At 69.0% G+C, this 110324-nt stretch carries 115 protein-coding genes; 54 read left to right on the top strand and 61 right to left on the bottom strand.

Annotated features, from left to right (window positions below):
* Positions 1 to 126: 126 nt before the first annotated feature.
* Positions 127 to 525 (bottom strand): type IV pilin domain-containing protein, encoded by a 399-nt coding sequence (locus M1L36_RS02015; protein WP_250872044.1) that lies wholly within the window; start codon positions 523 to 525, stop codon positions 127 to 129.
* 545 nt (positions 526 to 1070) lie between these two features.
* On the opposite strand from M1L36_RS02015, the gene M1L36_RS02010 reads away from it, so the two are divergent.
* From M1L36_RS02010 to M1L36_RS01995, 4 genes are all read left to right on the top strand, one after another.
* Complete coding sequence (locus M1L36_RS02010; RefSeq protein ID WP_250872043.1) at positions 1071 to 3284, top strand: type II/IV secretion system ATPase subunit; 2214 nt, start codon at positions 1071 to 1073, stop codon at positions 3282 to 3284.
* Positions 3281 to 5329, top strand: a complete 2049-nt coding sequence (locus M1L36_RS02005) for a type II secretion system F family protein (RefSeq protein ID WP_250872042.1) — start codon at positions 3281 to 3283, stop codon at positions 5327 to 5329. Before M1L36_RS02010 ends, M1L36_RS02005 begins: the two co-directional genes overlap by 4 nt.
* A gap of 20 nt (positions 5330 to 5349) precedes the next feature.
* On the top strand, positions 5350 to 6978 hold the full coding sequence (locus M1L36_RS02000; protein WP_250872041.1) for an Ig-like domain-containing protein: 1629 nt from the start codon (positions 5350 to 5352) through the stop codon (positions 6976 to 6978).
* A gap of 115 nt (positions 6979 to 7093) precedes the next feature.
* Entirely contained in the window at positions 7094 to 8041 is a 948-nt protein-coding gene (locus M1L36_RS01995) for a sugar kinase (protein WP_250872040.1), read from the top strand.
* 16 nt (positions 8042 to 8057) lie between these two features.
* Here M1L36_RS01995 and M1L36_RS01990 read toward each other — a convergent pair whose 3' ends face one another.
* Complete coding sequence (locus tag M1L36_RS01990) at positions 8058 to 8678, bottom strand: DUF7125 family protein (protein ID WP_250872039.1); 621 nt, start codon at positions 8676 to 8678, stop codon at positions 8058 to 8060.
* A gap of 141 nt (positions 8679 to 8819) precedes the next feature.
* Positions 8820 to 10739 carry a beta-CASP ribonuclease aCPSF1 gene (locus M1L36_RS01985; RefSeq protein WP_250872038.1) on the bottom strand — a complete coding sequence of 640 codons (1920 nt, stop codon included), beginning with the start codon at positions 10737 to 10739 and terminating at the stop codon, positions 8820 to 8822.
* 212 nt (positions 10740 to 10951) lie between these two features.
* Here M1L36_RS01985 and M1L36_RS01980 point away from each other — a divergent pair, with 212 nt between their 5' ends.
* From M1L36_RS01980 to M1L36_RS01970, 3 genes are all read left to right on the top strand, one after another.
* A complete protein-coding gene (locus M1L36_RS01980) occupies positions 10952 to 11434 on the top strand; it encodes a DUF7984 family protein (RefSeq protein ID WP_250872037.1) in 483 nt (160 codons plus the stop codon).
* 76 nt (positions 11435 to 11510) lie between these two features.
* Positions 11511 to 12215: an AzlC family ABC transporter permease gene (locus M1L36_RS01975; protein ID WP_250872036.1), complete on the top strand. Its 705-nt coding sequence runs from the start codon at positions 11511 to 11513 to the stop codon at positions 12213 to 12215.
* Positions 12199 to 12546, top strand: a complete 348-nt coding sequence (locus M1L36_RS01970; RefSeq protein ID WP_250872035.1) for an AzlD domain-containing protein — start codon at positions 12199 to 12201, stop codon at positions 12544 to 12546. The genes M1L36_RS01975 and M1L36_RS01970 overlap by 17 nt, the downstream gene beginning before the upstream one ends.
* A gap of 124 nt (positions 12547 to 12670) precedes the next feature.
* Here M1L36_RS01970 and M1L36_RS01965 read toward each other — a convergent pair whose 3' ends face one another.
* Positions 12671 to 13102 carry an ester cyclase gene (locus tag M1L36_RS01965; RefSeq protein WP_250872034.1) on the bottom strand — a complete coding sequence of 144 codons (432 nt, stop codon included), beginning with the start codon at positions 13100 to 13102 and terminating at the stop codon, positions 12671 to 12673.
* A gap of 361 nt (positions 13103 to 13463) precedes the next feature.
* Here M1L36_RS01965 and proS point away from each other — a divergent pair, with 361 nt between their 5' ends.
* From proS to M1L36_RS01950, 3 genes are all read left to right on the top strand, one after another.
* Positions 13464 to 14930: a proline--tRNA ligase gene (gene proS, locus M1L36_RS01960; RefSeq protein ID WP_250872033.1), complete on the top strand. Its 1467-nt coding sequence runs from the start codon at positions 13464 to 13466 to the stop codon at positions 14928 to 14930.
* Positions 14931 to 15056: 126 nt separating this feature from the next.
* Positions 15057 to 19562, top strand: coding sequence for a glutamate synthase large subunit (gltB, locus tag M1L36_RS01955; protein ID WP_250872032.1), 4506 nt, complete (start codon positions 15057 to 15059; stop codon positions 19560 to 19562).
* A gap of 91 nt (positions 19563 to 19653) precedes the next feature.
* Positions 19654 to 20397: an MBL fold metallo-hydrolase gene (locus M1L36_RS01950; RefSeq protein WP_250872031.1), complete on the top strand. Its 744-nt coding sequence runs from the start codon at positions 19654 to 19656 to the stop codon at positions 20395 to 20397.
* A 6-nt stretch (positions 20398 to 20403) separates the two neighbouring features.
* On the opposite strand, the gene M1L36_RS01945 is transcribed toward M1L36_RS01950, so the two are convergent.
* Entirely contained in the window at positions 20404 to 21117 is a 714-nt protein-coding gene (locus M1L36_RS01945; protein WP_250872030.1) for a diphthine--ammonia ligase, read from the bottom strand.
* Positions 21118 to 21299: 182 nt separating this feature from the next.
* On the opposite strand from M1L36_RS01945, the gene M1L36_RS01940 reads away from it, so the two are divergent.
* From M1L36_RS01940 to M1L36_RS01930, 3 genes are read left to right on the top strand one after another with little or no spacing between them, the layout of a single operon-like run.
* Positions 21300 to 21689 carry an ArsR/SmtB family transcription factor gene (locus M1L36_RS01940; protein WP_250872029.1) on the top strand — a complete coding sequence of 130 codons (390 nt, stop codon included), beginning with the start codon at positions 21300 to 21302 and terminating at the stop codon, positions 21687 to 21689.
* The gene (gene arsB, locus M1L36_RS01935) at positions 21686 to 22846 is read left to right on the top strand and encodes an ACR3 family arsenite efflux transporter (protein WP_305794314.1); all 1161 of its coding nucleotides are present in this window, start codon (positions 21686 to 21688) and stop codon (positions 22844 to 22846) included. The genes M1L36_RS01940 and arsB overlap by 4 nt, the downstream gene beginning before the upstream one ends.
* A 46-nt stretch (positions 22847 to 22892) precedes the next feature.
* Positions 22893 to 23321 carry an arsenate-mycothiol transferase ArsC gene (locus tag M1L36_RS01930; protein ID WP_250872028.1) on the top strand — a complete coding sequence of 143 codons (429 nt, stop codon included), beginning with the start codon at positions 22893 to 22895 and terminating at the stop codon, positions 23319 to 23321.
* Positions 23322 to 23339: 18 nt separating this feature from the next.
* On the opposite strand, the gene M1L36_RS01925 is transcribed toward M1L36_RS01930, so the two are convergent.
* The 3 genes from M1L36_RS01925 to M1L36_RS01915 all read right to left on the bottom strand — a co-directional run bounded on the left by M1L36_RS01925 (position 23340) and on the right by M1L36_RS01915 (position 26966).
* Entirely contained in the window at positions 23340 to 24470 is a 1131-nt protein-coding gene (locus tag M1L36_RS01925; RefSeq protein ID WP_250872027.1) for a DUF373 family protein, read from the bottom strand.
* A gap of 81 nt (positions 24471 to 24551) precedes the next feature.
* Positions 24552 to 25550, bottom strand: coding sequence for a signal peptide peptidase SppA (gene sppA / locus M1L36_RS01920; RefSeq protein ID WP_250872026.1), 999 nt, complete (start codon positions 25548 to 25550; stop codon positions 24552 to 24554).
* A gap of 78 nt (positions 25551 to 25628) precedes the next feature.
* Positions 25629 to 26966, bottom strand: a complete 1338-nt coding sequence (locus tag M1L36_RS01915; RefSeq protein ID WP_250872025.1) for an MFS transporter — start codon at positions 26964 to 26966, stop codon at positions 25629 to 25631.
* Positions 26967 to 27049: 83 nt separating this feature from the next.
* On the opposite strand from M1L36_RS01915, the gene M1L36_RS01910 reads away from it, so the two are divergent.
* From M1L36_RS01910 to M1L36_RS01900, 3 genes are all read left to right on the top strand, one after another.
* Complete coding sequence (locus M1L36_RS01910) at positions 27050 to 27307, top strand: DUF5789 family protein (protein ID WP_250872024.1); 258 nt, start codon at positions 27050 to 27052, stop codon at positions 27305 to 27307.
* Positions 27308 to 27390: 83 nt separating this feature from the next.
* Positions 27391 to 27711 carry a transcription factor S gene (locus M1L36_RS01905; protein ID WP_250872023.1) on the top strand — a complete coding sequence of 107 codons (321 nt, stop codon included), beginning with the start codon at positions 27391 to 27393 and terminating at the stop codon, positions 27709 to 27711.
* A 357-nt stretch (positions 27712 to 28068) separates the two neighbouring features.
* Complete coding sequence (locus M1L36_RS01900; protein ID WP_250872022.1) at positions 28069 to 28665, top strand: DUF6517 family protein; 597 nt, start codon at positions 28069 to 28071, stop codon at positions 28663 to 28665.
* Here M1L36_RS01900 and M1L36_RS01895 read toward each other — a convergent pair.
* The 5 genes from M1L36_RS01895 to M1L36_RS01875 all read right to left on the bottom strand — a co-directional run bounded on the left by M1L36_RS01895 (position 28658) and on the right by M1L36_RS01875 (position 31001).
* Complete coding sequence (locus tag M1L36_RS01895; RefSeq protein ID WP_250872021.1) at positions 28658 to 28996, bottom strand: hypothetical protein; 339 nt, start codon at positions 28994 to 28996, stop codon at positions 28658 to 28660. The two genes, M1L36_RS01900 and M1L36_RS01895, sit on opposite strands and share 8 nt — an antisense overlap.
* A complete protein-coding gene (locus M1L36_RS01890) occupies positions 28993 to 29214 on the bottom strand; it encodes a hypothetical protein (protein ID WP_250872020.1) in 222 nt (73 codons plus the stop codon). Before M1L36_RS01890 ends, M1L36_RS01895 begins: the two co-directional genes overlap by 4 nt.
* Before the next feature lie 93 nt (positions 29215 to 29307).
* Entirely contained in the window at positions 29308 to 30033 is a 726-nt protein-coding gene (locus M1L36_RS01885) for a methyltransferase domain-containing protein (RefSeq protein ID WP_250872019.1), read from the bottom strand.
* Positions 30030 to 30458: a nascent polypeptide-associated complex protein gene (locus tag M1L36_RS01880; protein ID WP_250872018.1), complete on the bottom strand. Its 429-nt coding sequence runs from the start codon at positions 30456 to 30458 to the stop codon at positions 30030 to 30032. Before M1L36_RS01880 ends, M1L36_RS01885 begins: the two co-directional genes overlap by 4 nt.
* Before the next feature lie 81 nt (positions 30459 to 30539).
* Positions 30540 to 31001: a PUA domain-containing protein gene (locus M1L36_RS01875; protein ID WP_250872017.1), complete on the bottom strand. Its 462-nt coding sequence runs from the start codon at positions 30999 to 31001 to the stop codon at positions 30540 to 30542.
* Between the two features lie 126 nt (positions 31002 to 31127).
* Here M1L36_RS01875 and M1L36_RS01870 point away from each other — a divergent pair, with 126 nt between their 5' ends.
* Complete coding sequence (locus tag M1L36_RS01870; RefSeq protein ID WP_250872016.1) at positions 31128 to 31322, top strand: hypothetical protein; 195 nt, start codon at positions 31128 to 31130, stop codon at positions 31320 to 31322.
* Between the two features lie 45 nt (positions 31323 to 31367).
* Here M1L36_RS01870 and M1L36_RS01865 read toward each other — a convergent pair whose 3' ends face one another.
* Positions 31368 to 31865 carry a LabA-like NYN domain-containing protein gene (locus M1L36_RS01865; RefSeq protein ID WP_250872015.1) on the bottom strand — a complete coding sequence of 166 codons (498 nt, stop codon included), beginning with the start codon at positions 31863 to 31865 and terminating at the stop codon, positions 31368 to 31370.
* A gap of 348 nt (positions 31866 to 32213) precedes the next feature.
* Here M1L36_RS01865 and dapA point away from each other — a divergent pair, with 348 nt between their 5' ends.
* Genes dapA through M1L36_RS01835 form a run of 6 tightly spaced genes read left to right on the top strand, consistent with a single transcriptional unit; the run spans position 32214 to position 38001 of the window.
* Positions 32214 to 33125: a 4-hydroxy-tetrahydrodipicolinate synthase gene (dapA, locus tag M1L36_RS01860; protein ID WP_250872014.1), complete on the top strand. Its 912-nt coding sequence runs from the start codon at positions 32214 to 32216 to the stop codon at positions 33123 to 33125.
* On the top strand, positions 33122 to 33898 hold the full coding sequence (gene dapB / locus M1L36_RS01855; protein WP_250872013.1) for a 4-hydroxy-tetrahydrodipicolinate reductase: 777 nt from the start codon (positions 33122 to 33124) through the stop codon (positions 33896 to 33898). Before dapA ends, dapB begins: the two co-directional genes overlap by 4 nt.
* On the top strand, positions 33895 to 34740 hold the full coding sequence (locus tag M1L36_RS01850) for a 2,3,4,5-tetrahydropyridine-2,6-dicarboxylate N-succinyltransferase (protein WP_250872012.1): 846 nt from the start codon (positions 33895 to 33897) through the stop codon (positions 34738 to 34740). Before dapB ends, M1L36_RS01850 begins: the two co-directional genes overlap by 4 nt.
* A complete protein-coding gene (gene lysA, locus M1L36_RS01845; protein WP_250872011.1) occupies positions 34737 to 35993 on the top strand; it encodes a diaminopimelate decarboxylase in 1257 nt (418 codons plus the stop codon). The genes M1L36_RS01850 and lysA overlap by 4 nt, the downstream gene beginning before the upstream one ends.
* Positions 35990 to 36871 (top strand): diaminopimelate epimerase, encoded by an 882-nt coding sequence (dapF, locus tag M1L36_RS01840; protein ID WP_250872010.1) that lies wholly within the window; start codon positions 35990 to 35992, stop codon positions 36869 to 36871. The genes lysA and dapF overlap by 4 nt, the downstream gene beginning before the upstream one ends.
* A complete protein-coding gene (locus M1L36_RS01835; RefSeq protein ID WP_250872009.1) occupies positions 36868 to 38001 on the top strand; it encodes a M20/M25/M40 family metallo-hydrolase in 1134 nt (377 codons plus the stop codon). Before dapF ends, M1L36_RS01835 begins: the two co-directional genes overlap by 4 nt.
* Positions 38002 to 38025: 24 nt before the next feature.
* Here the strand turns inward: M1L36_RS01835 and M1L36_RS01830 are convergent, their stop codons facing one another.
* The 4 genes from M1L36_RS01830 to purB are packed head-to-tail and all read right to left on the bottom strand — an operon-like array spanning position 38026 to position 40720.
* The gene (locus M1L36_RS01830; RefSeq protein ID WP_250872008.1) at positions 38026 to 38367 is read right to left on the bottom strand and encodes a hypothetical protein; all 342 of its coding nucleotides are present in this window, start codon (positions 38365 to 38367) and stop codon (positions 38026 to 38028) included.
* Positions 38368 to 38371: 4 nt separating this feature from the next.
* A complete protein-coding gene (locus tag M1L36_RS01825) occupies positions 38372 to 38584 on the bottom strand; it encodes a zinc ribbon domain-containing protein (protein WP_250872007.1) in 213 nt (70 codons plus the stop codon).
* Positions 38585 to 38619: 35 nt separating this feature from the next.
* Positions 38620 to 39312 (bottom strand): phosphoribosyltransferase, encoded by a 693-nt coding sequence (locus tag M1L36_RS01820; RefSeq protein ID WP_250872005.1) that lies wholly within the window; start codon positions 39310 to 39312, stop codon positions 38620 to 38622.
* A 43-nt stretch (positions 39313 to 39355) separates the two neighbouring features.
* Positions 39356 to 40720: an adenylosuccinate lyase gene (gene purB, locus M1L36_RS01815; RefSeq protein WP_250872004.1), complete on the bottom strand. Its 1365-nt coding sequence runs from the start codon at positions 40718 to 40720 to the stop codon at positions 39356 to 39358.
* Positions 40721 to 40927: 207 nt separating this feature from the next.
* Between purB and purH the strand changes: the two genes are divergently transcribed.
* Entirely contained in the window at positions 40928 to 42541 is a 1614-nt protein-coding gene (purH, locus tag M1L36_RS01810) for a bifunctional phosphoribosylaminoimidazolecarboxamide formyltransferase/IMP cyclohydrolase (RefSeq protein ID WP_250872003.1), read from the top strand.
* Positions 42542 to 42646: 105 nt separating this feature from the next.
* On the opposite strand, the gene M1L36_RS01805 is transcribed toward purH, so the two are convergent.
* Positions 42647 to 42991, bottom strand: a complete 345-nt coding sequence (locus tag M1L36_RS01805) for a hypothetical protein (protein WP_250872002.1) — start codon at positions 42989 to 42991, stop codon at positions 42647 to 42649.
* A gap of 138 nt (positions 42992 to 43129) precedes the next feature.
* Between M1L36_RS01805 and M1L36_RS01800 the strand changes: the two genes are divergently transcribed.
* Positions 43130 to 43699: a hypothetical protein gene (locus tag M1L36_RS01800; RefSeq protein ID WP_250872001.1), complete on the top strand. Its 570-nt coding sequence runs from the start codon at positions 43130 to 43132 to the stop codon at positions 43697 to 43699.
* On the opposite strand, the gene M1L36_RS01795 is transcribed toward M1L36_RS01800, so the two are convergent.
* On the bottom strand, positions 43658 to 44449 hold the full coding sequence (locus tag M1L36_RS01795) for a hypothetical protein (protein ID WP_250872000.1): 792 nt from the start codon (positions 44447 to 44449) through the stop codon (positions 43658 to 43660). The genes M1L36_RS01800 and M1L36_RS01795 overlap by 42 nt on opposite strands.
* 103 nt (positions 44450 to 44552) lie before the next feature.
* Here M1L36_RS01795 and folP point away from each other — a divergent pair, with 103 nt between their 5' ends.
* Positions 44553 to 47012, top strand: a complete 2460-nt coding sequence (gene folP, locus M1L36_RS01790) for a dihydropteroate synthase (protein WP_250871999.1) — start codon at positions 44553 to 44555, stop codon at positions 47010 to 47012.
* 7 nt (positions 47013 to 47019) lie between these two features.
* On the opposite strand, the gene M1L36_RS01785 is transcribed toward folP, so the two are convergent.
* Together M1L36_RS01785 and M1L36_RS01780 are read right to left on the bottom strand one after the other, a co-directional pair.
* Complete coding sequence (locus tag M1L36_RS01785) at positions 47020 to 47322, bottom strand: hypothetical protein (RefSeq protein ID WP_250871997.1); 303 nt, start codon at positions 47320 to 47322, stop codon at positions 47020 to 47022.
* Positions 47323 to 47471: 149 nt separating this feature from the next.
* On the bottom strand, positions 47472 to 48278 hold the full coding sequence (locus M1L36_RS01780) for a helix-turn-helix transcriptional regulator (protein ID WP_250871996.1): 807 nt from the start codon (positions 48276 to 48278) through the stop codon (positions 47472 to 47474).
* Positions 48279 to 48422: 144 nt separating this feature from the next.
* Between M1L36_RS01780 and M1L36_RS01775 the strand changes: the two genes are divergently transcribed.
* The 4 genes from M1L36_RS01775 to M1L36_RS01760 all read left to right on the top strand — a co-directional run bounded on the left by M1L36_RS01775 (position 48423) and on the right by M1L36_RS01760 (position 51382).
* Complete coding sequence (locus M1L36_RS01775; RefSeq protein WP_250871995.1) at positions 48423 to 48614, top strand: hypothetical protein; 192 nt, start codon at positions 48423 to 48425, stop codon at positions 48612 to 48614.
* A 39-nt stretch (positions 48615 to 48653) separates the two neighbouring features.
* Positions 48654 to 49364: an ABC transporter ATP-binding protein gene (locus M1L36_RS01770; protein ID WP_250871994.1), complete on the top strand. Its 711-nt coding sequence runs from the start codon at positions 48654 to 48656 to the stop codon at positions 49362 to 49364.
* Positions 49364 to 50605 carry an ABC transporter permease gene (locus M1L36_RS01765; protein ID WP_250871993.1) on the top strand — a complete coding sequence of 414 codons (1242 nt, stop codon included), beginning with the start codon at positions 49364 to 49366 and terminating at the stop codon, positions 50603 to 50605. Before M1L36_RS01770 ends, M1L36_RS01765 begins: the two co-directional genes overlap by 1 nt.
* A gap of 111 nt (positions 50606 to 50716) precedes the next feature.
* Positions 50717 to 51382 (top strand): helix-turn-helix domain-containing protein, encoded by a 666-nt coding sequence (locus M1L36_RS01760; RefSeq protein ID WP_250871992.1) that lies wholly within the window; start codon positions 50717 to 50719, stop codon positions 51380 to 51382.
* Positions 51383 to 51428: 46 nt separating this feature from the next.
* Here the strand turns inward: M1L36_RS01760 and M1L36_RS01755 are convergent, their stop codons facing one another.
* Positions 51429 to 52661 carry a glycosyltransferase gene (locus M1L36_RS01755; protein ID WP_250871991.1) on the bottom strand — a complete coding sequence of 411 codons (1233 nt, stop codon included), beginning with the start codon at positions 52659 to 52661 and terminating at the stop codon, positions 51429 to 51431.
* A 266-nt stretch (positions 52662 to 52927) separates the two neighbouring features.
* Here M1L36_RS01755 and M1L36_RS01750 point away from each other — a divergent pair, with 266 nt between their 5' ends.
* The gene (locus tag M1L36_RS01750) at positions 52928 to 54745 is read left to right on the top strand and encodes a S9 family peptidase (RefSeq protein ID WP_250871990.1); all 1818 of its coding nucleotides are present in this window, start codon (positions 52928 to 52930) and stop codon (positions 54743 to 54745) included.
* A 61-nt stretch (positions 54746 to 54806) separates the two neighbouring features.
* Here the strand turns inward: M1L36_RS01750 and M1L36_RS01745 are convergent, their stop codons facing one another.
* Positions 54807 to 56348 (bottom strand): ArnT family glycosyltransferase, encoded by a 1542-nt coding sequence (locus tag M1L36_RS01745; protein WP_250871989.1) that lies wholly within the window; start codon positions 56346 to 56348, stop codon positions 54807 to 54809.
* Between the two features lie 222 nt (positions 56349 to 56570).
* Here M1L36_RS01745 and M1L36_RS01740 point away from each other — a divergent pair, with 222 nt between their 5' ends.
* Entirely contained in the window at positions 56571 to 57050 is a 480-nt protein-coding gene (locus M1L36_RS01740; RefSeq protein ID WP_250871988.1) for an NUDIX hydrolase, read from the top strand.
* Positions 57051 to 57158: 108 nt separating this feature from the next.
* A complete protein-coding gene (locus M1L36_RS01735) occupies positions 57159 to 57722 on the top strand; it encodes a GNAT family N-acetyltransferase (RefSeq protein ID WP_250871987.1) in 564 nt (187 codons plus the stop codon).
* Positions 57723 to 57878: 156 nt separating this feature from the next.
* Here M1L36_RS01735 and M1L36_RS01730 read toward each other — a convergent pair whose 3' ends face one another.
* From M1L36_RS01730 to M1L36_RS01710, 5 genes are all read right to left on the bottom strand, one after another.
* Entirely contained in the window at positions 57879 to 58925 is a 1047-nt protein-coding gene (locus tag M1L36_RS01730; RefSeq protein WP_250871986.1) for an NAD(P)-dependent glycerol-1-phosphate dehydrogenase, read from the bottom strand.
* Between the two features lie 91 nt (positions 58926 to 59016).
* A complete protein-coding gene (locus tag M1L36_RS01725; protein ID WP_250871985.1) occupies positions 59017 to 59463 on the bottom strand; it encodes a MaoC family dehydratase in 447 nt (148 codons plus the stop codon).
* Positions 59464 to 59505: 42 nt separating this feature from the next.
* Positions 59506 to 60483 carry an NAD-dependent epimerase/dehydratase family protein gene (locus tag M1L36_RS01720; protein WP_250871984.1) on the bottom strand — a complete coding sequence of 326 codons (978 nt, stop codon included), beginning with the start codon at positions 60481 to 60483 and terminating at the stop codon, positions 59506 to 59508.
* Between the two features lie 111 nt (positions 60484 to 60594).
* Entirely contained in the window at positions 60595 to 61587 is a 993-nt protein-coding gene (locus M1L36_RS01715; protein ID WP_250871983.1) for an NAD-dependent epimerase/dehydratase family protein, read from the bottom strand.
* Between the two features lie 88 nt (positions 61588 to 61675).
* Positions 61676 to 62632 carry a nucleotidyltransferase family protein gene (locus M1L36_RS01710; RefSeq protein ID WP_250871982.1) on the bottom strand — a complete coding sequence of 319 codons (957 nt, stop codon included), beginning with the start codon at positions 62630 to 62632 and terminating at the stop codon, positions 61676 to 61678.
* A 120-nt stretch (positions 62633 to 62752) separates the two neighbouring features.
* Between M1L36_RS01710 and M1L36_RS01705 the strand changes: the two genes are divergently transcribed.
* Complete coding sequence (locus M1L36_RS01705) at positions 62753 to 63043, top strand: transcriptional regulator (protein ID WP_250871981.1); 291 nt, start codon at positions 62753 to 62755, stop codon at positions 63041 to 63043.
* A gap of 53 nt (positions 63044 to 63096) precedes the next feature.
* Here the strand turns inward: M1L36_RS01705 and M1L36_RS01700 are convergent, their stop codons facing one another.
* From M1L36_RS01700 to M1L36_RS01690, 3 genes are all read right to left on the bottom strand, one after another.
* On the bottom strand, positions 63097 to 63771 hold the full coding sequence (locus M1L36_RS01700; RefSeq protein ID WP_250871980.1) for an SOUL family heme-binding protein: 675 nt from the start codon (positions 63769 to 63771) through the stop codon (positions 63097 to 63099).
* Between the two features lie 90 nt (positions 63772 to 63861).
* Complete coding sequence (locus tag M1L36_RS01695) at positions 63862 to 64284, bottom strand: Rieske (2Fe-2S) protein (protein ID WP_250871979.1); 423 nt, start codon at positions 64282 to 64284, stop codon at positions 63862 to 63864.
* Between the two features lie 96 nt (positions 64285 to 64380).
* Positions 64381 to 64713 carry a hypothetical protein gene (locus M1L36_RS01690; protein WP_250871978.1) on the bottom strand — a complete coding sequence of 111 codons (333 nt, stop codon included), beginning with the start codon at positions 64711 to 64713 and terminating at the stop codon, positions 64381 to 64383.
* Here M1L36_RS01690 and M1L36_RS01685 point away from each other — a divergent pair.
* On the top strand, positions 64712 to 65791 hold the full coding sequence (locus M1L36_RS01685) for a saccharopine dehydrogenase family protein (RefSeq protein WP_250871977.1): 1080 nt from the start codon (positions 64712 to 64714) through the stop codon (positions 65789 to 65791). The two genes, M1L36_RS01690 and M1L36_RS01685, sit on opposite strands and share 2 nt — an antisense overlap.
* A gap of 25 nt (positions 65792 to 65816) precedes the next feature.
* Here M1L36_RS01685 and M1L36_RS01680 read toward each other — a convergent pair whose 3' ends face one another.
* The 5 genes from M1L36_RS01680 to M1L36_RS01660 form a co-directional block, all read right to left on the bottom strand.
* A complete protein-coding gene (locus M1L36_RS01680; RefSeq protein WP_250871976.1) occupies positions 65817 to 66698 on the bottom strand; it encodes an aminotransferase class IV in 882 nt (293 codons plus the stop codon).
* Between the two features lie 56 nt (positions 66699 to 66754).
* Positions 66755 to 67393 carry an anthranilate synthase component II gene (locus tag M1L36_RS01675; protein WP_250871975.1) on the bottom strand — a complete coding sequence of 213 codons (639 nt, stop codon included), beginning with the start codon at positions 67391 to 67393 and terminating at the stop codon, positions 66755 to 66757.
* Positions 67390 to 68895: an anthranilate synthase component I family protein gene (locus M1L36_RS01670; protein WP_250871974.1), complete on the bottom strand. Its 1506-nt coding sequence runs from the start codon at positions 68893 to 68895 to the stop codon at positions 67390 to 67392. Before M1L36_RS01670 ends, M1L36_RS01675 begins: the two co-directional genes overlap by 4 nt.
* An 87-nt stretch (positions 68896 to 68982) precedes the next feature.
* On the bottom strand, positions 68983 to 69822 hold the full coding sequence (locus M1L36_RS01665) for a helix-hairpin-helix domain-containing protein (RefSeq protein ID WP_250871973.1): 840 nt from the start codon (positions 69820 to 69822) through the stop codon (positions 68983 to 68985).
* A gap of 26 nt (positions 69823 to 69848) precedes the next feature.
* Entirely contained in the window at positions 69849 to 70658 is an 810-nt protein-coding gene (locus tag M1L36_RS01660) for a shikimate dehydrogenase (RefSeq protein WP_250871972.1), read from the bottom strand.
* Positions 70659 to 70751: 93 nt separating this feature from the next.
* Between M1L36_RS01660 and M1L36_RS01655 the strand changes: the two genes are divergently transcribed.
* From M1L36_RS01655 to M1L36_RS01625, 7 genes are all read left to right on the top strand, one after another.
* Complete coding sequence (locus tag M1L36_RS01655; RefSeq protein ID WP_250871971.1) at positions 70752 to 72185, top strand: calcium:cation antiporter family protein; 1434 nt, start codon at positions 70752 to 70754, stop codon at positions 72183 to 72185.
* Positions 72186 to 72263: 78 nt separating this feature from the next.
* Positions 72264 to 73670, top strand: a complete 1407-nt coding sequence (locus M1L36_RS01650; protein WP_250871970.1) for a D-aminoacyl-tRNA deacylase — start codon at positions 72264 to 72266, stop codon at positions 73668 to 73670.
* 27 nt (positions 73671 to 73697) lie between these two features.
* Positions 73698 to 74903 carry a cell division protein FtsZ gene (ftsZ, locus tag M1L36_RS01645; protein ID WP_250871969.1) on the top strand — a complete coding sequence of 402 codons (1206 nt, stop codon included), beginning with the start codon at positions 73698 to 73700 and terminating at the stop codon, positions 74901 to 74903.
* Between the two features lie 48 nt (positions 74904 to 74951).
* Positions 74952 to 75167 carry a hypothetical protein gene (locus M1L36_RS01640; protein ID WP_250871968.1) on the top strand — a complete coding sequence of 72 codons (216 nt, stop codon included), beginning with the start codon at positions 74952 to 74954 and terminating at the stop codon, positions 75165 to 75167.
* 55 nt (positions 75168 to 75222) lie between these two features.
* Positions 75223 to 75396 (top strand): protein translocase SEC61 complex subunit gamma, encoded by a 174-nt coding sequence (locus M1L36_RS01635; protein WP_250871967.1) that lies wholly within the window; start codon positions 75223 to 75225, stop codon positions 75394 to 75396.
* Complete coding sequence (locus M1L36_RS01630; RefSeq protein WP_250871966.1) at positions 75396 to 75833, top strand: transcription elongation factor Spt5; 438 nt, start codon at positions 75396 to 75398, stop codon at positions 75831 to 75833. The genes M1L36_RS01635 and M1L36_RS01630 overlap by 1 nt, the downstream gene beginning before the upstream one ends.
* Positions 75834 to 75953: 120 nt before the next feature.
* Positions 75954 to 76682 carry a PHP-associated domain-containing protein gene (locus tag M1L36_RS01625; protein ID WP_305794328.1) on the top strand — a complete coding sequence of 243 codons (729 nt, stop codon included), beginning with the start codon at positions 75954 to 75956 and terminating at the stop codon, positions 76680 to 76682.
* Between the two features lie 46 nt (positions 76683 to 76728).
* Here the strand turns inward: M1L36_RS01625 and M1L36_RS01620 are convergent, their stop codons facing one another.
* The 5 genes from M1L36_RS01620 to M1L36_RS01600 all read right to left on the bottom strand — a co-directional run bounded on the left by M1L36_RS01620 (position 76729) and on the right by M1L36_RS01600 (position 81027).
* Entirely contained in the window at positions 76729 to 77223 is a 495-nt protein-coding gene (locus M1L36_RS01620) for a metal-dependent hydrolase (protein ID WP_250871963.1), read from the bottom strand.
* A gap of 148 nt (positions 77224 to 77371) precedes the next feature.
* Positions 77372 to 77884 carry a CinA family protein gene (locus M1L36_RS01615; protein WP_250871962.1) on the bottom strand — a complete coding sequence of 171 codons (513 nt, stop codon included), beginning with the start codon at positions 77882 to 77884 and terminating at the stop codon, positions 77372 to 77374.
* 101 nt (positions 77885 to 77985) lie between these two features.
* Positions 77986 to 78261 carry a HalOD1 output domain-containing protein gene (locus tag M1L36_RS01610; RefSeq protein ID WP_250871960.1) on the bottom strand — a complete coding sequence of 92 codons (276 nt, stop codon included), beginning with the start codon at positions 78259 to 78261 and terminating at the stop codon, positions 77986 to 77988.
* 128 nt (positions 78262 to 78389) lie between these two features.
* Positions 78390 to 79025 (bottom strand): helix-turn-helix domain-containing protein, encoded by a 636-nt coding sequence (locus M1L36_RS01605; RefSeq protein ID WP_250871959.1) that lies wholly within the window; start codon positions 79023 to 79025, stop codon positions 78390 to 78392.
* A 100-nt stretch (positions 79026 to 79125) separates the two neighbouring features.
* Positions 79126 to 81027, bottom strand: a complete 1902-nt coding sequence (locus M1L36_RS01600) for an ABC transporter ATP-binding protein (protein ID WP_250871958.1) — start codon at positions 81025 to 81027, stop codon at positions 79126 to 79128.
* 352 nt (positions 81028 to 81379) lie between these two features.
* Here M1L36_RS01600 and M1L36_RS01595 point away from each other — a divergent pair, with 352 nt between their 5' ends.
* A complete protein-coding gene (locus M1L36_RS01595; RefSeq protein ID WP_250871957.1) occupies positions 81380 to 82573 on the top strand; it encodes an ArsA family ATPase in 1194 nt (397 codons plus the stop codon).
* A gap of 9 nt (positions 82574 to 82582) precedes the next feature.
* Here M1L36_RS01595 and M1L36_RS01590 read toward each other — a convergent pair whose 3' ends face one another.
* Positions 82583 to 83893 (bottom strand): glycerate kinase type-2 family protein, encoded by a 1311-nt coding sequence (locus M1L36_RS01590; protein WP_250871956.1) that lies wholly within the window; start codon positions 83891 to 83893, stop codon positions 82583 to 82585.
* Positions 83894 to 83905: 12 nt separating this feature from the next.
* On the bottom strand, positions 83906 to 84727 hold the full coding sequence (locus M1L36_RS01585; RefSeq protein WP_250871955.1) for an SDR family oxidoreductase: 822 nt from the start codon (positions 84725 to 84727) through the stop codon (positions 83906 to 83908).
* Between the two features lie 169 nt (positions 84728 to 84896).
* Between M1L36_RS01585 and M1L36_RS01580 the strand changes: the two genes are divergently transcribed.
* Positions 84897 to 85217, top strand: a complete 321-nt coding sequence (locus M1L36_RS01580; RefSeq protein WP_250871954.1) for a hypothetical protein — start codon at positions 84897 to 84899, stop codon at positions 85215 to 85217.
* A gap of 21 nt (positions 85218 to 85238) precedes the next feature.
* Here the strand turns inward: M1L36_RS01580 and M1L36_RS01575 are convergent, their stop codons facing one another.
* The 4 genes from M1L36_RS01575 to M1L36_RS01560 form a co-directional block, all read right to left on the bottom strand.
* Entirely contained in the window at positions 85239 to 86045 is an 807-nt protein-coding gene (locus M1L36_RS01575) for an endonuclease V (protein WP_250871953.1), read from the bottom strand.
* A 25-nt stretch (positions 86046 to 86070) separates the two neighbouring features.
* Positions 86071 to 86976 carry a rhomboid family intramembrane serine protease gene (locus M1L36_RS01570; RefSeq protein WP_250871952.1) on the bottom strand — a complete coding sequence of 302 codons (906 nt, stop codon included), beginning with the start codon at positions 86974 to 86976 and terminating at the stop codon, positions 86071 to 86073.
* 137 nt (positions 86977 to 87113) lie between these two features.
* The gene (locus tag M1L36_RS01565) at positions 87114 to 87575 is read right to left on the bottom strand and encodes an MGMT family protein (RefSeq protein WP_250871951.1); all 462 of its coding nucleotides are present in this window, start codon (positions 87573 to 87575) and stop codon (positions 87114 to 87116) included.
* Positions 87576 to 87659: 84 nt separating this feature from the next.
* Positions 87660 to 88274: a lipase family alpha/beta hydrolase gene (locus M1L36_RS01560; RefSeq protein ID WP_250871950.1), complete on the bottom strand. Its 615-nt coding sequence runs from the start codon at positions 88272 to 88274 to the stop codon at positions 87660 to 87662.
* A 107-nt stretch (positions 88275 to 88381) separates the two neighbouring features.
* Here M1L36_RS01560 and trpC point away from each other — a divergent pair, with 107 nt between their 5' ends.
* From trpC to M1L36_RS01540, 4 genes are read left to right on the top strand one after another with little or no spacing between them, the layout of a single operon-like run.
* Entirely contained in the window at positions 88382 to 89152 is a 771-nt protein-coding gene (gene trpC / locus M1L36_RS01555; protein WP_305794326.1) for an indole-3-glycerol phosphate synthase, read from the top strand.
* Positions 89149 to 90396, top strand: a complete 1248-nt coding sequence (gene trpB, locus M1L36_RS01550; RefSeq protein WP_250871948.1) for a tryptophan synthase subunit beta — start codon at positions 89149 to 89151, stop codon at positions 90394 to 90396. The genes trpC and trpB overlap by 4 nt, the downstream gene beginning before the upstream one ends.
* A complete protein-coding gene (trpA, locus tag M1L36_RS01545; RefSeq protein WP_250871947.1) occupies positions 90393 to 91319 on the top strand; it encodes a tryptophan synthase subunit alpha in 927 nt (308 codons plus the stop codon). Before trpB ends, trpA begins: the two co-directional genes overlap by 4 nt.
* A gap of 28 nt (positions 91320 to 91347) precedes the next feature.
* Entirely contained in the window at positions 91348 to 92142 is a 795-nt protein-coding gene (locus M1L36_RS01540; RefSeq protein ID WP_250871945.1) for a 2-amino-3,7-dideoxy-D-threo-hept-6-ulosonate synthase, read from the top strand.
* Between the two features lie 52 nt (positions 92143 to 92194).
* Here the strand turns inward: M1L36_RS01540 and M1L36_RS01535 are convergent, their stop codons facing one another.
* From M1L36_RS01535 to M1L36_RS01525, 3 genes are all read right to left on the bottom strand, one after another.
* Positions 92195 to 92854 carry a helix-turn-helix domain-containing protein gene (locus tag M1L36_RS01535; protein WP_250871944.1) on the bottom strand — a complete coding sequence of 220 codons (660 nt, stop codon included), beginning with the start codon at positions 92852 to 92854 and terminating at the stop codon, positions 92195 to 92197.
* Between the two features lie 173 nt (positions 92855 to 93027).
* On the bottom strand, positions 93028 to 93693 hold the full coding sequence (locus M1L36_RS01530) for a helix-turn-helix domain-containing protein (RefSeq protein WP_250871943.1): 666 nt from the start codon (positions 93691 to 93693) through the stop codon (positions 93028 to 93030).
* A gap of 84 nt (positions 93694 to 93777) precedes the next feature.
* On the bottom strand, positions 93778 to 94917 hold the full coding sequence (locus M1L36_RS01525; RefSeq protein WP_250871941.1) for a Vms1/Ankzf1 family peptidyl-tRNA hydrolase: 1140 nt from the start codon (positions 94915 to 94917) through the stop codon (positions 93778 to 93780).
* A gap of 145 nt (positions 94918 to 95062) precedes the next feature.
* On the opposite strand from M1L36_RS01525, the gene M1L36_RS01520 reads away from it, so the two are divergent.
* Positions 95063 to 95848: an SDR family NAD(P)-dependent oxidoreductase gene (locus M1L36_RS01520; RefSeq protein WP_250871940.1), complete on the top strand. Its 786-nt coding sequence runs from the start codon at positions 95063 to 95065 to the stop codon at positions 95846 to 95848.
* A gap of 30 nt (positions 95849 to 95878) precedes the next feature.
* On the opposite strand, the gene M1L36_RS01515 is transcribed toward M1L36_RS01520, so the two are convergent.
* Positions 95879 to 97147: a cation:proton antiporter gene (locus M1L36_RS01515; RefSeq protein ID WP_250871939.1), complete on the bottom strand. Its 1269-nt coding sequence runs from the start codon at positions 97145 to 97147 to the stop codon at positions 95879 to 95881.
* A 337-nt stretch (positions 97148 to 97484) separates the two neighbouring features.
* Between M1L36_RS01515 and M1L36_RS01510 the strand changes: the two genes are divergently transcribed.
* Positions 97485 to 99029 (top strand): FAD-dependent oxidoreductase, encoded by a 1545-nt coding sequence (locus M1L36_RS01510; protein WP_250871938.1) that lies wholly within the window; start codon positions 97485 to 97487, stop codon positions 99027 to 99029.
* 30 nt (positions 99030 to 99059) lie between these two features.
* Here M1L36_RS01510 and M1L36_RS01505 read toward each other — a convergent pair whose 3' ends face one another.
* The 4 genes from M1L36_RS01505 to M1L36_RS01490 all read right to left on the bottom strand — a co-directional run bounded on the left by M1L36_RS01505 (position 99060) and on the right by M1L36_RS01490 (position 102149).
* Positions 99060 to 99605, bottom strand: coding sequence for a hypothetical protein (locus tag M1L36_RS01505; protein ID WP_250871937.1), 546 nt, complete (start codon positions 99603 to 99605; stop codon positions 99060 to 99062).
* 276 nt (positions 99606 to 99881) lie between these two features.
* Complete coding sequence (locus M1L36_RS01500; RefSeq protein WP_250871936.1) at positions 99882 to 100157, bottom strand: hypothetical protein; 276 nt, start codon at positions 100155 to 100157, stop codon at positions 99882 to 99884.
* A gap of 96 nt (positions 100158 to 100253) precedes the next feature.
* Entirely contained in the window at positions 100254 to 101396 is a 1143-nt protein-coding gene (locus tag M1L36_RS01495) for an acyl-CoA dehydrogenase family protein (RefSeq protein ID WP_250871935.1), read from the bottom strand.
* A 66-nt stretch (positions 101397 to 101462) separates the two neighbouring features.
* Entirely contained in the window at positions 101463 to 102149 is a 687-nt protein-coding gene (locus M1L36_RS01490) for an HAD family hydrolase (RefSeq protein WP_250871934.1), read from the bottom strand.
* A gap of 130 nt (positions 102150 to 102279) precedes the next feature.
* Between M1L36_RS01490 and M1L36_RS01485 the strand changes: the two genes are divergently transcribed.
* From M1L36_RS01485 to M1L36_RS01475, 3 genes are all read left to right on the top strand, one after another.
* Complete coding sequence (locus M1L36_RS01485; RefSeq protein ID WP_250871933.1) at positions 102280 to 103461, top strand: 3-dehydroquinate synthase II; 1182 nt, start codon at positions 102280 to 102282, stop codon at positions 103459 to 103461.
* Positions 103462 to 103560: 99 nt separating this feature from the next.
* Positions 103561 to 104247, top strand: coding sequence for a DsbA family protein (locus M1L36_RS01480; protein ID WP_250871932.1), 687 nt, complete (start codon positions 103561 to 103563; stop codon positions 104245 to 104247).
* Positions 104244 to 104708: a disulfide bond formation protein B gene (locus tag M1L36_RS01475; RefSeq protein WP_250871931.1), complete on the top strand. Its 465-nt coding sequence runs from the start codon at positions 104244 to 104246 to the stop codon at positions 104706 to 104708. Before M1L36_RS01480 ends, M1L36_RS01475 begins: the two co-directional genes overlap by 4 nt.
* Before the next feature lie 28 nt (positions 104709 to 104736).
* Here M1L36_RS01475 and M1L36_RS01470 read toward each other — a convergent pair whose 3' ends face one another.
* The 5 genes from M1L36_RS01470 to M1L36_RS01450 form a co-directional block, all read right to left on the bottom strand.
* Positions 104737 to 105105, bottom strand: a complete 369-nt coding sequence (locus M1L36_RS01470; RefSeq protein ID WP_250871930.1) for a VOC family protein — start codon at positions 105103 to 105105, stop codon at positions 104737 to 104739.
* Positions 105106 to 105220: 115 nt separating this feature from the next.
* Positions 105221 to 106051 carry an endonuclease III domain-containing protein gene (locus tag M1L36_RS01465; protein WP_250871929.1) on the bottom strand — a complete coding sequence of 277 codons (831 nt, stop codon included), beginning with the start codon at positions 106049 to 106051 and terminating at the stop codon, positions 105221 to 105223.
* 116 nt (positions 106052 to 106167) lie between these two features.
* Positions 106168 to 106884: a class I SAM-dependent methyltransferase gene (locus tag M1L36_RS01460; RefSeq protein ID WP_250871928.1), complete on the bottom strand. Its 717-nt coding sequence runs from the start codon at positions 106882 to 106884 to the stop codon at positions 106168 to 106170.
* A gap of 84 nt (positions 106885 to 106968) precedes the next feature.
* A complete protein-coding gene (locus tag M1L36_RS01455) occupies positions 106969 to 108342 on the bottom strand; it encodes a hypothetical protein (RefSeq protein WP_250871927.1) in 1374 nt (457 codons plus the stop codon).
* 353 nt (positions 108343 to 108695) lie between these two features.
* Complete coding sequence (locus M1L36_RS01450; RefSeq protein WP_250871926.1) at positions 108696 to 109112, bottom strand: DUF371 domain-containing protein; 417 nt, start codon at positions 109110 to 109112, stop codon at positions 108696 to 108698.
* Between the two features lie 313 nt (positions 109113 to 109425).
* Here M1L36_RS01450 and M1L36_RS01445 point away from each other — a divergent pair, with 313 nt between their 5' ends.
* Positions 109426 to 110316 carry a coiled-coil protein gene (locus tag M1L36_RS01445; protein ID WP_250871925.1) on the top strand — a complete coding sequence of 297 codons (891 nt, stop codon included), beginning with the start codon at positions 109426 to 109428 and terminating at the stop codon, positions 110314 to 110316.
* Positions 110317 to 110324 lie beyond the last annotated feature (8 nt).

Below are 110324 nucleotides of genomic sequence, written 5' to 3'. Positions count from 1 at the left end.
GTAGAGCGACGGCTGCGCCGAACCCGGCACTCGTGTCGGAGGAGGTCGTGGAGTACGTGTCCGCAGAAAATTGGTGTCGCGTGGAACGGTGACGGTCCGCGACCGACCGAAGGTCAGGTGGTCGGTTTACGCGGGCACCGTGTAGGAGCCGAGGATGGCCGTGTCGCCGTTGGGGAACGTGTAGACGACGTTGACCGTCTCACCACCCGTCGCACCGATCGTGCCACTTGCGTCGCCAGCATCAACAGCACCAGTGCCCCACGCCGCCGAGTTTGCGCCGTTGCGGAGTTCGACGTCGGCACCGTTGAACGTGTCCCCGCCCTGGTGGGTCGCGACGACGTTGGTACCGTCGTAGTCGAACGCGATGGACGCCTGAGGCGCTTCTTCCTGGTCACTGCCGAGATCGAGCACGAAGAACCCGATGACGGCGGCGAGAATGACTGCGATGGCGACCATCAAGATGACACCAACGACAGGGCTTACCGCGCGGTCCTCACTGAACAGTTGTTTGAGTTTTTCGAACATTGGTTTGAGTGTTCTCTCTCACGCGTGTGCTCACATCCTGCTCGCGGGCCGAGGGAGTCGGGGCGAGGTCGGGTCGGCCGACGCGTCGGCCGATGCCGGCGAACGTCGGGTCCTGTGGTGTGGTGTGCATGCGTGAGTCGGTTTGGTTGTGGTGCGAGACGGGCCGATGTCCCATCCGCACATGCGCTTCCCTCGGGCGCTGGTCGACCGGGTCGACCGAGACCGACGTCGGTCCCAGCCCGCGGAGGCACATGGCCAACCGGTGGATGTGGGGGGTATTAGGAAATTACACTCAAAGTGAACAACTGGTTGAGTATACAATCCTAATGGTACTATTAAAAATTCTACAAGTGGTCGTTAGCAAAGGCCCCCACACTCTCACCAGCCTGTGTGATTCAGGATAACTCTCCAGGCGTCCTGACGCCGACGTTCTGGAACCGAGGCGGAGTTCGAACGCTGGTGTCTGCTCAGTGTCAATGTCGGTTTATGTCGAGAATCGAGACATTCCGACCGAGCGGCGAACGACACGGCGGGGGGCGATGACGATGGCGGCTGACGCCCCCCCTGGTGACGACGCCGGAAGTGAAGGTGCGGCCCTCACGCGCGATGACCTAGTCGACGGCAGTGACGTGTCGGAGCTGCTCGGGGCCGCGGCCGGAGCGGGGGAGACCCTCTCAGCGCTCGTCGACGAGCGGACGGTCTCGGTCGACGAGTCGGTCGACGAGGACGAGTTCTTCTCGATGCCGGACGGCCGGACCACCATCGTCAACCGGTACGACCTGGAGAAGGCCGTCTCGATGGAGAAGAAGCGGTACTTCCGCGAGGTGACGCGCTACTGGGTCGACAAACCCTACGCGTTCGTCGTCATCTTCCACTCCGAGAAGGAGAACGAGCGCAAGTACTACCTCGTCGAACCGCACCTCAACTCGACCGAGCGCAACCTCGTCGAGTTCCTCACCGGGAAGCTCCGCACCGCGATCACCTACTCCAGCGACCGGTTCATCGTCAAGGGTGGCGGGGAGGAACGGGCAGCAATCATCCGAGAGGAGACCGAGCGCCTGCTCGACCGGTACGACCTCTACCGCGGGACCTTCGTCGACAGCGAGTCAGCGCTGTTCGGTCGAGTCAAGGGGCTCTTCGGGATGACCGCCGAGCCGACCGTCGAAGGCGAGAATATCCAGGGTATCGCCGCTCGGCCGGAGCCAGCGGTCATCGAGGAGGACGCGACGAGCCTGACGGAGTACCAGGTGGCGAAGATCCACCGCCAGCTCCTTCGCGACTTCGTCGGCTACGAACGAATCGACGGCATCAAACACGACGTCAACGTCGAGGACATCTCCTGTGACGGGTACAACAGTCCCGTCTTCGTCTACCACTCCGACCACGAACAGCTGATCACGAACGTCAGCCACGGCGAGCAGGAACTCGACGACTTCGTCGTGAAGCTCGCCCAGCGTTCGAACAAGGGTATCTCAAAGCGCCAGCCACAGGTCGACGCCACGCTCGCCGACGGGTCGCGTGCGCAACTCACGCTGGGCCGAGAGGTCTCTGGTCACGGAACGAACTACACGATTCGACAGTTCAAGGACGTCCCGTACACGCCCGTCGACCTCATCAACTGGCACACGTTCAGCCTGGACATGATGGCATTCCTCTGGCTCTGCATCGAGAACGACCGCTCGGTGCTGTTCGCGGGCGGGACGGCGTCGGGGAAGACGACCTCGCTCAACGCGATGAGTCTGTTCATCCCCAGCACGGCGAAGATCGTCTCCATCGAGGACACCCGCGAACTGGAGATACCCCAGCGCAACTGGGTGGCGAGCGTCACCCGGCCGTCGTTCTCGCACGACGGTGCCGGCGACATCGACGACTACGACCTGCTCGAAGCCGCACTGCGCCAGCGCCCCGAGCACCTCATCATGGGGGAGGTCCGCGGTGAGGAGGGACGGACGCTGTTCCAGGTCATGTCGACCGGCCACACCAGCCACACGACGTTCCACGCCGACAACGTCGGGGAGGTCATCAAACGGTTCACGACCGACCCCATCAACGTCTCGAAGACGCTGTTCACGGCGCTCGACCTCATCAGCGTCCAGACGGCGACCCGGATTCACGGGAGGAAGGTTCGCCGCTCGAAGGTGCTCACCGAGGTCAACTACTACAACAGCGAGCAAGACGAGATCAACGTCCAGGACGTCTTCCAGTGGCAGGCCTCGACCGACGAGTTCCTGCAACGCGGTCGGTCGAACACCCTGGAGGACATCATGTTCGACCGCGGATGGGACGAAGAGCGCCTGCAGGGCGAACTGTTCCTCCGCAGACTCGTGCTCGCGTACCTCATCGACCGGGGGTTCAACACGTACACGGAGGTCGCCGCGACCCTCCAGGCGTTCATCAACGACCACGAGACGGTGTTGACGCTCATCGCGAACGACGAACTCGAAGAGAGCTTCGACAGCCTGCGCGAGATGGAGAGCGTCATGATCGACACCGCCTCCGAGAAGGAGGCGATGGTTCCGCGCCCGGAACCCGACGACCGGCTCCGAGAACTCGTCGCTGCCGTGCTGGCCGAGGGCGAGGAGGTGCTCGCGACCTTCCGGGGCAAGACCGCACCGGGGCTGGCGGCCGCACTTCCACAGGTCGACCGGACGCCACCGGCGACCGGGGCGGAGATGCGAGCGGAGGCCGACGGTGGCGACGGCATCGACGAGTCACCGGACCCGGCCCCGACGTCGCACGGTGTGAGAGGGTCTGAATGAGCGTCGAGCGCTCCGACCTCATCGGTGGCAGTGGCGAGTACCAGGAGCGTGGGGACACCCTCGCCGACCTCTTCCACCCGATATACCGGCGGGTGTTCGACGAGGACGACGACTTCGTCGGTGACATGGAGAAGACGCTCGCCGAGGCACGCATCCCCGAGACCGTCGACCACTACCTCTCGCGCGGAATCGGTGCGGGTGCGCTCGTCGGCGCGTTCCTCGGTCTCGTGATCACCCTGCTCGGGTTCGCCTACATCGAACTGTACGTCCAGGGCACCCCGAAGCTGACGTCGATATCGATACTCCCGGCGGGACCGCTCCTCACCCTGTTCGACGCGATAAAGATCCCCTTGCTGGTCGTCATCGTCGGGGTGTTGTCGGGGGTCGTCGGACTGTTCGTCGGGTTCGGCGTGTTCGTCGTCCGCCCACGGCTGACGGCCGGCGCTCGTCGCCGCGAGATCAACATCCTGCTCGCGGACGCGGTCTCGTTCATGTACGCGCTGTCGATCGGCGGGATGAACCAACTGGAGATTCTGCGGGCGATGGCCGAAGCCGACGACACGTACGGCGAGGTCTCTCGGGAGTTCCAGTCGGTCATGCTCGAGACCGAGTACTTCGGGACGGACTACCGGTCTGCGATTCGGAACCAGTCCATCCGCACGCCGAGCAAGGAGTTGAGCGAGTTCCTCACGGACATGCTCTCGATCATCGACTCCGGCGGCGACATGACCGAGTTCCTGAACGACAAGAAAGACCACCACCTCCGGACCGCGAAAGAAGAACAGCTAGAGACGCTCGAGACGATCGACCTCTTCGGTGAGATGTACATCACGCTCTCGCTGTTCCCGCTGCTGCTCATCATCATCCTCGTCGTGATGCAGATGATCGGCGAGGCACCGATCTCGCTGCTCTACCTGACCGTCTATGGGATCATCCCCATCATCGGGGTCGCGTTCATCGTCCTCGTCTCGACGGTCAAAGAGGACGAGGTCGGGTCGGGCTACCTCCGCCCCGAAGACGAGACCGGCGACTGGCGCGCGAAGAGCGGCGTCGCGAGCATCTCGGACCTCGGACTCGTCGAGCGCTACGTCGGAACGGCGGCGATCTTCGACCGCATCGAGAGCCGTGAAGGGACCTTCGAGACGGCGCGTCTGCTCGAGAAACCGCACGTGTTCTTCCGTGAGCACCCGCTGGCGGTGCTTGCGGTCACGGTACCCGTGACGCTGGTGCTGCTCGTCCTCGCCGTGGTGCGTGGTGCGGCCCCGACGTCGGCGGCCGAGTTGAGCGACGCGCCAGTTCTCGGGACCGTCATCTGGGTGTACATGCCACTCTACGTCAACCTGCTACCGCTCGCGGTGTTCTACGAGTGGAGTCTGCTGAGTCGCGAGCGCATCACCCGAAAGTTCTCCGAGACGCTGCGGAAGCTATCGAGCGCGAACAACACCGGGTTGACGCTGCTCGAGTCGGTGCGACTCGTCGCCGACACCTCGACCGGGAGGCTCGCGGACGAGTTCGAGACGATGCACGCGAAGGCGAACTACGGCGTCAGTCTCCACTCGGCGCTCGTCGAGTTCAACAACCGGTATCACATCCCGCGAATCGCCCGGACGGTGAACGTCATCAGGAAAGCACAGGAGGCGTCGAGCCACATCAGCGAGGTCCTGACGACGGCCGCACGGGCGAGCGAGAACCAGGACGCCATCGAACGCGAACAGCGCACGCAGGCCCGCATGCAGGTGACCATCATCGTCATGACGTTCCTCGTGTTGCTCGCGGTGATGGCCATCCTGAAGGTGCGGTTCGTCGACGTCATCGCCGACCTCACGGCGTCACAAACCGCTTCCGGTGGGACGGCGGCGACCACACAACTCACCGGCAACATCGACACCGACCTGCTGGCGTTGCTGTTGTTCCACGCCGTCACCCTCTACGCGGTCATCTCGGGGTTCCTGGCGGGGTACATCCGCAACGGCGACCTGCTGACCGGCGCGAAGTACGCCGTGAGCCTCCCGACGGTCTCACTGCTCGTCTTCGCGATCATCTGACCCACATCGAGGAGAGACAAATGACACTATCAAAACACATCACGCAGGGGCTGTCCGACTACTGGAACGACGAGCGAGGCGTCTCGCCCGTCGTCGGGTTCGTGCTGATATTCGGCATCATCGTCATAGCGCTGGCGCTGTATCAGTCACAGCTCGTCCCGGCGCAGAACGAGCAGGTGGAGTTCAAACACAGCCAGGTCGTCGAGACCGAGATGAACGAACTCCAGGGAGCCATCAGCGCGGTCAGTTCAGACGGCTCGCCCCGGTCGGTGAGCCTCGACCTCGCACCCGAGTACCCCGACCGCGCCGTCGCGGTGAACCCGGGCCAGCCCATCGCGTCGCTCCGGACGACCGACCCGGCGACGGTGACCCTGTCGGGGCTCAGTTCGGCCGACGGGCAGTACTGGGACGGTACCGACAAGACGTTCGACACCAGGATGCTCGAGTACCAGTCGAACTACAACGTCTACAGTCAGGACCCCATCATCCGGTTCGAGAACGGGATGGTGACCAAGGAGTTCGACAACGGAGAGTCGCTGGTCCACTCCGACGGGAGCGTCGTCTCCGACGACGGGAACCAGATCGACATCACGTTCGTCAACGGCACCTACCAGGAGAGCGTCACCACGGCAGGTGTGACGGCCAAGCCCGTGAGCACCTCGCGGGAGTTCCTGCAGCTACGGACGGCCCCCGGTGGCGGTGCCATCACGCTACCCACGACGCTGAGTCAGGAGCGCTGGGACGCGTTGCTCGACGGTGTGGGCCACGTCTCGGCGGCGGTCGCCGGCGACACGGTCACGTTGGACCTGGAGGGCGACCGCCTGTACACGGTTCGACTCACCGAGGTGACGTTCAGTGACACGCCCAAGCGGACGGTCCACTACCTCGCCAGCGAGGAGCCGCGCGACCCGACGACGAACCTGACGGTCGAGATCGGCCAGTCGATTCCGCTGACCGTCAGCACGCGTGACCGCCTCGGGAACACGAAGGCCGGTGCGACCGTCGAGGCGAACATCAGCGGCCCCAACGCGAACTTCGCGGAGTCCGGGACCGACAACGCGACCGTCGGTACGAACGAGGCTGGCCGCGCGACGGTTCGGTTCACGCCGCTCGAAGTGGGGACGTACACCGTCACGCTGACCGCCCCCGACGGCGACTCGTCGGTCAACACGGTCACCTACGAGATCGTCGCGACGGACGACGCGGTCGGTACGGGCGGCGACAACGGGAGCGGTGGTGGCATCAACAACGGCTTCCCCATCCAGGTGTTCATCGACTCGAGCACGCCCAACAAGTGTACCGTCGAGTTGACGTTCGTCAACGACCGATCTGACGACGTCACCGCGACCGACCTGCGAATCAACGGGTTCTTCTCGCAGGGTGCGAGCGGCCCCGATATCTCGAACATCACGGTGCGCAACGGCCCACCGATGACGGCCGTCGAACTCAACGGCGACCTCACGCCGCTGGAGACGTTGATCACTGTCCCGGCCCAGGGCCAGACGACGGTAGAACTCAGCACGGACGACGACTTCGTCGAGGGCGGGTTCCTCATCATGGAGGTCCACTACACCAGCACGAGCGGGTCGCTCACTGACACGTACTTCATCGGCGTCCCGAAGAAATCCGGCGGCAACTGCCCGTACTGACCGACCACCCAACGACCATCATGCACACACATCCACACTCGGACCGAACCGACCGGTCGCCCGCTGGTCGACCGACCACCGACCGCCAGCCGTCGCGCAGCCGTGGAGGCCGCCGATGGTAGACATCGCTACCTTCGGCGAGACGATGCTCCGTCTCAGCCCCCAGCACGGGAACCGCCTGGAGACCGCCCCACAGCTCTCGGTCCGAACGACCGGCTCGGAGAGCAACGTCGCCGTCGCCGCCTCGCGGCTCGGTCTCGACGCCGCCTGGCTGTCGGCGGTCCCCGACTCGCCGCTCGGGCGACGGGTCGTCGACGACCTGCGGACACACGGCGTCCGAACGGCGGTCTCGTGGACCGCCGACGGCCACCAGCCGACACAGTTCGTCGAGGAGGGCAACGCCCCGCGTGCACGGACCGTCCTGACCAACCGGGAGGGCGCGCCGATGGCGACCGTCCGTCCGGACGATCTGGACCTCACGCTGGTCGAAGACGCGGCACTGTTCTACACGAGCGGCGTCACGGCCGCACTGTCGGAGACGACGAGGGAGACGACCGCCACGGTGCTCGCGACGGCGGCGGAGGCGGAGACACGGACCGTCCTCGGCGTGACTCACCGACCGGAACTCCGGTCGGTCGAGGAGGCACGGGCAGACTACGAAGCGCTCGTCGAACACGTCGACGTGCTCGTCGTGACCGCGCGCGACGCCCAGGTCCTGTTCGACTACGACGGTGACGCCACCGAGGTCGCACACGGTGTGCGAAGCCAGTTCGACGTCGAGACGGTGCTGTTGCTCCGGGGCGACCAGGGGGCGCTCGTCTCGCATCGGAAGCAGATATACGAGCAGCCAGCGTTCGAGACGGCCCACAGCCGACCAGGAGGGAGCGACGACGCGTTCGTCGGGGGGTTCCTCACACGGTGGCTCGCCGACGAGGACGTCGGCGCGGCGCTGACGTACGGCGCAGCGACGGCGGCGCTGACGCGGAGTCTCCCGGGAGACCTCGGTATCGTCACTCCCGCCGAGGTCGAGGCGGTCGTGTCGGACTCCGACGACGGCCAGTAAGCGGTTCTTCGACGGGTCAGCCGATGTCGCGGCTGGTGTCGATCTCGACGATGTCCGTCAGTCGGAGGTTGACGGTCTCGGTCAGCGCGCGCCCGCGGCGGAACTTCGGCACCGAGAGCTTGTTCTCGATCTGTTCGCCACGCATCGACGTCGCGACCTGGAAGACGACGTCGGCCATGTACTCGGTCGTCTCGTGGGCCGCTCCGTCGGTCTGCCCCGGAGCGTTCAGCACCGCGACGCCCCCGGCGGCTTCGACGGCCGCACGGACCTCGTTGAGGATACCGACGTACGCCTCGCGGTCGCCGGCCTCCAACCGCGTCACTGGGTCGAGTACCAGCGTCCCGCCGTCGGGGAGCGACCCGACCGCCGCGACGACGTCGTCGACCGTGGCGTCGGCACCGATACGCCGTATCGTCACGTCGGCCGCCGCTCCGGGCACTGCGTCGAGTGTGCTCTGGACCGCCGCCTCGGTCCGGTCGAAGGTGAGGTACAGCGTCTCGCGGACCGTCGCCAGTTCGTAGAGGAGTAGTTCGGCCTGACTGGCGGGTCGCGACCGAAGTGCGACGACACTGCCGGGAGGCACACCGCCCCGAAGCTGTTCGTCGAGGAGACTGTTCCCGGTCGACAGATTGTCCATGGGAGAGTTGACAACCTAATGGAATATATCTGTAGTGGGTGGTTCGCCGGTCGGCGCTCGGGCTACCGGGGTGGAGACGGTCGACGCGAAGGAGCCAGGTCGGTGGGGGTCGGACGGAGACGACCCGGGAGCGGTGCCGGGCTATCGGAAGCGGAACGTCTCGAGGTTCTTCGGCGCGAACGTCCGCATGTTGAACTCGTGGTACAGCGCGCTGGAGAGGTCCTGCACCGAGGACTCGTCGCCGTGGACACACAACACCTTCTCGGGACGGGGGTTCATCGTCCGGACGAAGTTCATCAGCCCCTGGCGGTCGGCGTGGCCGGAGAACCCGTCGACCGTCTCGACGTCCATCTTCAACTGCAGCGTGTTCGAGCGCCCGCCGCGGCCGTTGATGGGAATCTCGTCCCAGCCGTTCTGGATACGACGGCCGAGCGTCCCCTGGGCCTGGTAGCCGACGAACACCATCCGGGACTTCTCGTCGGGACCGACGTGTTCGAGCCACGACATGATGGGGCCGCCGGTGACCATCCCGGAGGTCGAGAGGATGATACACTGGTCGCCGTCGGCGACGTCTTGGCGCTCCTCCTCGCCGCCGTCGATGTGGTTGAACTGCTCGGAGAGGAACGGGTTGGCGTCCTCGTGGAAGATGCGGTCGCGCAGGTCGTCGCGGAGGTACTCGGGGTAGGTGGTGTGGATGGCCGTCGCCTCCCAGATCATCCCGTCTAAGTGGACCGGCATCTCCGGTATCTTGCCCTTCCGCATCGCCTCTTCGAGGACGAGCATAATCTCCTGAGAGCGACCCACCGCGAAGGCGGGGATGACGACCTTCCCGCCCTTCTCGTAGGTCTCGTTGATGACCTCGACGAGTTTGCGCTCGGAGTCCTCCTGGTCGGTCTGGTAGTCGTTGCGCCCGCCGTACGTCGACTCCATGACGAGCGTCTCGACGCGGGGGAACTCGTTGACCGCGCCGTTGAACAGGCGGGTGTCGTCGTAGTGGATGTCGCCGGAGAACGCGACGTTGTAGAGACCGTCGCCGATGTGGAAGTGCGAGACGGCCGACCCGAGGATGTGGCCCGCGTTGTGGAAGGTGAGTTTGATGTCCGGAGCGATGTCGGTGACGTCGCCGTACTCCAGCGGGATTGTGTGCTTGATGGCCTCGCGGACCATCTCGGACTCGTACGGTGGCGCACGCCCCTCCTTGGCCGCGACGTCGAGGTAGTCGAGGGTGAGCAGACCCATCAGGTCCCGTGTCGGTTCGGTGCAGTAGATGGGACCGTCGTAGCCGTACTTGAACAGCAGCGGGATGAGCGCCGAGTGGTCGAGGTGGGCGTGGGTGAGGACCACGGCGTCGATGTTCTGTGCGCCCGCGCCGAGCGCCTCGGGCACCTGGAGGTACGGCACCTCGCCCTCCGCGCCGGGTTTGTCCCCACAGTCGATGAGGATGCGCGTCTCGGGCGTGTTGAGGACGAACGAAGCGCGCCCGACCTCTCGACAGCAGCCGAGCGTCGAGATACGGACCCACTCGTCGTCGGACATCTCCTTGCGGTGGATCTGCCGGCCGACGCGTTCGAGGATGTCGCGGCGGTCCTCGCGTTCCTGTTTGAGGAAGTTGCGGACGTTCGACACCGTCGAGGACTCGATGGGCGGCGTCCGGACGACTTCGGGCGTCCAGCCGACCTTCTGGGTTATCTCGCGGAGGGTCGAGCCGTGGCGACCGATGACCATGCCGGGTTTCTGGGCCTCGATGACCACCTCGCCGGTGTCGGCGTGGAAGTCGAGGTCCGTGACGCCCGCTTCCTCGGGGATGACGCTTCGAATCTCTTTCTCGGCGTCGGTGGGGCGCGAGAGGACGTCCGGGTCGGGGCGGACGGTGATGCGCTTTCGGAGGCGGCCCGCGAGGGTTCGGATGAGGTCACCGTTCTGCGCGAACTTCTTCGGGTCGCGCGTGTAGATGACCAGTTCCGGGCCCTCGTAACTGACGTCCGAGATGGAGATGTCGTCGGGTACCTCGTCGGCTATCTGTGCTTTCAGGTCGTCGAGTTGCTTCTCTACCGTGCTCATAGCTGGCGCAGACGGGCGGGGTTCCGTGACGCACGGCCGACAGGGCCCCCACCGAGTTCCGGGGGGTGGCCGGCGTCTGGATGAAGCAGTACGTCATGCTAGGGAGTCGTGACCGTGGGGACGGTCCGGAAAACCCGCGTTATCTGGGGGTATACCTGCACGATTATAAAAGCCTTCGCAAAGCCGACGTAGTTCCGTCGCCTGCGAGGGGTATGAACGTCACACCCGAGCGCGTTCGCGAGGAGTACGAGTTCGTCCGTGACCGACCGATAGCACCCCTCATCACCGAGGTTCGCGACGGGCTCGGAGAGCTGTTCGACACCGACGTCGCTCCCGTCTCGGCCGGTCAGTACCGCCGCGAGGTGGACGTCGTGTTCGCCGACGGCGACCGCGCGGTCAACGTCGCCGCGCTCGTCGCCATCCTGCGCGAGTTGGACGTCGCGGGCGACTACCCCGGGTTCGTCGTCGACGAGCAGTTGGGGCGCGCGCTCGCGGCGACCGTCGCCGGCGGTCAACCGCTGCGGACGCTCGCGGAGGCCACGTTCCACTACGCCGACGTCCACGTCCACGGCGACGAGACCGAGGGCGCTGGCCTCGACGACCTCGACGCCGCGCTCGCGGCGGGGTTCCAGACCCGCCTCCCCGGGTGGGAGTGGCGGGAGTCGGCGAGTCCGTTCGCGATTCACCCCGAGTGAAGCGCGCGCGACACGACGGGTCCGTGACCGTTGCGCGAACCGAACCGGGTTTCCGTCGCCGCCGCCCCGAGACACCATGGACCGTCGTGCCTCCGTCGTCGCCGGTATGCGTGACGTCGCCCCGTTCCTGTTGGGTGTCGTCCCGTTCGGTCTGGTCGCGGGGGCGGCCGTCGTCGCCGCCGGGTTGCCGCCCGAACTCGCCGTCGGGTTGTCGGTCGTCGTGTTCGCGGGCGCGTCGCAACTGGCGGCTATCGACCTGCTGCAGGCGGACGCCAACGCCGCCGTCGTCGTCCTCACCGTGCTGGTCATCAACCTGCGGATGATGATGTACTCGGCGTCGCTCGCGCCGTACCTCGACCGCCTCTCGCTGGCCGAGCGCGCCCCGGTCGCCTACCTCCTGACCGACCAGGCGTTCGCGCTCTCCGTCACTCGTTTCGAGACCGACGACGTCGTCCGGCGGTGGTACTACCTCGGCGTCGCGCTGTCGCTGTGGGTCGTCTGGCAGGTCTGTACCGTCGTCGGCGTGGTCGTCGGAGCCAGCGTCCCGGCGGGCATCCCGCTCGACTTCGCCGTCCCGCTGACGTTCCTCGCGTTGCTGGTCCCCGCGGTGAAGGGCCGGGCGTCGGGCACCGCGGCGCTCGTCGGCGGTGGCGTCGCGCTGGCGCTCACGACCGCCCCGTTCAACCTCGGCCTCGTCCTCGGCGCGCTGGCGGGTGTCGTCGCCGGCCTGCTCGCCGAGCGCGTCGTCGGGACCGACGCGGGAGGTGACGACCGTGCGTGAGGCGACGCTCTGGGCCATCGTGCTCGTCGCCGGCGTCGGCACGTTCGCCATCCGCTACTCGTTCCTGGCGGTGTTCGAGCGCGCCGGGAGCGTCCCACCCCGTCTCAGACAGGCACTCCGGTACGTCCCGCCGGCCGTCCTCGCCGCGCTCGTGTTCCCGGCGCTCGTCTTCGGTGGAGAGGGTGGTGCGGGCGCGGTGACGCCGCTGCGGACGGTCGCGGGACTGGTCGCCGCGGCCGTCGCGTGGCGCACCGAGTCGGTGCTGTGGACCATCCTCTCGGGGCTGGTCGCGCTGGTCGTCCTGGAGACGCTGGTCGGCGGCGCGGTCTGAGCCGCTCGGTCTCCTCGTCCGTCCGTTCGCCGTACTCGACGACGTGAACGCGCCGACGAGAAGGGAGGAAGGAGAGGGGGAGACGAGGAGAGAAGAGGGGAGGTGAGAAATCGGGGACGAACGGTCAGATTCGCAGGTGTGCAGGCGGGTCGACGACCTCCAGTTGTTCGAGGAGTCCGAGTCGGTTCTCCTCGAGCCACACCTCCGCTATCTTCCCGTCTTCGACGCGATACATCGCCATCCCCGTCCACTCGGCGGTCCGTCCGGTCGGTTCGATGTCCTCGAACTCGCCCGTGTGCGTCCCGCGGACCGTGTACCGGACGGTGACCGTGTCGTCCGCCGCGACCATCGCGTCGGTCTCCCCGGAGTAGTCCGGGAACGCCTCGAAGTGGGCGTCGAGGAAGCCGGTGATCTCGTCGGGACCGTGGAGTTCGTCGTGGATCCCGTGTTCGATGACGTCCGCCGCGAGGAGTTCCGAGAGACGGTCGTAGTCGCGGTCGTTGAACGCGTTCAGGTAGCTTCGGACGGTCTCTGTGGGTGCTTCTAGCGTTGGCATCGTCTCACCTCGTTCGCACTCCGTCCGGCTCGACAGCCCGACGGCTACGCTCGCCGGGAGTGCTCGGTCGTCCCGTGGCTGTCAGCAGAGTTAACAGTTAGCGTGGCTCGCGGAGACATACAGCGAGTGATGACGGCCCATCGAAGCACGTGACCTACCGACACACCACCGGAGGTGACTTGTCGCCCGCCGCGTTCGGTTCGAGTATGACCGACCGTCGCGCCCGTCTCGCCACCCGGCGAGCCCGCGTCGTGGTCGCACCCTCGCCGCTCCCGCCGGGTGGCTCCTGAGCCACCACTCCACTTCTCGACCCCCGACCGAAACGCACCGCGTTTAAGCGACCCGCAACTCACCAGCACGTATGAGCGACGAGACACAGGAACTCGGCATCACCGAGTCGAAGGAGCACAGCCCCGGCGAGTGGTACGCCGAAGTGGTACAGAAAGCCGGCCTCGCGGACTACGCCCCCATGGGCGGGTTCATCGTCACCCGTCCCCGCGGGTACGCCCTCTGGGAGGGCCTCCAGAACCACCTCGACGGGTGGTTCAAACAGACCGGCGTCCAGAACGCCTACTTCCCCATGCTCATCCCCGAGAGCTACCTCGAAGCCGAGAAGGACATCGTCGAGGGGTTCGACCCCGAGGTAGCGTGGGTCACCCACGGCGGTCACGAGGAACTCGAAGAGCGCCTCGCGGTCCGGCCCACCAGCGAGTCCATCATCACGCCGTTCATGAGCCAGTGGATCCGCAGCCACCGCGACCTGCCCATGCGCCTGAACCAGTGGTGTTCGGTCATCCGCTGGGAGGCGACGGACACGAAGCCGTTCTTCCGCACGAAGGAGTTCCTCTGGCAGGAGGGCCACACCGCTCACCGCGACCGGGAAGGCGCGTGGGACGAGACGATGACCCGCCTCGACCAGTACGAGCGCCTCTACGAGGACGTGCTGGCCATCGACGTGCTCACCGGGCGCAAGCCCGACCACGACAAGTTCCCCGGTGCTGACACCACGACGTCCGTCGAGGCGCTGATGCCCGACGGCAAGTCCGTCCAGGGCGGCACGTCCCACTACCTCGGCACCGGCTTCGCGGAGGCGTACGACGTCACCTACGCCGACGAGGACGAGGAGGAGCAGTTGGCCCACACCACCTCGTGGGGGACGTCGTGGCGCGCGCTCGGGGCGCTCATCATGAGCCACTCCGACGACCAGGGGCTCGTGTTGCCCCCCGCCATCGCCCCCGAGCAGGTCGTCATCGTCCCCATCTGGCAGGAGGACACCCGCGAGGAGGTCCTGGAGTACTGTGAGGGACTCCAGAGCGACCTCGAAGCGACCGGCCTGAGCGTGAACCTCGACGACCGCGACGAGCGCAACCCCGGCTTCAAGTTCAACGAGTGGGAGCTGAAGGGCATCCCCCTCCGCATCGAGGTCGGCCCCAACGAGGTCGACGACGAGGAGGTCACGATGGTCCACCGCCCCGACGGCGAGAACGTCGTCGCCGACCGCGCGGACCTCGTCTCGGCCGTCGAGGACGCGCTCGACACCGTCCACGCCAAACTGTTCGCCGCGAGCGAAGAACGCCTCGAAGAGGGTGTCCGCGAGGCCCACGGTCGCGCCGACATCCTCGGCACCATCGGCCAGCACGGCGGCTACGTCAAGACCGGCTGGTGTGGCGAGGAGTCCTGTGAGACGGAGATCAAAGACCAGATCGCCGCCGAGATCGTCGCCGTCCCCATGGAGGACGACGAAGAACACGAGACCCCCGTTCACGACACCTGCGGCGTCTGTGGCGAGGAGAGCGTGACGACGGCGTACTTCGCGAAGTCGTACTGAAGGGGCCGAATCACTACGGCGGCGCGGACCTTCACGAACCATCATCTTAAGGTCCTATTATCGCTTCCTCACGACTCGATACCTTCAGGGAGACCCTTTTGGGCATTCAGTGTCGGATGTTCGCATATGACTGGGAACCAACCGGACGTCGCGAGCGGCGGCGGTCTCGCCCCGCCCGACGACGACCGAGGGAGCTGTGGCGTCGGGGTCGTGATGGACCTCGACGGCGGGCGGTCACACGACGTCGTCGCGGACGCGATCGAACTCCTGTACAACCTCGAACACCGCGGCGCGACGGCCGACGAGACGGGCGACGGGGCGGGTATCATGCTCCAGACGCCCCACGGGTTCTTCGACGACGTCTTCGAGGGCCTGCCCGAGCGCTCGGCGGTCGGGACGCTGTTCCTCCCGCAGAGCGAGGAGCGCCGGCAGCGAGCGCGGTCGCTGTTCGAGGCGAGCGCCGCGGCAAACGACCTCGCGGTCGTCGGCTGGCGGGACGTCCCCACCGACAACGACGGCATCGGCGAGACCGCCCTCGACGCCGAGCCGTCGGTGGTACAGGTCGCCGTCGCCCCCCACGAGGGGACGCCCGCAGCCGACGACGACGCGACCTTCGACCGTCGTCTCTACGTCGCGCGCAACGCCTTCGAGTCGGCCGTCCGCGACGCCGGGATGGACGAGGAGCGCAACTACGTCTGCTCGCTCGACCGCCAGGTCGTCGTCTACAAGGGGATGCTCACCGCAGAGGGACTCCGGGAGTACTACCCCGACCTGCGCGACGAGCGCGTCGTCTCGAACTTCGCGATGGTCCACGCCCGGTTCTCGACGAACACGCTCGGCAAGTGGCACCTCGCCCACCCCCACCGCCGCATCATCCACAACGGCGAGTTCAACACGCTCCAGGGGAACGTCAACTGGATGCGGGCGCGGGAGGCGAACCTCGACCACCCCGACTTCTCCGCGGACGACTTCGACACCCTCCGGCCCATCGTCGACCCCACCGCCTCCGACACCGCCTGCATCGACGCCTCGCTCGAACTCCTGCTCGAAGGCGGCCGTGACCTCCCCCACGCCCTGCGGATGCTCGTCCCGGAGGCGTGGCGCGACGAGGCGACCGGCGTCACCGGCGCACGTCGCGAGTTCTACGACTACCACGCCTCGCTGATGGAGCCGTGGGACGGCCCCGCGTTCGTCGCCGCCACCGACGGCGAGCGCGTCGGGGCGGTGCTCGACCGCAACGGCCTGCGCCCGTGTCGCTACGACGTGTTGGAGGACGACACGCTCGTCCTCGCCAGCGAGGTGGGCGCGCTGGAGTACGACGCCAGCGAGGTGAAAGAGCGCGGGCGACTGTCCCCCGGGCAACTGTTCCTCGCGGACCCGAACGAGGGCCGGGTCGTCCCCGACGAGGAGGCGTTCGAGGGCCTCGTCGACGACCACTACGGCGAGTGGGTCGCCGAGGGACAGGTCCGGTTGGACGACCCCGAGACGGTGACGAGCCAGGACCCCGTCGAGGACCTGCGGGTCCACCAGACGCGCCACGGCTACAGCCACGACGAACTCGACGAACTGCTCGAACCGATGGCGACCGACGGGAAGGACCCCGTCGGCTCGATGGGCGACGACACGCCGCTCGTCGGTCTCGAAGGTTCGGACCGCCCGCTGGCGAGTCACTTCCGACAGGGGTTCGCGCAGGTCACCAACCCACCGCTCGACTACCTGCGTGAGGACCTCGTCACCTCGCTGGAGTGTCGCCTGGGTCACCAGCGCAACCTGCTGGCGGAGACGCCCGAACACGCCCGACAGGTCGTCCTCGACTCGCCCGCGATTTCGGACGCGGAGCTGTCGGAGCTGAAGGCGCTCGACGGCGACGTTCCGGTGACGACGCTCGACACCACGTTCGAGGCGGGGACGCCGATGGTCGACGCCATCGAGGACCTCCGCGAGCGCGCCCGCGTGGCGACCGCGGAGGCCGACGTCCTAGTGCTCTCGGACCGCGCCGTACGCGACGGTCGCCTCGCGATTCCCAGTCTGCTGGCGACCGCCGCGGTCCACCACCACCTCGTCCGGACGGGCGACCGCGAACTCGTCGGCCTCGTCGTCGAGGCGGGCGACGTCCGCACGGTCCACCAGTTCGCCACGCTCGTCGGCTACGGCGCGGGCGCAGTCTGTCCGTACCTCGCCGTCCAGACGGTCGAGGACCTCGTCGCCGGTCCGGACGGGGCCGACGAGGAAGACGCGGTCGAGGCGTACCACCACGCGCTCGAACACGGCCTGCTGAAGACGATGGCTCGCCTCGGCATCTCGACGGTCGAGAGCTACCGCGGCGCGCAGGCGTTCGAGGCCGTCGGCCTGGACGCCGACTTCGTCGCGGAGTACTTCGAGGGGACGCCCGCCCGAACCGGCGGGTTCGACCTCGACGCCGTCGAAGAGCAGGTCCGGTCTCGCGCCGACCTCGCGGCGAGCGACCCCGAACTCGAACGGCAGGGCGAGTTCGCCCACCGCAAGACGGGGATGCGCCACGACTGGAACCCCGAGACCGTCGGGACGCTCCAGCAGGCGGTCCGCAACGGCGACCCCGAGCAGTACGACGAGTTCGCCGCCATCTCGGACGGCGACGCCGAGCGCGGGACGCTCCGCGGTCGGCTGACGTTCGCCTCGGAGAACGACCCGATTCCCGTCGAGGAGGTCGAGTCGGTCGCGGACGTCGCCGAGCGGTTCTCCACCGCGGCGATGAGTCTGGGGAGTCTCTCCCCGGAGGCCCACGAGACCAACGCCATCGCGATGAACTGGCTCGGCGCGAAGTCCAACACCGGCGAGGGCGGCGAACCGCCCGAGCGGTTCGGCACGCCTCGCGAGTGTAACGTCAAGCAGGTCGCGTCCGGGCGCTTCGGCGTGACCGCGGCGTACCTCGCGAACGCCGAGGAGATACAGATAAAGATGGCTCAGGGGTCGAAGCCCGGCGAGGGGGGCCAGCTTCCGGGCTCGAAGGTCAACGAGTACATCGCGCACGTTCGGTGTTCGACGCCGGGCGTCGGTCTCATCTCGCCGCCACCGCTCCACGACATCTACTCCATCGAGGACCTGAAACAGCTCATCTTCGACCTGAAGGCCGTCAACCCGGAGGCGGACGTCAACGTCAAACTCGTCGCCGGGTCGGGCATCGGGACCATCGCCGCCGGCGTCGCCAAGGCCGGGGCGGACGCCATCCACATCTCCGGGCACTCCGGAGGGACGGGCGCGTCGCCGAAGACGAGCATCAAACACGCCGGTCTGCCGTGGGAACTCGGCGTCGCCGAGGCCAACCAGATGCTCCGCCACACCGGTCTGCGCGACCGGGTCCGTCTCGGGACCGACGGCGGTCTGAAGACCGGTCGGGACGTCGCCGTCGCCGCCGCACTCGGTGCGGAGGAGTACGTGTTCGGCACCGCCGCGCTCGTCACCGCTGGCTGCGTGATGGCCCGGAAGTGCCACGCCAACACCTGTCCGGTCGGCATCGCCACCCAACGCGAGGAACTGCGCGAGCGGTTCCCCGGCCGCCCCGAACACGTCCTCAACTACATGACGTTCATCGCGCAGGACCTCCGCGAACGGCTCGCAGAACTGGGCCTGCGGAGCGTCGACGAACTCGTCGGGCGCGTCGACCTGCTCTCCCAGCGCGAGGACCAGCAGGTCGACAACCGCGCGGCGCTCGACTGCTCGGCGCTGCTCGCCGAGTCGACGGGGCCGCGCCGCAAGACCCGCGAGCAGTTCACCGACGAGCGGTTCGACGACGCCCTGCTCGACGAGGTCGAACCCGCACTCGAACGGGGCGAACCGGTCGCACTGGCGGCGGACGTGGCGAACACGGACCGCGCCGTCGGGTCGACACTGTCGTACCACGTCGCGAAGCGCCACGGCCCCGAGGGGTTGCCGGACGACACCGTGGACGTCGACCTCCACGGCGTCGCCGGCCAGAGCTTCGGCGCGTTCCTCGCGGGCGGCCTCTCGCTGCACCTCACCGGCACGGCCAACGACTACGTCGGGAAGGGCCTCTCCGGTGGACGACTCGTGGTCGAGACGCCCGGCGACGCGGGGTACGACCCGACCGACAGCGTCGCCGTCGGCAACGTCGCGCTGTACGGCGCGACCGACGGCGCGTGCTACGTCAACGGCGTCGCCGGCGAACGGTTCGCCGTGCGGAACTCCGGAGCGACCGCGGTCGTCGAGGGTGTCGGCGACCACGGCTGTGAGTACATGACCGGCGGCGTCGTCGCCGTCCTCGGCGAAACGGGCCGGAACTTCGCCGCGGGGATGTCCGGCGGCTTGGCGTACGTCTACGACCCCGAGGGGACGTTCGAGGGCGGCCTCAACCCGGGACTCGTCACCACCGAGCGGTCGCTCGACGACCGGGACCGCGACCTGCTGCGTCGCCTCGTCGAGAACCACCGCGAGTACACCGACTCCGCCCGCGCCGCCGACCTGCTGGCGGACTGGGACGCCGCGCTCGACGCGTTCGTGAAGGTCGTTCCCGACCCGTACGCCGACGTGGTCGCGGAGAACGAGGAGTTCGACGTCCGCCGGGAACTGCCCGCGGCCGCGACCGCGAGGGGTGACGGCGAGGACCGCCAACCCCTCTACGGCGCGTCGGACTGAGCGGACCCCCACCGGACGGAGGTGCACACCCGCTCGGCCCCTCTCCTGCCGGCGTCACAACCGGTTTGCTCCTCGCCCGTGAGACGACGCTATGGTCTCGGTCACCCTCGTCCGACACGCGACGCTCCTCGTCGACCTCGGCGACACCCGCCTGCTCGTCGACCCGATGTGCAGCGACAGCGGCGTCAACCCACCCATCGACGGTTCGCCCAACGACCGACGGAACCCGCTCTGTGACCTGCCGGAGGACGTCGAGTGGGACGCCGACGCTATCGTCCTCACTCACCTGCACCACGACCACCTCGACGACCCGGCGCGCGAACGGTTCGCCGACGCCGGTCTCCCGGTGTTCTGCCAACCCGAGGACGAGGCGTCGCTGTCGGAGACGTTCGAGGACGTCCGCGTCGTCGCGGAGTCCGTCGAGTTCGACGGACTGACGCTCACCCGAACGCCCGCCCGCCACGGCCACGGCGAGTGGGCCGAGCGGATGGCCCCCGTCTGTGGGTTCGTCGTCGAAGCGAGCGACGAACGCCTCTACCTCGCGGGCGACACGGTCTGGTACGACGCCGTGGCGGAGACGCTCGACGACCACGACCCGACAGCAGTCGTCGTCAACGCCGGCGCGGCGCAGTTCGAGGAGAGTCGCCCCATCACGATGGCCGCCGAAGACGTGACCGCGGTGTGTGAGCACACCGACGCGCCCGTCGTCGCGGTCCACATGGAGGCGATCAACCACTGCCTGCTGACTCGCGACGGGTTAGCACAGGCGCTCGCGGAGACGGCCCACGACGGGCAGGTCGAGATTCCCGACGACGGCGAGACGGTGGAGTTGTAAGACCGCTCAGTCCGCCAGCCAGGCGTCTTCGATGCGGAGGTGACCGCGCGTCCCCTCCCACACCGTGCCGTACTCCAACTCGATGCGCCGGTCCATGTGTGGGGCGTCGACGACCAACGTCTCGAACTCGCCGCCTTCCCCCAGGACGTGGACGCCGTACTCCTCGTTGAGCGCGGTGAGTTCCTCGATGGCCTCGCGGTCGAGCGTGCGGCCCAGCCACGACTCGTCGAGACCGTGAGCGGCGACCTGGACGATCGTGATCTCGAACCCGGCGTCGAGCATCGCGTCGGCGAGGTCGTGGGGGTCCCGCTGCCAGAGCGGCGCGAACAACTCGGCGTCGAGACGGTCGCACATCGCCTCGATACGGGAGGTCTGGAACGTGCTCTCGACCGCACCAGCCGTGACGCCGCCGATGCCGCCCCACTCCTCGGCGAGCGATTCGAGGGCGCGTTCGAGCGGTTCGAGTTCGGCGTCGCCCTGTGCCCCCGAGTCCTCGGCGTCCTCGGCCCCGAAGTCGTCGGGGCGGACGTCGAGCAACTCGATACCGGTCGACTCGGCCGCGAGACTCGCCAGCGTCGTCGCCGGGGTGTGGTACATGTACGAGTCGCCCTGCGGGTGGACGGTGACGAGGCGCTCGACGGGGTGGCCCGCTTCGAGCGCGCGATACAGCGCCCACGAGGAGTCCTTCCCGCCCGAGAAGAGGCTGACCCACGGTTGCATACCCTCGCTACCGAGTGCGCCCGGTTAGCGCCTCCGGTCTCCGAGCGGTTCCCGGTACGAACATCAATTCAATTAGTGTTCATACATCGAGGCCCCCAGTGGAGAAGTAGGTGACCTTTCGAACCTCTCTCGGCCACTCTCGAACGGCACTACTAATATCCATCGCCGAAGACGGTTGAACAGTGCCTCAATCGACTCGGCTCAGACGGTACCTCGAAGACGAACTCGGGGAGTGTTGCGAGGAGGACGTCGACCAGCGCCTCGCGGAACTCGAGGCGTTCGACCTCGGCGACGACGACCGCGTCGAGACGGACCTCGGGGCGCTGTCGGCGCTGGCGAACGACACGCGCTATCGGCTCGGGCGTGCGCTCCACGCCGCCGACGGCGAACTGTGTGTCTGTGAACTCGTGCCGCTGGTCGACGTGAGCGAGAGCGCGGTCAGCCACGCGCTGTCGACGCTGGCGGAGGCGGGCGTCGTCACCAAGCGCAAGGACGGACGGTGGCGGATGTACCGTATCACGCCGCGCGGGACGGCGCTGCTGGTCGCACTCGACGGGACGGTGAGCCGATGAGCGCCGCGACCGACCACGACCACGGCCCGAACTGCGACTGTGCGAGCTGTGGCGACCCGCGCTCGATGGACTTCCTCGACAAGTATCTCACCGTCTGGATTCTCGGCGCGATGGCGCTGGGCGTCGGACTGGGCTCCGTCGCCCCGTCGGTGACCGAGCCGATTCGGGACCTGCGTCTCGTCGAAATCGGGCTGGTCGCGATGATGTACCCGCCGCTGGCGAAAGCCGACTACTCACAGCTCCGGACGGTGTTCGGCAACTGGCGCGTGCTCGGGTTGAGCCTCGTCCAGAACTGGCTCATCGGCCCGACGCTGATGTTCGGGCTGGCGGTCGTCTTCTTCGGCGGGGTCGTCCCCGGTCTCCCCGCACGCCCCGAGTTCTTCCTCGGTCTCGTGTTCATCGGGATGGCACGGTGTATCGCGATGGTGCTCGTCTGGAACGACCTCGCCGACGGGTCGACGGAGTACGTCACCGGACTCGTCGCGTTCAACAGTCTGTTCCAGATCCTCACGTACGGCGTCTACGTCTGGTTCTTCGCGCTGGTGCTCCCGCCCGCGCTGGGCATGGAGTCGCTAGTCGCCGGCGTCACCACGTTCGATATCTCGACGACACAGGTGTTCGAGGCCATCGTCGTCTTCCTCGGCATCCCCTTCGCGGCGGGCTTCCTCAGTCGGTACGTCGGGACGCGAGCGAGGAGCGAGGAGTGGTACGAGGAGTCGTTCGTCCCGCGCATCGACCCGCTGACGCTCGTCGCGTTGCTGTTCACCATCGTCGTGATGTTCGCCACCCAGGGCGAGACCATCGTCGCCGCGCCGGGCGACGTGCTGCTCATCGCCGTCCCGCTCACCGTCTACTTCGTCGTGATGTTCCTCGTGAGCTTCGGAATGGGCCGGGGCGTCGGCGCGGACTACTCGACGACGACGGCCATCGGCTTCACCGCCGCCTCGAACAACTTCGAGTTGGCCATCGCCGTCGCCGTCGCCGTCTTCGGCGTCGGGTCTGGCGTCGCGTTCACCACCGTCGTCGGCCCGCTCATCGAGGTGCCCGTCCTGCTCGCGCTGGTCAACGTCGCGCTGTACTTCCAGCGGCGACTCGACTGGGGCACCTCCGGCGGAGGGACCGCCCGCACCGCCACCGATACGACGACCGACGACTGACCGAGGAACAGACCACCGACCGACACCTCACCACCGACAGACCACCATGACCGACACCACCGACCCGACCCGTATCGCCTTCGTCTGTGTCCAGAACGCCGGTCGCTCCCAGATGGCGACCGCCTTCGCCGAGCGAGAACGCGACCGACGCGACCTCGGTGACCGCGTCGAGATCCTGACCGGCGGCACCCACCCCGCCGACGACGTCCACGACGTCGTAATCGAGGTGATGGGCGAAGCGGGGTTCGACCTCGCCGGCCGGACGCCACGAGCAGTGTCGACCGACGACCTCGAAGCCTGCGACCTGGTCGCGACGATGGGTTGTTCGACGCTCAGCCTCGACACGGCGGCGGGCGTCGAGGTGCGCGACTGGGACCTCGACGACCCCCACGGGCAGGACCCCGAACGCGTCCGGGAGATACGCGACGACGTCGAAGCGCGGGTCGTCGCGCTGTTCGACGAACGAGAGACGTAGACGTAGCCGCACACGCCCTCACGGTCGGGTCTCGTACTCTTCGACGGAGAGACCGTCCATGAACGAGGAGACCACGACGCCGACGAGGCTGACGAACACCCCCAGGACGACGAAGACGACGAGTCGCGCTTCCGCCGTCAACTGGACACGCTGGACGGTGAGCGCGCCGAGTTCCGCCGCCGGGACGACCAGCGGGGCGACGACGCCCGCGTTCTCCAGGAAGTACGCGGTGAACCCGCGAACGACGAACCCGATGGCGACGATGCCGAACGGCAGGGTCATCAGCGCGCTCCGGATGCGCTCCTCGCGGAGCATCTCGTCGAGGAGACGCCCCGTCGCGGCTGCGAGCGCCGCCAACGAGAGCCACGGGACGCTCTCGTAACAGAAGCGCATCGCGGCCAGCAGCGGCCCCTCGTCCATCTCGGAGGCGGCGAGCACGCCGACGAACGCGCCGACCAGCGCGAGTCCGGCGGCGACGACGTAGGTGACGAACGACACCTGCCCGGCGTAGAACGCGTCGCTGACCGCCTGCGGGAGGCTCTTCAGGAGGTCGTCGACGCCGAGACCCTTGTAGAGGAAGAACGTCCCGACGACGCCGGCGACGACCGACAGCGCGACGGCGACGCTGTCGGCGACCGCCAGCAAGACGGGGAAGGCGACGAGCGCCGCCCCCAGCGGGATGAGGACGGCCGCGCGCAACTCCTCGTCGCCGAGGAACTGCTTGAGGAGGTAGTACGTCGACTCGATGTCGCGGGCCTGTCGGACGACGACGCGGTCGACGGCGTCGACGCGGACACGACTCTCGACGATGGGGACGATCTGTTCGTCCTCGGCGCTGTCGACGACGATGACCGCCGCGTCGGGACGGTGGTCGGCGACGAGCGCCTCGACCTGCCGGGCGATGGTCCGGTCGCCGTCGACGGTGTCCCCGCGGCTGGAGACAACGGCGACGACGGCCTCCTCGCCCTCCGCGCGGACGTCGCGGGCGACCCGGAGCGCTTCGAGGAGGCTGTTGACGCGGGCGTCCTCGGGGTCCGCGACGCCGACCTCGGTGACGAGGCGCTCGACGTGGTCGTCACCGACCAGCGGAGGGTCGCGGTCGGCCGCGACACGGCCGTCGCGGTCGAGACAGAGGACGAGCGTACTCACGGTTCCGAGGAGGCCCTCCCGGGGTAAATAACCTGTAGACGGTCTCGCCCCCGGTCGCCCCTGCCCGCTCCGTCGACCGTCTCAGAGCCGAATCGAGAGGTCGTCGTCGACACGGCTGGCGATGCCCGCGCCGAAGGCGTAGGCGGTCCGACTGGCCCCCCGCGAGAGTCGCTGCATCGGCGAACGCGACGGTCGGAACTCGACGGCGCTGACGGCCGCTCCGAGAATCTCCTCGACGTGGTCGAGTGCGTCGTCGCGGGTCCCCAGCGCGTCGACGAGACCGAGGTCGTAGGCGCGTTCGCCGATGTAGACTCGCGCCTCGGTCTGGCGGATGTCGCCGGGGGCCATCCCCCGTCCCTGAGCGACCCGCTCGACGAAGTGCTGGTAGTAGTCGTCGATGATACCCTGGAGGTACTCGCGCTCCTCGGGTTCGAGTTCGCGGAGCGCGGTGCCCGCGTCCTTGTACTTTCCGGCGGCGAAGCGCTCGTAGGAGAGACCCAACTGGTCGGCGAGGTCCGTGGCGTTGACCCGCGACCCGATGACGCCGATGGAGCCGACGATGCTCGTGTCTCGTGCCCACAGTTCGTCACAGCCGCTGGCTATCCAGTAGCCGCCGCTGGCGCAGGTGTCGGTCGTGTACGCGACCGTCGGCCCCTCGAACGCCAGCGCCGCGTTCCGGATGTCGTCGCTGGGGACCACCTCCCCGCCGGGTGTGTTCAGCTTCACGAGCAGCGCGTCGACGTTGTCGTCGGCGTCGGCCGCCTCGATCTGCTCGACGACGTCGTCGGCCGGCGTCCCCCGCACGCCACCCGGGACCGGCCCGCCGCCGCCGTTGCGGGTGATGGGTCCCTCGACGGCGACCTCCGCGACGTTGTACCGCGGCTGGAGTCGCGAGGCGACCGGCCCGGCGAGTCGGAGACCGACGAGACCCGCGAGGAGCATCAGGAGTGCGCCGAGGATGGTGTACTCGCCGATCCACTCGACGAACAACAGCCACCCGACGACGAGACCGACCAGCGCGCCGACGAGCACCACGGCGAGGTGCCCGAGCGCGCGTTCCCTGCTGTCAACTTCGACCATACCGACCACGCGGCCGGCGACGGGTTAAACGATATGGCCTATGTGAACACGACACCCGGCCCGGTTCGCACGCGTCGGTCAGTCCTGTGGGGTCGGCTCCCCGGCCGTCGTCCCCAGCGAGTCCTCGACCTGCGAGTAGACCAACACCAGCGCGAGGGCGGCGATGACCGCTCCGAACGTGAACGGGGCGGCGAAGCCGAAACGGATGAAGTAGCCCGCCGCGAGCGGCCCGATGGCGACGCCGAGACCGAACGCCGTCGTCAGCACCGACAGCGTGGTCCCCGAACGACCCGCTCCCGCGAGGTCACCCGCGAGCGCGAGCGACGGGGCGAACACGAGCGCGACGGCGACTCCCTGGAGCAGGCGGAAGAAGAGCATCAACAACGGCGCGACCAGGCCGGCGCTGTCCGCCGGGACGAGGCCCGCCCACGTCTCGGCGATGCCCGGGACGTACCCCTGGAGGAACACCGAGGGGACGAGCAGCGCGAACCCGGCGACGATGAACGGTCGCCGACCGTACTCGTCGCTCGCGCGGCCGATGGGCACCTGGAACAGGACGTTCGCGATGACGACGGCGGCGAACTGGACGCTGAACAGGAACGACCCCTCACCCAGCGCGTCGGTGATGTCGGCTTGGAGCGTCGCGAACAGCGCGATGGTCGTCGCCATGAACAGCGTCCCGACGCCGAGAGTGAACACCGGGTCCAACAGCGTGTCGCCGGTCCGGTCGAACACTCGGAACGAGAGGTCGTCGCTCGCCTCGTTGTCGGGCCGCGGGGGGTCCTCGATGAGCAGCGTCACCAGCGCGAAGCTGACGATGGCCCCGAGGACGGCGATGCCGAACGCGGCGTTGTACCCAGTGAGTTCCCCCCACGGCGTCGCGTAGGAACCGCCGTCCACGACGAGTCCGGCGACGATGGGGCCGAACCCGAACCCGATGAGACGGAACGTGTTGAACACGCCGAAGTTCCCCCCGCGTTCGGTGTCTCCGGCGGCGAACTCGTTGACCAGCGCGATGGTCGCGGGGATGGTGAACGCCGCCCCCAGCCCCTGGAACGCGCGGATGAGCAGGACGTACTCGTACTGCTCGACGAACGGGTAGGCCGCGCTGGCGACCCCGAACAGCCCCAACCCGAACAGCACGAACACCCGGCGCTTCCCGACGCGGTCGGAGAACCGTCCCGTGATGGGCTGGCCGAAGCTGTTGAGGAAGCCGAACAGCGACAGCACGAGACCGATGAGGAACGCCGTCGTCAACTCGACGCCGAACAGGCTGCCCCCCACGATGCCGGAGAGGTCGATCTGCCCGCTCTCGATGTACAGCGGGAGGACGATGATGAGAAACGAGTTGCCCAATGCGTCCGCCATCCGAGCGATGCCGAGCGTCAGGACACGGTTGTCCGTCCCTAAAACCATTCAGTACGGGGTACGGGCGTCGGTGCAATACCGTTTCTCCTCGCGGCGGTACGCTCAAGCCATCAGCGAACCAACACCAGCGCATGTCTCGTGACGTCAAACTCAGCCGTGTCCAGGCCGTCCTCGCCGAAGTGGAGTACCCCGCCAGCCGCGAGACGGCCGCCAGCGCGTTCGACGACGTGACGCTCCTGCTGGCCGACGGCGAGACCAACCTCGGAACGGCGGTGCGGGACCTCTCGACGGAGGAGTTCGACAGCGCCGAGGACCTCGAAGCCGAAGTGTACAGCACGCTCCCGCGCAACGCCGTCGGCGAACCCTACCAGTCGGAGGGCGAAGGGTAATCCGCGACGGGTCACCCACACCGAGACCCGCTGCGCGAACCGTCAACCACGCCGCTTATGCGTCCGAACCGATTTGGCCCGCTATGGAGTTCTGCGACGAGTGCGGCTCGATGATGAAAGTCGAGGGAGGCGTCTGGACCTGCGGTAGCTGTGGCTACGAGAAGGCTCGCGACAGCGAGAACGAAGCCAGCATGGTCACGACGCAGGGCCAAGAGACGTCCGAGGTCGTCGACGTGAGCGACGCCGAGGACAACGGCCTCCCGACGACGAAGGTGAAGTGCCCGAACTGCGAGAACGACCGCGCGTACTACTACATGCAACAGATCCGCTCGGCCGACGAGTCCGAGACGCGCTTCTTCATCTGCACCGAGTGCGAACACAAGTGGCGCGAGGACGACCACTAAGAACCCACCTTTTGCTGCGTTCGCCTGTCAGCAGGACGCTCGCTGCCGCTCGCTCCTGCTGACGGCTCACTGGCAAAATCTGGACCAAAAGCTTCCTCGCTCCCGATGGTCGCTCGTCAGCCCGCTCGCTCACTCCTTTCGCTCGCGGTACGACTGACGAACCAACCGCACAGTACGCACTGCCACACCACCGCACCGCGACCGTTCAAATAGTATCGAGTGAGCACGCTTTCGGGTGAACTGACGAGTCATCACGAAGCGTTCAGCGGGAGCGCGACGCGGCGCTTCGTCGAAGAGAATGTCGCCTGTTCGCCTCAGTACACGGACTGATTAGTCTGGCCGCCCTGGGGTGTACTAATGGCCCCCGACCGTCTGCGGCCGCCGGACCTTCCTGAGCGACTGCGCTCGGAGAACGGCTGGGACCTCCTCGAAGCACGCGAGGAGACGCTGGCGACGCTGCCCGCCGCCCGCGTTCAGGGGGTGACGCACGTCTACGAGGACGAGGCGCTCCGCGAGCGTGTCGCGGACGCGACGGGTGTCGACCGGACCTGGCGGTTCGTCTTCGCGACACGCGTCGCGTTCGTCCCGCCGCTGGCACCCGGTATCGGGACCGCCATGGTTCTGCCGATGGTCTCGGGCGAGGCCCACCGCGCGTTCGTCGACGACCTCGAACGGCGCGGCGTCGTCAACGTCTCGCGCGGCCGCAGCGAACGGGTCCGGTCGACGTCGGGCGAGCGTATCCGCCTGCGCTCGTATCGCGGCCGCCTGCCCGTCGACGACGACGCGCTGGCCGTCGAAGGGTGGCTCGGCGTCTGGTCGGTCGACGGCGAGTTCCGCATCGCCGGGGGAGCCTACCCCACCGACCTCGACGCGTTCGTCGGCGCGGAGACGGCCGTCCCGGACGCCGGCGAGTGTCGCGACGAACTGCTCAGAATCGTCCGCGCGGTCAGTTGAAGAATCGCAGCGGCGCGGCGACCGCCGCACGGAGCGTGCCGCCGGCGTCGACCTCGACCGGGAGCCGACGCGACTGTGGTCGAGCGCGCGCCCCCAGCGTGCCGACCGCGGTGCCGTCGACGAGGACGACGACCGTCAGGTCCGCCTCCGAGAGCAGGCGCTCGAGCGACGGGAGTCGACCGCGTTCGGTCCGCGCGACGGCGACGAGCGCTCGGACCGACGGGAAGTCCACCAGCACCGTGTCGGTGTACGACTCGATGGCGATGGGCTGACCGTCGATGGTGAGCGTCAGGTCGGCCTCGACGTCGATGGGGGCGCGCTGGGTGCTCAATCGCCTTTCTCCCGCGTCGAGATGGTGAGCGTCCCGTCGAGACGCCAGTGGGCGTGGTCGGCGTCCTCGCCCGCTCGACTCGGGACGTAGACGTTCATGTCCTCGAACTCGTACTCGATGACCGCGTTCCGGCCGGTCAGTCGGTCGTACAGCGCGATACCGAGGTCCGGCCACGTCGTCGTCTCGTCCATTCGCTCTTCGGGTTCTGAGTCGCTCATGCGAGAAAAGGTACGCTCGTCGTCAGCTTAAGAGTACGCGCGGCCCTCGCGCTTGCCGGTTCGTCGGACGGTCGACCGTCGCGACTACCGGTCTCAGGCCCGCGCGAACACGAGGTAGCCGGTGTGTCCGACGCCGGCCGTCGAGGGACGGGTCCCTCGGTCGCCGACGTCCATCCGGCGCTGGATGGTCTCGAACGTCTCGACGTCGCCCAGCGACTCTCGGGCCGCCTCGACGACCGCGCGCGTCCCCTCGACGAACGGGACGTACGCGACGAGGTACCCGCCAGGGACGAGCAGGTCGTCGGCACGGGCGGCGACCTCGGGTGCGTCCTCGGTGTCGAGCGTCAGCACGTCGAAGCGCTCACCGTCGGCGACGAGGTCGTCGACCGTCTCGGCGAGGTCGCCCACGCGGACGTCGACGTGGTCGGCGACTTCGGCGGTCTCCATGTTCGAGCGGGCCACCTCCGCGAACTCCGGGTCGATTTCGTAGGTCGTCACGTTCGCCCCGACCCGCCCGAGGTACGCGCTCAGGATACCCGTCCCGGTGCCGGCGTCGAGCACTCGGTCGCCCGCCGCGATGCCGGTGTGGCCGATGATGAGACCGATGTCGCGGGGCATCATCGGCGCGCCCGTGCGGTCGAGGTGGTTGAACAGGTCGGGACCGCGCATCTCGCGGACCTCGAACGGTTCGCCCAGATGCGTCTCCAGGGTCTCGCCGGCGTTCACGTCCTCGGGAATCTCGAGGACGCCGAGGTCGGTCTCCAGCGTGTCGCCGCGCTCGCGGCAGTACTCGCGGTCCTCGTGGACGAGGAGTATCACTCCAGACGCGAGACGGCCGCGGCGAGGTCGCCGCCTTCGGCTTCGAGCGCTTCGCGGGCGGCCTCCTCGGTGGCACCCGTCCGCTGGGCGACGATCTCGACGTCGGCGTCGGGAATCTCGTCGGCCGCCCCGACGTCGACCTCGTCGGCACCGCCGGACTTCTCGGTCGCGCCCTCGCCGACGCCGGCGTCGTCGGCCGTGGCACCGCCCTCGCCGAGCGCTCGGATCTCGGGGTCGCCGACGATCTGGTACGTCGCCTGGCCCTGGGCGTCCATCCGCTGGACGTCGACGTCGGTGAACACGAGCTCCTCGTCGTCGGTCCGGATGACGATCTCGTTGGCCTCGATCTCGGTGACCTCGATGCCCATCTGCTTCATCATCTGCTTCATCTTGCGCGGGTCGAGTCCGCCGCCTCCTCCAAACATACGCGCATCGTCGTCAGCAGGCCTCAAAAACCCAGCGCACTCGCCCGCGCGACCCCGCCGTCGCCCGCCGTCTCGGACCCCTCAGGCGTCCGCGCCCGCCCTGACCTTCACGGCGACGCCGGACTGGAAGTCGCGCATCCCGTCGGCGGGGAGTTCGGCGCGCCCGACCGCGAGCACGTCATCGTCGTAGGTCACTGCGACCTCGTCACCGGGACGGACCGCGTCGTCGACCGCCCGGACGAACTTCGCGAACGCGTTCTTCCCGTCGCGGACGAACTCGACGGACTCGTCGCCGACTTCGACGGCGGGGCCGCCGAGGACCTCGTACAGTCGCCGCCCGCCGGCGACGGCGAGGGTGAACCGCCCTTCGACGGTGTACGAGACCAGTCGCTCCTCCTCGTCGGTCAACACCTGCTGGGGCCGGCCCGTCGAGGTCCGGAGGACGGTCAGTGGTTCGTCGTCGGGGAACAGCGCCGTTCCCGCTCCCGCGCCGAACTGGTAGTCGGCGACCGCCTGCAGTCGTTCTCGCGCGTCCGCGTCCATGAGAGCGAGGTCTGGGGTCGGCGGGGAAAAGCGCCCCGAGTCCGGCCGGGGGCGTGGCACGCGAGACCGTACCAGTGCCGTGACGTTTCGACGGGGTTTATGTGCCGTGTTTCGTATCGCCCGCCGATGACGACTGACACCAGAAAGCTCGGTCTCGGTGCGGCGCTGTTGCTCCTCAGCACGGTCGCGGTCCTCCTCGTCGCCGCCGGCGACATCTACGCGAACACCCCCGTCCTCGACGCGGTCGGTGGAATCGCGTCGCTCGCGATGGCCGCGGGCGCGCTGCTCGTCGGCCTGTCCGAACAGGGTTCGGGCGTCTGAACGCGCCGACCCCGCCGCTTCGGGTCGATTCGAGACGACCGAGCGCTACAACAGGAACTTCTCTTTCTGCTCGCTGAGGTCGACGAACGAGTCGGCGGCGGCGACGAGCGAGTCGGAGGTCGAGGGGCCGAACGCCATCACCTCGACGCGAGTGCCCTCGTGGCGGACGTGCGAACAGAGGCGGCTGAAGTCGCCGTCGCCCGAGCAGACGACGATGGTGTCGACCTTCTCGGCGAGCGTCACGGCGTCGAGACTGATGCCGACGTCCCAGTCGGCCTTCTTCGTCCCGTCGGGGAACGTCTGGAGGTCCTTGATGCGCGTCTCGAAACCGATGTCGTCGAGCGCGTCGAAGAACGACTCCTCTTCGGGTGCGGACGCCCGGACGACGTAGGCGATAGCACGGATCAGTTTCCGGTCCTGGACCGCGGTGTCGAGCAGCGCGGTGTAGTCGACGTTCCGCGAGTAGAGACTGTGAGAGGAGTGGTAGAGGTTGCGCGAGTCGGCGAGAACCGCGACGCGCTGGTCGGGATGCAACGGTGGCATACGCCGAGTCGTGTGTCCTGGGTCAAAGCGTTTGGTATCCGGGGAGTCCTTCGGGCGGCCGCCGCTCGCGGTCGCCGGCGGAGAGGGGCGTGTGACGCCCGCAGGTTCCGGCAGGTGTCGCGCGCGGCGCAACCCCTAAGTCCGCACGGGACCGGTCTGCGTGTATGCGTCTCACCTCCGCGGACGGGTGTGTTCGACTCCACCGCGGTAAACGCGCGTAGCTGTCGGTTCACGGCGGGCTGGCGACCCGTCGCGGGCTGTTCTCTGTTCCAGACCGGACAGCGACGCGACCACGCGATTCACGACCCACAGCACGGCGCTGTGGACGACACCACACCACCACACCACATGACACACGAACCGTACGCCGGCGTCTACCCGGCCCTGCCGACACCGTTCCACGACGACGAGAGCATCGACCACGAGACCCTCGCCGACCACGCCCATTCGCTCGAAGACGCGGGCGTGGCGGGCGTCGTCCCCGTCGGGACGACCGGCGAGAGCGCGACGCTCACCCACGACGAACACGTCGCGGTCGTCGAGACGGTCGCCGAGGCCGTCTCCGTCCCCGTCGTCGCGGGGGCTGGGTCGAACGCCACCCACGAAGCGCTCGACCTCGCCGAACGCTCCATCGAGGCGGGTGCGGACGGCCTGTTGCTCATCTCACCGTACTACAACCGCCCGGAACCGGCCGGGATGGAGCGCCACTTCCGGACCATCGCGGACGCCTTCGACGTGCCCCAAGTGATCTACAACGTCCCCTCACGAACGGGCCGGAACATCGCCGTCGAGACGGCCGTCTCGCTGTCCTCCCACCCGAACGTCGTCGGCTACAAGGCCGCCAGCGGCGACGTCGGCCGGGCCAGCGAGATCATCGAACAGACCCGCGACGAGGCGTTCTCGGTCCTCTCGGGGGAAGACGGGCTGAACCTGCCGTTGCTCTCGGTCGGCGCGACGGGGTGTATCAGCGTCACCGCCAACGTCGACCCCGAACGCGTCGTCGCGATGGTCGAGGCGGCGCTCGACGACGAGTTCGCCGCGGCCCGCGAGTACCACCACGACCTCGGCCCGCTGTCGCGGGCGCTGTTCGCCGAGACGAACCCCATCCCGCTGAAGACCGCACTCGCGATGCGCCGGGAGTACCCCGAACGCCTTCGCTCGCCGCTGTCGCCGCTGGGCGAGGCCGGTCGCGAGCAGCTCCGCGAAGCGTTCGCCGCGCTCGATAGCGATACCACGCAGGCCCCCGAAGCGGACGTATGAGTCTGCGACTCGCTATCACGGGCGCGACGGGGCGGATGCCCCAGCAGGTCGTCGCCATCGCCGAAGAGCGCGGCCACGAGGTTCTGCCCGTCTCGCGCGTCTCCGAACGCATCGACGGGTTCGACGCCTACCCCGCGAACAACCTCGCCGCAGTCCTGGCCGACCAGCGACCCGACGGACTGGTCGACTTCACCGCCCCCGAGGGCAGCGTCGACTACGCCGCCGCGTGTGCCGAAGCGGGCGTCCCCGCCGTCGTCGGCACGACTGGCTTCTCCGACGAGCAGTTCGAGTCGCTCCGGCGGGCCAGCGAGCGGACGCCGGTGCTCCACGCCCCGAACTTCTCGCGCGGTGTCGCGGTGCTCACCGACCTCACCGAGCGAGCGACCCGGATGCTCCCCGACCACGACGTCGAACTGACCGAGACCCACCACCGCGAGAAGCGCGACGCCCCGAGTGGCACCGCCAACGCCCTGCTCGACGCCATCGAGGGCGCACGCGACCCCGAGCGCCACGGCGCACACGCCGACGGCGAGCGGGTCCACGGGCGAGAGGGCGTCGCCCCCCGACGCGACGGCGACGTCGGCGTCCACGCTCGGCGTGCTGGCGACATCCGCGGCGAACACGAGGTGCTGTTCGCCGGCGACGACGAGACGCTGACGCTCACCCACCGCGCCGGCAGTCGGCGGGTGTTCGCCGCCGGCGCGCTCGACGCCGCCGAGTGGCTCGTCGGTCGTGACGCCGGCTGGTACGACTTCGCGGAGGTGCTGGAATGACGAACACGAACGCGCTCGAAGCCGACGTCGAGGACCTGTGGCAGCGACGAGAGGACGGCCTGACGGCGAGCGACGCGACCCACGCACACCTCGCGACGCTCGACGCGTTCCTCGACGCGCTGGAGGCGGGCGAGGTCAGGGCCGCGGAGAGCAGTGGCGGGGAGTGGACCGCCAACGAGTGGGTCAAGCGCGGCATCCTGCTCAACTTCGCACTCCGTCGGTCCCGACAGCGCACGTACGGCGACGTCGGCTACAACGACGTGCTCCCGCTGCGCGACACCGCCGACCTCGCCCGGCGTGGCACGCGCAACACGCCCGACGGCACCGTGATTCGCCGGGGTGCGTACCTCGGCGACGACGCCATCATGATGAGTCCGAGCTTCGTCAACGTCGGCGCGTACGTCGGCGACCGGACGCTCGTCGACTCCTGTGACACCGTCGGGTCGTGTGCGCAGGTCGGCGACGACGTGAAACTCGGTGCGAACACGCTCCTGGGGGGCGTCCTCGAACCGGTCGAGAGCGCACCCGTCGTCGTCGAGGACGACGTCTCGCTCGGCGCTGGCTGTCGGGTCACCTCCGGGTTCGTCGTCGGCGAGGGAAGCGTCGTCGGCGAGAACACACTCCTCACGCCGCGTATCCCGGTGTACGACCTCGTCGAGGAGGAGGTCGTCTACGGCCACCTCCCACCCGAACGGCGGGCGTTCACGCGCTACGTCGAGTCCAGCGTCGCCGACCACGACCTGTTCGACGGCGGTGGGGCGTACAAGCCCGCCGTCGTCGCGACCCACGTCGAGGAGGAGACGCTGGAGGCCACCGAACGGGAGGGCGCACTGCGCGAATGAGCGAGTCGAACACCGGTGACGGGACTACCGAGAACTCGGCCGTCCGTCGACCTGCCGACTGGGAGGCCGACCGCCTTCGGGACCTCGCGAGCGAGTTCGGGACGCCGCTGTACGTCGTCGACCCCGACCGGGTCCGACAGAACTGCGAGCGCCTCCTGGGTGCGTTCCCCGACGCCACGGTCGACTACGCGGTGAAGGCCAACACCGCCCGGACGGTCCTCGAGACCGTCGAGGACGCGGGACTGGGCGCGGAGTGTGCCTCCGCCGGGGAGGTCCGGCGCGCGCTCGACGCTGGGTTCGCCCCCGAGGAGGTGCGCTACACCGCCGTCAACCCGCCCGCCGCCGACCTCGACGCGGTCGTCGAGTGGTGGCGCGAGGGTGCGGACCTGACGGTCACCGTCGGCGCACGCACGACGCTCGACGCACTCGCCGAGCGGGGCTACGACGGACGGCTCTGCGTCCGGGTCAACCCCGAGGTCGGGGCAGGGCACCACGCGAAGGTGACCACCGGCGACGCCCCGCAGTTCGGCGTCCCGTTCGACGACGCGACCGACGCGGCGAGCGCCGCGAGCGAGGTCGGCGAGTTCGTCGGCCTCCACGCCCACGTCGGTAGCGGCGTCTCGGGCGACGACCTGTCGGCCCACGAGGTGCTGGTCGGACGGATGGCGATGCTAGCCGACGAACTCGACGAGTCACCCGAGTTCGTCTCGGTCGGCGGTGGGTTCGGCGTGCCGTACCGTCGAGAGGACCCGCCGCTCGACCTCGACGCGGTCGCAGACGCCACCCGCGCGGCGTTCGACTGTGACGCGCGCCTCGTCGTCGAACCGGGCCGGTACGTCGTCGCCGACGCGGGCATCCTACTGACAGAGGTGACGGCGGTCAAGGAGACCGCCGAGACGACCGTCGTCGGCGTCGACGCCGGGATGACGACGCTGCTCCGGCCGGCGCTGTACGACGCCTACCACGAGGTTCGCAGTCTCTCGGCGTCCATCGACGACCGCGTGCCGACGTCGTGTCTCGTCGCCGGCCCGGTCTGTGAGACCGCGGACGTCCTCGGCGAAGAGCGCGTGCTGCCCGAACCGAAGCGCGGCGACCTGCTCTCGGTGGGGACGACCGGCGCGTACGGCTACGAGATGGCCTCGACGTACAACTCCCGACCGCGCCCCGCCGTCGTCACGCTCGACGGCGAGACGGTCGCACGTCGGGAGACGCTGGCGGACCTGACTCGACTGGAGGGAGGTGAGCAGTCGTGAGCGACGCGATTCGGGTCGAGAAGTACCACGGCGCGGGCAACGACTTCCTCGTCGTCGAGAGCGACGCACCCGTCGACGACCGGTTCGCGTTCACCGCCGACCACTGTGACCGAGAGACGGGCGTCTCACACCCCGAATCCAAGCGGACGGGCGCGGACGGATTGTTGTTCTTACGGGTGGACGACGAGGCCGACCCACCTCGCGTCGAGATGACCCACCACCAACCGGACGGCTCTATCGCCGAGATGTGTGGCAACGGCGTCCGCTGTGCGGCGCTGTGGGGCGCTCGCGAACTCGGCGTCGGACGGGACGAACCGGCCGAGGTGGTGGTCGTCACACCAGCGGGAGAGCGGCCCTCGACCGTGGTCGAGAGCACCGAGGAGAACGACGCGACGGTGACCGTCGCGATGGGCCGCCCGTCGTTCGCGCCGGAAGACGTGCCGCTCGCTCCCGACCGTACCGACCCGCTCGTCGAGGAGACCGTCGAGGGACTGACTGTGACGGCCGTGAACACCGGCGTCCCGCACGCCGTCGCGTTCGTGGAAGATGCGGACACGGTCGACCTCGACGCGGTCGCGCCGGCGGTCCGCCACGCCGACGCCTTCCCCGAGGGGACGAACGTCGTCCTCGCCACGGCCACGGCGGAGGGGTTCGCACAACGGACCTACGAACGCGGCGTCGAGGGCGAGACGGACGCCTGCGGGACCGGCGCGGTTGCCATCGGTGCGGTCGCCCGACGACGCGGTCTCGTCGACGACGAGTGGGTGACGGTCCGACCCCCCGGCGGCCCGCTGTCGATTCGCGTCACCGACGACGAGGCGTTCCTGCGCGGCCCGGCGGTCCGCGAGTTCGAGACGACGGTTCCGGTCCAGCGATGACCGGGAGCGACCAGTTCGACCCGCTCGCGTTCCACGAACGCGCGGTCCGGACCGCTTCTCACGAGTCGCCCGGCGCGATGCGCGACCTCGTGGTCGAGACGCTCACTGGATGGGGCCACGACCCCGACGTGGACGACGCGGGCAACGTCCTCGCCACCCGTGGGGCGGGGGACCCGCACGTCGTACTCAACACCCATCTCGACACCGTCCCGCCGCACGTCCCGTTCGAACGAGCGAGTTCACCGCCCGACGCCGACGGGGCCGCGCCGAGCGACCCCGAGGGGGACGTGGTCCTCGGCCGTGGCGCGTGCGACGCGAAGGGACCGCTGGCGGCGCTGCTCGACGCGTTCCTCCACGTCGACCCGCCGGGCCGCCTCACGCTCGCGTTGACGCCCGACGAGGAGACGACGAGCGCCGGCGCGCACGCACTCGACCTGGACGCCGACTGCTACGTCGTCGGCGAACCGACCGACCTGGCGGTCTGCACCGCCGCGAAGGGTCGATTCGAGGGAGCCGTAGCGGTAACGGGCGAGGCCGCCCACGCCGCCCACCCCGACGATGGCGTGAACGCGACCGCCGCGATGGAGTCGGTGCTGGGTGCGCTCCGGACGTTCGACGACGAACACGGCCCTGGAACAGACGAGCAGTTGGGCGCGCCGACGCTCACTCCGACCGTCCTCGCGGGGGGTGAAGCCGCCAACCAACTCCCCGAACGGGCGACGGTGACCGTCGACCGACGGAGCGTCCCGCCCGAGACCGCCGCCGGGTACGAACGGGCGCTGAACGAGCACCTCCGGACGGCGCTCGCCGACGGACCGGTCCCCGACGCCGAGGTGTCGTTCTCGCTGACCGAGCGCCCGACGCCGTTCCTCGAAGCGTTCGCGACGCCGACCGACCACCCGCTCGTGGCGGCGTTCGAGGCGGCAGGGGCGGACGCGCCTCGACCGTTCACCGCGGCGACCGAGGCGTCGTACTTCGCGCCCGCCCCGGTCGTCGTCTTCGGGCCGGGCGTCCTCGTCGACGAGGTGGGACCGGTCGCTCACGCGCGCCGGGAGTACGTCCGCCGGAGCGACGTGGAGCGAGCGAGCGAGGTGCTCCAGGGTGCGCTGGCGGCGCTCGGCGACCGTTGAGTCGGAAGTCAGCGACCGGGTGGCTCAGCGGAAGTACGCCGACTTCGTCAGCAGGTAGCCGACGACGACCACCGAGAACAGCACCCCGAGGAGGTTCCCGCCGACCAGGTCGAGCAGGCCGCCGACGGCGTGGATGGTGAGCGCCCAGCGGTAGGCGGTGCGACTGCGGGTCAGCAGGCCGAGGCCGACGAGCAGTTCGGCGACTCCGAACGCGAGGACGAGGACGCCGATGGGGATTCCCCACACCGAGGCGATGTGGCCGAGGCCGGCAGCGACGCTCGACAGGCCGCCGACGATGGCGAGGCCGGCGACGAGCCAGATGCCGAGGGGCGTCGACTGGTGACGCCGCGAGTAGCTGTTCGCCATCGACTCACCCGAAGAAGACGTCGGCGAGGTCGCTGCCACGGGACCCCACGTCGCGGTACAGTTCGGAGTAGCCGCAGTTCGTACAGGAGACGACCCGGAACTTGTTCGTCTGGATGTCGAACATCTTGCTCAGACCGCCGCCGGTCGTCGATATCTCACCGACGTCGACCTCGGTGTGACCGCACTTCGGACAGCCGTTCTCGTCGTTGGAGGACATTCGGTTCGACTGTCCACCTACGAGTACAAAAGTGTTCAGTCGGGTGACCTGTCGAGGTACGTCCGCGCCTCGGCGTCCCCGACCTGTGCGAACGAGCGGTAGTACTGGCCGACAGCGCCGAAGTACGGCGGCGTCTCGACGGCGATTACCTCGTCCGCGACGGGGCGGTGCGACGCACCGCTGGCGGTCGGTCCCTGGTCGCCAACCGACCGGAGACGGTCGACGGTGTCGGGGGAGGCGACCGGGACGGCGAGGACGACGCGGTCGGCCCCCGCCTCGCGGACGGTCCGGAGACAGGCGATGGCGGTCGCGCCGGTGGCGACGCCGTCGTCGACGACGAGGACGGTCTTCCCCGCGAGGTCGAGTGGGGGTCGACCCGCTCTGTACCGGGTCAGTTTCTCGCGGACGGCCGCCTCCTGCCGGTCGCGTTCGCGCTCCAGGTAGCCCTCGGAGACGCCGAGTCGCTCGACGAGGGCATCGTTCAGCCAGACTGCACCGTCGGCCCCGACCGCGCCGACGGCGAGTTCGGGGTTGCCCGGCGCGCCGAGTTTCCGCGCGACGACCACGTCGAGCGGGACCGGGTGGTCGGGCGTCGAGAGCGCGTCCGCGACGGCCCGGCCGACCGGGAGGCCACCGCGTGGGATGGCGAGGACCACGTCCGCGGTCGTCCCGCGCTCGCGGAGCACCCGACCGAGTCGCTCGCCGGCGTTCGTGCGGTCCGTGAACATGACACTCGACCTCGGCGGTCGAGCGAGAAAAGGGACGCGTGCGTCAGTCCAGTTCGTCGACCAGTTCCGCGCCGTAGCCGGTGTAGCCGGCGGGCGTGAGAGCGAGCAGTTCCTCGCGGACGGCTTCGTCCACGTCGAGTGCGCGAATCATCTCGTGGAAGTCCTCGATGGTGACCTCCCGACCGCGCGTCGCCTCCTTGACGCGCTCGTAGGCGTCGGCGTGGCCCTCCCGACGGAGGATGGTCTGGACGGCCTCGCCGATGACCGCGGGGTTGGCGTCGAGGTCCTCGCGCATCACCTGCTCGTTGGGGACGACCTTCCCGAGTCCGTTCTGGGTCTTCTGGTAGCCGAGCAGACAGTGGGCGAGCGCGCTCCCGATGGTGCGTTTGACCGTCGAGTCCGAGAGGTCGCGCTGGAGGCGCGAGGTGGTGACGTAGTCCGCGAGGAACTGCAGGTCCGAGTTCGCCTTCGAGAGGTTTCCCTCGCTGTTCTCGAAGTCGATGGGGTTGACCTTGTGGGGCATCGTCGAACTGCCCGTCTCGCCCGCGGCCGCCTCCTGCCCGAGGTAGCGCTGACTGACGTAGAGCCAGACGTCGAGGTCCAGGTCGAGCAACACGTCGTTCGCGCGGCGGAACGCGTCGAACAGTTCGGCGAGGTCGTCACACGGGTTGACCTGCGTGGTCAGCGAGACGTGTTCGAAGCCGAGCGAGTGGACGAACGCCCGAGAGAACTCGCGCCAGTCGACGTCGGGATAGGCCGCTCGGTGAGCGGCGTAGGTTCCCGACGCACCCGCCAGTTTCCCGGCGAGGGCGGTCGTCTCGATAGCACCGAGCGCCTTCCCGAGACGGGCGGCGTAGACGGCCATCTCCTTGCCGAACGTCGTCGGCGTGGCCGGCTGGCCGTGCGTTCGCGCGAGCATCGGGACGTCGCGGTGTTCACGGGCCATCTCGGCGAGGTCGTCGCGCACCGAGCGCAGCTGTGGGACGAGCACCTCCTCGACGGCGTCGCGGACGAGCAGGCGGTGGGCGAGGTTGTTGACGTCCTCGCTCGTGAGGCCGAAGTGAATCCACGGGGCGTACTCGGGGAACGAGTCGCGGACGAAGTACTCCACGGCCTTCACGTCGTGGTTGGTCGCCGAGAACTCGCCGTGGCCCTCGGTCTCGAACTTCTTGACGAGCGTGGCGTCCTCGTAGCCGAACGACTCGTAGAGCGAGCGGAGTCCCTCGCGGTCGGACTCGGGAATCGACAGCGGCGTGGCGTCGAGGTCCGCGAGCGCGACGAGGTACTCCACCTCGACGTGGACACGAGCGCGCATCAGGCCCGCCTCGCTGGCGTAGGGAGCCAGCGGGGCCGTGTACGTCGAGTACCGGCCGTCGAGCGGCGAGATGGCGTCGAGTGGGGATTCCATACGCGAGGTACTGGACGGTCCCCGAAAAAGCGTGTCGAACCGGCGAACGCGCGTGAACGACTGTCAGTGTCGACCCGCGGCCGTCGTCCGAGACGACGCCGATATACCCACTAACGTGCACAAACTGTCGGCCCTCACCGGCATTTTCGGCCACGACCGTGCCCTCGAACCGACACCGCTTTGGGTCTCCCCCGGGGGTGTTCGCACATGCACATCGCCGGGATGGCGGGCAACCGTGGGCGCAACCTCCTGAACATCGCCGACCGCGCGCCGGGCGGCGCGGAACTGGCCGTCGTCCTCGCGACGAGCGAGGACGCGCCGGTGCTGGACGCGGCGGCCGAACGCGGGATTCCGACCGAGACGGTCCCGCCGCGCGAGGGCGAGGACCGCCGCGACCACGAACGACGCGTCCTCGACGCGCTCGACGGCTACGACTTCGAGCTGGTCTGTCTCGACGGCTACATGCGCGTGCTCTCGGAGACGTTCCTCGACGCCGCGCCGACGACGCTGAACGTCCACCCCTCCCTGCTCCCGTCGTTCCCCGGCACGGACGCCTGGGGCGACGCGCTCGACGCCGGCGCTCGCGTCACCGGCTGTACCGTCCACGTCGTCACGGACGCCGTCGACGAGGCGGGCGACGTCGTCGAGAGCGAGGTCGACGGCGGCCCCATCGTCACGCAGGAGCCGGTCCCCGTCTACGAGGGCGACGACGAGGCCGACCTGAAAGAGCGCGTCCTCTACGAGGGCGAGTTCCGGGCGTACCCGCGCGCCGTCCGGTGGTTCGCCGAGGACAGCGTCACCGTCGAAAGGGGCGACGTGACCGTCGAGGGCGACGACGACGGGACGTTCCCCGCCCGGGACCTCGCCTCCGCGGACCGCGTCGAGACCCTGCGCTACGGCGAGAACCCCCACCAGGACGCCGCGCTGTACGCGACCCCGACCGACGAGGCGAGCGTCGTCCACGCCGAGCAGTTGAACGAGGGCGCGAAGGGGATGGGCTACAACAACTACAACGACGCCGACGCCGCGCTCGCGCTCGCGGCGGAGTTCGACGCGCCCGCCGCCGCCGTCATCAAACACACCAACCCCGCGGGCTGTGCGACCGCCGAGACGCTCGCCGACGCCTACGCCGACGCGCTCTCGACGGACCCGATGAGCGCCTTCGGCGGCATCGTCGCGCTCAACCGCGAGTGTGACGCCGCGACCGCCGAACTGGTCGTCGACTCGTTCAAGGAGGTCGTCGTCGCGCCGGGCTACAGCGACGACGCGCTCGCGGTGCTCCGCGAGAAGGAGAACCTGCGCGTGCTGGACGTTGGTTCACTCGACACCCCCGAAGCAGCGGGGGAGCACTACACGGTGAAACCCGTCACGGGCGGGCGACTGGTCCAGGAGCGCGACGAGCAGCGTCTCACCCGCGCGGACCTGGAGTTCGTCACCGAGCAAGAACCGACCGACGAGCAGGTCGAGACGATGCTGTTCGCCTGGCAGGTCGCTAAGCACGTCAAGTCCAACGCCATCGTGTTCGCCGACGGCACCGAGACGGTCGGCGTCGGGATGGGACAGGTCTCCCGGGTCGACGCGGTCCGCCTCGCGGCGATGAAGGCCGACGAGCACGCCGAGGGGAAGGACGCTGCCGGTGCCGTGATGGCCTCGGACGCGTTCTTCCCGTTCCCCGACGGCGTCGAGGAGGCGGCCGACGCCGGTATCGAGGCCGTCGTCCAGCCCGGCGGGAGCGTCAACGACGACGACGTGATCGAGACGTGCGACGAACTCGGCATCGCGATGGCGTTCACCGGACAGCGGAGTTTCCGGCACGACTGAGCGAAGCGACGCAGTTCCAGACGTTCGTCGGGTGAGTGCTACGAGTCGGACGGGGGTTCGAGTACGACCGACTCGACCGCCAACATCGACCGTCTGAGACCTCGGTTAGCCGTCGTAGCCGGCGTCGAGCCCCTCGTCGGGGAAGCACTCGGCGAGGTCGTGAATCATGTCGATGGTCGCCTTCTTCGTCTCGGCGTCGAGGTCTTCGAGCGTGTCCAGCTCCTCGACCGCCCGGCGGAGGAGCGGCAGGCTGAGTCGCTGGTCGAGGTGTGCGACCGGGATGTAGAGGTCGTCGAACCCCTCCGGGGGGATGTCGGACGTCGACAGCAGGAAGTAGTCGTCGATGTCCGCGAGGTCGTCGGTCGCGAAGTCGTCTTCCTGGTACGGCATGTCGGGTGCGTTCTTCGTCGTGCCACGAATCGAGGGGACGTGCAGCGTGTATTCGGTCATCCACCGCGGACGACTCGCCGACGGGGAGTGTCACTGGTGCCTGCCACTGCGTGGCGACCCCGGTGACGGACCGGTCGAACGGGGCGCGACCCGCTCCGCCGGAGGGCGTTTGTCGGTGGCCGACGAGGAGCCACGTAGATGCTGCTCTCCCTCGTCGTCGGTGCGGTCGGCCTCCCGTACGCGACGCTCTGGGCGACTCGGAGCGCCCGGGTCCGCCATCGGGCGGTCGCCGCCGCCGACCGCGGCTGGCACCGGGTCGCCGCGCTGGTCGGGGCGGGCGTCGGCGTGCTCACGCTCGGGGCAGCGAACGGGGGCGGCCCGGCGATACCGTTCTGGTTCGGGTGGGCGCTCGCCACGTTCGGCCTCCTCGCGTTCGCGCACGTCGACCTGTTCGTCGCGGCCGCCCGGATGCGCTCGTACCCCGACGACCGGGCGTTGCACTACGACCTCGCGACGCCTCGGACGTGGCCCGCGACGAGCGCCCGCATCGTCTCGGCGTGGGGCGTCGTGATGCGACGGCACCGCTGGCTCTGGCCCGCGCTGCTGGCGTGCAGCGTGCTGTTCGCGCTCGGGCCGCGGGTCGTCGCGACGACGTGGTGGCTGGCGCTCGCCGCCGACACGCTCGTCCTGGGGCTGTGCTGTCTGCCGTTCCCGCGACTGGTCGCGCTACCCGCCGGCTTCGACGGTGACCTCCCGTCGACGGCGTGAGTACCCGTCGTCGTACACGACTGGGAGTACGTCGCCATCGACCGATTCGACGCCCTCCGTCGGTATCGTCTCCGTGTGAGTGACCGACTCGCCCGCCGGAACCGCGAACTCGACTTCGGCCACGTCAGAGACGACGGCCGCACCGAACTCCGCGAGGAAGACCCCGTCTCCCGACCCCTCATTGCGGACCGTGACCGACGCCTCGAACGACGCCGGTTCGGCCGTCTCGGGGACTTCGACCGACTCGACGACGAACGCGGCGGGACTCGCCAGGGCGGTCAGCGTCTCCTCGGAGAGCGCCCACCGGTCGACGACGGCGTCGCCGTCGACCTGGAGGATGGCCCCCTCGTCGGGAGCGACGTCGTCCGGGACCGGCACACCGACGCGCGGGACGACGCCGAGCGTGTTCGTGACGGTGTCGTACCCGTCTGGGTATCGAGTCCCGTCGAGGTCGACGGCGAACTGCGAGCCGAGACGGGTCCGGTGCGTCGGGGTCCCCGTCTCCGTCACGTCGAACCCGACGAACTGGGTGCCGGCGTGGGCGGCGACGTCGAGGTGGACGCCCGACGTGAGCGCCTGCCGCCGCGTTCCGACGTTCTCGACGGCGAACGACGGCGACTCCGTAGCCGTCTCCGACGACGGAGCGGTCGTGTCGCTGGACGGTGTGCCGGGTGACTCGGTCGTGTCGAGACAGCCGGCCACGGGGAGGGCAGCCGCGCCGAGGAGCGTGAGCAGGCGACGACGCTTCATATCAACACCGCAGACTGTCCGGGTGAATACTTTCGGGTGCGCGTCGCGGGTCGGAATCGTGGACTTCGATAGGCTAAAACCGAGACGGCGCACACCCGTTGGCATGGAGTACCACGAGGCCGCGAACTTCCTCTTCGACCTGCGCCGGTACCCGTCGCGCAAGGGCCTCGACGCGACACGGGCGCTCTGCGAGTCTCTCGGCGACCCCCAGGACGACCTCGTCTGCGTCCAGGTCGCCGGCTCGAACGGGAAGGGTTCGACCGCACGGATGGTCGAACGCACCCTCCGCGAGGCCGGCCTGGACGTGGGGCTGTTCACCTCGCCACACCTCTCCGACCTCCGCGAGCGCGTCCGCATCGACGGCCGGAAGGTGACCAAACGCGCGGTCCGTGAGTTCGTCGAGGCGACCCGCGAGCACACGCTCGACGCTGCGGCCGCGGGCGACTGTCCGACGTTCTTCGAGTCGACGACGGTGCTCGCGCTGTGGGCGTTCGCGCGAGCGGAGGTGGACGTCGCCGTCCTCGAAGTCGGCATCGGCGGGCGCTACGACGCGACCAGCGTCGTCGACCCGCTGGCGAGCGCGGTCACGACGGTCACGCTCGAACACACGGACCTGCTGGGCGACACCGAGGCGGAGATCGCACGCGACAAGGCCCAGGTCGCCGGGCGGTCACCACTCGTCACCGCGACGACCGGCGAGGCGCTGGCGGCCGTCCGCGACGAGGTCGAGTCGGTCGTCACGGTCGGTGCGGACGACGACACCGACCGGGCCGAACCGCCCGACGTCCGCGCCCGCTACGAGGGTCGAGAAGGGCTGTCCGGGCGAATCGCGCTCGACGGCCCGGACTGGTCGGTCGAGACTCGCCTCTCACAACTCGGTGCCCACCAGACGTCGAACGCGGGCGTCGCCGCCGTCCTCGCCCGGCAGGTCGCCGACGCGCTGGACGTCCCCCTCGACGAACCGACGCTCGCTCGCGGTCTCGCCAGCGCCCACTGGCCCGGCCGTTTCGAAGTGATGGAGCGCGACCCGCTGACGGTGCTCGACGGGGCGCACAACCCGGGAAGCTGTGTGACGGTCGCCGAGACGCTCGCGGAGTTCGACTACGACGACCTGCACCTCGTGTTCGGCGCGATGAGCGACAAGGACCACGCGGAGATGGTCGCGGCGCTCCCCCGCGCCGACCACGTCTACACCTGCCGGGCGGACACCGACCGCGCCGAGTCGCCCGAGGCGCTCGCTCGCGTCTTCCGGGCCGAGGACCGCGCGGACGAGGTCCACGTCGGTGGGAACGTCCCGGACGCGCTGGCCCGAGCGCGCGAAGCGGCCGCCCCCGGCGACGCCGTCCTGCTGACGGGTTCGCTGTACGTCGTCGCGGAGGCCCGCGAGTCGTGGGTCGCTCCCGAGATACCCAAACGCGTCACGGACCTGAAGGAGGCCCGCGCCGTCCTCGAATCGGCCGACGTCACCGAAGGCGGCGTCTGGCGGATGCGCGGGAAGGGCGTCCACCGCGTCGTCAAGACCCGCGTTCGGCCGCGACAGGCCCAGTACCTCAAAGAGGAGATGCTGTCACTCGGTGGTGAGTGTGCCACCTCGGGGCTGTCGACGCAGGACCACGAACCGCTCGACGTGGTGTTGATGGGGACGCTCTCGCAGTTCAAGCGCCTGCTCGCGAAACTCGACGACCAGCCGTTCGGCCTCCAGCAGGTCGCCGACCGACTCCGGGAGACGCTCGACGTCGAGACCGACCCCCCCGAGTACCCCTGGGAGGCCAGAACGGCGGTCATGGGTATCATCAACGTCACGCCCGACTCGTTCCACGACGGCGGGGAGTACAACGCGCTGGCGGAGGCCCGCGAGCGCGCCGAGGCGATGGTCGAGGCGGGCGTCGACATCCTCGACGTGGGTGGCGAGTCGACCCGTCCCGGTGCGGACCCCGTCTCGGTCGAGGAGGAGATAGAACGCGTCGTCCCGCTCGTCGAGGCCGTCGCGGACCTCGACGCGCTCGTCTCCGTCGACACGCGGAAGGCCCCGGTCGCCCGCGCGGCCCTGGAGGCGGGTGCGGACATCATCAACGACGTGACGGGCCTCGACGACCCCGGAATGCGCGAGGTCCTCGCGGAGTACCAGCCCCCGACGGTCGTGATGCACTCCATCGACGCGCCGGTCGACCCGGACACGGACGTGGAGTACGACGACGTCGTGGAGGACGTCGTCGAACAGCTCAGAGAGCGCGTCCTCCTCGCCGAGAAGTCGGGGCTGGACCGCTCGCGTATCATCGTCGACCCGGGGCTCGGGTTCGGGAAGTCCAAACGCGAGAACTTCGAACTGCTGAGCCGACTCGACGAGTTCCACGCGCTCGGCTGTCCCGTCCTCATCGGCCACTCCCACAAGTCGATGTTCTCGCTGGTCGGCGAGGACGCCGGCGACGCCTCCGCGGGCACCATCGCCGCCTCGGCACTGGCCGCCGACCGCGGAGCGGACGTGGTCCGCGTCCACGACGTCCCCGAGAACGTCGTCGCGGTCCGGACCGCCCACGCGCTCGACGACGCGGACGAGGAGTGACGGCGGTCTACGCCGAGACCGCCCGAGCCTCCGCCGGAGGCGTCGACTCCTCGACCCGGCGGAACCCGCTGATGGGGAGTTCCGCGAGGTAGCAGTACCAGCCGACGGTCCCGACGGTCGGGGCGTCGAACCGGGCGACCGCGTCGGTCGGCACGCCCGCGGCGTCGAACGACAGCGTCGTGCCGAGATGTCGAATCGGGACGCCGTCGGCCTGGAACTCGCCGAGGACGGTCATCGCGTGGTTCATCGTCGCCTGCTGGCGACCGCCCTGTGCGTCGCTGAACGTGTAGTGTGCTTCGTAGACGGGCATAGTATCCCTCCGAGGACGGGTTCGTCGCTCGTCCGTATCGAGGGTACCGGCCGAGATAATCGCACGGCGTGGTCGGGTCGACACGACGTGTTCGTTCGACACGGCGTGTCCTTCGAGTTTCCGCCGGCGGGATCCAGTCGGGCGAGCGGTCAGTCGTCGGGGGTGGGGACGAACGGCGTCGCGTCCGCCCGGTAGCGCTCGTAGGTCGCCCGCGCCCACTCCCGGACCGCTTCGGCGTCGCTCTCGATACCGACGCGGGTCGCGCCGTAGTCGTCCGTCGCGACGACGCCGACCGTATCGCCGAACACGCCGACGACGTGCGGGAGCGACGCCTCCGAGCGGTACAGCGTCGCCCGGTCCGTGTCGAGCATCTCGCGGGTCCACGCCCGCATCCGGGGCGATGCGTCGACGCGGTCGGCCGCACTCGCCGAGAGGACGGCCTCGAACCGCATCCCACCGTCGACGATGCAGTCGCGGTAGGCGTCGAGGAGCACCTCGGAGACGACGTTCGTCACGAGCGTCGTGTGCTCGGCCGAGCGCGTCAGGTCGAGCCACCGGTCCAGTTGCGCCGTCGGGTCGTAGCGGTCGGGGTCGAGGACGAACGCGTCCGCGAACACCCGGAGGTCCAGGTCGAGGAGGTCTTCGGGCAACCACTCGACGACCGGCCCGAGTCGCTGGGCCGCCCGTACGGTGGTCTCCAGCCGCGAGAAGTCAGCGAGGACGTGGTCGCCGAGTCGGGTCGTCCGATAGGTTCGCCCGCCTCCTGCCGGGGCGACCTCCTCGGCCCACCCCCGTTCGAGGAGGTCGGCGACGCTCCGCTTGACCGTCACCGCGCTGACGTCGGTCGTCGAGCGCAGGTCGTCGCGCGTGTGCGGCCCCGACGACAGCGCCGCGAGGACCCGAACGCGGTTGGGCGAGCGAGCGAGGAACGCGATGTCGTCGAACGGCGACTCCATGGGAAGTCGGTGGGTCGGTCCGGAGCAAAACGTTTCCGCCGGTCGACAGTTCGACGGGGCGAACTCTCACCGGGGCCGGTCTGTCGGGAACCCGGCCGATACCGAGTCGCACAGCTTAAGTTTAGGCCCTCCTAAACCACTGCTGTGACTCGCTCCCAGGGAAATCGTGACGACTCCGCCGAGGCGCTCTCGTCCGAGTGGGAGTCCGAACCCGACGACGTCGTCCGTGCGACCGCGTGTTCGACCGCTCCGGGACGGACCCTCCTCGTCGAAGAAGGCAACTGTGACGGTTGGCTCTCGTCCGATCTCACGGTCGACATCTCCGAGTATCGGTAGCGAGCAAACCGTTATCCAGCCTCCTCGCCTGCTAGCCGTATGGCTACCGTTCCCGAGACGACCGTCGAGTCGGCCGTCTCCCTCCGGGACGTCCGGCGGCGCTACGACCGGGGCGAACCGGTCGACGCGCTGGCGGGCGTCTCCCTCGACCTCCCCCGTGGCTCGTACACCGCCGTCATGGGACCCAGTGGCTCGGGAAAGAGCACGCTGATGAACGTCGTCGGGTTGCTCGACACGCCGACCGACGGCGCGGTGACCATCGGCGGCACGGACGCGAGCAGCCTCTCCGAGTCCGAACGGGCGCGGGTTCGCGGTGCCGAGGTCGGCTTCGTCTTCCAGACGTTCAACCTCATGCCGCGGCTGACCGCCCTCGACAACGTCGCCCTCCCGATGGTGTTCGCCGGCGTCCCCCGTCCCGAGCGCCGCGAGCGTGCCCGCCGACTGCTCGAACGGGTCGGTCTCGGCGACCGCCTCGACCACCTGCCGAACGAACTGTCGGGCGGCCAGCGCCAGCGCGTCGCCATCGCCCGAGCGCTGGCGAACGACCCCGCCATCCTGCTCGCGGACGAACCGACCGGCAACCTCGACTCGGCGACGAGCGACGCCGTCCTCGCGCTGTTCGACGAACTACACACTGAGGGCAACACCGTCCTGTTGGTCACTCACGAACGCGCCGTCGCCGAACACGCAGAACGCATCGTCCACGTCCTCGACGGGCGCGTCGAGCGCGTCGAGACGCTGCGCCGCTGATGGACCTCGGCGAGTCCGTCGGGATGAGTCTGAGCGCCATTCGGGGGCACAAACTCCGCTCGGGGCTGACGGTGCTCGGCGTCGTCATCGGCATCACCGCTGTCATCACGTTCGTCACCCTCGGCGGCAGTCTCCAGGCGGGACTGGTCGGGGACCTCGGCGGCGAGGGGGCGTCGAACGTCAACGTCTGGTCGAGTCCGACGGAGGTCAGCGGCCCGCCCGGCGCGGGGGCACAACCGGTGTTCACCGACCGCGACGTCCGCGAACTCGACCGGCAGCAGGACGTCCGGCAGGTCGTCGCCCGCGGAACCGTTCGGTTGTCGACGGTGAGCGACGGCAACGACACCGTCGCGCTCCAGCAGGCGACGGCGTACGGTCGCTCGTACTTCGCGCCCGACGACCTCCGGGAGGGCCGCTCGTTCAGGCAGGGAGCCGACGAGGCGGTGCTCAACCCCGCCGCCGCGGCGCTGTTCGAGGATGAACTGCGCGCGGGCGACACGTTGACGCTCGCGCTCGAAGACGGCCGCGAGGTGGACGTACGCGTCGTCGGCGTTCTCGACACCTCGACCGCACAGGACCCGTTCGAGGGGTTCACCCAGGGGCCGCGGGTCTACCTGCCGACCGACCCGTTCTACGAGCGGGTCGTCACCGGACCGACCAGCGGCGACCCCGAACGGGTCTACCAGACGCTGTTCGTCATCGCCGACGGCCCCGAGCAGGTCGGCGGCGTGCGGGAACGGACGCTGACGTACCTGGCCGAAGAGTCCGACGCCGCGACGCTCGTCGCGCCGAACGTCGAGTTCGTCGCCCAGACCAACGAGCAGTTGCTCGACCAGGTGCGGGACATCCTCGATACGCTCACGGCGTTCGTCACCGGCGTCGCGGTCATCTCGCTGGTCGTCGGGGCCATCGGCATCGCGAACATCATGCTCGTCAGCGTCACCGAGCGGACCCGCGAGATCGGCATCATGAAGGCCGTCGGCGCGCGCGACCGGGACGTGCTGGGGGTGTTCCTGACCGAGGCGGCCGTCCTCGGCGTCGTCGGCGCGGCCGTCGGCACCGTCGCCGGCCTCGCCGTCGGCTACGCCGGGACGGTGTTCGTCGACCTGCCGTTCGTCGTCCCCTGGGAGTGGGGGGTCGTCGCCGTCGTCGTGGGCGTCCTTGTCGGCGTCGTCTCGGGGCTGTACCCCGCCTGGAACGCCGCGCGAACCGACCCCATCGACGCGCTGCGCTACGAGTGACCGAGCCGAGTCGGTCGGCGAGAGTGTCGGTCGGCGAGGATGTCACTCGGTGCGTTGGCCATCAGTTAAAAGGGAGCACGGTGTTGAGTGGTTTACTACTCAACGGTCACGATGATACTCGTCGAATTCACGCTCCAGCATCCCATACTCCACGCAACGTTTCAGGCTGCCCCCCAGATGCGCCTCATCTGGGAGCAGTCACACCGCCCGAGCGACGACGTCCACCGCATCATCGCCTGGGTCGAAGGCGAGGACATGGTCGGCTTCGAGGACGGCCTCGACGGCGACCCCTCCGTCACCGACTACCGCCGGGAGACCGAGGCCGGGTCGCGTCGCCTCTACCAGTTGACGCTCTCACAGGAGAACGCAGACCTGAGCGTCTACCCGGCACTGATGGAGGAGTCGAGTATCATCCAGCGACTGACGGCGACGAACGAGGGCTGGCAGTTCCAGGTCGCCTTCCCCGACCGGGAGGCCCTCGACGGGTTCCGGACGTTCTGTGACGAACACGACCTGCGGTACGAGGTGACTCGCATCTACGAGGAGCAGGGTGGTCCCGACGACCACCAGGGGTACGGTCTCACCGACAAGCAACGCGACCTCCTGGAGATGGCGACCCGTGAAGGCTACTTCGACGTCCCGCGGCGCATCGGCCTCGAAGAACTCGCCGCGGAGGCGAACATCTCCCACCAGGCCGCCTCGGAACTCCTCCGCCGGGCACAGGCCGCCCTGAACCGTCGCGCGCTGGGGTTCGAGGACGACTCGGCCGACGAGTGAACGACCCGACCGGGACGGCGACCGTGGCCTCGACCGGCCACCGCGGCTACGCCGTCGCCAGTTCTCGGTAGTACTCGACGTACTCCTCGGCGACCCGTTCCCAGTCGTAGCGGCGCATCTCGGGGTCGACGGTCCACCGTTCCAGGTCGGCGGCGTCCTCGATGGCGGTCTCTATCTCCTCGGGCGTCGTCACGCGGAAGCCCCGCGGGTGGTCGACGAGCAGTTCGTGGGCGCTGGAGTCGGCCTGGTACTCCACGACACCGACACAGCCACACGCCAGCGCCCACAGCAGTTCGCGGGCGAAGTACTCCCGAGCGCGCGTCTGGACGAACACGTGTGCGCCGCGGTAGGACGCGAGGCGCTCGTCCCGGTCCAGTCCGTCGACGACGGTGACGCGGTCGGCGATTCGGAGGTCGTCGAGCTGCTCGGCGAGACGGTCCCGGGGCGACTGCTCGGCCGCCCCCTCGTCGCCCTCCTCGGCGGTACCGACCCCGTTCGTCGCGGCGGGTGTCGACACGCTCGACGAGTCGCTCGGCCTCCCGTCAGCATCACCGTCGGTCGACCCGTCCGTACCGCTGGCTCCGCCGTCGGTCCTGAGCGCACGTCGGGTCGACCGACTGCTCTCGGCGGCGGTGTCGACGACGAGCGCCGACCAGTCCCGGCGGCGGAGTTCGGCCAGTGCGAGCAGGAGGCCGTCGAGGTTGGCGTGTTCGTCGAGGGGCGTCGCCGTCACCACGTCGTAGTCGCCGGTCGGGTCGACCGACTCGACGCGGTCGGCGTCGATGGCCTGCGGGACGTTCCGGACGCGGCGCTCGGGCGTGCCGGCCTTCCGCGCCCGCGTCCCGACCAACCCCGAGGGGACGGTGACGCCGTCGGGAGCGCGCGCCGCTCGCCCGACCAGCCGTCCCGTCGGCCGTTCGTGGCCCTCCCAGCCGACGACCAGCGGTGCGCTCGCGAGGCGTGCGCCCTGCTTCGCGGCGAGGACCGCGCTCGGCGGTGTGGGCGCGGCGTGGACCACGTCCGGACGGGCCGCCGCGAGCAACGCGGGGAGACGCGCCGTGAACGACGTCGCGGCGGGGGCGACGGTCACCGCCCGGTAGGTGACGCCGTCGCGTCGGAGCGTCGACTCGTAGCCGTCCCAGAACTGCGTACAGAACACCGTCACGTCGTGGCCGGCCGCCACCTGCTGTTCGGCGTAGCGACGGGTCAACTCCGTCTCACGAGCGGGGGCGAGCGAGCGCCAGTCGCGCGTCTCCGTCACGACGATGGCGAGGTGCATATCCGCGGTGGGTCGTCCCCCGACATGAATCCCCCGCTCGGTCGGCGGCGTGTCCGACGGGTCACCGGGGCGCTCGGTGGGTGCGTACCGGAAACTCCAGACGTCTCGACTCTCGTGACTCGCTGCACGTTCACTCTTCGTGTGTGTCTCATTACAGCGGGCGAGGTTCTGGGAGTGGCGGCATCGAACGCCATCCGACTCCGGGCGACCACCACGACCTCGCCCGGTTTCCGAAGCTCTTTGCCGTGGTCCGACGTGCCACGACCGTGCACGACATCGAGCGCTACCTCAACATCAGAAGCGCCTACGGCGCGTCGCTCTCCGAAGCGGGGACCCTCGCCTTCCTGCTGAACACGACCGGGACCGCGCAGGTCTGGACGCTGGACGAACCCCGCGGCTGGCCCGTACAGCGGACGTTCTACGAGGAAGCGGTCTCGTTCTGTACGTTCTCGCCCGAACGCGAGGAACTCGTCTTCGGGATGGACGAGGGGGGCAACGAGCGCCTCCAGTTCTACCGCCTCGACCTCGCGGGCGACACCGAGGGCGAGATAACCCCGCTGACGGAGATGCCCGACGCCAAACACCTCTGGGGTGGCTGGAGCCACGACGGCGAACGGTTCGCGTTCGCCTCCAACCGCCGCGACGAGGGCGTCTTCGACGTCTACGTCCAGGGCCGCGACGAGACGGGCGACGACGCCGAGTTGGTGTTCGAGTCCGACGGCTGGTACTCGCCGGGCGGGTTCTCGCCGGACGACTCCAGACTGGTGGTCACGCAGGCCACCTCGCTGCTCGACCAGGACGTCTACGTGCTCGACCTCGAAACGGGCGAGTTGGACCTGCTGACCGAACACGACGGGTTCGAGCGCCACCAGAGCGCGACGTGGGGCCCCGACGGCGAGTACCTCTACGTGACGACCGACCGCGATTCTGACACGCTCGACGCCTACCGACTCGCGATGGACGGGTCCCGCGAGCGGGTCACGCTGCCCGACGACGAGGCCAACGGCGAGTGGAGCGTCGACGGCGTCGCCATCGACCACGAGACGGGTCGCCTCGTCTACTCGCGGAACGTCGACGGTTACACCGAACTCCGGGCGGGCGACCTCTCGGCGGACGGACTGGCGGTCGAGAACGTGACCGACATCGACCTCCCGGCTGGCGTCGCGGGCGGCGTCTCGTTCGACGAGGACGCCGACGCGTTCGCGTTCACGACGACGGCGAGCACCCAGAACACGAACGTCCACCTCGCGGACGTCGAGACGGGCGACACCGACCGCTGGACGCTCGCATCGACGGCCGGCATCCCCGAGTCGACGTTCGTCGAACCCGAGTTGGTCAGGTTCGAGTCGTTCGACGGTCGGGAGATTCCGGCGTACTTCTCGCTGCCCGAGGACGTGCCCGAGGGCGGGGCACCGGTCGTCGTCGACATCCACGGCGGCCCCGAGAGCCAGCGGCGGCCCTCGTTCAACCCGCTCAAGCAGTTCTTCCTGCGCTCTGGCTACGCCGTCTTCGAACCGAACGTGCGTGGCTCGACGGGCTACGGGAAGGCGTACTCGCACCTCGACGACGTCGGGAAGCGCATGGACTCGGTGAAGGACGTCGACGCGGCGGCGACGTGGCTGGCCGAGCAGGAGGCCGTCGACGCCGACCGTCTCGTCGCCTACGGTGGCTCCTACGGCGGGTTCATGGTGCTCGCCTCGATGACCGAGTATCCGGAGCTCTGGGCCGCCGGCGTCGACATCGTCGGCATCGCCAACTTCGTCACGTTCCTGGAGAACACCGGCGAGTGGCGCAGGGAACTGCGCGAGGCGGAGTACGGCAGTCTCGCCGACGACCGCGAGTTCCTCGAGTCCATCTCGCCCATCAACAACATCGACGCCATCCGCGCGCCGCTGTTCGTCATCCACGGCGCGAACGACCCGCGCGTCCCGTTGGGCGAGGCCGAACAGGTCGCGGAGCAGGCCGCCGAACACGTCCCCGTCGAGACGCTCGTGTTCGACGACGAGGGCCACGGCCTCTCGAAACTGGAGAACCGCATCGAGGCGTACTCGGCGGTCGTCGAGTTCCTCGACGAGCACGTCTGAGGGCGACGCGTCTCGCCAGAAGTGTGAGGAGTCAGAGAACGGAGCCGGGAGTTCGAGCGGGTCAGTCCGTCCGTTCGAACACCACGTAGCCGCCGGCCGTGACGGTCTGTTCGTAGTGTGCTTCGACGTAGGCGTTGATCTGGCCCTTCGTCTCGGGGAAGTAGCCCGTGTCGGCGGCGATGGTGCCGTCGTCGTTCAGGTGGCCCTCTGGGACGACGACGTACGGCGTCGCCTGCGCCGCGAGGTCGCTCGTCACCCGGTCGGCCAGCGCCTCGGAGTACGGCAGTCCGACGAACGTCGAGGCCGGTTCGATGGTGTCCGAGAAGTAGACGACGTCGTTGTTGAACGGCAGCATGTACGCCTCGCCGTCGACGTGTTCGGAGAGCGCGGCGGCGCTCGCTTCCTGCTGTCCGACGTGTTCGTCGGCCATGGTCACGCCGTAGACGCCGTTCGCTGCGAGCGCGATACCACAGACGAAGACGACACAGGCGGCGAGCATGCCGACGACCGCCCAGGAGTCGACCGTCTCGTCGTCGACGAACACGTCGATGACGACGTGCTCGTACACCCAGACCGTACCGACGGCGGCGAGCAGCGCCGCGGCCGGGAACGCGAACAGGAGTTTGTGGTCGCCGCTGAACCCGACCGCGCCGGGGTAGCCGAGGATGACGAGCCAGAACACGACGAACCAGAGGCGGTCGTCGACCCGCGTGCCGGTCAGTTCGCGACCGGCCAGCACGGCCACCGTCGCGGCGGCGAACGTCCACACCGGGAGGTACGACGCGCCGGCGAGGAGGTGGCCCCCCAGGTCGAATGGCGTGCTGTAGTCGGTGAGCGGGACGAAGACGGCGTACGACAGCAGGCCGTCGAGGAACCCGCCGACGGCGGCGAGCGCGAGCGTCAGCGCCAGCACGGTCACGAACGGGACGCCGATGGAGAGGTACCGCCACGTCGTCGTCGTCGCGAACTCGCGGGTACGGTTCTCGGGGCGACGCAGCGCGAACAGCGTCGCCGCGACGACGACCAGCCCCGCGAGGAACACGGTCTGGTTGAACAGGACGCCGACGGCGAGGGCGACGCCCGCGAGCGCGTCGGTGCCCTGTCGCTCGCTGAACAGCGCCAGCGCGGCGACGAGCAGGGCGACCAGACAGAACGGCTCGGTCATGAAGTAGTAGCCGTCGAAGTGCGGGAGGTAGACGCCCACGAGGAACAGCAGCCCCGCGACCAGCCCCGTCAGGCGGTCGCGCAGGCGCGTCCCGAGCGCGACGACGAGGACGGCCGAGACCAGGTGGAGCGCCCCGACGAGCAGTCGCGCGGCGACGTAGCTCTCGCCGGGGAGCCACGCGAGCAGTGCGCCGACGGCGAACACGCCGGGCGGTTTGTGGTCGACGAGGTCGACGTAGGGGGTCGCCCCGTTCAGTATCGCCTCGCCGAGGACGAGGAACGTCGACTCGTCGACGTGCATCGGCCGCGTGAGGTAGACGAACGGGCCGAACAACCCCACCGCGAGGATGGCCGCGTACCAGAACTGCGTCGTCGTTTCGAGGTCGTCGAGCAGCTCCGTCCTGTCGACGACGACCCCTCCGTCCCTTCCCGTTGACATGACTCTCCAGAGACACCCCCTGGTGATAGGTACACGGCGGATAACGTCTCGCTAACGAGCCATTTTTCGGGAGGTAGACGTGCGCTACCGACGCGGAGACCCGGAGAAACGGCACGCTCACACTCCCGAGACGCCGGCGTTCCTGTCGCTCTCACTCGACGACCGGTCGGTCCGGCGAACGGTGTGGGCGTTTTATACCCGACGTTCGCAAACGGAGCCAGTATGTCTCGGGGGGAGACCTACGAGCGGGTTCGAACCGCGCTCTCGGCGCTTCGCGGTCGGTACGGGCCGTGTCCGGTCCGACAGACGACGCTACCGGTGCCGTCGCCGACGTACGACCAGTTGTGCGGACTCGCCGAGCAGAGCGTGGTCGACGCCGGCGTCCGCATCAGGAACAGCCGTGGCGACACGCTGACCGTCCCCGGGGGTGGTGGGTGGACCGACCCGACGGGAGCCGTCGCGACCGGCGAGTCCATCGAGGCGGGCGCGTGCCGTATCCTCGAAGAACGCGCCGGCTGTCGGTGTCGCATCGAGGGGTTGCTCGGCATCACCATCCTCTGTCTCACGGACGCGAGCGACGCCACTCGCGACCCGGTGTACCGGTTGGGCGCGCTGTTCGACGGCGGCCGAACCGACGACGTCGACGGCGAGGAGTGGCAGTGGCGCACGAGCACGGACGCGCCGTTCGCGTCCAGCATCTGAACCGGTCGGTCGGCTCCGTCGTCAGACCGGTCACGAACGGGACCGTCGACCGACCGTGCAGCACGTCGTGACAGAAGACCTATCCTCGACTCGGGTGACGGTTCGCTCATGCCCGGTGCACTCGTCGCACGCGGCGAGCGTGTCACGCTGCGGACGACCGAGGAGGAAGACGTCTCGATGCTCCAGCGCATGCGGACCGACCCGACCCTCCGTCTCCCACTCGGGAACCCGGTGACGAGTCGCACGGAGATGGTCGCGGAGTGGCCCCGCGACGACGACGCTGACCGGTTCACAGTCTGCCTCGACGACCCACCGGCCGGTCGCGGGTCGCCCGCGGAGGACGAGACCCGAGCCATCGGCTTCGTCAACGTCGAGGACGCCGCCTGGCGACGCCCGGAACTCGGCTACGGCCTCGTGAGCGAGGTCCACGGCGAGGGGTACGGCAAGGAGGCCGTCGCGCTGGCCGTCGACTACACGTTCCGGACCTACGCTCACCCCGCCGTCGGTGCGGGCGCGTTCGCGTTCAACGACGCCTCGCGGGCGCTGCTGGAGTCACTCGGCTTCACCGAGGAGGGGCGCACCCGTCGGGACATGTTCGTGGATGGTGAGTACCGCGACATGGTGCAGTACGGTCTGCTCAGAGAGGAGTGGACCACACGGAGCGACGACTGACTCGACGAGCGAACGGCGTGCTCGGAGCGCACACAGTGTGCGAAGCGGATGTTAGTCCCATCGCGAGACGTTCAGCGTCTCGCAGACTCCAAGGAGCTTCGCTCACTGGGAGAGGTTTTACCCCGTGGGGAGCCTGCGCGTGGCTAAGAGGTGGCGTTAGATGACGCCGGTGACCGTCGCCGCCTCGATAGCGGCCTCCTCGCTGACGCCGTCGCCGAGGATGGTGTAGCGGTCGCGAATCTCGTGAGCCGTCGTCATCGCCTCGACGAACTGCTCGGGGGAGTGGCCCAGTTCCTCGGCGGTCGTGGGCGCACCGATGGCTCCCAGCGCGTCGTGGACGTTCTGCCAGCGCCCCATGTCCCCGGAGTGGAGGTACTCGGTGACGACCGAAGCGACGCCGACCTGGTGGCCGTGGAGCGCGGTGCCGGGCGCGATGCGGTCGAGCTGGTGGCTGATGAGGTGCTCCGCGCCGCTTGCGGGCCGCGAGGAGCCGGCGATGGACATCGCCACGCCCGAGGAGACGAGCGCCTTGATGACGAGCCAGGCGGACTCCTCCAGCCCGGGGCGGATGGAGTCTGCGTTGTCGACGAGCATCTCGGCGGTCATCCGCGACAGTGCGCCGGCGTACTCGGAGTACTCGACGTTCTTCAGCCGGTGGGCGAGCTGCCAGTCCTTGACGGCGGTGTAGTTCGAGATGATGTCCGCACAGCCCGCGGTGGTGAGTCGCCACGGCGCGTCGGCGACGATGCCCGTGTCCGCGACGACGACCAGCGGTGGCTCGGCGGCGACGGAGTGACGCGTGTCCCCTTCGGGGACCGACCCGCGCCCGGAGACGATGCCGTCGTGGCTCGCGGCGGTCGGGACGCTCACGAACCCCATCCCGAGTTCGTCGCTCGCCATCTTCGCGATGTCGATGACCTTCCCGCCGCCGACGCCGACGAGGAAGCCCGCCTCGCAGTCCTCGGCCTCGTCGATGACGCGTTTGACCTCCGCGAAACTGGCCGTCTCGACGGTCACCATCGGACACCCGTCGAACTGCTCGGCGACCGACTCGGCAGCCAACCGTCGTGGCGTGGGGCTGGTGACGATGAGCGGCGTGCCCGCGAGGTGGAGTTCCCCGACGGCGTCGGCCGTCTCGGAGAGCACGCCCCGGCCCACGAGGACGTTCCGTGGAAGCCGAATCCACGACCGTTTGTCGAACATACCCTCAGTGGCCCGTCGTGGCGTATAACGGTTCGTACTCGTCAGCGGGTGCGAACGTGGCCGGGCGGTCACGAGAGTCGGGCGCAGCCGGTCAGTCCCCGCGCCGCTCGACGAGACCGAGACCGACCATCGTCAGCACCGTCTCGCCGTCGTCGGTGGTCGTCGTCACGCCGACGCGCGTGTGGCCCATCCCCGGATTTCGGTCGTCCGGTTCCTTGTCGAGCACTTCGACCTCGACAGAGAGCGTGTCGCCCGGTCTGACGGGCGCGTGCCAGCGCAGGTCGTCCATCCCTCGTCCGCCGAGACTCGCCGTCTCGTTCATGAACCCCTCGACGAGCAGTCGCGCCGACAGCGCGGCGGTGTGCCACCCGCTGGCGATGAGGCCGCCGTACATCGACTCGGCGGCCGCCTCGGGGTCGGTGTGGATGGGCTGGGGGTCGAACTGCTCGGCGAACGACAGCAGGTCCTCGCGGGTGACGGTGACGCTCCCGCAGTCGCGACTGTGCCCGACCTCGATTTCCTCGTAGTACAACGACATGTCGGCGACTGTAGGCGGCGGGGGCAAGACTCTTGCCCGACCTCAGAACGTCTCCAGCACGCCGAGCATCCGTTCTTCGGTCTCGCGGTCGGGGCCGTTCTCCCGGCCCTCGCCGTCGGGGTGGGCGGCGACCGTCTCGGCGACGGACTCGGCGACGGGCGTCGCCTCCCAGCCCAGCGCTTCGAGTTTCTCGGTCGCGAGGACGTGGGGGTAGTCGCGGTACAGCGCGAAGTCGTCGGCGGCGAGGTCGACGGCGTCGAGTTCCCGGTCGCCCACCCGGACCTGCTCGACGTCGCGGCCGAGTTCCGCGGCGACGGCGTCGACCCACTCGGTGAGCAGCGGGAGCGTGTGGGTCCCGACGTTGTACGCCTCGCCCGCCTCGCCTTCCTCGGCGATGACGCGCATGGCGCTGGCGACGTCCTTCACGTAGACGAGGTGGCGCAACTCGGAGTACGGGACGAGCAGTCGCGCTTCGGTCTTCACCCGGTCGATCCAGTAGTCGAACCGCCGGGTGTAGTCGTGCGGGCCGTAGACGATGGGTGGGCGGATCGACATCGCTTGCACGCCGCGGTCGCCGGCCGCGAACACCGCCCGGTCGCCCTCGGCCTTCCGGGGGCCGTACGTCTCCGCGGAGTCGTCGGTCGCCTGCTCGGGCGTGCAGTCACACAGCGGCGTGTCGTCCTCGCGTTTCGGCGCTTCCTCGACGCCGTAGGCCGCCCCAGAGGAGATGTAGACGTAGGCGTCGCAGTCGCCGAAAATCTGGGTCGCGGCGCGCACGTCTTTGGGCTGGTAGGCCACGCAGTCGATTACGACGTCCGGGTCGACCTCCAGTTTCGCGCGTTCGAGCGCCGAGTCGGTCGTCCGGTCGCCTTCGACGTGCGAGACGCGCTCGTCGTCGGCGAACGGGTTCTCGTGGTTCCCGCGGTTGAAGATGGTGACCTCGTAGCCGTGGTCGAGGAACTCCGCGACGGTGTGGCGGCCGATGAAGCGCGTGCCGCCGACGACGAGTGCCGTGTCCATGTGTGGCGGTGTGTCGCGCGGGCCAAGGGTGTAGCGATACCGGACGACGGAGCAGGGAGCGGTGAACGAGAGACGGTGAGCGGGGACATCGCTACCGACCGCGTGCTCGCGTCACTCGGTCAGCGCGTCGACGACCCGTGCCTCGCGTTCGCGACCGGGGTCGTACTCCTCGCCCGTGAGGTCGTGTTCGCGGTGGGACTGGACCGTCTCGCGGACGGCGACTTCCGGGGGCGTCGAGTCCCAGCCCAGCGCGTGGAGTTTCTCGGTCGAGACGAGCGCGGGCGAGGGGGTGTAGAGGACGAACTCCTCGGGCGAGAGGTCGCCGCGTGCGAGGTCGTGTTCGCTGGCGTGGACCAGTTCGACGTCGGTGTCGAGTGCGTCCGCCGCGAGGGTCAGCGAGCGGTCGAGCGTCACCGCGTCGCGGTCGGCGACGTTGTACGCCTCGCCCGGTTCGCCGCGCTCGGCGACCAGACGCAGGGCGTGGGCCACGTCCGCGACGTACGCGCGGTGGAGCAGGCTCCCGCCGTCACCGGGGACCAGCACGCGCTCGTACTCCGCGACGCGGTTCACCCAGTAGGCGTAGCGTTCGGTGTAGTCGTGGGGACCGTAGACGAGCATCGGGCGGACGGACATGGCGTAGACGCCCTCCTCGGCGGCCTCGAACACCGCGCGGTCGCCCTCGGCCTTCCGGGGGCCGTACGTCTCCATCGACTCGTCCTCGGCCTGCTCGTCGGTGCAGTCGTGGAGCGGCGTCTCGCCCTCGCGCATCGGGACGTCCTCGGCGTTCTGGTCGTACGCGCTGCCACTGGAGACGAACACGTACGAGTCACAGTCGGCGAACACGTCGGTGGCCGTCCGGACCTGTCGCGGGAAGTACGCACACGTGTCGACGACGACGTCCGGGTCGGCGCGGTCACGGGCACGTTCGAGCGCCTCACGGTCGTTGCGGTCACCCTGGACGTTCGAGACGCGGTCGGTGTCGGCGAACGGGTCGTCGCTCTCGCCGCGGGTGAGCGTCGTCACGTCGTAGTCGTTGGCGAGGAACTGCGCGACGGTGTGGCGACCGATGAAGCGCGTCCCGCCGACGACGAGTGCTGACGGCATGTCCGGAGCGTCGCGGCAGGAGGGGAAAAGTGTGTGAGTCGTGGCCCGGAGGGTGAGGGCGGTGGGGCGTCGGCGAGTCGCTCTCGCGTCAGCTCAGTCGCGAGTACGACCCGACCAGCGAGTGGGTGAGCGTCTTGCCGTGGACCTCGGCGTGCTCGTCGACGATGGAGTCGACGATGTCGGAGTCCTCGATGGTCGCCTCCGAGAAGACGACGCTGTCGGAGACGGAGACGCCCGAGAGCGTCGCGCCGGGCATGACGTGGACGTTCTGGCCGAGGTCGCAGTCCTCGACGGTCGCGTCGGCCGCGACGACGGTCTCGCCGCCGAGCGCCCACGCTACCGCTTCGAGGTAGGCGTCGGGCGTGCCGATGTCGAACCACGGCTCCTCGAAGGAGAAGGCGTGGACCCCCTCCTCGGCCTGGAGCCACTGGATGTACCAGCCGGGTTCGTCGGGGTTGTTGTCACCCGACAGGTACTCGCGGAACCGCACCGATTCGGCGGGGAAGGCGTAGCAGGCGATGGAGACGAGCGTGCTCTTGGGGTTCTCGGGTTTCTCCTGGAAGTCGACGACGCGGTCGCCCTCCAGCGCGACCAACCCGTAGTTCGTGGCTTTCTCCAGCGACCCGACGTCGTAGGCGGCGATGGTCGGCGCACCCTTCTCCTCGTAGAAGTCGAGGAAGTCGCCCATCTCGAACCCCATGAGGTTGTCACCGGCGACGACCAGGAGGTCCTCGTCGACCCCCTCGCGCTCGACGAGTTGGGCGAGCGCACCGACGACGCCGAACTTCTCGGTCTCGACGTTCGTGTCCTCGATGGAGAGCGAGGCCTTCTCGTAGGGGTGGGCCTCGAGGTGGGCCTCGAACGCGGGAGCGAAGCGCTCGTTGGTCGAGATGTAGACGTGGTCGATCCGGTCGTCGGTCTCGAGTTCCGAGAGGATACGGTCGATGACGGTGGTGTCACCGACCGGGAGGAGCATCTTGGGGCGGTGGCGCGTGATTGGCCAGAGGCGGGTGGCGTACCCACCCGCGAGAACGACCGCGTGCATGTGTTGCGCGTCTGTTGCTGCCGTGATAGGCGTTGCGCCTTCTATCCGACCCGACGACAGGTCGGCTCGTGTGGCCGTCGCCCGAACACGTATGTCGGCTGGCGTGGTACGGCTTCACGTATGCGCGCCGAGGAGGAGACGACGCGCCAGCGTATCGCCGACCGCCTCCGTGACGACCCCGCTCCCGCCGGCACCCTCGCCCGCGAGTTCGGCGTTCGGACGGCGACCGTGTTCTCGCACGTCGAACACATCTCGAAGTCACTCGACCCGAGCGACGAGCAACTGCTGGCGGCCCCGCCGGAGTGTCGCGACTGTGGGTTCACCGACTTCGACGACCTCGTCAACCGACCCTCGCGCTGTCCGGACTGCAAGAGCGAGAACGTCGAGGAACCGGTGTTCACCATCGAGTGAGGGCGACGCGGCCACCCCGATAGCCCAGTTCCGGACCGACCGGCGGGTCCGGTTCAGCCGGGGACGTCGACGGCGACGGCTACCTCGTTCTGTCTGAGGAACGGCGGCGTCAGCGGCGGGTCGTACCGGAACAACACCGGGGCGCCCGTCTGTTCGAGACCCGTGCCGTCGAGCGCCGACAGCAACGCCGCCTCCTGGCTCTCCGTCCGGTCGTCGGTCGCCCACCACGAGAACGGGCGGACCGCGAGCGTCCGTGGCGGGTCGGCGCGGACCGTCACCTCCGCGTTCGTCGGTCGTGGCGCGCGCTCGACGGTGTAGCCCTCGGGGAGCGTGATGCCGACCGTCACCCGGTCGTCGGCCGTCGTCGAGCGAACCGGAACCGTCGACGCGACGGCCTCGCCACCGACGCGGATGGGTGCCAGGACGCGCCCCTCGCGCTCTCTGACGCCCACGTGCGTGCTGACGGGCGTCGCCATCGGAACGTCCGCTCGCGGTTCGTTGGCACCCGAGCGGTACCGCTCCAGTCGAGCGTACGCCTCGTCCTCGGTGGGGGCCGTCGTCTCGACGACGACCGACGCCGGGTACGCTCGAATCTCCACCCCGTCGACCGTCTCGACGGTCGTGTACGGAACGACCGCGACCGACCGCCGCGCGTAGGCCCCCCACCCGACCCACGCGGCGACGAGGCCGACCGTAGCCACGACTGCCAGTCCTGTCCTCTGACCCATGCCACGGGTACGCACGGAGGGACGATAAACGGGCCGAAGGAGCCGTCAAACCGGTGAATTGTCCCGAAGAGAGTATCGTCCCGGTGGCGCTCAGAAGCCGATGCGACCGCCCGACGAGAGGTCGTGGTCCCCCGACGGCCCGAGACCGTCGAACTCGTAGTCCGCTTCGGTGAGGTACACCGCGTCGTCGTGGACCGTCACCGCGACGTCCTCCAGGTACGCACCCTCGCAGGGACCGTGGGTGCACAGCCCCGACCCCTTCTCGAAGGTGGCGGCGTGGCGCTGACAGAGCACCTCCCCCTCCCGGACCGCCGCGCCAGACCCCTTGTCGAGGCGCACGTCCGTCCAGTGCTGACAGTAGTTCTTCCAGGCGTGGATGGCGTCGTCGCCGGACTCACCGCCGAGGCGCACGAGGATGGCCTCCTCGCGGTCGAACCCGTCGCGGAGAGTGAACAGGAGCGTCCCGTCGGTGGGCACCTCCGAGACGGCGGCGATACGTCGGTCCTCGTCCATGCCTCGACCTCGCGGGGCCGCCGCTCAAGGGTTCTGGTTTCGAAGCGGAGGTCGGCCGGGACCCTGTTCGGTCGGTCGACGCGGTCCGTCCCCGCTTCAGTCGGACGCGTCCTCGTCGGCCGGGCCGTCCTCGACCGGGACGACGGGACCGGAGAGCATCCGGACGACGGTGACGGCGGTGAGGCCGAACGCGACGACGCCCAGTGACAACCCGAGCAGGCGGAACCCGTCGGTCGCGTTCCAGAACAGGACCCCGAACAGCGTCAGTTGGACGGCGAGCAACAGCGTCCGGCAGTCGCGTGCGATACGGTGGAGGGAGTCCATGTCGGGGCGTTCGTGACCGGACGGAAGTACGTTCCGACGACCGTCGCGGGCGACGACTGCCGCGAGCGGTTCGCCTTTCCGGCGGCCGCGAGTACGACGGCTCATGGCGACGCTACTCGTCTACGGCTCGTACGGCTACACCGGCGACCTCGTTACTGACCGGGCGAGCGAGCACCTCGACGACCACGACGTGATTCTGGGCGGGCGTTCGCCCTCGAAACTCGAAGCGCAGGCCGACGACCACGACCTCCCCTCGCGGGCGTTCACGCTCGACCACCAGCGCGTCGTGGAGCGTCACCTCGCGGACGTGGACGTCGTGCTCAACTGCGCGGGACCGTTCTCACGGACCGCCGACCCGCTGGTCGACGCCTGCGTCGCGACCGACACCGACTACCTCGACATCACGGGCGAAATCGGCGTGTTCGAGGCGCTGGCGGCCCGCGACGCCGAGGCCGAGGAAGCGGGCATCGCCGTCCTGCCGGGCGTGGGCTTCGACGTGGTGCCGACGGACTGTCTGGCCGCCCACCTCGCGGAGTCGCTCCCCGACGCGACGGAGCTCTCGCTGGGGTTCCAGGCGTTCGGGTCGTTCTCCCGAGGGACGATGCGGACCGCCGTCGAGTCCATCGGCGAGGGCGGTGCGGTGCGTCGCGACGGCCGCGTCACGGCCGTCTCGTCGGTCCACGACACTCGCCGCGTCGACTTCGGAGAGGGCGAGACGCTCGCGGTGACGGTGCCCTGGGGCGACGTGGCGACCGCGTACCACTCGACGGGCGTCCCGAACGTCCAGGTGTACACCGCGGTCCCCGAGCGGGCCGTGCAGGCGCTCGAAGCGACCGACCGACTCGCGCCGCTCCTCGACCGCGAGTGGGTCCAGCGGACGCTGTCGGCGGTCGTCGACCGCACCGTCGTCGGCCCCGACGCGGACGAACGCGAGGAGGGGATGGCGCTGGTCTGGGGCGAGATTTCGGATGGGGAGGAGACGTACGAGGCACGCCTCCGGACGCCAGAGACCTACACGCTGACGGCGATGACCGCTGTCGAGGCCGCCCGACGCACGCTCGACGGCGAGACCACGACGGGCTACCAGACGCCCTCGTCGGCGTTCGGGGCCGACTTCGTCACCGAGTTCGACGGCGTCGAGCGTGAGGACGCCCACCCGGTCGGCGCGACCGACGAGGAGTGACCCGGCAGCGCCACGAACGCCACACTCAGTCGTAACAGCGTGACTCGACCAGGTCGTCGTAGAGACGCTGGAGCAGGCGCGTGACCGGTCCTGCCTCCGTCGCGATACCGTCGATGGACTCGACGGGCCGAATCTCCCACGTCGCGTTCGTCAGGAACGCCTCGTCGGCCCCGCGCACGTCGTCGGGAGTGTACCGGCCCGTCTCGACGGGGAACGACTCGTCGGCCGCGAGGTCGAGGACGGTCCGTCGCGTGATACCGGGCAAGAGCGACCCCTCGGCGGGCGTCTTCAGCGTCCCGTCGTCGACGAAGAAGCAGTTCGAAGTCGCACCTTCGGCGACGTAGCCCTCGGCGTCTCGCAGGAGCGCCTCGTCGGGGCGGTACCGTTCGCTCGACGCCCGTCGGAGTTCGAGACGGGCGAGGATACTGTTGAGGTAGTTGTGGGTCTTCGCCTCGGGCGGCAGGACGTTCGCGGGCGGCTTGCGGGTCGTGACCGACTGGACGACCGCCGGGCCGTCCCAGACGCGCTCGCCACCGTTGGCGGGCCGTCCGCCGCGTGGAAGCGCTTTGACCACGACGACGACCGTCGGGTCGACCTCTTCGCGGGGAGTCAGTTTTCCCGGTTGGACGCCCCGCGAGACCGTGACCCGGACGTACGCGTCGGCCAGGTCGTTGGCGTCGAGCGTCTCCGCGACGCGCAGCGCGAGGTCGTCGGGCACCGCGTCGGGCATCCCGAGGGTCTCGCAGGTGCGCTCGATGCGCTCGCGGTGGGCGTCCCACGCGAACACCTCGCCGCCGTAGGCCCGACACGTCTCGAATGCGGCGTCGCCGTAGCGCCACCCGCGGTCCTCGACGGAGACGGTCGCCCGTTCGCGGGGGACCAGTTCGCCGTCGACGTGGTACTGCATACCCGGCGGTTCTCGGGGACGGGACTTGGCCGTACCGCGTTCGCCTCCGCGCCTCCTCACAGCACGTGGTCCACGGCGGGCGCGCCCGCCGCGTCGGCGTCGGGCCACTCGCCGCGGAGCGCGCGGGCACAGAAGTTCCACACCATCCGACGACCGCCGTCGGTGAGGATGCTCTCGGGGTGGAACTGGACGCCGACGTGGGGATGATCGCGGTGGCGGGCGGCCATCAGCGTCCCGTCTGCGGTCCGGGCGGTCGCCTCCAGGTCGTCCGTCAGGTCGCCGGTCGCACACAGCGAGTGGTACCGGCCGACCTCGAGTTCGTCGGGGAGGCCCGCGAACACCCCCTGTCCGTCGTGGGTCACGGTCGAGGGCTTTCCGTGGACCACCTCGGGGGCGTAGCCCACCGGGACGCCGTTGGCGACACAGAGCGCCTGGTGGCCGAGACAGACCCCGAGCGCGGGGGACGGGAGGTCGAACACGTCGACGGAGACGCCCGCGTCCTCGGGCGTGCCGGGACCGGGCGAGACGACGACACCGTCGGGGGCCAACTCGCGGATGGCGGCGGCGTCGAGCGCGTCGTTGCGCCGGACGACCACGTCCTCGTACGGGTCGGCGTCGAGCGAGAGCAGCGCCTCCCCGACGAACTGGACGAGGTTGTACGCGAACGAGTCGTAGTTGTCGACGACGAGGATCATCGCGACTCACCCTCCACGTGCAGGTCCCGGTCGTCCATCGCGGCGTCGAGCGCCTTGACGAGCGCCCGGCCCTTCGCGAGCGTCTCGTCGTACTCGGCTTCGGGGTCGGAGTCGTGGACGATGCCCGCGCCGACCCGGAGGCGGTACTCCTCGTCGGGACGGGCGAGCGTCCGGATGACGATGTTGAGCGTCGCGCGGTCGTCGAAGCCGAAGATACCTATCGAGCCGGTGTAGGGGCCGCGGCGGGTCGGTTCGACCTCGTCGATGAGCTCCATCGTCCGGGGTTTCGGCGCGCCGGTGATGGTGCCGCCGGGGAACACCGCGGCGACGGCGTCGGCGAGCGTGCGGTCCTCGCGCAGGCGACCCTCGACGAGCGAGACGAGGTGCATCACCTCGCTGTAGCGGTCGACGCGGCGGTACTCGCTCACCTCGACGCTGCCGAACTGGCTCACCTTCCCGAGGTCGTTGCGTTCGAGGTCGACGAGCATCGCGTGTTCGGCACGTTCTTTCTCGTCGCCGAGCAGTTCGGCTTCGAGGGTGGCGTCCTCGTCGGGGGTCTCGCCGCGCGGCCGGGTCCCGGCGATGGGTTCGGTGAGCAGGCGGGTCGCCGTCCCGTCCAGGTCGGGTTCGGCGTGGAGCAGGAGTTCGGGACTCGCGCTCACGAGGTCCGTCGACGGGAACTCTACGAGCGCGGAGTACGGCGCGGGGTTCACCGCCCGCAACGCGGCGTACGCGTCGACGGGATGGACGGCCGCCGGCGCACGCAACCGCTGGGAGACGTTCGTCTGGAACGTCTCCCCGTCCCGGATGGCGCGCTTGATGAACCGGACGCGGTCGGCGAACGCCTCGCGCGTGCAGTCGCTCTCGAACTCCGCCTCGTGGGCGTCGACCGGCGGGGCACCGACGCTCGGGTCGCCGTCGACCATCGCCGTAGCGAGGTCAGTGGCCCGGTCGAGGCCGTGGTCGTAGGCCGCGTCGACGGTGGTCGGGTCGGCGTCTGTGACGACCGGACACGCGGTGACTCGAACCTCGCACGCTCCGTCGTGGGGTTCACGCCACGTCGCGACTCGGTCGAACTCGCCCACTTCGAGGTGCGGGTACGGCGTGTCCCGTTCGGCGTGTTCCGGCAGGCGCTCCAGTTCGCGGGCGACGTCGTACGAGAGCCACCCGAGGACGCCACAGGGGTAGGGGACGTCGCAGTCGCCGCGGGCGAGCGTCGTCTCGTTGAGGAGGGCTTCGAGCGTGGGCAGTGCCCCGCCGTCGGGGTCGACCGTCGTCACCGAGACCGGGTCGGTCGCGAGGTAGCCCCAGCCCTCGGCCCCGCCGGTCGTCTCCAGGAAGGCGCTCGGCGACCCGTCGCGCGCCCGGCGGTAGGCGTCGAACGGGTCGACGTGGACCCGGACCTCGACGGGTACGCGAACCCGGTCGTCCGCGGACGCGCCGTCGAGGGCGTCGCTCGCGACGGCGGCGAACTCGTCTCGGTCCGTGACAACCGTCGGCATTGGTTGGGAGAGAAGCGGTTTCGCTATCGGCGTTTCGGTCCACCGCGTCGGACGGTGGCGGTCGAGACGACCGTCGACCGGGCCGTGTCAGCGGTTCTTCGCACGTCCGACCCAGCGTTCGAGTCGCTTCTCGGAGATGCCGGTCGCCTCGGAGAGCGACTCGGGGTCGGCGTCGGCCAGGTCCGAGATGCTCTCGACGCCCGCCTCGGCGAGGGTCTCGGCGTACGCCGGGCCGATGCCCTTGATGTCGTCGACGCCGTCGGCCGTCTCGATGTCCTCGGTCGCGTCCGGCGTCGGACCGGCCGCCTCGGCGGGTTCGGCCGCACTGTCGGGCGAGTCGGGGTCGGCCGACCCGACCGCCTCGCCCGGTTCGATGCCCGCGTCCTGGTCGACGAGTTCGCCGCTCGCCTCGGCGTCGGGTTCGTCGGCGACCTCCTCGGCCGCGTCCTCGGTGTCGTCGGCCGTGTCGTCGGACTCCGTCTCGTCGTCGGTCGCGTCGTCCGTCTCCGGCGGTTCCGTCTCGGCCTCGTCGATGAGCGACTCGGCGTCCTCGTCGGTCTCGTCGGCATCGACCGCGTCGTCGGTCTCGTCGGTCTCGTCGGTCTCGTCGGCGTCGACGTCGCTCGGCTGTTCGGACTGGGAGTCGGGCCCGGCGGCCTCTGCTGGCTCCGTGGCCGCCTCTACGGACTCCTCGGGCGGTTCGTCGGTCACCGACCCGGTCGAGGCCGTCGCGTCCGTCTCGGCCGCCGCGGCCTCGTCGGTCTCGTCGGTGGTCTCGTCGTCCGTCGGTTCGTCGGTTCGCTCGGTCGCTGCCGTCTCGCTGTCGCGTTCGCGCTCGACGTGCACCCCGCGGCCGGAGCCCGACGACTCCTCGTCGGTCGACGACCCCATCCCGAGTAACGACTTGATTCTGTCGAGGATGCTCATGTTGGTTAGTAGTTTCCCCGGACCACTTAAAGCCGTACCCGTAGCGCCCGCGCCATCGTCTCCACTGGTGCGGGTTCGCCGGTCCAGCGCTCGAACGCTTCGACGCCCTGGTACAGTAACATCCACCCCCCGTCGACCGTCGTCGCGCCGGCGGCGGCCGCCTCACGGAGCAGACGGGTCTCTAACGGGGCGTAGACGGCGTCCATGACGACCAGGTCGGAGTGGAGGGTGGGTTCGGGGACCGGCGTCTCGTCGGTCTCCATCCCGACGCTCGTACAGTTGACGAGCAGCGACGCGTCGGCGAGACAGCCGTCGAGCGCGTCGAGACCGTGGGCGCTCGCCTCGAACCCTCCTTCACGGAGGTCCGCCGCGAGCGACTCGGCGCGGTCGACGGTCCGGTTTACGACCCGAACCGAGATATCCTCATCGGCGAGACCGAACGCGACCGCACGGCCCGCCCCGCCCGCGCCGACGACGACGGCCGTCCCCTCCAGCGCGACGTCGTGGTGTCGGAGCGCTCGAACCGCGCCGACCGCGTCGGTGTTGGCACCCGTCGGTGGCGTCGTCGAGAAGTCGACGGTGTTGACCGCGCCGATGCGGGCGGCCAGTGGGTCCGGTTCGACGTGGTCGAGGACGGCCTGTTTGAACGGGATGGTGACGTTCAGACCCGCGACGCCGAGGGCGGCCGCGCCGTCGAGCGCCCGCCCGAGGTTCTCGGGGGCTGGTTCGAACGTGACGTACCGCGCGTCGAGGTCCAGTTCCTCGTAAGCGGCCTCGTGCATCGGCGGCGACAGCGAGTGTCCCACCGGGTTGCCGAGGAGACCGAAGACGTCCATACCCACACGTTAGCGGGTGGTACGTTAACAACGGCGACTCCGGATACGACTGGAACAAAAGAGATAGGTGCGCGCCTCGCGCCAGATTCGGTAATGCTCGACCGGTTACGCCACCCACTGAGCGCGGTCGCCTTCGCGTTCCTCCTGACCGCTCCGTGGGTCGCGACACGGCTGTACGTCCTCACGACACCCAGTCTCGACTCGCCCGAAGCGCTGCTCACGACGGGACAGGTCGTCGCCGTCAGCGGCCTGGCCGTGCTCGGTGCGTCGTTCCTCCTCGCGTGGGGTGCAGAGACCGCCGAGAAGGACGTCCCCCGGGCGTTCGCCATCGCCGTCCTCGCCATCCTTGCGGTCGCCCCGGAGTACGCCGTCGACGCGCTGTACGCCTGGAACGCGGGTGCGAACGCCGGCACGGCCGAGGGCGCACGGAACGCCAACCTCGCGGTCGCGAACATGACGGGCGCGAACCGCATCCTCATCGGTGTCGGCTGGTCGGCGATCGCGCTGTTCACCATCTACAAGGCCCGCACGACGAACGACCCGGCCGTCGAGAAGCGCAGCGGGTTCCTCAAGGACGTCGTCACCCTCGACCGCGGCATCGCGACCGAGATCGCGTTCCTCCTCGCGGCGACGGCGTTCGCGTTCCTCGTTCCGCTCAGCCTCGGCACGTTCAACGGCGGCGGCGCGGCCGGCGGTATCGGCATCGTCGACACCATCGTCCTCGTCGGTCTCTACCTCGTTTACATCGCCATCATCATCCGCGGCGACGTCGAGCACGAAGAGCAGGTCGGCGTCCCCGGCTACCTCCAGTCGTGGTCGAAGGGGCCACGCATCGCCTCCGTGCTGTTCCTGTTCGTCTACTCGGGGCTGATGATATTCGTCTCCGTCGAACACTTCGCCCACGGGCTCGAGCTACTCGGGCAGGACTACGGTATCCCCGAGTTCTTCATGATCCAGTGGATCGCGCCACTGGCGTCCGAAGCGCCCGAACTCATCGTCGTCGCCTACCTCGTCAACAAGGCGCGCTCGACCGCGGGGTTCAACGCGCTCATCTCCTCGAAGCTCAACCAGTGGACGCTGCTCATCGGGACCATCGCGGTCGTCTACTCCATCGCGGCCGGTGAGATAGCGACGCTCCCGTTCGACCAGAAGCAGGTCGCCGAGATATGGATCACCGCGGCACAGAGCTTCTTCGCCATCGCCATCCTGACGAACTTCGAGATATCGCTGCGCGAGGCGGCGGGGCTGTTCGCACTGTTCATCTCGCAGGTGCTCATCGAGTTCGCCATCATCCTCTCGTTCCCCGAGACGGGGTCGGGCACGTTCACCGCCTTCGGCCTGACGCTCCCGAACTCCGCGGAGGCGTTGAGCATCTACGTGCTGTACGCCTACACCGTCCTCTACCTCGTCATCGGCGGCTACCTGTTCGCCACTCGGTGGAACGAGGTGCGCGCGCTGTTCGGCCGGACCGTGACGACCGCCCGCGAGGCGTTCGGCGGGGGCACCCAACCCGAGTCCGCCGACTGACCCGACGTCGACGGCCCATCCCGTCACCACCCCGCGCCGTCTCGACACCGTTTTTCACCCGACCATCGTAGCCGGAGCGTGCTCGGAATCGTCGTCAGTCGTGCCGACAGCGCCTCCGAACGTATCGGCACACAGCTACTCGACCTGGCCGACTGGGAGGAACGCGCCGACGAGACGCGGCCCGACGCCGAAGGGGGCGGCACCGTCTACCGCCTCCCCGACGCCGAACTGCGAGTGTTCGACGACCTCCACATCTACCTCGAGGCACCGGACACCGCCTTCGACGCCGAGGTGGACTGCCTCGCGGTCGTCTCCCGACACGCCGGGGACACCGGGCCGCTGCTCACCGCGCATCCGACGGGCAACGTCGGGGTCGCGGAGTACGGTGGGGAAGCGGGGCAGTTCGCGCGGGCCGCCCCCGGCGCACAGAAGGCCGCCCGCGACGCGCTCGACCGGTACGCCCCCGAGGGCTACGACGTGGGGATGGAGTGTACCCACCACGGACCGACCGACGTCGAGACGCCCTCCCTGTTCGTCGAGTTGGGCAGCGACGAGGAACAGTGGGCCGACGACGAGGCCGCCCGCGCCGTCGCCCGCGCGACCCTCGACCTCCGGGGGGTGGACCCGACGCCCGAACGGACGCTCGTCGGCTTCGGTGGCGGTCACTACGTCCCCCGGTTCGAACGGGTCGTCCGCGAGACCGACTGGGCGGTCGGTCACGTCGCCGCCGACTGGGGTCTCGACGACCTACCCGAAGCGCCCGACGCCCACCGCGACGTGTTCCGTCGCGCGTTCGAGCGGTCGGGGGCGACCCGCGCGCTGGTCGACGGCGAGCGACCGTTCCTGCGCGAGCAGTTGGCAGCCCTCGGCTACGAGGTCGTGAGCGAGACGTGGGCCAGAGAGACGACGGGCGTCCCGTTGGACCTGGTCGAGCGCCTCGAACGCGACGTGACGAGCGTCGAGGACGGCCTCCGGTTCGGGGCGCTGGCACGCGAGGACGGTCGAGCGTGGGGCGACACGGACCTCGCTATCCGCTCGCTCCCGGACGAACTGCTCGCGGAGGCCACCGGCATCGACCGCGAGCGGACGCTGGAACTGGTCCGCGAGCGGAGCGTCGCCGTCGGCACCGACGAGGGTGGGACCCGTCTCGCCGGCCCGGTCGTCGTCCCGGCAGGTGACGCGAGCGAGGAGCGCGAGCGCATCGAGGGGGCCGTCGACGCGCTGGTCGCGGTGCTCGAATCGAAGTTCGACGCCGTCGAGCGCGAGGACGGTCGGGTCGTCGTCACCGACCGTGCGTTCGACCCGGCGCTGGCCCGCGAACGCGGCGTCGAGGAGGGACCGGCGTTCGGTCGGCTCTCGAACGGCCAGGACGTGTCCGTCGACGGTACAGTTATCTCCGCGGCCGATGTCCACCGGGAACGGAGACGGTCGTTCTCGGTCGACTCGCCGTCTGACGAGCGTCAGACATCGGCGAAAGATAGTTAGTCTAACTCTGTAACATTCCGCGCAGGCATGGACTCGCTTATAGAGGACGCCATCGACGAGGCCGAACAATCTCGGGAGGAGAACTCCCCGCGTGGGAACGGGGCGGAGCCACAGGCAGAGGGCTCCACGAACACCGCCGGTGCGCCCGGCGCCAACTCCGGGACGATGACCGACGAGGAGCTCGCGGACATCGTCAAGGACCTGGAGACGAAGATCACCGTCTTCGGATGTGGCGGCGGTGGCGGCAACACCGTCACCCGGATGGCCCAGGAGGGCATCCACGGCGCGCAGACGGTCGCCGCCAACACCGACGCCCAGCACCTCGCGGAGCAGGTACACGCGGACTCGAAGATCCTCATCGGACGCAAACGCACCGGCGGTCGCGGCGCGGGGTCGGTCCCCCAGATCGGCGAGGAGGCCGCCCAGGAGAACATCGACGACATCCAGATGGCCATCGGCGACTCCGACATGGTGTTCATCACCGCCGGTCTCGGCGGCGGCACCGGCACCGGGAGCGCCCCGGTCGTCGCCCAGGCCGCCCAGGAGGCCGGCGCGCTCACCATCGCCGTCGTCACCATCCCGTTCACCGCGGAGGGCGAGCGACGGCGCGCGAACGCCGACGCCGGTCTCGAGCGCCTGCGACAGGTCGCCGACACCGTCATCGTCATCCCGAACGACCGACTGCTCGACTACGCACCGAACCTCCCGCTGCAGGACGCGTTCAAGATCTGTGACCGCGTGCTGATGCGCTCCGTGAAGGGGATGACCGAACTCATCACCAAACCCGGCCTCGTCAACGTCGACTTCGCCGACGTGAAGACCATCATGGAGAACGGTGGCGTCGCGATGATCGGACTCGGCGAGTCCGACTCCGAGAACCGCGCACAGGACTCCATCCGCTCGGCGCTCCGCTCGCCGCTGCTCGACGTGGAGTTCTCGGGGGCGAACTCGGCGCTCATCAACGTCGTCGGTGGCCCGAACATGTCCATCGAGGAGGCCGAGGGCGTCGTCGAGGAGATCTACGAGCGCATCGACACCGACGCGCGCATCATCTGGGGTGCCTCCGTCAACCCGGACTTCGAGGACAAGATGGAGACGATGGTCGTCGTCACGGGCGTCGACTCCCCGCAGATCTACGGCAAGGGCGACGAGGCCGACGGCGTCTCGGCCGACCGCGTCGAAGGGCAGGAACCGAACCCCGACGACGACGGCGACATCGACTTCATCGAATAATCGACCCGCCGGCGATACGTTCTTTTTCTACCCCGACTCCGTGAGCGTATGGTCTCGCTCACACCGACCCTCCAGCAGTTCGTCGCTGCGGTGCTCGTCTTACTCACCAGTCACAACGCGACCGTCCTCGCGAGGACGGAACTACTCAGCGTGCTCGCGTTCGTCGCCTTCTCCGTCAGTAGCGTGGTCGTCGTGCTTCAGGCCCTCGGCGCGGCCGTCGCGGGCGGTCGGCGGCTCACGACTGCGACACGCGTCGAGGAGTGACCCGTCTCATATCGTTGTAGAAAGATAGAAAAAGGCGCGCCGGTAATCCCGCCGCATGGAAGTACCGAAGGACCTGAACTCGTACGTTCGCGTGCTGAAACTCGCCAGCACGCCCTCCACCGAGGAGTTCTCCCAGGTGGCGCTCATCGCGGGGGCCGGTATCGTCTTCATCGGCCTCATCGGGTTTCTCATCTTCGCGGTCATGACGCTCCTCCCCGGTGGTGTCTGATGGCGATATTCGCCGTCAAGACGACCGCCAGCCAGGAGCGAACGGTCGCCGACATGATCATGACCCGCGAGGAGGAGACCATCCACGCCGCGCTCGCGCCGGACTCGCTGACCAGTTACGTGATGGTCGAGGCCGACGAGGCCGCCGTCTTCGAACGCATCCTCGACGAGATTCCCCACGCCCGCGGCGTCGTGCCCGGCAAGTCGAGCATCATGGAGGTCGAGCACTTCCTCTCGCCGAAACCCGACGTGGAGGGCATCGCCGAGGGGGACATCGTCGAACTCATCGCCGGTCCGTTCAAGGGCGAGAAGGCGCAGGTCCAGCGCATCGACGAGAGCAAGGACCAGGTCACCGTCGAACTGTACGAGGCGACGGTCCCCATCCCCGTCACCGTGCGCGGTGACCAGATTCGAGTTCTCGACTCCGAAGAGCGGTAACCGAACGACCGACCTTCTCGAAACTCCTGTCGTCTCACAGCCGACGCCTCACCTTTCGAACCGATTAAGCGGTGACCGCGAGAAACGACGGACGTGACGGCAGACGGCTTCCGCGTCGACATGCACGTGAAGATCCTCGACGACCGCGTCGTCGAGCGTGCGAAGGACCGAGGGCTCGACGCGCTCGTCTACGCCCCCCACTTCGTCCGCCTGCCCAACATCGCGGCGAAAGCCGAGGCGTTCTCCGACGAGGAGCTACAGGTGTTCCCCGCCCGCGAGGTGTTCACCGGTAACTGGCAGCGTCGCAAGCACGTCCTCGCGCTCGGGTTGACCGACCCCGTACCCGACTTCATCACCCTCGAAGGAGCGATGGCCGAGTTCGAACGCCAGGACGCCGCCGTGCTCGCCCCCCACCCGGAGTTCCTGACGGTGAGTCTCGACGAGCGCGACATCGAGCGGTTCGACGTCGACGCCGTCGAGGTGTACAACCCGAAACACCTCCCGCGGGACAACGAGCGGGCGGTCCGCATCGCCCGCGAGACGGGGACCCCCGGGTTCACCTCCTCGTACGCCCACCTCCTCGGCACCGTCGGCGAGGCGTGGACCGAGTTCAACGAGGACGTCGAGGACGTCGCTCACCTCGCCGAACTCCTGCGGTCACGGGCACCGCGTCAGGTGTACCACCGTGAGGGTGTCGGCCACGAACTGCGCTGTGCGGCGGAGTTCGCCCACCTCGGACTGGAGAACACGTGGGGGAAGATCGACCGCGTGTTGCTGTCGGCGACCGAACCGACTCATCCGGGCCACATCGCCTACGACGGGCGGTTCGACGACGTCCGGGTGTACTGAGACGGACCCGAGGAGAGGGTCGGTCAGCGGCGACGAGAGACGCGTTCTACAACGGCAGGTCCGACAGCGGCGGGACCCGGCTCAACTCGGCGACGAGTTCCGGCGCGTAGCGGACGATGGCCGCGGCGACGAGCAGTTCGACGGCCGTGACGACGAGCGTGACGAGGTTGGCGTACCTGCTGCTGGTCGCCACGCCCGTCGGGAAGCCGTACTCCGTCGAGAGCGGGTAGAACAGCGCGATGCCGCGTTTGCTCCCGACGACGTCCAGCACGTAGTGGGTGAGGACGCCGACCCAGACCCAGTGGAGGTTGTCGAAGACGACCGGGAAGGCGACGAACAGCCCCAACACCAGCAGGTTGTGGAGCGTCTTGCGGTGACGGCCGAACGCCGTGTCGACGTCCGGGAACAGCGCGCCGAGGACGACCGGGACGGTGACCGCGACGACCGTCGTCAGCGTCTCGACGTCGCCGCCGGGTTCGAGGACGAACCCGAGCCCCACGCCCAGCAGGAGGCCGTTGATGACGTGTCCTTCCTTGTTCACGCGGTGTGCTGGCGAGGCCGACGGCAAAGCCCCATCGGTCGAGCGGTGTGGCAGTCGGGCGTCTGGTCGGCGGTCGGTCGGCAGCCAGTGTCCGGTCGGTGGCCGAACGTCGGCGGTCGGCGCTCGGTCTCGTCCGTTCGGCCGGTGGTCACCGGTCGGACTCGATGCGCGCCAGCAGGTCCGCGAGCGCTCGTCTGGCGAAGGCGGCTTTCACCTCGTCGCGCGAGCCGTCGAACTCGTGGCGCTCGACGGTGGTCCGGGAGTCACCGCTGCCCCACGGCGCGGCGTTGGCGACGCCGACGTACACCGTCCCGACGGGTTTCTCGTCGGTGCCGCCGTCCGGGCCGGCGATACCCGTCGTCGCCACCCCCCAGTCGGTGTCGGCGGTGTCACACACCGCTCGGGCCATCCCCGCCGCGACGGGGGCGCTCACCGCGCCCTCAGCGTCGAGCACCTCCCGGGAGATGGCGAGCAGGTCGCGTTTCGCGGCGTAGGAGTACGTCACCACCGAGCGGTCGAAGTAGTCGCTCGACCCCGGGACGTCGGTCAGCAGCGAACCGACGAGGCCACCGGTACACGACTCCGCGACGGCGAGCGTCTGGCCGTCGCGGCGCAGCGCGTCGCCGACCCGGCGCTCGACATCGTCGAGACTGTCGTCCATGGCGGGTCTCCGAGAGCCGAGAGCAAGAAACTGTCCGCGGTTCGACGGCCGGGGACCGACCCGACGCGCTGGTCGGGGCCGGGTCCGAATCCGTCGGCGACTCAGTCGTCGGCGACGGCGGCCGGACTGTTGGCCGCGAACGTCTCCTCGTCGACCGGCGAGTCGGTCCGGACGTGGACGCTGACCTCGTCGTCGGCCGCGACGGTGACGTGGGTGCCGGCGTAGTCGAACGAGAGCCATCCGTCGGGGGTCGACCGCGTCTCCCCGCGGGGCATGAACAGTGCGTCGAGCGCCCCTGGCGCGACGGCGTCGTACAGCGCCGGCAGGTCGTCCGTGTGTCGGCCGGTCGCCGCCGCGACGGTGTCGGCGATGGTCATGACCAGTGACTCTGCCAGGTCGTGGCGGACGCTAAACGTTGTCGTACCGGAGACAGTCTCTCGTTTCGTCATCACACCGGTTGTCAAGCGTCACCAGGCATCGGTTGTGGCGTTCATATGTGACTCGTTTATACGTCGTCGACCAGCGAGTGCTCGATGAACGCCGCGGTCGCTCGGCGGAGTCGGCGGCCGGCGGCGGTCGCGGAGACGCCGAGTCGCTCGCCGAGTTCCGCCAGTGAGACCGCCCGTGGCTCCTCGAAGTAGCCCATCTCGTAGGCGACTCGCAGCGCCTCTCGCTGCTCGACGGTGAGTCCCAGGGCGGACTCCTCGCCGATGTCGGTGAGCGAGCGGAGTTCGAAGCTGACGCCCTCCTCGTCGCAGTACCGTCGGAGGCAGGCGAGCGACCCGCGGTCGGGCGTCCGCAACCGAAACGTCCAGCCGCCGTCGCCGCCCACGAGGTCGAGAACCTGGAGACCGATGTCGACGAAGACGGGACCGAACCGGAGGCGGTCGGTCGATAGCTCTAGGGCGTACACCGGGTCGCCGTCACAGCCGTGTCGCGACCAGTCGAGCACCGTCGGGTCCTCCGCCAGCGCCGCGTCGAACCGCGCGAGGTCTGCACAGCAGACCGTGGCGTACGAGTGGACGAACCCGTCGTCGATCATCGTCTGGTGTTCGGGGTGGACGCGCACGTTGGGGACCCGCTCGAACGTCCGGGCCATGGTGAGGTCGGGGTGACTGAGTCGAATCGTGGCGACGAGCATTGATACAAGCGCAGTGAGCGTGCTGTACTAACCAGGAAATCGCGGGTGTAAACCCGTTTCCGTTCTCACCGGCGGGGCGCGAGCGAGCGGCGAGGCCCCGTCAGTGGTTCGGGAGCGCGCTCTTCTCGCCGGCCTGGACGCCCCAGAGGTCGGCGTAGACGCCTTCGGCGTCGAGCAAGCGGTCGTGGGTGCCGCGTTCGACCACCTCGCCGTCGTCGAGGACGAGAATCTGGTCGGCGTCTTTGATAGTCGAGAGGCGGTGGGCGATGGCGAGTACCGTGCGGTCTTCGACCAGGCGGTCGATGGAGCGCTGGATGCGCAGTTCGGTCTCGGTGTCGACGTCGCTGGTCGCCTCGTCGAGGATGAGGATGTCGGGGTCCTGCAACAGCACGCGGGCGATACCGACGCGCTGTTTCTGGCCGCCCGAGAGCTTCACGCCGCGTTCGCCGACGAGCGTGTCGTAGCCCTCCTCGAACTCGGTGATGAACTCGTGGGCCTCGGCCATCTTCGCGGCCTCGCGAATCTCCTCGTCGGTGGCGTCGAACGTCCCGTAGGCGATGTTCTCCTTCACGCTCCCGTAGAAGAGGAACGTCTCCTGGCTGACGTAGCCGATGGACTCGCGCAGACTGCCGAGGGTGACGTCACGGACGTCGTGACCGTCGATACGGATCGCTCCCGAGTCCACGTCGTACAGTCGTGGCAGGAGTTTGAGGACGGTCGATTTCCCCGCACCAGTCGGCCCGACGAGCGCGAGCATCTCCCCGGAGTCGAGGTCGAAGCTCACGCCGTCGAGCACCGTCGCGTCCTCGTCGTCGTCGCGGCCGTAGCCGAAGGTGACGTCGTCGTACTCGACGCGGCCGTCGGTGACGACGAGGTCGGTGGCGTCCTCGCGTTCGGGGAGGTCGGTCGGTTCGTCGACCAGTCCGAAGATGCGCTCGGCGGAGGCCTGCGCGCGCTGGTACAGGTTGATGAGCTGACCGAACTGCGCCATCGGCCAGATGAGGCGCTGGCCGAGGTAGACGAACGTGACGAAGTTCCCGACGCTGAGCGGGCCGGAGAACGGTCCCGGTGCGCCCTGGAACACCCAGACGCCGCCGACGACGAACGTGATGACGAAGCCGATACCCGCGGTCAACTGGAGACCGGGGAAGAACTTGACCCGGGTCGTGATTGCCCGGACGTTCGTGTCGTAGTACTCCTGGGAGGTGTCGGTGACGCGGTCGGTCTCGTAGGTCTCGGTGTTCGAGGCCTTGATGACCTCGATACCCCCGAGGTTGTTCTCCAGGCGAGAGTTCATCCGGCCGACCGTCGAGCGGACGTCGGCGTACATCGGCTGGATGGTCTGGACGAACTTGTGGGTGAACACCGCGATGATGGGCACCGTCACGAGCGTCAACAGCGCCAACTGCGGGTTGACGTAGAACAGCAACCCGGCGACGCCGAGGACGGTGACGAGCAGTTGGGTGAGCACCCCGAGACCGCCGTTGAGGAACTGTTCGAGGCGGTTGACGTCGTTGTTGAGGATGCTCATCAGTTCGCCGGTCTGCTTGTCGGCGAAGAAGCCCAGGTCGAGACCCTGCATCGCGTCGTAGGTGTCCGCGCGCACGTCGTGCTGGACGCGCTGGGCGAACACGCTCAGGCCCCACCCCTTCCCCCACTGGAACAGCGCCGAGAGGAAGAACGAGGCGGCGACGATGCCCGCCGAGAGCCAGAACAGGTCGACCTGGCCGGTCGGGAGCCACGAGTCGGGCACCAGCGGCAGGTCGTACGGTTCGGTCTGGAGGAACACCGCGTCCACGGCGAGACCGAGGACGAACGGCGGGAGCAGCGCCAGCGTGTGGGCGAACAGGCTCGCACCGAGACCGATACCGAGCGGTCGGCGGTGGAGGCTGCCGTACTGCCGGAACAGACGGCGCATCGGCTTGTCGACGCGTGCGCGCTGTTCTTCGAATGTGTCGTCTTCGTCGTCTGATTCTGAAGCTGAATCCTGCGTGGCTGTCATCGATAGGGTCGTGTCGGGCGGTCGGAGAGCGGTGCTGAGTCGGGCGGGAGGTCCGCGGGGGCGGCGTCGGCGGGCGGTCGAACGACGGTACGGACTGGCGTCGGTGTGGTGGTCGTCATGAGTAGGTGTGCGCCGCTGTGCACGGCGTGGGCGGTCGAGACGTGGAGACACCCGCGTGCGGGTGTCACCTCAGAACGGTTTCGCGTCTGTCATCTGCCCTCGACTGAGCGATGGAGGCGTCCCGCATAACGATTTCTATGGTGTGGGAACGGACCCCACGCGCATCCCGGTGTCGGCCGGCGGTGCCCGTCCGTACCAACGGATACTCGTGGCGCGATGCGGTAGGAGACGTATGAACACCATCGAGGTCGAGGCCGTCGAGGACATCGACGCCGAGGACGTCACGCCGGAGGGCGTCGACGCCCCGGACTACGTCCTCTACGGTGGGAAGGGTGGCGTCGGCAAGACGACGATGGCGGCGGCGACGGCGCTCGCCAGCGCCAACGACGGGACGCCGACGCTCGCCGTCTCGACGGACCCCGCCCACTCGCTGTCGGACGTCCTCGGAACGCCGATTCCGGACGAACCGGCGCGCATCCGCGACGACATGCCCCTCTACGCCGTCGAGATCGACCCCGAACGCGCCGACGACCCGTTCGACGGGTCGGGCGGTCCCGGCATGGGTGGGATGGGCCCCGGCGGCGTGGGTGCCGACGGAGACGCGAACGGCGGGAACGCGGGGCCGTTCGGCGGCACGGGCGGGATGGGTGGCTTCGGGATGGGCGGAGGCGCGGGCGCACCCGGTCAGGGCGGGTCGGGGTCGGACAGCGGGTTCGACGTGAACGAGGGGTTCGGGGCGGCGGACGCGATGTTCGGCGGGATGAACCCGATGGGCGGCGGCGGGGCGATGCCCGGTGACGACGAGACCGCCGCGATGCAACTCCTGCTCCAGTACATGGACGACGAGCGCTTCGACCGCGTCGTCGTCGACACCGCACCGACGGGTCACACGCTCCGCCTCCTGCAACTGCCCGAGGCGCTCGACTCGATGCTCGGCCAGATGCTCCAACTGCGCGAGCGGATGAGCGGGATGCTCGGGGACATGCCCGGTCCGTTCGGCGACCCCGACGCGACCGACGTCGGTGGCCTCCGCGAGTTCGCCGACCGCGTCGAACGCCTCCGCGACGCGCTCCGGGACCCCGACAAGACCGACTTCCGGGTCGTGATGGTCCCGGAGACGCTGAGCGTCATCGAGTCCGAACGCCTCCTACGCGAACTGGGTGACTACGGCGTCAACTGTAGCACCGTCGTCGTCAACCGCGTCACCGAGGACATCACCAACGTCGCGGACGTCGACGAGGACGCCTTCGTCACCCCCGACCCCGAACACTGCGAGTTCTGCTCGCGGCGCTGGCAGAGCCAGCAGAAGGCCCTCCAGCGAGCTAACGAGGTGTTCCGCGGAAAGGACATCAAACGCGTCCCGCTGTTCGCCGAGGAGGTGGCGGGCGAGACGATGTTGCGCGTCGTCGCCGCCTGTCTCGCCTGAGAAGGAGCGTCACGACGATTCTTCGAGTCGCTCCGGCGCGTCCACCAGCACGACTCTGAGGTCGTTCACGTTCGTCGCACTGTCGACGGTGAGCAGCGCGTCGCGCTCGCCGAGATGGGGGAGGGTGTCGTTGCTTGCAAGCGACTGCCGGGCACGTGCGACGTCCTCGACGGTCGCGCTGTCGACGGCCGCGCCGGCCACGTCCGTCCCGCCGTCGCGCCCGTCGGTGTCCACACTCACGAGCGTCACGTGCGGCGGGCACTCCAGCGCGGCCGCCAGCGCGAACTCCAGGTTCGGGCCGCCGACGCCGTCGCCGCGGACGGTCACCGTCAGCTCACCACCCGAGAGGAGCGCCAGTGGAGGCGGTGCGGGGTCGCCCGACGCCAGCACCTCCTCGGCGACGGCGACGTGCGCGAGGGCGAGTTCCCGGGCCTCGCCGCGCATCCGCGAAGAGAGCACCAGCGGGTCGTAGCCCGCTTCACGCGCACGGTCGGCCGCCGCGTCGATAGCCGTCCGACCGGACGCAAGCAGGTGCGTGTGGACGTGCTCGAACGGCCCCGCGTGTGTGGTGGCCGTCTCGACGGCCTGCCGAACCGCGTCACTCGCATCGACGTCGTACCGCGAGAGCACCGCGAGCGCCTCGTCCACACCGGTCTCGTCGGGCGTGAACGGTCCGCTGGCGACGGTCGCGGGGTCGTCACCGACGACGTCGCTGACGAGGAGCGCGAGGACCGTCGCGGGCGCAGCGCGGGCGGCCAATCTACCGCCTTTCACCCGCGAGAGACGCTTGCGGACGGCGTTTATCTCGTTGATGGTCGCGCCGCTCTCGACGAGCGCTTCGGTGAGGTCCCGGAACTCGCCGAGCGGGACCGTCGGTGCGGCCAGCAGCGCGCTCCCGCCGCCGGTGACCGGCGCGAGCACGAGCGTCCGTTCGTCGGCCGCGTCGAGCAGGTCGCAGAGGCGGTCGGTGGCGGCGACGTTGCGCTCGCTCGGGACGGGGTGGTCGCCGAGAGCGACGTCGACGGGGTCGGTTCCGGCGTCGTCGCCGTCCGTGACGACGAGGCCGTCGTCGAGGCGTTCACCGAGGACGGCCACGAGGCCGCGCGTGACCGCCGCGCTCGCCTTCCCGCCGCCGGCGACGACGACGCGGTCGTACCCGGCGAGGTCGACCGTCCACTCGCCGGCCGTGAGCGACTCGCCGTCGAGCGATAGCTGGTCGGTGACGGCCCGTTCGGGGTCCGCGGCGGCGACGCCAGCCTCGATGCACTCGCGGGCGAGGTCGTAGCGCGCGGCGCGGTCGGCGGCCGAGTCGTGAGTCACCACGACCGGCCCTCAGAGCAGTCGGCCGAGCAGGCCGAACACCGCGTCACGGACGCGGTCGGGCAGGAACCGGGCCTTCAGCGAGAGGTCCGCGAACGCGCCGACGGGGTAGCGCGCTTCGGGTTCGGGGACGACCGACGCCTCGACGATGACCTCCGCGACGTCGATGGGGCGGACGGCGACGGGGGAACTGCCGCCGAACGTGGTGCCGTCGTCGTACAGTTTGTACAGCGTCTCGTAGGCTCCCGACCGGTCGAGGACGTCGAGTTCGTCCTCCGCGCGGTCGGCGAACTGCGTCTCGACGGGTCCGGGTTCGACGAGGACGGCCTCGATGCCGTGTGGTTCGACCTCGTTTCTGAGCGCGTCGGTGAGTGCTTCGAGCGCGAACTTCGAGGCGGAGTAGACGCCCATTCCGGGGGTCGCGAACCGGCCCGCGACGCTGGAGACGTTGACGATGCGCCCCTCGCCGCGTTCGCGCATGTGCGGGAGGACGGCCTTGATGAGGCGGTGAGGGCCGTAGAGGTTCACGTCCATCTGCTCGTGGACCAGGTCGGTCGGCACGTCCTCGACGGGGCCGAACTGCCCGTAGCCTGCGTTGTTGACGAGACAGTCGATGCGGCCCTGTTCTTCGTCCATCCGGTCGACGACCGCCCGGACCTGCGTCTCGTCGGTCACGTCCAGCGCGGCGGTCTCCGCGCCACGGTCGGCGAGGTCCGCGATATCTGCGGGGTACCGAGCGGTCGCGTACACGGTCCAGTCCTCGTGGAGAAAAGCGCGAGCGGTCGCCCGACCGATTCCCGACGACGCACCCGTAATCAACACCGTCTTGGCCATAACCGCGTCTCACGCCGGTCGCACTTAACAGGGGACGGTCGGAGCGGCGACGAGTCGCTGCGGAGTGGATTCGCAAGCCCAACCTCTTGGAGTGTGGTTCGTGTCGTCTTCGGACGAGACGGTCCCTTCGACGCAACCCGCGTTTCGACCGCGACCCTCCCGAACGACGATGACACCCCACAACCCACCCGGCCCCGACCCATCGGTACCCGACAGCCCCGTCGTCAGACCACGTCCCGACGGTCTCGGCGTCACCATCGACAAGAGCGTCGTCGAGGCCATCCTCGACGAGACGGACCACGGCCTCGTCCCGGACGGCCGAAGCCAGCGCGCGCCCGAGGACCTCCTCGACGCGCTGGTCGACGCGTTCACGCAGGTCTCGCCGTGGATGGACCCCGACGTCGTCGCCGACTGCCGCGGTGCCGCCCGGACCATCCGCGCGCTCCGCGACGACGCCACGCCCGTCTACGTCACGCGACGCGACCGCTGAGGTCCGCGACTCCGGTCGGCGTCACTCCCGCACATCCTCTTTCACCTCGTCGGCGTAGGCGTCGGCCAGCCGCGTCGGTTCGGGCAGTTTGTACCCCCCGCGACAGCCCAACACCACGTCGCGAGCGGTCGCCGCGCTCACGCGGTGGCCCGGCGAGACGTACACCGGGTTGATACGGTAGGAGTCGAACTGCCGGGTCTGGACGGCGTGACCGACGAGCGTCCCCGCCTCGCAGTCCATCCGGTCGTTCGCCTCGATGGGGACCGACTCTCCCGCCTCCAAGTGGTCGGTGTCGGCGACCGGGGTCCCACAGAGCAGGCTCTTGGCGACGCCCAGCGCGGGCACGTCCAGCGCGACGCCCATGTGCGTCGCCAACCCCGCCTGCCGGTAGTGGATGCGCCCCGACCCGTCGAACAGCACGACGTCGGGAGTGGTGTCGAGACGCTCGAACGCGTCGAGGATGGGACCGCCCTCGCGAAACGACAGCAGACCGGGGACGTACGGGAAGGTGAGCGGCGAGACGGCGTGAGTGCGTTCGACCACCTCCCCGTCCCGGAGGACGACGACGGCGCTCACGGCCCGGTCGTCGAGGAACGCCTGGTCGACGCCGGCGACGAGCAGTGGGTCGGGACGGACCGGTGAGTCGGACTCGGTCGGTGAGTCGAGCGTCGTCTGTGAGGGAGCGGCGTCGCCGGTCCCGAGTGTGTCGAGGTCGAAACCGTGGTCGTCGTCGAAGCGGGCGCTCGCGGCGATGTCGTGCTGGAGGGCTTCCATCTCCTCGCGGGTCGACTCGGGGTCCGGACGGAACTCGGGACGGGCGACGTTCACGACCCGAGAGAGGAGCGACGGGGTGTTAGAACCGACGCCGGCCGCCGCCCATGCCGCCACCGCCGCCACCGAACTGGACCTGTCCGGGGGCGCGGACGCCCTGCCGCTTGACGTACTCGCCGTACAGCAGGCCGATGACGAGGCCGGAGAGGTGGGCCATGTGCGCGACGTTGCCGCCGAGAACGTTCGTCCCCGGCGAGAGGACGCCGACCAGCGAGAGACCGGCGTAGCCGAACGTCAGCACCCAGATGGGCACGGGGATGAAGAAGTACAGCAGTACCCGCATGTCCGGGTTGAGGACGGTCAGCACGCCCATGATGGCCATGATGGCCCCGCTCGCACCGAGGACACCGCTGGCGGGTTCGTTGAGCGCGATGGTCAGGCCGATCTGACCGAGGCCGGCGACCGCGCCGCTGACGAGGAACAGCGCTGTGAACGCCTTCGAACCGATCTGTCGTTCGACGACCGGGCCGAAGAAGTACAGCGCGATGCCGTTGAACAGGATGTGAGTGAAGCCGACGGGGCTGTGAGCGAAGATGGAGGTGAACCACGTCCACACCGCGAGCGGTTCGGTCGACGTCAGGACGAACAGGTCCTGGTGTAGCTGGGGGCTGAACACGTTGATGACGATCTGCTGGGCGACGAACGTCACCAGCATCAGCGCGAGGAACACGTAGGACATGTTCCCGCGGAAGTAGCTCAGCGGGCCGTTCGTCGCGGTCAGACCGGAGAGCGCGCCACCCGACGAGCGCTGCTGGTTCACGCTGTCGTCGAACCCGCCGTCGAAGACGCCGCTCGGGTCGCCCCAGTTCTGGAGGCCCGGACAGTCGTGGGACTCCGGGAGGCGGTGCTCGGAGCAGAAGGTGTTGCCGCAGTGCCGACAGTTGTACGGCATGCTCTCTTGCCGCCCACACTCGTCACACAGTGCCATTACGTGAGGCTAGGTATCCGACGGCAAAGGGGTTTGGGTCGATGGGTCGGCCGCCCCAGAACCGTTCTCGTCGGTGAATAGAAGCGATTCGTCTCACGGTGGGAGGAACGTTACGTGTTTCACACAGTCCGAATCTACTACAGCTCTTCGATGCTCCGGAGGCGCTGTTCGACCTCGGGTGGCGCGCCGCTCGGTCCGTCGCGGACGCGGTGGTCGGGGACGAGTAGGGGGATGGGGTTGTTCGCGAGTGCGGTCCGGACGGTGTCGTGGTCGGCCTCGTCGTCGGCGTCGAGGCCGGCGACGTTCCGGACGAGTCGCTCGACGGTCACCTGCTTGCGGAACGGTATCTTGCGGACCGCGAGCAACACCTCGCGCTGGTCGGTCGGGACCGTCAACGCGAGTTCGACGTCGTCGAACGATTCGTCGTCACCCTCCAGATACGCCTCGATGCGGTCGAGCAGCGGGTGGTCGGTCTCGGCGTCGTCCTCGGGCGTCCGGGGGAACGTCAGGGAGATGACCTTGCCGCTGGCGATGCCGACCTGCACGTAGCGGTCGAGATACTCGAACTCCCGGGCGTAGATGCCCGCCACGTCGTCCATAGCGGTCTCACGGGAAACCGAAGTATGAAGGTTAGCATGCCGCTCGACGACCGCCCGTCGCGACGGCGCGCCCCGGTGGCGACCTCACAGCGCGTCCGCGTACTGCGAGAAGACGCCAGCGTCCGAGACGAGCGCCATGTGGCCCGGGCCGCTGACGTGGACGTTCCGGACGTTGCGCGCCTCGAACGGGAGCGAGGCGCGGTCGGGGCTGACGAGTCCGTCGTCGTCGCTCCCGACGGCGGTGTAGTCGACGCCACGGGGCGGTCGCCGACCGTTGAGCACGGTCAGGAAGTCGCTGTCGGGCGTCATCGCCCGCCCGCCGGGTGTCGGCTGGGTGTACGCCAGCGTCGTCCCCTGGTGGGGCGTCCCGAGCGTGACGAGGTCGTCGACGAACGCCGCGCCGCCGCCGCGTTCGACGTACCAGCGCGCGCCGAGGCCGCCCATCGAGTGCGCGACGATGTCGACCCGCGAGTCGTACCGGTCGCGAAGCGTCTCGACGCGGTCGCCGATGCGCTCGGCGTACCGCCGCGGTGACCCGAGCGTCAGCCCCGGCACCCCGAACGACAGCGTCTCGACGGCGTCGTCCGGGTATCCCCGGTTGTGGAACCGCCCTTCGAGCGTCCGCCACCAGGGCGTCGCGCCCGCGTCGCCGTAGCCGTGCACGAGCAACACCGGATGTGTGGTCTCCCCCGTTCCCATCGCTCCGTCTACATCGTCGGTCGGCAAAAGCGACCGGGCAGGTCGCGTGACACGTTGCACCACGACCCGCAAGCCTTACGTACAGACTAGTCCATCGAAGTACAATGATGGACAGTCAAGGAGAGCTGGCCCCCGCGGTCGCCTCGATTCTCGAGGCGGCCCGCGCGCGGCCCACGCCGGCCGAGCGCGTCGCCGTGACGCCCCGGGACCTCCCGTCGGCGCTCGCGCGCGCCGAGGCAGCCGGTCGCGTCCCGGTCGTCGCCGAGGTGAAGCCGACGAGTCCGACGACCGAGGGCACCGACGAGCGTGACCCGGTCGAACTGGCACGCGGGATGGTCGCCGGCGGCGCTGCGGCGCTGTCGGTGCTGACCGAACCCGAACACTTCGGCGGGAGCGTCGAGACGCTCGACCGCGTCCGCGAGGCGGTCGACGTCCCGGTCCTCCGGAAGGACTTCCTGCTGGAGGAGGCACAGCTCGACGCCGCCGAGGCCGACGTCGTGTTGCTCATCGCCCGGTTCCTCGACGACCTCGAAGGGATGCTCGCGGCGGCCCGCGAGCGCGGCTTTCAGGTGCTCGTCGAGGTCCACGACCGCGAGGAGTTGGAGCGAGCGCTCGACGCGGGTGCGGACGTCGTCGGCGTGAACAACCGTGACCTCGCGAACCTCGTGGTGAACTTAGAAACGTTCGAGAGCGTCGCGCCCCACGTTCCGGACGACGTGACGCTGATCGCCGAGAGCGGTATCGCGGACCCGGCCGACGCCGCCCGGATGCGACGGGCCGGCGCGGACGGCCTGCTCGTCGGGACGGGCATCGTCCGCGGCGGCGGTAGCGTCGAAGCGAACACGAGACGACTGACGACACCAATGGACGACTCATGAGCAGCGACACGAGCAAGTTCGGCGAGTACGGTGGACAGTACGTTCCGGAGGCGCTGATGCCGGCTATCGAGGAGCTGGACGACGCCTACCGGCGGTACGTGCTGGAGAACGAGGACGGGTTCGTCGACGAGTTCCGCGAGCGGTTGCGGGACTTCGGCGGCCGACCGACCCCGCTCCAGCGCGCCGACCGCCTCAGCGAGCGCTACGACACCGACCTGTTCCTCAAACGCGAGGACCTGCTCCACGGCGGCGCGCACAAACTCAACAACGCCCTCGGGCAGGTGTTGCTGGCGAAGTACATGGGCAAAGAGCGCATCGTCGCCGAGACCGGTGCGGGACAGCACGGCACGGCGACGGCGATGGCTGCGGCCCACCTCGACGTGCCCTGTGAGATATACATGGGCGAACGCGACATCAACCGCCAGCGCCCGAACGTGTTTCGGATGCGACTCAACGGTGCGGCGGTCAACCCCGTCACGACCGGTCGCGGTACCCTCAAGGAGGCCATCAGCGAGACGATGCGCGACTGGGCGACGACCGTCGAGACGACCCACTACGTCATCGGCTCCGTGGTCGGACCACACCCGTTCCCGACGATGGTCCGGGAGTTCCAGTCCGTGATTTCAGAGGAGGCCCGAAGGCAGTTCGACGACCAGGTCGGCGGTCTGCCGGACAGCGTCGTCGCCTGTGCGGGCGGCGGGTCGAACACGATGGGCGCGTTCTCCCGGTTCGTCTCCGACGAGTCGGTCGACCTCTACGCCGTCGAGGCCGGCGGCAGTTCCCTCGCCGTCGACGAGGAGGAGGGCGTCGCACCCAACTCCGCGTCGCTGTCGACGGGCACCGAGGGCGTGCTCCACGGCGCACGCACGAAGCTCCTCCAGGACCGCGACGGGCAGATAGTGGAATCGCACAGCGTCTCCTCGGGGCTGGACTACGCCGGCGTCGGCCCCGAACTCGCGTACCTCGTCGACGAGGGGCGAGTCACGCCCGTCACCGTCGACGACGACGCGGCGCTCGAAGGGTTCCACCGCCTCTCCCAGACCGAGGGTATCATCCCGGCGCTGGAGACGGCCCACGCCGTCGCGTGGCTCGAACAGGCCACGTCCGAGCAGTTGGGCGACAGCGTCGTCGTCTGTGTCTCCGGGCGCGGCGACAAGGACCTCGAATCGGTCATCGAGGAGACCGCCAGTCGGGAGATTCCGAACGCACCGGATATGGACGTGTTCTCCGGAGGGATGCGATGAGCCGTCTCGACGAGGCGTTCGCCGACGGACCGGCGTTCGTCCCGTACCTCGCGCTCGGCGACCCGGACCTCGAATCGAGCCTGGAGTACGTCCGAGCGCTCGACCGTGGCGGGGCGGACGTCATCGAACTCGGGTTGCCGTTTTCCGAACCCATCGCCGAGGGGCCGACCATCCAGTCGGCCGTGGTGCGGTCGCTGTCGGGCGGGATGACGCCCACCAAGTTCTTCGACGCCGTCGAGACGCTCGACGTGGACGCGCCGCTGGTCTGCATGACCTACTACAACCTCGTCTACCAGTTCGGGGGGAGCGAGGCGCGAAGCGCCTCGGAAGACGCGAGCGGTGGAACCGCGAGCGAGGGAGCGGGTCCACGGCCGTTCGTCGAACGCGCCGCCGAGGTGGGTATCGAGGGGTTCGTCGTCCCCGACTTACCCGCAGAGGAGGCCGGCCCGCTGCGGGAGGCGTGTGACGAGTTCGGTCTGGACCTGATCTTCATCGTCGCGCCGACCACCCGCGGCGAGCGCCTCGAACGCATCATGGAGCGGACCTCGGGGTACGTCTACGTCCAGGCGCGACTCGGCGTCACCGGCGCGAAGGCCGACGTGAGCGACCAGACCGGCGCGAGCCTCGACCGCCTGGACCGCTGGGACCTCCCGAAGGCGGTCGGCTTCGGCATCTCCTCGGGCGAGCAGGCCCGCGAGGTAGTGGCGGCCGGTGCGGACGGCGTCATCGTCGGCAGTGCACTCGTCGACATCGTCGCCGAGGGAACCTCGGCTGCCAGCCAGACGGCGTCTGGCGACGTCGCCGAAGGCCACGAGAACGGCGACTCCACCGAGGCGGTCGCCGACCGTCTCGAGACGCTCGCACGCGAACTGAAACGGGGTGCGCTCGCCGGGGCAGAGCGAGCGCAATCGGAACGGACTTGAACGAACCTGCCACACTCTCACACACTCAATGAACGCAGGCACACAGGCACGACTCGACCGAATCGGGACAGACGGGAAGTACGTCGTCGTCCCGATGGACCACGGCATCACGATGGGGGCAGTACAGGGGCTGAAGGACATCGAGTCGACCATCGACGCGGTGACGCGCGGCGGGGCCGACTCCGTGCTCACCCAGAAAGGTGTCGCCCCGCGCGTCCACCCGAACAAGAACGACGCGGGCTACATCGTCCACCTCAACGCCTCGACGACCATCGGCCCGGACAGCAACGACAAGCGCATGACCGGCACCGTCGAGGAGGCCATCCGCGCCGGCGCGGACGCCGTCTCGCTGCACCTCAACGTCGGGAGCGACCACGAACCGAAACAGATAGAGGACCTCGCACAGGTCACCGAGGCCGCCGAACGGTTCGGCGTCCCGGTCCTCGCGATGACGTACGCCCGCGGCCCCGGTGTCGACGAACACGACGCCGAGGCGCTCGGTCACGCGGTCCGACTCGGCGAGGAACTCGGCGCGGACGTCATCAAGACGGCGTACTCCGGCGACGCCGAGAGCTTCGAACACGTCGTCGAGTCCACGCGCCTGCCGGTCGTCATCGCCGGCGGGTCGCCATCGGGCGACGAGGCGACGCTGGAGGCGGTCCGCGGGGCGATGGACGCCGGCGCGGCGGGCGTCTCGATGGGGCGCAGCGTGTTCCAGCACGAGGACCCCGAGGCCATCACCCGCGCCGTCAGCGCCGTCGTCCACGAGGACGCGGATGCCGTGGACGCACTCGAACGGGCCGGCCTCTCCGCTCGCGTCTGAACGACCCGTCGCGACGCTCCTCCGTACGGTTCTCGCGAACGACGAGCGGGGGCTATCCGAGGCTCTTCTTCCCGAGTAACAGCGTGTCGGTGACGAGCGCCTCCTGCCCACGGCGGAGGCGTTCGGAGAGCGCCTGGTGGGAGATGTCGAGGTCCTCTGCCAACTCGTCGAGGTCGGTCTCACGCGGAACGGCGAAGTAGCCGGCTTCACAGGCCGCCACGAGCGCGTCGAACTGCTCGGTCGTCAGGCCGTAGCGACCGCTCGGGTCGCCCTCCATCTCCCGGACGAGTTCGATGTCGAACCGGAGGTCGTTGATCTCGCAGTAGTCGTGCGTCGAGGAGAGTCCCTCGCGGGTTGGAAACAGCACTCGGAACCACCAGCGCTCGCGGTCGGTCCACGCCTCCATGATGGTCGCCTCGGAGTTCGCGATCATCTGGAGGACGACCCCCACCCGGTCGACCCACTCCATCCGGTAGAGCCACTCGCCGTCGAACGAACTCAGTAGTTCGACGTCCGTCGTCGTCGGGTCCGCTTCGAGCGCCGCCCGGACCGTCTCCTCGTCGGGACCGGTCGCCCACACCAGCGGGACGACGGCGTCCGCACCCGTCTCCACGAGTCGCTCGCACTCGACGGCGATGTCCTCGTGGGCCTGGAGCGTCCGGTACAGCGCGAACTGTTCGGCCGGAACTGAGGCGACGACGATAGTGCTCATCAGTTCGAGAGTGGGTCGGCCCAGGATATACGGGTTGCTCAGGTCGCCGGCCACGACTGTCCGAAACTGATTTACTGTTGATACGATTCGTCGACGACTGGCCGCTCGCCGGGGTTCGGAGACCACAGGTCGTCTCGTCTCACTCGGTACCTGTGCGACGGTCCCGATTCGTCTCAGTCGTCGGGACGAACGCCCTGGCCGACCAACAGCGTCTCGGTGACGAGTACCTCGGTCCCGCGGCGGAGGCGTTCGGAGAGCGCCTGGTGGGAGATGTCGAGGTCCTCGGCCAACTCGTCGAGGTCGGTCTCGCGCGGGACGGCGAAGTAGCCCGCCTCACACGCGGACACGAGCGCGTCGAACTGCTCGCTGGTGAGGCCGAACCGACTGCTCGGGTCGCCCTCCATCTCCCTGATAATCTCGATGTCGAACTCGACGCCCCGCTCCTCGCAGTAGTCGTAGGTCTTCGACAGTTTGTCGCGGTCGGGGTAGAGGACCCGGAGATACCACCGCCCGTGGTCCGTCCAGGCCTCGATGATGGTCGCCTGCGAGTTCGTTATCATCTGGAGGACGAGGTCGACACGGTCGACCCACTCCATCCGGTAGAGCCACTCGCCGTCGAACGAACTCAGCAGTTCGACGTCCGTCGTCGAAGGGTCGTCGTCGAGTGCCTGTTTGAGCGTCTCCTCGTCGGAGCCACGGACCCACAACAGCGGGGCGACGCTCTCCTCGCCGGTCTCGACGAGCCGTTCACACTCGAAGTCGACGTCGTCGACCCGTTGGAGCGTCTGACTGAGCGCGAAACTCTCGGAGGGAATGGAGCCTACGACGATAGTGCTCATCGGGTACGTAGAGGACCCAGAGTTCGAAAAGAGTACCCTACGTTCCGAATCGGCCACAGTCACAGGTTCGAGACAGTCTCGCGCTCACTCGATGGGGAATCGGAGGAACGCCGCGCGCCCCCCGAACCCCTCGCGGAACCGGTCGCCTCCCTCGACGTCCGCCGGGACGACGACCACCTCCCCGCCCTGGTCGGTCGCCTGCGATTCGAGCGCCCGGAACGCCTCGGTGCGGAGCGAGTCGGCGAGCACCAGCGTCTCGACGGCGTCGTAGGTCAGCGCCTCCGCGACGCCCTCGCGACCGTAGGCGACCCGGTCCTCGTCGGCCGCCGCCGAGAACAGGTCTTCGAGCGTCTCGCGCGGGCCACGCCGTTCGACGGCCGCGATGCGGTCGCGCCCGAGTTCCGCGAGTCGTTCGAGGCCGCGTTCGTTGGCGTACTCGACGGCGAACGGGTCGCCGAGCATCGCGTCGACGAGACGCGAGGAGAGGTGTCCGTCCTCGACGAACCGCTCGACGGTCCCGGTCGTCCCCCCGACCAGCACTCCTTCGACACCGCCCTCCTCGTCCTCGACTCCGTCGACGGCACCGTCGCCGTCGGTGGCGCGCTCTGCGGCCGTCCGGTCGCGGAACGCTCGCTCGGCGGTCTCGCCGACCCGGTCGAAGAACTCGTCGCGCTGGCGTTCGCGCTCGCGTTCGAACCGTTCGGCGGACTGGCCGCCCGCTCGGGTCTTGCCCATCACGTCGCTGTCGAACTCCTCGAGGACGTCGAGGCGGCCGTCGTCGAGGCGGCCGAGCGCCGCGCCGCCGCGGTCGACGACGAGCAGACCGACGCTGTTCGAGGGACCGACCACGGCGTCGAGCGGCGACGTGTCGAACTCGTTGGCCCACGCGTAGCGCGACTCCGTCACCGGGTCGGGCAGGGCGTCGAACGTCCAGTCGGTCGCCGCGTCGTCGACGACGCCGGCGAAGACGACCAGTCCGTTGTCGGGCGTGGTCTCGTAGTCGGCGAGCACTCGACGGGCGTGTTCGAGCGCGTCGCGTTCGTGGCTCGTGGCGTCGTCCGTGTCGATGTACGACGCCTCGGCGTGGTCCTCCTCGACGCGCTCGTGGACCGACGCGACCGACTCGTCGGCGGGAACGGCGATAGTGAGCAGGCGTTCGTCGTCGACGGCGACGCGTTCGACCGCGCCGATACGGTCGTGCAGTGGCGGAGACTCCGTACTCATCTAGGACGGAAGTGCTCGCGGTGACCCGTTGGTCCCGCGCCCTGCCTCTGCCACCCGGTTTTGACGCCGCCGCGTGCGGAGCGCAGGCGTCGCCAGTCTGGAGGCAACGCATAGCGATTAGTTCTCGCCGCCCGTCGGGCCGTCCATGGGTTCGCTCTCGTTCGACTACAGTGGAGAGACGGTCGTCGTGACCGGGGGAAGTTCGGGCATCGGCCGGGCGACGGCCCTCGAGTTCGGCCGGGCCGGTGCGACGGTGGTCGTCGCAGACGTCCGCGAGAAACCGAAGGACGACCACGCCAGCGTGCCGACCCACCGCGTGATTCGGGAGGGCGGAGGGGAGGCGGAGTACGTCGAGTGCGACGTCGCCGACCCCGGCGACGTGGCGACGGTCGTCGAGGCCGCCCGCGACCTGGGCGGCGTCGACGTGATGGTCAACAACGCCGGCCTGTTCGTCGGCGAGTCGCTCGTCGACCTCGCAGCCGACGACCTCGACCGAATCATCGACGTCAACGTCAAGGGGACGTTCTACGGGACGCAGGCCGCCGCCCGCGACATGCGAGACCGGGGTGACGGCGGCGTCATCCTCAACACCGCCTCCATCTCCTCGCGGTTCGCCCAGAAGGGTCAGGTCCAGTACGACGCGACGAAGGCCGCCATCGCGATGATAACGCGCGGCGCGGCGCTCGAACTCGCCCCCGACATCCGCGTCAACGCCGTCGCCCCCGGCCAGATAGCGACGGAGTTCACCGAGAACGGCACCGAGAGCACACAGGAGCGGGCGGGTGACCAGGGGTTCGTCAAACCCGTACCACTGGAGCGGGCGGGGTTCCCGGAGGACCTCGCACCCGCGTACTGCTACCTCGCCAGCGAGGAGGCGAGCTACGTCACCGGCGAGGTGCTGTACGTCGACGGCGGGTGGGGGGCGTTCTGAGGCGGCCGGTCGACCGCTCGCCCCGGGTGCTCACGCTTCGCCCCGTCGCGAGAGCAGTCGCATCGCCGGTGTAGCGACGACGCCGTGGACGACGAGCGAGGTGAGCACGACGAACCCCACGAGCGCCCACACGAACCGAGAAGCGACGAACGTCGTCTGTTCGAGCGCGTACGCGAGATAGTAGAACGAGCCGATGCCACGGATGCCGAAGAACGCGATGGCCGCTCGCTCGTCGACCGAGATGCCCGTTCCCAGGAGACCGATACCGCCCGCGAACGGTCGGAGGACGAACACGACGACCAGTGCGACCGCGACCGCCGGCCACGTCAGTGGGGCGAGGAGTCCGCTCGCGACCATGCCGCCGAACAGGGCGATCAGGACGGCCACGACGAGACGCTCCGTCACCTCGGCGAAGTCGTGTAGCGCCTGGTTGTACTCGTGAGAGCGCTCGCGGTGCCGGATGACCAGCGCCGCGACGAAGACGGCGACGAAGCCGTAGCCCTGGACCAGCTCCGTCGCCCCGTAGACGACGAGCGTGCCACCGAGCGCCTCGATGCCCTCGACCGTTCGGGCGAGGCGCGTCGTCGGTGCGGCTCGGAACAGGAGTTCGGCGAGCACGGTCCCGCAGACCAGGCCACCGACGACGCCGACGAGTATCTTGCCGACGACGTACGTCCCGAGCCACGTGCCGACCCAGTCGGTCCCGCCGACCCCGGACGTCGCGACGAGGACGGCGACGTAGACGAACGGGAACGCCAGTCCGTCGTTGAGGCCGGCCTCCGAGGTGAGCGCGAATCGGACCTCGTGTTCGTTGTCCCGGAGGTCGGCGGGGTCGTCGCCGACGTCCTCGCCCTCGCCGGGCGGACCGACCTGGACGTCGGACGCCAACACGGGGTCCGTCGGGGCGAGGACCGCGCCGAGCAACACCGCCGTCGCGGGAGCGAGTCCGAGGACCCACCAGCCGGCGAGCACCGCTCCGGCGATGGTGAGGGGCATCGTCACGGCCAGCAGTCGCCACGTCGTCGACCAGCTCCGGACGTCGAACGGGCGGTCGAGCTTCAGTCCCGCGCTCATCAACGAGACGACGACGACGAACTCGGACAGTCGCTCGACGACGACGCCGTTCGCTATCGGGTCGAGCGACGGCCAGCCGAGCGGCAGCGAGAACACGACGGCTCCGAAGGCGAGGTAGACGAGCGCGGGGGAGAGCGCACGTTCCGAGAGGAGTTCGGGCAGGACCGCCGCGGCGAGAACGACGACTCCCACGACGACGAGGCCGAGGAGGTAGGTCGTCGTCACCGGCGTCCCCCACCGGCCGACCGCAGTTCGGTCGACCCGACGACGGCGAGCCGGCGTGCACGCTCCAGACGGTGCTGGCGACCGGTCCGGGCGGTTCGCTGGGACTTCATGGGGACTCCTCGGCGACGGGCACGACTCCCGACGCCGTAGGAGACACGTCAGCGAAGCACGTACTCAGCGTCGAGCCTTGCCGGTGCCGGCGGGGGCGGCGACCGCGCGTGCAGCGGCCGCCGGAGGCTGCGTCCGCAGGCCGGAGCGTGAAGCCGACCCCTGCGAAACCGAGAGCGATGTACCCGCTTCGCGAACCGACGGCCGGACAGCGGCACGTCCCATCGCCATGACCGACTTCGGGAGGGCCGACGACCGGGGTGGCTCGCTCTGGCTGGAGCCACCGGACGAGGAACCGGCACCCACGCTCGAGACGGACGTCCGGACGCAGACGACGGTCGTCGGCGGCGGCGTCGCGGGCGTGACGACGGCGCTCCTCCTGGCCGAACGCGGCCGCGACGTCGTGCTCCTCGAACGCGACCGCATCGGACACGGCGTAACGGGCCACTCGACGGCGAAGGTGACGGCCCAACACGGTCTCGTCTACGACGCGCTGGAGCGACGCCACGGGGTCGAGACGACCCGCCAGTACGCCGACGCAAACCGACGCGCCGTCGAGTTCGTCGCGAACCGGGTCGAGGCGCACGGAATCGAGTGCGGGTTCCGACGGCTCCCCGCGGTCACGTACACCGATTCGGTCGCGGAGGTCGGGTCGGTCCGCGACGAGGTCGCGGCGGCCACCCGCGCCGGCCTGCCCGCGACCGCCGCCGACGACGTCCCCTTCCGGGACGCCGTGGCGGGCGTTCGGGTCGACGACCAGGCGCTCTTCGACCCACACGCGTACCTGCTCGGACTCACGAGAGCGGTCGTCGACGCCGGGGGCGAGGTGTTCGAACGGAGCCGTGTGACGGACGTCGAGACGGGGACGCGCTGTCGCGTCACGGCGAACGGGAACACTGTCGTCAGCGACGACGTCGTCCTCGCGACGCACTTCCCGCTTCTCGACAGGGTCGGGGCGTTCCTCCGGCAGTACCCGAAACAGTCGTACGTCCTCGCGCTCGAGACCGACGACCCGCCACCCGAGGCGATGTACTACCGGGCGACGGACCCGTACTTCTCGGTTCGGCCCGCCCGGGTGGACGGGGAGTCCCTGACGCTCGTCGGGGGCCAGAACCACAAGACCGGGCACGGAGCACCGACGGCCGAGCGGTACGCCGCGCTCGAAGCCGAGGCGCGAGAGCAGTTCGACGTGCAGGCGATTCCGTACCGCTGGTCGACACAGGACTACGCCTCCGCCGACGGCCTCCCGTATGTCGGGGGGCTGGCCCCGTTCTGGCCGAAACTGTACGTAGCGACGGGCTTTGGCGGCTGGGGGATGTCGAACGGCACCGCCGCGGGGGTGCTACTGGCCGACCTGCTCACCGGTCGGTCGAACCGGAACAGAGACGCGTTCGAACCGCTCCGCGCCACGCTCCGGGCCTCCGCTCCGAAACTGGCCACCGAGAACGCGGCCGTCGCCACGACGTTCGTTCGCGACTGGGTGCAGGGACTCTCGGGAGGAGACCCAGACCTGCCCGCTCCCGGCGAGGCGACGGTGGGTCGACACGGTCGGGCCGTCCTCGGCCGCTACCGGGACGAGACGGGCACCGTCCACGTCGTCGACGGCGTCTGTCCGCACATGGGCTGTCTCCTCCGCTGGAACGACGGCGAACGGACGTGGGACTGTCCCTGTCACGGGTCGCGGTTCCGACTCGACGGACGCGTCGTCGACGGGCCGGCGACCGAGGACCTCTCGTACGAGTCGTTCACGCCCGACGGCGACGCCCTGCGGTGACCCCTCGGCGACGGCCGACCGTCGGCCGACTCACGGGTCGGTCCGGTGGACCCGCGAGCCAACCCAGCCACCGAGCGCGACGCCGTAGATGAGGTGCCCCGCGTGGAACACGCTCGCTTCGTCCGGGTCGAGGCGCATGCCGACGAGGTGTCTGAGCACGACGCGCCGGCCGAACACAGAGAGGACGAGTCCGTACGCGCTTCCGGTGAGGATGCCGAACAGTTCCGGCTGGCTCGTTCGCGGGACGAATCGTCGCCAGAGAGCGCCGAACACGACGCCCGCGACGACGCCGTAGACGAGGTGCAACGCGAGGGCGGAGACGGGGTAGTCCTCGGGTGCGCCGCCGAGCCACCGACCGAGGAAGTCGGCGGTCGGCGGGAGCGACCGCGCGGTCGGTTCTCGGAACAGCGTCATCACGACCGTCGCGAGGCCCCCGCCGACGGCGCTCGTCGCGACCGTCCGCCACCGCTCCTCGACGTCGGCGGCCGTTCCGTTCGCCGTCGAGGAGTCGAAGCGGGCGGCGTCCGCACGGCTGTCGGTGGTCGGTCGGAGGTCGGTGAAGTGTTCGGTGAGCATCGTGGTGGTCTCGTCTCGGGTGTCCGCGCTGTGTGGGAAGTCGGTGGGGTCCCCGCTCCAGCAGTCCCGTGGGTTCCGTGGAGTCGACGCCGCCACACCGACACCAGAGGTGACCGGTCGTCGGGTGGAGGCGGTTCGTCGGGGCTCCTTCGCACCGGGAACGGAGACCCGGTGGACGGATGACCTCGCTGCTTGCGGGGGCACGAGACCCACCCGACGCGTCCGGACTGCCGTCACGGGGTCCGGGAGCGAGCGCGAGCGGCGAGCGGGTGGGCCTCACTCCGCTATCTTCTCGGCTATCGCCGTCGCCCGGTCGACGGCCTCACGCTCGCCGTCGACCTCGTCGACGGGAACGAGGACGCTCTGGATGGACCAGTCGTCGCCCGCTCGCCGGTGGCCGGTCCGGACCTCGCTTCCGGCGACGACCGACTCCGCGGGTGCCGTCGCCCACTCCGGCGTTCGAATCTCGTCGAACTCCTCGGGGTCACGGAACCGGACGTGGTAGAAGTTCTCGGTCGTCTCGACGACGCTGGGCTGTACGTTCTCTGCCATGGTTCGTGGTACGCCCCGGCGAGCAAGACGGAGCGCCCTGCACCTGCGGTCTTCGGGGTGACCGCCGGGCGACCCGACGAATCGACGGTCCGACGGTCACTCCGTGGGCACCGAGCGCACGGCGTCGGCGACCGTGTTGCGGTGGACGTCGTTCGGCCCGCCGGCCACGGTGAGCAGCTTCGCGTCCCGGAAGTACCGTTCGACGGGGTACTCGCTCGTGAAGCCGACGCCGCCGTGGACGTCCATCGCGTCGGAGGCGTTCTCGACGGCCGCCTCGGTGGCGTGGACCTTCGCCATGCTCGTCTGCGCGCCGGCGTCGGGGTCGCCGCGGTCGGCCGCGTCGGCCGCCCGGAGCGTCAGCAGTCGCGCGGCGTCGACCCGTCCGGCCATCGTCGCGAGTCGCCACTGCACGCCCTGGAACTCACCGATGGGCTGGTCGAACTGCTCGCGTTCGTCGGCGTAGTCGACCGCCGCGTCGAGCGCGGCGCGGGCGATGCCGACCGCACGGGCCGGGAGGTTGACGCCGCCGTGCAGTCGCCCGCGTTCGACGAGCGCCATCCCCTGCTCGCCGACCATGCGGTCGTCGGGGACGCGGAGGTCCGCGAACTCGACGCGTGCGGTCGGGACACTGTTCCCACCGATGGCGGCCCAGTCGTGGTCGACGGTGAGGTCCTCGGTCGGCACCAGGAACGCGCTGACGTTCTCGGGGGCCGCCGCTTCGGGGCCGGTCTTCGCGTAGAGGAGGGCGACGTCGGCCTCGCGGACGTTCGTCACCCACTGTTTGTGTCCCGAGACGACCCACTCGCTCCCTTCACGGACGGCGCGGGTCTCCATCGCGGCTTTGTCGCTCCCGGCGTTCGCCTCGGTGAGCGCGAGTGCGCCGACGGTGTCGAAGCGTGCCATCGACGGCAGCACGTCGCCTCGCAGGGCGTCGGAGCCGAAGCGCTCGACGACCGACGCGACCCCGAGGTGGAGCGCGAGCGCGGCCCCGACCGACATCATCCCGGCCGACAGCTCCTCGACGACGACCGCGAGTTCGACGTGGCCCTCGCCGCGGCCGCCGTACGCCTCGTCGACGGTGAGGCCGGTGACGCCGCGGTCCGCGAGCGCGTCGAGGACACCGCGGGGGTAGGTGTGGCTGTGGTCGAGCGTGGACGCGACCGGTGTGAGTTCGCTCGCGACGAACCGGCGTATCTCGTCGCGCAACTCGCGCTGGTCGTCGGTGAGACGGAACGTCATGGCAGAGAGTGACAGCCAGCAGCGACATAAAACGGGAGGGGCGTGGAGGCGGTGAGCCGTGACGGCTCAGAGCAACGCCGGGAGCTCCGCCAGCGAGTCGAGCGTGTGGTCGGGCGTCGGGTCGGGGTCGGGGACGCGGGCGCGGTCGGTCGGGAACCAGGCGGTCCGCAGACCGAGGCTCCCCGCGCCGGCGACGTCCGCGCGCAGTGAGTTGCCGACGTAGAGCGTCCGGTCGGCACTCGCGTCGAGCGCCGAAAGCGCACGCTCGAAGGGGTAGGGGTCGGGTTTCATCCCCCGTTCGGGCGTGGCGAAGACGCTCACGTCGAAACTGTCGGCGAGGTCGAGCGCGTCGAGTTTCTGGGTCTGGTTCGCGCGCCCGCCGTTGGTGACGAGGCCCACGTCGAGGCCGGCGCGGTCGGTGAGGTGGTCGAGCGCCGCGCGAGCGCCGGGGCGGTAGCGGACGTCGCGGTGGTCGAGGACCGCCGCGTACGCTCGGCCGAGGTCGGGAGCGTGCGTGCGGTCGGCGTCGACGCGGTCGGCGGCGGCGGCGAACCAGTTGGTGTAGAACCCGACGTCGGTGTCGGCGGGTGGCAGGTCGCCGAGGACGGTGTCGAAGTCGGTCGGCGACCCGTAGGGGGCGACGCCGACGCGGTCGAACGCCGCGGCGCGACGGTCGGTCGGCGAGCGGCGGTACTCACAGAGCGTGTCGTCGAGGTCGAACAGCACCGTCGAGAGGGAGGAGGACACAGTCACTCGGTGGAGCTAGCGAACTGGTCGGCAAAAGCGTTGTGCGAGTCGGCGTCGCAGGCCGAACACCTCACCGAGCCCACAGCAGACTGGCGCTTCCAGCACGTTCATTACGTCACCCGAACAGCGTGCGACCATGACACGTGCGGTCTGGCTCAAGGCGGACGACGAGGTCGGTGACTGGGACGCGCGACGACGACGCATCACGGCGGGCCTCGAAGCGGGCGTCGACTGGGTGCTCGTCGACCGCGCCGACGTCGAGAAGGTCCGAGAGTTGGGGACGGTGAACGTCGCGGCGTTCGCGGGCGACGACGTCCACGTGATGGAAGCCGAGTCCGAGCGCGCCGACGGCGGCGCGGAACCCGACGCCCTCGTCGTGGGGAAGGGTGCGGAGGGCGACGGGACGGTCGACCTCCCCGGTGACTTCTCGGGGTCGGCGGACCTGACGACGCTCCGGCGCGGGCAGGCCGACGCCTCGTTCGTCCGCATCCAGGGGAAGGGTTACGAGGCGTTCGCCGAGGCGGCCGCCAAGGCCGCCGACTACACCATCGTCGTCGGCGAGGACTGGAAGATAATCCCGCTGGAGAACCTCATCGCGCGCATCGGGAGCGAGACGACGCTCGTCGCCGGCGTCACGACCGCCGAGGAGGCCAAGACCGCCTTCGAGACGCTCGAACAGGGAGCCGACGCCGTGTTGCTCGACACCGACGACACCGACGTCATCCGCGAGACCGTCGAGTTGCGCGACGCGACCGACCGCGAGGACCTCGACCTCTCGTACGCGACGGTCACCGCCATCGAGGAGGTCGGCAGCGCCGACCGGGTCTGTGTCGACACGGGGAGCCTGTTCGAACACGACGAGGGGATGCTGGTCGGGTCGATGAGCCGAGGGCTGTTCTTCGTCCACGCCGAGACCGCCGACTCGCCGTACGTCGCCTCCCGGCCGTTCCGGGTGAACGCCGGGGCGGTCCACGCCTACGTCCGGACGCCCGACGGGTCGACGAAGTACCTCGCCGAACTCAAGTCGGGCGACGAGGTGCAGGTCGTCGCCGCCGACGGATCGACCCGCGAGGCCATCGTCGGCCGCTCGAAGATCGAACGCCGCCCGATGTTCCGCGTGCAGGCCGAACTCGACACAGGCGAGGGGAGCGACGTCGTCGAGACGCTGCTCCAGAACGCCGAGACCATCAAGGTCGCCACCCGCGAGGGCCGCAAGGCCGTCACCGACCTCCGGGAGGGCGACGAGGTGCTCGTCTACTACGAGACCGGCGGTCGGCACTTCGGGGAGACCGTCGACGAGTCCATCATCGAGCGCTGAGCGCCGGACGGCCGACCGGAGCCGACCGCCACGGCGACCTGGTGTGTGTTCGAGTCACACACCACAACATTCATTCTCGTGAATCGGATACGTTCCCCAATGACCTCCTCTCGGCGGCGGTTCCTGCTCGCGGGCGGGACCATCGCGGCGGCGGGACTGGCAGGGTGTCTCGCGGACGGTAGCAGTGACCTCCCCGACGACGTACCGGACACGGCCGTCACGAACGCGCCGATTCCGGACTCGCCCGGCGACTACGACTACGAGACGATGGGCAGCGGTGACAGGCCGACCGTCGTCTACTACGGTGACTGGAAGTGCCCCCACTGTGCGACGTTCTCGACGGGCGCGCTGAACGAACTCGTCGGCGACTACGTCCAGTCGGGTGACCTCGACCTCCGATTCCGGGCGTGGAACATCTTCGGTAACGACGACGTCCGGGCCGCACGCGCGGGGCTGGCCGTCTGGAACGTCGACCCCCAGCACTACTGGACGTTCCACGAGTACGTGATGGAGAACCAGGGCGAGTCGAGTCGAGAGTGGGCGACGACCGACTGGCTGACGACGGCCGCCGAGAAGGTCGGCGTCAGCGACGTCGACGCCGTCCGCTCGCAGATAGAGGACGACGAGTACACACGGCTCATGAGCCGTACCGCGACCGACGCGACGAACGCCGGCTACCGGGGGACGCCCACACTCGTCGTCGACGGCCAGGTGGTCAAAGCGTACGAGGGCGATAGCCTCCCGCAGGCGACCCGGAACGCCCTCGACCAGTTCGCCTCCCGATGAGCACGCGGTCGGGGGGTGTCGCGGGCAGCCTCACCGCCCGCGCGTGGCTCGCCGTGGGGGCGCTCGTCGCGCTCGTCGCCACCGCAGGGAGCCTGACGTTCAGTCTCGGCTACGGCTACATCCCGTGTGACCTCTGTTGGTACCAGCGCATCCTGATGTACCCGCTGGTGGTCGTGCTCGGCGTCGCGGCCTACGAGGACCGCCCCGGCGTCTACCGGACCGTCCTCCCGCTCGCGCTCGGCGGCACCGTCGTCGCCGGCTACCACTCGGTCATCCAGCGGACCGGGAGCGACGTCTGTGGCTTCGGCGGCGGCTGTACGGCCATCCAGTGGCAGTTGCCGGGTCTCGGCCTGTCGATTCCGAACCTCTCGTTGCTCGCCTTCCTCCTGATCCTCGGGAGCCTCGTCGGCGCGCTGCGGCTGTCGACGGCGAGCACGAGAACGACGACGGTCTCCGGGTAGTCACGGGGGCGGGTCGCCGTCGGACGACTCAACCCGCCAGTTCTTCGAGCAGTTCGACGACGTGGCCGTCGGGGTCCTCCACGAACGCGACTCGCGCACCCGCGACGTCGACGTCCATCGGTCCGTTCACGAGTCCACCGTGTTCGATGCGGTCGAGTTCGTCGTCCACCGAGTCGACACCCAGCGAGAGGTGGTCCCAGGCGTTACCCGTGTCGAGTGTCTCGATTTCGGGGTGCTCTCTGAGTTGGAGTTCGATGCCGTTGTCGTCGGCGACGAAGCGGTTCTCGACGCCGCCGAGGTCCAGCGACCGCGACCGTTCGAACCCGAACTGCTCGTAGAACGACTCGCTGGCGTCGACGTCCGCGACGTTCAAGCAGAGGTGTAACACTGGTGCCATATCCGACGTCGTCCGACGGAGGAGATAAACACTGCTACACCGTCACACAGCCGCGATCGTCCGTCTGCCGGAACCGTCCCGTCGCACCCGCCGGCGACCCCGCTGCGCTCCGTTCTCAGTCGTCGCTCGGCGCGTCGGCGGGGTCGACGACCTCGTCGGTCGCCGGGTAGACGCCGACCTGGTCACAGAGGTCGGCCATCGGACACGCCTCGGGGTCGTCGAGACAGGCGGGGCTCCGGGCCGAGCAGTACTCGCGGCCGAACTGGATGCTCGCGGTGTGACCGAACCCGCACTTCTCGGCCGGGAGTTCGGCTTCGAGCACCTGTCGAACGCGCTCGTGGTCGGCGTCGGCGGGCGCGATGCCCATGCGCCGGTAGATGCGGTGGACGTGGGTGTCGACGGGGAAGACGCCGCCGCGACCGCCTGCGAACAGGAGGACGCAGTCGGCGGTCTTCGGCCCGACGCCCTTCATGTCGAGCAGCGCGTCGCGGACCTCGTCGTACGGTTGTTCGCGGACGAACGCGTCGAAGGCGTCCGCCGAACCGTACTCCTCGACGATGCGCGATGCGATGCGGACGATGGTCTCGGACTTCTGGTTGTACAGCCCCGCCGAGGAGATGGTCTCGGCCAACTCATCTCGGTCGGCCTCGGCCAGCGAGACCGCGAGGTCGGCGTCCCGGTGGGCGTCCCCACCCGAGCCGTACCGACCCATCAACTCGTCGTGCGCCGGCTGTGAGGCCTTGTCGCTCGTGTTCTGTGAGAGGATGGTCCGGACGAGACACTCGAAGGCGTCCTGTCCGCCGTAGGTCTTTTGCCAGTAGAGGTCGCCGAGACGGTCGACGACGGCTTCCGCACGGGAGGTGCCGTCGCCCGGGTCGAACTCGGAGAAGCGCCCACCGCCCGCCGTTCCGCCGCTGATGTTCTCGGCGGGTTCGTCCTCGGCCATACCCGAGAGACGGGCGGCGCGCGGAAAACCCGTCGCGTCACCGTGTCGATTGCCGGTGTCGCCGACGGGCCACGACGCGGCGTCGCTCGACGTGACCGCGCTCGGTACGACGGCGTTCAGCACTCGCGCTCGAAGACGAACTGCATCCGGGGAGTCTCCGGCGTCGGCGACTCGGCCTCGTCGAAGTCCGAACACGCATCGACCGTCCGGAGGCCCACGTCGTCGGCCAGCGTACGGAGGTCGTCCGGGGCGAACAGCTGCCACTCGAAGCGGTCGTCGGGCGCGTCGTCGTCGTATTCGAGACGGACCGACAGTCGGTCACCGGCCATCGTCTTGGTCTCGGTGACGCCGACGCCGTCGATCTGGAACGTCCGCGTCCCCGTGTGCGCCTCGAAGAACTCGCGGTGGTAGACGTCGAGGACGAGACGACCGGCGGGACGGAGCCGTCGTGCGAGCGCGGCCAGGACGGCCCGGTTGGTCGGCGCGTCGAAGTACCCGAAGCTCTGCCAGAGGCAGACGGCGGCGTCGAACGACCGCTCTGGAAAGGGGAGCGCACGCACGTCGCCACGGACGAACCGTGCGTCGCTGGCTCCCGCTCGGGCGGTCGTGAGCGCCACCGGACTGCGGTCGAACCCGACGACGGTGTGACAGCGCTCGGCGAGGGCGTGTGCGTGTCGCCCCGTGCCACAACAGCAGTCGAGGAGGCGGCACTCGGCGGGGACGACCGAGTCGACGAACGCGGCCTCGCGGGCCGTCCGCTCGTCGTCGATGGGGTGGGCGAACCGGTCGAACCAGTCGGCGGCGTAGTCGACGGTCGGCGTCGTGGAGGTCACTGGGTGGTCGACTCGTCGTTCCAAGAAAGTGGTTCCGGCACCGGTCGCGCGTCGGTCCGAGGGGTGTCCCCAAGACGGGGACGGTCAGTCGCGACGAGCGACGAGCGCGAAGCCGAGGCCCGCACTGACGAACAGCGCGAGGACGGGTTGGAGTCCGTCGAACGTCGCGCCGAGCGCGCTGGCGTCACTGGTCTCCTCGGGTGGCAGGTCGACCGTGACGGTGTACGTACCGGGGCCGTACGTATCGGTCGTCCCGTCGAACAGTCGCTGGACCTCGTCGCGGTCGAACGAGCCGTCGGCCTTCTCGTAGCTGGCGAGGCTGAGCGTCAGTTCACAGTCCTCCTCGACGGTGAACGTGACCGTCGCCTGGCCGTCTTCGACCTGGCCGACGTGAGCGACGTCCAGACACGAACCGACGTCCGAACTCGGCGTGGACGACTCGGTGCGGGTCAGTCCGTCCTCGGAGTTGCCGTGGGCGAACGTGATGAGCCGGTTCTCGTCGCTGTAGAACCCGGCCTCCGGACCGAGTTCGGGTTTCGGCTCACCGACGACGAAGTCCACCTGGTAGAACGCGACCGAAGGTGGCGCTTCGGTCTCCGGTTGCTCCGTTGGCTGTTCGGTCGGTGCCTCGGTGGGCGGAGCCTCCGTGGGCTGTTCGGTCTTCGGCTGCTGTGTCGTGGGTTCCTGCGTGGTTGGCTTGGTCGTCGTGGGTTCTTGCGTGGTTGGCTTGGTCGTCGTGGGTTCTTGCGTGGTTGGCTTGGTCGTTGTTGGCTTGGTCGTCGTGGGTTCCTGCGTGGTTGGCTTGGTCGTCGTGGGCTTGGTCGTCGTGGGCTTCGTCGTTGTTGGCTGCTGTGTCGTCGGTTGTGTCGTCGTGGGTTCCTGCGTGGTTGGCTGCGTCGTCGTTGGCTCTGTTGTCGTCGGTTCCTGTGTGGTCGGTTCTTGCGTCGTGGGTTCCTGCGTGGTCGGCTCTTGGGTCGTCTGCTCGTTGACGCCACAGAAGACGACGTTGCTAATTTCGTACGGCTGGTCGTTGTTGTCGTTTATCGTCGTGGAAAGGTCGTCGCCGGACGTCACTCCGTCGGGGGTGTAATCGTAGGTGTTGACGGACTCCGGACCGTCGTTGCCGCCACCTCCCTTGATACGGACGAACCCGACGTTCGACCCCGACGTCACCTGGAAGTCGAAGCCGTACATCTCTGAGCCACCCTCCTTGAACTGCTGGTCGGTGAACTCGATGGTCGTCCCGTCGAACGTCACCGTCTCACCGCTCTCGTCGATGTCGTCAGTACCTTCGATTTTGCCGAGTGGTGGAAGACCCTGTTCTGAACAGATTGCTTCGGCGGACTGGCCGCCGTTGCCGTTGTCTTGGGCCAGAATCGACGGTGCAGCGACCGCCGTCACCGACCCCACCATAATCGCCGCGAGGACGATGCTCAACGCTGCTCGTTTCGTTATCATGGTGCCCGCCACGTCGAATCACTCGTTCGCGTCGATTCGTCTGCAACTCTCGCCGATATTTTATCTGACATCTCATTTGGATGCGATGAGAAGTGACAAGTCAGTAGCTTATGAGACCATGAGAGTTGCCGTAGAAACGAACACCCATAGGTTCAATGACGAACACTCTCACCCCCATCACATTCGATTCTAGAGGTGATATCACGGCGAATCAGAGGAGAAACGAACAGCGATAGCCGAACTTCCTCGTCACCCCACACTGCCGACGGGGCGGTGATTCCTCTCCGCCCGACGATATTTCCTGACATTATCCTTACTGTAATAATCGGTCGCCGTTCGGGGTCGCGACCCGGTCACTCGACGCGGAGCGTGACCGTGAGGTCCGCACCGGCTTCGAGCGCCGCGACGAGGTCGCGGTCGAGGTCGTCGGCAGCGCCGTCCGCGCCCACCATGACGGTTCGGTCGTCGACGTATGCGCTCGTTCGGAACACCATCGAGCGCTCGCCCTCGAAGGTGAGGTCCGGGTCGCCGCGGCCGTTGACGGTCGCCGTGGTGTCGTCGGCCCGGAACTCCGCGGTGAGGAGTGCGGCCTCGTCCTGGCACGCTTCGACGAACGCACCGGGGAGGTCGGCGGGCGTGGTGTCGGCCTCGACGCCGACGATGCAGTCGCCGGCGGGCGTGAGCCAGTCGTCGGTCGTCAGTTCGAGGGTACTCTCGTGCGTCGCACGCACGTGCTCGTGGCCGGTCGCGTGGACGGTCACCTCGTGCATACGCCGACTGGCCGCCCCGGACACTTGAGCGAGTCGCTCCGGAGTCGCCGAGCGACCGTTACTTAAATACTCCCGTGTGTGATAGCCAATCGTGACAAGGCTTGACGAGGGCGCTGGCAGGGGTTTCGAGCGGATTGGTGGGGTGAAAATTGGAAAAGGTTTAAGTACGAGCTTCCGGTATGGATTACTACCAGAACGCCTCCGGCGTCATGGTGGATTGCACGGCGAACAGAATGACAGGAGACCCTGCTTATCGGCCGGCTAGTACTCCCGTGAGCCACCTCGCTGGAGCGGTAATGGATAGTGAATAACCATGGCAGAGACTATTGACGAATCCAAGAACGTAGAACTCACAGACGACGACCTCGAAAACAAATCCAAAGGCGGCCTCATCAAGATGGCCGGGATGCTTCGAGACCGACGCAACGAGCTCAATCAGATGGCGTCGGAGCGCGCGTCGAAACGTGACGAGCTCAACGCGAAGACCCGCGAGAAGGTCGACGAGGCCCAGCAACACCGCGAGAAGCGCGACGAGCTCAACGAGCAGGTTCAGGAGCACAAAGAACAGCGCAACGAGCTGAACGCGCAGGCCAACGAACTGTTCTCGGAGGTCGACGACGCGAAGTCAGACCTCGACCTCGACGACGGCAAGAGCATGGAGCAGCTCAAAGAGGAGATCGAGCAGCTCGAATTCCGCCAGCAGACCGAGGTCCTCTCGACGGAAGACGAGCGCGAGCTCATCGAGAAGATCGAGAACAAGCGCGACCAGTACCAGGAGCGCAAGTCGAAGCTCGACGACACCGACGGCATCGACGAGGTCAAGGCCGAGGCCCAGGAGGTCCGCGCCGAAGCGTCCAAGCACCACCAGAAGGTGACGGAGCTCGCCGACGAGGCCCAGGAGCACCACAACCAGATGATCGAGGCCTACCGCGAGGCCGACGACATCCGTGACGAGGCCGACGAGTGGCACGAGAAGTTCGTCGACGCCCAGGAAGCCGCCGACCGCCACCACGAGGACTTCGTCCGCGTCCAGAAGCGCCTGCGCGAGATGGACAAGGCCGAGGAGGAGGAGCGCAAGGACGAGCGCGCCGCCAAGCGCGAGGAGGCCAAGGAGGAGGCCGAGGAGATCTACCAGAAGTTCAAGGAAGGCGAGACCCTCGACACCGAGGACCTCATGAAGCTCCAGAAGTCGGGGCTGCTCTGAAGACCTAG

The sequence above is a fragment of the Halomarina rubra genome, from assembly GCF_023699475.1.
Taxonomy (GTDB): Archaea; Halobacteriota; Halobacteria; order Halobacteriales; family Haloarculaceae; genus Halomarina; species Halomarina rubra.
This window is presented reverse-complemented; position numbering and strand designations above follow the sequence as displayed.

Bases quoted from the DNA above. Each gene is read 5' to 3' on its own strand.
- M1L36_RS02015 (WP_250872044.1), bottom strand. From the start codon at position 525: ATGTTCGAAAAACTCAAACAACTGTTCAGTGAGGACCGCGCGGTAAGC.
- M1L36_RS02010 (WP_250872043.1), top strand. From the start codon at position 1,071: ATGGCGGCTGACGCCCCCCCTGGTGACGACGCCGGAAGTGAAGGTGCG.
- M1L36_RS02005 (WP_250872042.1), top strand. From the start codon at position 3,281: ATGAGCGTCGAGCGCTCCGACCTCATCGGTGGCAGTGGCGAGTACCAG.
- M1L36_RS02000 (WP_250872041.1), top strand. From the start codon at position 5,350: ATGACACTATCAAAACACATCACGCAGGGGCTGTCCGACTACTGGAAC.
- M1L36_RS01995 (WP_250872040.1), top strand. From the start codon at position 7,094: ATGGTAGACATCGCTACCTTCGGCGAGACGATGCTCCGTCTCAGCCCC.
- M1L36_RS01990 (WP_250872039.1), bottom strand. From the start codon at position 8,678: ATGGACAATCTGTCGACCGGGAACAGTCTCCTCGACGAACAGCTTCGG.
- M1L36_RS01985 (WP_250872038.1), bottom strand. From the start codon at position 10,739: ATGAGCACGGTAGAGAAGCAACTCGACGACCTGAAAGCACAGATAGCC.
- M1L36_RS01980 (WP_250872037.1), top strand. From the start codon at position 10,952: ATGAACGTCACACCCGAGCGCGTTCGCGAGGAGTACGAGTTCGTCCGT.
- M1L36_RS01975 (WP_250872036.1), top strand. From the start codon at position 11,511: ATGGACCGTCGTGCCTCCGTCGTCGCCGGTATGCGTGACGTCGCCCCG.
- M1L36_RS01965 (WP_250872034.1), bottom strand. From the start codon at position 13,102: ATGCCAACGCTAGAAGCACCCACAGAGACCGTCCGAAGCTACCTGAAC.
- proS (WP_250872033.1), top strand. From the start codon at position 13,464: ATGAGCGACGAGACACAGGAACTCGGCATCACCGAGTCGAAGGAGCAC.
- gltB (WP_250872032.1), top strand. From the start codon at position 15,057: ATGACTGGGAACCAACCGGACGTCGCGAGCGGCGGCGGTCTCGCCCCG.
- M1L36_RS01950 (WP_250872031.1), top strand. From the start codon at position 19,654: ATGGTCTCGGTCACCCTCGTCCGACACGCGACGCTCCTCGTCGACCTC.
- M1L36_RS01945 (WP_250872030.1), bottom strand. From the start codon at position 21,117: ATGCAACCGTGGGTCAGCCTCTTCTCGGGCGGGAAGGACTCCTCGTGG.
- arsB (WP_305794314.1), top strand. From the start codon at position 21,686: ATGAGCGCCGCGACCGACCACGACCACGGCCCGAACTGCGACTGTGCG.
- M1L36_RS01930 (WP_250872028.1), top strand. From the start codon at position 22,893: ATGACCGACACCACCGACCCGACCCGTATCGCCTTCGTCTGTGTCCAG.
- sppA (WP_250872026.1), bottom strand. From the start codon at position 25,550: ATGGTCGAAGTTGACAGCAGGGAACGCGCGCTCGGGCACCTCGCCGTG.
- M1L36_RS01915 (WP_250872025.1), bottom strand. From the start codon at position 26,966: ATGGTTTTAGGGACGGACAACCGTGTCCTGACGCTCGGCATCGCTCGG.
- M1L36_RS01910 (WP_250872024.1), top strand. From the start codon at position 27,050: ATGTCTCGTGACGTCAAACTCAGCCGTGTCCAGGCCGTCCTCGCCGAA.
- M1L36_RS01905 (WP_250872023.1), top strand. From the start codon at position 27,391: ATGGAGTTCTGCGACGAGTGCGGCTCGATGATGAAAGTCGAGGGAGGC.
- M1L36_RS01900 (WP_250872022.1), top strand. From the start codon at position 28,069: ATGGCCCCCGACCGTCTGCGGCCGCCGGACCTTCCTGAGCGACTGCGC.
- M1L36_RS01890 (WP_250872020.1), bottom strand. From the start codon at position 29,214: ATGAGCGACTCAGAACCCGAAGAGCGAATGGACGAGACGACGACGTGG.
- M1L36_RS01880 (WP_250872018.1), bottom strand. From the start codon at position 30,458: ATGTTTGGAGGAGGCGGCGGACTCGACCCGCGCAAGATGAAGCAGATG.
- M1L36_RS01875 (WP_250872017.1), bottom strand. From the start codon at position 31,001: ATGGACGCGGACGCGCGAGAACGACTGCAGGCGGTCGCCGACTACCAG.
- M1L36_RS01870 (WP_250872016.1), top strand. From the start codon at position 31,128: ATGACGACTGACACCAGAAAGCTCGGTCTCGGTGCGGCGCTGTTGCTC.
- M1L36_RS01865 (WP_250872015.1), bottom strand. From the start codon at position 31,865: ATGCCACCGTTGCATCCCGACCAGCGCGTCGCGGTTCTCGCCGACTCG.
- dapA (WP_250872014.1), top strand. From the start codon at position 32,214: ATGACACACGAACCGTACGCCGGCGTCTACCCGGCCCTGCCGACACCG.
- dapB (WP_250872013.1), top strand. From the start codon at position 33,122: ATGAGTCTGCGACTCGCTATCACGGGCGCGACGGGGCGGATGCCCCAG.
- M1L36_RS01850 (WP_250872012.1), top strand. From the start codon at position 33,895: ATGACGAACACGAACGCGCTCGAAGCCGACGTCGAGGACCTGTGGCAG.
- lysA (WP_250872011.1), top strand. From the start codon at position 34,737: ATGAGCGAGTCGAACACCGGTGACGGGACTACCGAGAACTCGGCCGTC.
- M1L36_RS01835 (WP_250872009.1), top strand. From the start codon at position 36,868: ATGACCGGGAGCGACCAGTTCGACCCGCTCGCGTTCCACGAACGCGCG.
- M1L36_RS01830 (WP_250872008.1), bottom strand. From the start codon at position 38,367: ATGGCGAACAGCTACTCGCGGCGTCACCAGTCGACGCCCCTCGGCATC.
- M1L36_RS01825 (WP_250872007.1), bottom strand. From the start codon at position 38,584: ATGTCCTCCAACGACGAGAACGGCTGTCCGAAGTGCGGTCACACCGAG.
- M1L36_RS01820 (WP_250872005.1), bottom strand. From the start codon at position 39,312: ATGTTCACGGACCGCACGAACGCCGGCGAGCGACTCGGTCGGGTGCTC.
- purB (WP_250872004.1), bottom strand. From the start codon at position 40,720: ATGGAATCCCCACTCGACGCCATCTCGCCGCTCGACGGCCGGTACTCG.
- purH (WP_250872003.1), top strand. From the start codon at position 40,928: ATGCACATCGCCGGGATGGCGGGCAACCGTGGGCGCAACCTCCTGAAC.
- M1L36_RS01805 (WP_250872002.1), bottom strand. From the start codon at position 42,991: ATGACCGAATACACGCTGCACGTCCCCTCGATTCGTGGCACGACGAAG.
- M1L36_RS01800 (WP_250872001.1), top strand. From the start codon at position 43,130: ATGCTGCTCTCCCTCGTCGTCGGTGCGGTCGGCCTCCCGTACGCGACG.
- M1L36_RS01795 (WP_250872000.1), bottom strand. From the start codon at position 44,449: ATGAAGCGTCGTCGCCTGCTCACGCTCCTCGGCGCGGCTGCCCTCCCC.
- folP (WP_250871999.1), top strand. From the start codon at position 44,553: ATGGAGTACCACGAGGCCGCGAACTTCCTCTTCGACCTGCGCCGGTAC.
- M1L36_RS01785 (WP_250871997.1), bottom strand. From the start codon at position 47,322: ATGCCCGTCTACGAAGCACACTACACGTTCAGCGACGCACAGGGCGGT.
- M1L36_RS01780 (WP_250871996.1), bottom strand. From the start codon at position 48,278: ATGGAGTCGCCGTTCGACGACATCGCGTTCCTCGCTCGCTCGCCCAAC.
- M1L36_RS01770 (WP_250871994.1), top strand. From the start codon at position 48,654: ATGGCTACCGTTCCCGAGACGACCGTCGAGTCGGCCGTCTCCCTCCGG.
- M1L36_RS01765 (WP_250871993.1), top strand. From the start codon at position 49,364: ATGGACCTCGGCGAGTCCGTCGGGATGAGTCTGAGCGCCATTCGGGGG.
- M1L36_RS01760 (WP_250871992.1), top strand. From the start codon at position 50,717: ATGATACTCGTCGAATTCACGCTCCAGCATCCCATACTCCACGCAACG.
- M1L36_RS01755 (WP_250871991.1), bottom strand. From the start codon at position 52,661: ATGCACCTCGCCATCGTCGTGACGGAGACGCGCGACTGGCGCTCGCTC.
- M1L36_RS01745 (WP_250871989.1), bottom strand. From the start codon at position 56,348: ATGTCAACGGGAAGGGACGGAGGGGTCGTCGTCGACAGGACGGAGCTG.
- M1L36_RS01740 (WP_250871988.1), top strand. From the start codon at position 56,571: ATGTCTCGGGGGGAGACCTACGAGCGGGTTCGAACCGCGCTCTCGGCG.
- M1L36_RS01735 (WP_250871987.1), top strand. From the start codon at position 57,159: ATGCCCGGTGCACTCGTCGCACGCGGCGAGCGTGTCACGCTGCGGACG.
- M1L36_RS01730 (WP_250871986.1), bottom strand. From the start codon at position 58,925: ATGTTCGACAAACGGTCGTGGATTCGGCTTCCACGGAACGTCCTCGTG.
- M1L36_RS01725 (WP_250871985.1), bottom strand. From the start codon at position 59,463: ATGTCGTTGTACTACGAGGAAATCGAGGTCGGGCACAGTCGCGACTGC.
- M1L36_RS01720 (WP_250871984.1), bottom strand. From the start codon at position 60,483: ATGGACACGGCACTCGTCGTCGGCGGCACGCGCTTCATCGGCCGCCAC.
- M1L36_RS01715 (WP_250871983.1), bottom strand. From the start codon at position 61,587: ATGCCGTCAGCACTCGTCGTCGGCGGGACGCGCTTCATCGGTCGCCAC.
- M1L36_RS01710 (WP_250871982.1), bottom strand. From the start codon at position 62,632: ATGCACGCGGTCGTTCTCGCGGGTGGGTACGCCACCCGCCTCTGGCCA.
- M1L36_RS01705 (WP_250871981.1), top strand. From the start codon at position 62,753: ATGCGCGCCGAGGAGGAGACGACGCGCCAGCGTATCGCCGACCGCCTC.
- M1L36_RS01700 (WP_250871980.1), bottom strand. From the start codon at position 63,771: ATGGGTCAGAGGACAGGACTGGCAGTCGTGGCTACGGTCGGCCTCGTC.
- M1L36_RS01695 (WP_250871979.1), bottom strand. From the start codon at position 64,284: ATGGACGAGGACCGACGTATCGCCGCCGTCTCGGAGGTGCCCACCGAC.
- M1L36_RS01685 (WP_250871977.1), top strand. From the start codon at position 64,712: ATGGCGACGCTACTCGTCTACGGCTCGTACGGCTACACCGGCGACCTC.
- M1L36_RS01690 (WP_250871978.1), bottom strand. From the start codon at position 64,713: ATGAGCCGTCGTACTCGCGGCCGCCGGAAAGGCGAACCGCTCGCGGCA.
- M1L36_RS01680 (WP_250871976.1), bottom strand. From the start codon at position 66,698: ATGCAGTACCACGTCGACGGCGAACTGGTCCCCCGCGAACGGGCGACC.
- M1L36_RS01675 (WP_250871975.1), bottom strand. From the start codon at position 67,393: ATGATCCTCGTCGTCGACAACTACGACTCGTTCGCGTACAACCTCGTC.
- M1L36_RS01670 (WP_250871974.1), bottom strand. From the start codon at position 68,895: ATGCCGACGGTTGTCACGGACCGAGACGAGTTCGCCGCCGTCGCGAGC.
- M1L36_RS01665 (WP_250871973.1), bottom strand. From the start codon at position 69,822: ATGAGCATCCTCGACAGAATCAAGTCGTTACTCGGGATGGGGTCGTCG.
- M1L36_RS01660 (WP_250871972.1), bottom strand. From the start codon at position 70,658: ATGGACGTCTTCGGTCTCCTCGGCAACCCGGTGGGACACTCGCTGTCG.
- M1L36_RS01655 (WP_250871971.1), top strand. From the start codon at position 70,752: ATGCTCGACCGGTTACGCCACCCACTGAGCGCGGTCGCCTTCGCGTTC.
- ftsZ (WP_250871969.1), top strand. From the start codon at position 73,698: ATGGACTCGCTTATAGAGGACGCCATCGACGAGGCCGAACAATCTCGG.
- M1L36_RS01640 (WP_250871968.1), top strand. From the start codon at position 74,952: ATGGTCTCGCTCACACCGACCCTCCAGCAGTTCGTCGCTGCGGTGCTC.
- M1L36_RS01635 (WP_250871967.1), top strand. From the start codon at position 75,223: ATGGAAGTACCGAAGGACCTGAACTCGTACGTTCGCGTGCTGAAACTC.
- M1L36_RS01630 (WP_250871966.1), top strand. From the start codon at position 75,396: ATGGCGATATTCGCCGTCAAGACGACCGCCAGCCAGGAGCGAACGGTC.
- M1L36_RS01625 (WP_305794328.1), top strand. From the start codon at position 75,954: ATGCACGTGAAGATCCTCGACGACCGCGTCGTCGAGCGTGCGAAGGAC.
- M1L36_RS01615 (WP_250871962.1), bottom strand. From the start codon at position 77,884: ATGGACGACAGTCTCGACGATGTCGAGCGCCGGGTCGGCGACGCGCTG.
- M1L36_RS01610 (WP_250871960.1), bottom strand. From the start codon at position 78,261: ATGACCATCGCCGACACCGTCGCGGCGGCGACCGGCCGACACACGGAC.
- M1L36_RS01605 (WP_250871959.1), bottom strand. From the start codon at position 79,025: ATGCTCGTCGCCACGATTCGACTCAGTCACCCCGACCTCACCATGGCC.
- M1L36_RS01600 (WP_250871958.1), bottom strand. From the start codon at position 81,027: ATGACAGCCACGCAGGATTCAGCTTCAGAATCAGACGACGAAGACGAC.
- M1L36_RS01595 (WP_250871957.1), top strand. From the start codon at position 81,380: ATGAACACCATCGAGGTCGAGGCCGTCGAGGACATCGACGCCGAGGAC.
- M1L36_RS01585 (WP_250871955.1), bottom strand. From the start codon at position 84,727: ATGGCCAAGACGGTGTTGATTACGGGTGCGTCGTCGGGAATCGGTCGG.
- M1L36_RS01580 (WP_250871954.1), top strand. From the start codon at position 84,897: ATGACACCCCACAACCCACCCGGCCCCGACCCATCGGTACCCGACAGC.
- M1L36_RS01570 (WP_250871952.1), bottom strand. From the start codon at position 86,976: ATGGCACTGTGTGACGAGTGTGGGCGGCAAGAGAGCATGCCGTACAAC.
- M1L36_RS01565 (WP_250871951.1), bottom strand. From the start codon at position 87,575: ATGGACGACGTGGCGGGCATCTACGCCCGGGAGTTCGAGTATCTCGAC.
- M1L36_RS01560 (WP_250871950.1), bottom strand. From the start codon at position 88,274: ATGGGAACGGGGGAGACCACACATCCGGTGTTGCTCGTGCACGGCTAC.
- trpC (WP_305794326.1), top strand. From the start codon at position 88,382: ATGGACAGTCAAGGAGAGCTGGCCCCCGCGGTCGCCTCGATTCTCGAG.
- trpB (WP_250871948.1), top strand. From the start codon at position 89,149: ATGAGCAGCGACACGAGCAAGTTCGGCGAGTACGGTGGACAGTACGTT.
- trpA (WP_250871947.1), top strand. From the start codon at position 90,393: ATGAGCCGTCTCGACGAGGCGTTCGCCGACGGACCGGCGTTCGTCCCG.
- M1L36_RS01540 (WP_250871945.1), top strand. From the start codon at position 91,348: ATGAACGCAGGCACACAGGCACGACTCGACCGAATCGGGACAGACGGG.
- M1L36_RS01535 (WP_250871944.1), bottom strand. From the start codon at position 92,854: ATGAGCACTATCGTCGTCGCCTCAGTTCCGGCCGAACAGTTCGCGCTG.
- M1L36_RS01530 (WP_250871943.1), bottom strand. From the start codon at position 93,693: ATGAGCACTATCGTCGTAGGCTCCATTCCCTCCGAGAGTTTCGCGCTC.
- M1L36_RS01525 (WP_250871941.1), bottom strand. From the start codon at position 94,917: ATGAGTACGGAGTCTCCGCCACTGCACGACCGTATCGGCGCGGTCGAA.
- M1L36_RS01520 (WP_250871940.1), top strand. From the start codon at position 95,063: ATGGGTTCGCTCTCGTTCGACTACAGTGGAGAGACGGTCGTCGTGACC.
- M1L36_RS01510 (WP_250871938.1), top strand. From the start codon at position 97,485: ATGACCGACTTCGGGAGGGCCGACGACCGGGGTGGCTCGCTCTGGCTG.
- M1L36_RS01505 (WP_250871937.1), bottom strand. From the start codon at position 99,605: ATGCTCACCGAACACTTCACCGACCTCCGACCGACCACCGACAGCCGT.
- M1L36_RS01500 (WP_250871936.1), bottom strand. From the start codon at position 100,157: ATGGCAGAGAACGTACAGCCCAGCGTCGTCGAGACGACCGAGAACTTC.
- M1L36_RS01495 (WP_250871935.1), bottom strand. From the start codon at position 101,396: ATGACGTTCCGTCTCACCGACGACCAGCGCGAGTTGCGCGACGAGATA.
- M1L36_RS01485 (WP_250871933.1), top strand. From the start codon at position 102,280: ATGACACGTGCGGTCTGGCTCAAGGCGGACGACGAGGTCGGTGACTGG.
- M1L36_RS01480 (WP_250871932.1), top strand. From the start codon at position 103,561: ATGACCTCCTCTCGGCGGCGGTTCCTGCTCGCGGGCGGGACCATCGCG.
- M1L36_RS01475 (WP_250871931.1), top strand. From the start codon at position 104,244: ATGAGCACGCGGTCGGGGGGTGTCGCGGGCAGCCTCACCGCCCGCGCG.
- M1L36_RS01470 (WP_250871930.1), bottom strand. From the start codon at position 105,105: ATGGCACCAGTGTTACACCTCTGCTTGAACGTCGCGGACGTCGACGCC.
- M1L36_RS01465 (WP_250871929.1), bottom strand. From the start codon at position 106,051: ATGGCCGAGGACGAACCCGCCGAGAACATCAGCGGCGGAACGGCGGGC.
- M1L36_RS01455 (WP_250871927.1), bottom strand. From the start codon at position 108,342: ATGATAACGAAACGAGCAGCGTTGAGCATCGTCCTCGCGGCGATTATG.
- M1L36_RS01450 (WP_250871926.1), bottom strand. From the start codon at position 109,112: ATGCACGAGGTGACCGTCCACGCGACCGGCCACGAGCACGTGCGTGCG.
- M1L36_RS01445 (WP_250871925.1), top strand. From the start codon at position 109,426: ATGGCAGAGACTATTGACGAATCCAAGAACGTAGAACTCACAGACGAC.